General features: G+C 63.7%; 105 protein-coding genes and 2 tRNA genes (2 of these 107 only partly in view). 61 read left to right on the top strand and 46 right to left on the bottom strand.

Features of this window, described 5'->3' with window-relative positions; all coding sequences use genetic code 11:
* The 7 genes from clpX to ACS13N_RS16320 form a co-directional block, all read left to right on the top strand.
* A protein-coding gene (clpX, locus tag ACS13N_RS16350; protein ID WP_438932606.1) for an ATP-dependent Clp protease ATP-binding subunit ClpX crosses the window boundary here: on the top strand, positions 1-1,235 show its 3' portion. It extends 40 nt beyond the left edge of the window; only the last 1,235 of its 1,275 coding nucleotides appear in the window; its start codon lies beyond the left edge, outside the window; it ends in the stop codon at positions 1,233-1,235.
* Between the two features lie 169 nt (positions 1,236-1,404).
* Positions 1,405-3,825, top strand: coding sequence for an endopeptidase La (gene lon / locus ACS13N_RS16345; protein ID WP_438932605.1), 2,421 nt, complete (start codon positions 1,405-1,407; stop codon positions 3,823-3,825).
* Positions 3,826-3,994: 169 nt separating this feature from the next.
* Positions 3,995-4,267, top strand: coding sequence for an HU family DNA-binding protein (locus tag ACS13N_RS16340; RefSeq protein ID WP_021194571.1), 273 nt, complete (start codon positions 3,995-3,997; stop codon positions 4,265-4,267).
* Positions 4,268-4,344: 77 nt separating this feature from the next.
* A tRNA-Val gene (locus ACS13N_RS16335) sits at positions 4,345-4,420 on the top strand.
* Between the two features lie 37 nt (positions 4,421-4,457).
* A tRNA-Asp gene (locus ACS13N_RS16330) sits at positions 4,458-4,534 on the top strand.
* Between the two features lie 95 nt (positions 4,535-4,629).
* Positions 4,630-5,199, top strand: coding sequence for an NADPH-dependent FMN reductase (locus ACS13N_RS16325; protein ID WP_438932604.1), 570 nt, complete (start codon positions 4,630-4,632; stop codon positions 5,197-5,199).
* Between the two features lie 56 nt (positions 5,200-5,255).
* The gene (locus ACS13N_RS16320; RefSeq protein ID WP_438932603.1) at positions 5,256-7,202 is read left to right on the top strand and encodes a SurA N-terminal domain-containing protein; all 1,947 of its coding nucleotides are present in this window, start codon (positions 5,256-5,258) and stop codon (positions 7,200-7,202) included.
* Positions 7,203-7,271: 69 nt separating this feature from the next.
* Here the strand turns inward: ACS13N_RS16320 and lepB are convergent, their stop codons facing one another.
* Positions 7,272-7,964: a signal peptidase I gene (gene lepB / locus ACS13N_RS16315; RefSeq protein WP_438932602.1), complete on the bottom strand. Its 693-nt coding sequence runs from the start codon at positions 7,962-7,964 to the stop codon at positions 7,272-7,274.
* Between the two features lie 53 nt (positions 7,965-8,017).
* Positions 8,018-8,626, bottom strand: coding sequence for an arylesterase (locus ACS13N_RS16310; protein ID WP_438932872.1), 609 nt, complete (start codon positions 8,624-8,626; stop codon positions 8,018-8,020).
* Between the two features lie 73 nt (positions 8,627-8,699).
* Here ACS13N_RS16310 and ACS13N_RS16305 point away from each other — a divergent pair, with 73 nt between their 5' ends.
* Positions 8,700-9,410, top strand: coding sequence for an ABC transporter ATP-binding protein (locus tag ACS13N_RS16305; protein ID WP_438932601.1), 711 nt, complete (start codon positions 8,700-8,702; stop codon positions 9,408-9,410).
* A 4-nt stretch (positions 9,411-9,414) separates the two neighbouring features.
* Here ACS13N_RS16305 and pgi read toward each other — a convergent pair whose 3' ends face one another.
* Positions 9,415-11,034: a glucose-6-phosphate isomerase gene (pgi, locus tag ACS13N_RS16300; RefSeq protein ID WP_438932600.1), complete on the bottom strand. Its 1,620-nt coding sequence runs from the start codon at positions 11,032-11,034 to the stop codon at positions 9,415-9,417.
* 61 nt (positions 11,035-11,095) lie between these two features.
* Positions 11,096-12,700, bottom strand: coding sequence for an NAD(P)H-hydrate dehydratase (locus ACS13N_RS16295; protein WP_438932599.1), 1,605 nt, complete (start codon positions 12,698-12,700; stop codon positions 11,096-11,098).
* Positions 12,701-12,814: 114 nt separating this feature from the next.
* Between ACS13N_RS16295 and ACS13N_RS16290 the strand changes: the two genes are divergently transcribed.
* The 3 genes from ACS13N_RS16290 (at position 12,815) to ACS13N_RS16280 (ending at position 18,329) form a co-directional block, all read left to right on the top strand.
* The gene (locus tag ACS13N_RS16290) at positions 12,815-13,393 is read left to right on the top strand and encodes a winged helix DNA-binding protein (protein WP_438932598.1); all 579 of its coding nucleotides are present in this window, start codon (positions 12,815-12,817) and stop codon (positions 13,391-13,393) included.
* A gap of 148 nt (positions 13,394-13,541) precedes the next feature.
* Positions 13,542-17,630, top strand: coding sequence for a phosphoribosylformylglycinamidine synthase (gene purL, locus ACS13N_RS16285; protein ID WP_438932597.1), 4,089 nt, complete (start codon positions 13,542-13,544; stop codon positions 17,628-17,630).
* Positions 17,631-17,633: 3 nt separating this feature from the next.
* Entirely contained in the window at positions 17,634-18,329 is a 696-nt protein-coding gene (locus tag ACS13N_RS16280) for a Pr6Pr family membrane protein (protein WP_438932596.1), read from the top strand.
* A 226-nt stretch (positions 18,330-18,555) separates the two neighbouring features.
* Here ACS13N_RS16280 and ACS13N_RS16275 read toward each other — a convergent pair whose 3' ends face one another.
* Together ACS13N_RS16275 and ACS13N_RS16270 are read right to left on the bottom strand one after the other, a co-directional pair.
* A complete protein-coding gene (locus ACS13N_RS16275; protein ID WP_438932595.1) occupies positions 18,556-20,178 on the bottom strand; it encodes an NAD(P)/FAD-dependent oxidoreductase in 1,623 nt (540 codons plus the stop codon).
* 121 nt (positions 20,179-20,299) lie between these two features.
* Positions 20,300-21,226: a LysR family transcriptional regulator gene (locus tag ACS13N_RS16270; protein WP_438932594.1), complete on the bottom strand. Its 927-nt coding sequence runs from the start codon at positions 21,224-21,226 to the stop codon at positions 20,300-20,302.
* Positions 21,227-21,353: 127 nt separating this feature from the next.
* On the opposite strand from ACS13N_RS16270, the gene ACS13N_RS16265 reads away from it, so the two are divergent.
* A complete protein-coding gene (locus ACS13N_RS16265; protein WP_438932593.1) occupies positions 21,354-22,118 on the top strand; it encodes an SDR family NAD(P)-dependent oxidoreductase in 765 nt (254 codons plus the stop codon).
* A gap of 1,007 nt (positions 22,119-23,125) precedes the next feature.
* On the opposite strand, the gene ACS13N_RS16260 is transcribed toward ACS13N_RS16265, so the two are convergent.
* The 6 genes from ACS13N_RS16260 to ACS13N_RS16235 form a co-directional block, all read right to left on the bottom strand.
* Complete coding sequence (locus tag ACS13N_RS16260) at positions 23,126-23,962, bottom strand: ABC transporter permease (RefSeq protein ID WP_438932592.1); 837 nt, start codon at positions 23,960-23,962, stop codon at positions 23,126-23,128.
* Positions 23,963-23,977: 15 nt separating this feature from the next.
* Positions 23,978-25,246 carry an ABC transporter permease gene (locus ACS13N_RS16255; protein WP_438932591.1) on the bottom strand — a complete coding sequence of 423 codons (1,269 nt, stop codon included), beginning with the start codon at positions 25,244-25,246 and terminating at the stop codon, positions 23,978-23,980.
* A gap of 96 nt (positions 25,247-25,342) precedes the next feature.
* Positions 25,343-26,383, bottom strand: coding sequence for an ABC transporter substrate-binding protein (locus ACS13N_RS16250; protein WP_438932590.1), 1,041 nt, complete (start codon positions 26,381-26,383; stop codon positions 25,343-25,345).
* A 71-nt stretch (positions 26,384-26,454) separates the two neighbouring features.
* Positions 26,455-27,543, bottom strand: coding sequence for an ABC transporter ATP-binding protein (locus tag ACS13N_RS16245; RefSeq protein ID WP_438932589.1), 1,089 nt, complete (start codon positions 27,541-27,543; stop codon positions 26,455-26,457).
* 441 nt (positions 27,544-27,984) lie between these two features.
* Positions 27,985-29,412 (bottom strand): sensor histidine kinase N-terminal domain-containing protein, encoded by a 1,428-nt coding sequence (locus ACS13N_RS16240; RefSeq protein WP_438932588.1) that lies wholly within the window; start codon positions 29,410-29,412, stop codon positions 27,985-27,987.
* A complete protein-coding gene (locus tag ACS13N_RS16235; RefSeq protein WP_438932587.1) occupies positions 29,409-30,101 on the bottom strand; it encodes a response regulator in 693 nt (230 codons plus the stop codon). Before ACS13N_RS16235 ends, ACS13N_RS16240 begins: the two co-directional genes overlap by 4 nt.
* A gap of 208 nt (positions 30,102-30,309) precedes the next feature.
* Between ACS13N_RS16235 and ACS13N_RS16230 the strand changes: the two genes are divergently transcribed.
* Positions 30,310-31,377, top strand: a complete 1,068-nt coding sequence (locus tag ACS13N_RS16230) for a porin (RefSeq protein ID WP_438932586.1) — start codon at positions 30,310-30,312, stop codon at positions 31,375-31,377.
* Positions 31,378-31,477: 100 nt separating this feature from the next.
* On the opposite strand, the gene ACS13N_RS16225 is transcribed toward ACS13N_RS16230, so the two are convergent.
* The 9 genes from ACS13N_RS16225 to ACS13N_RS16185 all read right to left on the bottom strand — a co-directional run bounded on the left by ACS13N_RS16225 (position 31,478) and on the right by ACS13N_RS16185 (position 39,684).
* Positions 31,478-32,593, bottom strand: a complete 1,116-nt coding sequence (locus tag ACS13N_RS16225) for a molecular chaperone DnaJ (RefSeq protein WP_438932585.1) — start codon at positions 32,591-32,593, stop codon at positions 31,478-31,480.
* A 61-nt stretch (positions 32,594-32,654) separates the two neighbouring features.
* Entirely contained in the window at positions 32,655-33,449 is a 795-nt protein-coding gene (locus ACS13N_RS16220) for an ABC transporter ATP-binding protein (protein WP_064803186.1), read from the bottom strand.
* A gap of 1 nt (position 33,450) precedes the next feature.
* Positions 33,451-34,359 (bottom strand): ABC transporter permease, encoded by a 909-nt coding sequence (locus tag ACS13N_RS16215; protein WP_438932584.1) that lies wholly within the window; start codon positions 34,357-34,359, stop codon positions 33,451-33,453.
* 185 nt (positions 34,360-34,544) lie between these two features.
* The gene (locus ACS13N_RS16210) at positions 34,545-35,525 is read right to left on the bottom strand and encodes an ABC transporter substrate-binding protein (protein WP_438932583.1); all 981 of its coding nucleotides are present in this window, start codon (positions 35,523-35,525) and stop codon (positions 34,545-34,547) included.
* A 307-nt stretch (positions 35,526-35,832) separates the two neighbouring features.
* Positions 35,833-36,630 carry a peptidylprolyl isomerase gene (locus tag ACS13N_RS16205; RefSeq protein WP_438932582.1) on the bottom strand — a complete coding sequence of 266 codons (798 nt, stop codon included), beginning with the start codon at positions 36,628-36,630 and terminating at the stop codon, positions 35,833-35,835.
* A gap of 42 nt (positions 36,631-36,672) precedes the next feature.
* Complete coding sequence (locus tag ACS13N_RS16200) at positions 36,673-36,957, bottom strand: BolA family protein (protein ID WP_438932581.1); 285 nt, start codon at positions 36,955-36,957, stop codon at positions 36,673-36,675.
* The gene (locus tag ACS13N_RS16195; protein ID WP_438932580.1) at positions 36,957-37,541 is read right to left on the bottom strand and encodes a septation protein A; all 585 of its coding nucleotides are present in this window, start codon (positions 37,539-37,541) and stop codon (positions 36,957-36,959) included. The genes ACS13N_RS16200 and ACS13N_RS16195 overlap by 1 nt, the downstream gene beginning before the upstream one ends.
* 33 nt (positions 37,542-37,574) lie before the next feature.
* Positions 37,575-37,961 carry a peptide-methionine (R)-S-oxide reductase MsrB gene (gene msrB / locus ACS13N_RS16190; RefSeq protein WP_021194541.1) on the bottom strand — a complete coding sequence of 129 codons (387 nt, stop codon included), beginning with the start codon at positions 37,959-37,961 and terminating at the stop codon, positions 37,575-37,577.
* A gap of 139 nt (positions 37,962-38,100) precedes the next feature.
* Entirely contained in the window at positions 38,101-39,684 is a 1,584-nt protein-coding gene (locus ACS13N_RS16185) for a protein adenylyltransferase SelO (protein WP_438932579.1), read from the bottom strand.
* On the opposite strand from ACS13N_RS16185, the gene ACS13N_RS16180 reads away from it, so the two are divergent.
* The 8 genes from ACS13N_RS16180 to ACS13N_RS16145 all read left to right on the top strand — a co-directional run bounded on the left by ACS13N_RS16180 (position 39,683) and on the right by ACS13N_RS16145 (position 48,503).
* The gene (locus ACS13N_RS16180) at positions 39,683-39,955 is read left to right on the top strand and encodes a hypothetical protein (protein WP_438932578.1); all 273 of its coding nucleotides are present in this window, start codon (positions 39,683-39,685) and stop codon (positions 39,953-39,955) included. The two genes, ACS13N_RS16185 and ACS13N_RS16180, sit on opposite strands and share 2 nt — an antisense overlap.
* A gap of 61 nt (positions 39,956-40,016) precedes the next feature.
* Positions 40,017-41,645, top strand: a complete 1,629-nt coding sequence (locus tag ACS13N_RS16175; protein WP_438932577.1) for a 3-(methylthio)propionyl-CoA ligase — start codon at positions 40,017-40,019, stop codon at positions 41,643-41,645.
* A gap of 229 nt (positions 41,646-41,874) precedes the next feature.
* Entirely contained in the window at positions 41,875-43,131 is a 1,257-nt protein-coding gene (locus tag ACS13N_RS16170) for a branched-chain amino acid ABC transporter substrate-binding protein (RefSeq protein ID WP_048932434.1), read from the top strand.
* Between the two features lie 125 nt (positions 43,132-43,256).
* Positions 43,257-44,204 (top strand): branched-chain amino acid ABC transporter permease, encoded by a 948-nt coding sequence (locus ACS13N_RS16165; protein WP_438932576.1) that lies wholly within the window; start codon positions 43,257-43,259, stop codon positions 44,202-44,204.
* Positions 44,205-45,539: a branched-chain amino acid ABC transporter permease gene (locus tag ACS13N_RS16160; protein ID WP_438932575.1), complete on the top strand. Its 1,335-nt coding sequence runs from the start codon at positions 44,205-44,207 to the stop codon at positions 45,537-45,539. It begins immediately after the preceding gene.
* A complete protein-coding gene (locus ACS13N_RS16155) occupies positions 45,536-46,312 on the top strand; it encodes an ABC transporter ATP-binding protein (RefSeq protein ID WP_438932574.1) in 777 nt (258 codons plus the stop codon). Before ACS13N_RS16160 ends, ACS13N_RS16155 begins: the two co-directional genes overlap by 4 nt.
* Complete coding sequence (locus ACS13N_RS16150; RefSeq protein WP_199031238.1) at positions 46,312-47,031, top strand: ABC transporter ATP-binding protein; 720 nt, start codon at positions 46,312-46,314, stop codon at positions 47,029-47,031. The genes ACS13N_RS16155 and ACS13N_RS16150 overlap by 1 nt, the downstream gene beginning before the upstream one ends.
* 140 nt (positions 47,032-47,171) lie before the next feature.
* A complete protein-coding gene (locus ACS13N_RS16145) occupies positions 47,172-48,503 on the top strand; it encodes an SGNH/GDSL hydrolase family protein (RefSeq protein WP_438932573.1) in 1,332 nt (443 codons plus the stop codon).
* A 46-nt stretch (positions 48,504-48,549) separates the two neighbouring features.
* On the opposite strand, the gene ACS13N_RS16140 is transcribed toward ACS13N_RS16145, so the two are convergent.
* Positions 48,550-50,082 (bottom strand): amino acid permease, encoded by a 1,533-nt coding sequence (locus ACS13N_RS16140; RefSeq protein ID WP_438932572.1) that lies wholly within the window; start codon positions 50,080-50,082, stop codon positions 48,550-48,552.
* Between the two features lie 88 nt (positions 50,083-50,170).
* Positions 50,171-51,709: an amino acid permease gene (locus ACS13N_RS16135; RefSeq protein ID WP_438932571.1), complete on the bottom strand. Its 1,539-nt coding sequence runs from the start codon at positions 51,707-51,709 to the stop codon at positions 50,171-50,173.
* Positions 51,710-52,079: 370 nt separating this feature from the next.
* On the opposite strand from ACS13N_RS16135, the gene ACS13N_RS16130 reads away from it, so the two are divergent.
* The 12 genes from ACS13N_RS16130 (at position 52,080) to ACS13N_RS16075 (ending at position 65,942) form a co-directional block, all read left to right on the top strand.
* Complete coding sequence (locus tag ACS13N_RS16130) at positions 52,080-54,161, top strand: 3-hydroxyacyl-CoA dehydrogenase NAD-binding domain-containing protein (protein WP_438932570.1); 2,082 nt, start codon at positions 52,080-52,082, stop codon at positions 54,159-54,161.
* A gap of 26 nt (positions 54,162-54,187) precedes the next feature.
* A complete protein-coding gene (gene pncA / locus ACS13N_RS16125; RefSeq protein ID WP_438932569.1) occupies positions 54,188-54,820 on the top strand; it encodes a bifunctional nicotinamidase/pyrazinamidase in 633 nt (210 codons plus the stop codon).
* Positions 54,821-54,879: 59 nt separating this feature from the next.
* Positions 54,880-56,058: an acetyl-CoA C-acyltransferase gene (locus ACS13N_RS16120; protein ID WP_438932568.1), complete on the top strand. Its 1,179-nt coding sequence runs from the start codon at positions 54,880-54,882 to the stop codon at positions 56,056-56,058.
* A gap of 322 nt (positions 56,059-56,380) precedes the next feature.
* The gene (locus ACS13N_RS16115) at positions 56,381-58,249 is read left to right on the top strand and encodes an acyl-CoA dehydrogenase (protein ID WP_438932567.1); all 1,869 of its coding nucleotides are present in this window, start codon (positions 56,381-56,383) and stop codon (positions 58,247-58,249) included.
* A gap of 27 nt (positions 58,250-58,276) precedes the next feature.
* Positions 58,277-59,059 (top strand): SDR family oxidoreductase, encoded by a 783-nt coding sequence (locus ACS13N_RS16110; protein ID WP_438932566.1) that lies wholly within the window; start codon positions 58,277-58,279, stop codon positions 59,057-59,059.
* A 31-nt stretch (positions 59,060-59,090) separates the two neighbouring features.
* A complete protein-coding gene (locus ACS13N_RS16105) occupies positions 59,091-59,537 on the top strand; it encodes a PaaI family thioesterase (RefSeq protein ID WP_438932565.1) in 447 nt (148 codons plus the stop codon).
* Positions 59,538-59,636: 99 nt separating this feature from the next.
* Positions 59,637-61,049 (top strand): serine hydrolase domain-containing protein, encoded by a 1,413-nt coding sequence (locus tag ACS13N_RS16100; RefSeq protein WP_438932564.1) that lies wholly within the window; start codon positions 59,637-59,639, stop codon positions 61,047-61,049.
* Between the two features lie 27 nt (positions 61,050-61,076).
* Positions 61,077-62,087, top strand: coding sequence for an NADP-dependent oxidoreductase (locus ACS13N_RS16095; RefSeq protein ID WP_438932563.1), 1,011 nt, complete (start codon positions 61,077-61,079; stop codon positions 62,085-62,087).
* A 102-nt stretch (positions 62,088-62,189) separates the two neighbouring features.
* Complete coding sequence (locus ACS13N_RS16090; RefSeq protein WP_438932562.1) at positions 62,190-63,038, top strand: class II aldolase/adducin family protein; 849 nt, start codon at positions 62,190-62,192, stop codon at positions 63,036-63,038.
* 25 nt (positions 63,039-63,063) lie between these two features.
* On the top strand, positions 63,064-64,020 hold the full coding sequence (locus tag ACS13N_RS16085) for a glutathione S-transferase family protein (protein ID WP_438932561.1): 957 nt from the start codon (positions 63,064-63,066) through the stop codon (positions 64,018-64,020).
* Positions 64,021-64,085: 65 nt separating this feature from the next.
* Entirely contained in the window at positions 64,086-64,988 is a 903-nt protein-coding gene (locus tag ACS13N_RS16080; RefSeq protein ID WP_438932560.1) for an SDR family oxidoreductase, read from the top strand.
* Positions 64,989-65,015: 27 nt separating this feature from the next.
* Positions 65,016-65,942 (top strand): alpha/beta fold hydrolase, encoded by a 927-nt coding sequence (locus tag ACS13N_RS16075; protein WP_438932559.1) that lies wholly within the window; start codon positions 65,016-65,018, stop codon positions 65,940-65,942.
* Positions 65,943-65,951: 9 nt separating this feature from the next.
* Here the strand turns inward: ACS13N_RS16075 and ACS13N_RS16070 are convergent, their stop codons facing one another.
* Positions 65,952-67,100: an iron-containing alcohol dehydrogenase gene (locus ACS13N_RS16070; RefSeq protein ID WP_438932558.1), complete on the bottom strand. Its 1,149-nt coding sequence runs from the start codon at positions 67,098-67,100 to the stop codon at positions 65,952-65,954.
* 109 nt (positions 67,101-67,209) lie between these two features.
* Here ACS13N_RS16070 and ACS13N_RS16065 point away from each other — a divergent pair, with 109 nt between their 5' ends.
* Genes ACS13N_RS16065 through ACS13N_RS16055 form a run of 3 tightly spaced genes read left to right on the top strand, consistent with a single transcriptional unit; the run spans position 67,210 to position 69,099 of the window.
* Positions 67,210-68,184, top strand: coding sequence for an alpha/beta hydrolase (locus ACS13N_RS16065; protein ID WP_438932557.1), 975 nt, complete (start codon positions 67,210-67,212; stop codon positions 68,182-68,184).
* Positions 68,185-68,205: 21 nt separating this feature from the next.
* Positions 68,206-68,643 (top strand): acyl-CoA thioesterase, encoded by a 438-nt coding sequence (locus ACS13N_RS16060; protein ID WP_438932556.1) that lies wholly within the window; start codon positions 68,206-68,208, stop codon positions 68,641-68,643.
* 9 nt (positions 68,644-68,652) lie between these two features.
* Positions 68,653-69,099, top strand: a complete 447-nt coding sequence (locus tag ACS13N_RS16055) for a GNAT family N-acetyltransferase (RefSeq protein ID WP_438932555.1) — start codon at positions 68,653-68,655, stop codon at positions 69,097-69,099.
* An 8-nt stretch (positions 69,100-69,107) separates the two neighbouring features.
* Here the strand turns inward: ACS13N_RS16055 and ACS13N_RS16050 are convergent, their stop codons facing one another.
* Positions 69,108-70,013, bottom strand: coding sequence for a LysR family transcriptional regulator (locus ACS13N_RS16050; protein WP_438932554.1), 906 nt, complete (start codon positions 70,011-70,013; stop codon positions 69,108-69,110).
* A 113-nt stretch (positions 70,014-70,126) separates the two neighbouring features.
* Between ACS13N_RS16050 and ACS13N_RS16045 the strand changes: the two genes are divergently transcribed.
* Entirely contained in the window at positions 70,127-71,023 is an 897-nt protein-coding gene (locus tag ACS13N_RS16045) for a sterol desaturase family protein (RefSeq protein WP_438932553.1), read from the top strand.
* Between the two features lie 13 nt (positions 71,024-71,036).
* Here the strand turns inward: ACS13N_RS16045 and ACS13N_RS16040 are convergent, their stop codons facing one another.
* The 3 genes from ACS13N_RS16040 to ygfZ form a co-directional block, all read right to left on the bottom strand.
* Positions 71,037-71,852 (bottom strand): NRDE family protein, encoded by an 816-nt coding sequence (locus ACS13N_RS16040; RefSeq protein WP_438932552.1) that lies wholly within the window; start codon positions 71,850-71,852, stop codon positions 71,037-71,039.
* A gap of 118 nt (positions 71,853-71,970) precedes the next feature.
* Positions 71,971-72,261 (bottom strand): DUF4936 family protein, encoded by a 291-nt coding sequence (locus ACS13N_RS16035; RefSeq protein ID WP_438932551.1) that lies wholly within the window; start codon positions 72,259-72,261, stop codon positions 71,971-71,973.
* Between the two features lie 24 nt (positions 72,262-72,285).
* A complete protein-coding gene (ygfZ, locus tag ACS13N_RS16030) occupies positions 72,286-73,326 on the bottom strand; it encodes a CAF17-like 4Fe-4S cluster assembly/insertion protein YgfZ (protein WP_438932550.1) in 1,041 nt (346 codons plus the stop codon).
* Between the two features lie 133 nt (positions 73,327-73,459).
* On the opposite strand from ygfZ, the gene mltG reads away from it, so the two are divergent.
* From mltG to ACS13N_RS16000, 6 genes are all read left to right on the top strand, one after another.
* Positions 73,460-74,458, top strand: coding sequence for an endolytic transglycosylase MltG (mltG, locus tag ACS13N_RS16025; protein ID WP_438932549.1), 999 nt, complete (start codon positions 73,460-73,462; stop codon positions 74,456-74,458).
* The gene (gene tmk / locus ACS13N_RS16020) at positions 74,455-75,072 is read left to right on the top strand and encodes a dTMP kinase (protein ID WP_438932548.1); all 618 of its coding nucleotides are present in this window, start codon (positions 74,455-74,457) and stop codon (positions 75,070-75,072) included. Before mltG ends, tmk begins: the two co-directional genes overlap by 4 nt.
* Before the next feature lie 81 nt (positions 75,073-75,153).
* Positions 75,154-76,164, top strand: coding sequence for a DNA polymerase III subunit delta' (locus ACS13N_RS16015; protein ID WP_438932547.1), 1,011 nt, complete (start codon positions 75,154-75,156; stop codon positions 76,162-76,164).
* Between the two features lie 87 nt (positions 76,165-76,251).
* Complete coding sequence (locus ACS13N_RS16010; RefSeq protein WP_438932546.1) at positions 76,252-76,605, top strand: PilZ domain-containing protein; 354 nt, start codon at positions 76,252-76,254, stop codon at positions 76,603-76,605.
* Positions 76,606-76,658: 53 nt separating this feature from the next.
* The gene (locus ACS13N_RS16005; RefSeq protein WP_438932545.1) at positions 76,659-77,462 is read left to right on the top strand and encodes a TatD family hydrolase; all 804 of its coding nucleotides are present in this window, start codon (positions 76,659-76,661) and stop codon (positions 77,460-77,462) included.
* A complete protein-coding gene (locus ACS13N_RS16000; protein WP_438932544.1) occupies positions 77,446-78,294 on the top strand; it encodes an ankyrin repeat domain-containing protein in 849 nt (282 codons plus the stop codon). The genes ACS13N_RS16005 and ACS13N_RS16000 overlap by 17 nt, the downstream gene beginning before the upstream one ends.
* 34 nt (positions 78,295-78,328) lie before the next feature.
* Here ACS13N_RS16000 and egtB read toward each other — a convergent pair whose 3' ends face one another.
* Positions 78,329-79,636: an ergothioneine biosynthesis protein EgtB gene (gene egtB, locus ACS13N_RS15995; RefSeq protein ID WP_438932543.1), complete on the bottom strand. Its 1,308-nt coding sequence runs from the start codon at positions 79,634-79,636 to the stop codon at positions 78,329-78,331.
* Between the two features lie 271 nt (positions 79,637-79,907).
* Between egtB and ACS13N_RS15990 the strand changes: the two genes are divergently transcribed.
* The 6 genes from ACS13N_RS15990 to ACS13N_RS15965 are packed head-to-tail and all read left to right on the top strand — an operon-like array spanning position 79,908 to position 85,587.
* Positions 79,908-80,993 (top strand): LacI family DNA-binding transcriptional regulator, encoded by a 1,086-nt coding sequence (locus ACS13N_RS15990; protein ID WP_438932542.1) that lies wholly within the window; start codon positions 79,908-79,910, stop codon positions 80,991-80,993.
* On the top strand, positions 80,990-82,033 hold the full coding sequence (locus ACS13N_RS15985; RefSeq protein WP_438932541.1) for an ABC transporter substrate-binding protein: 1,044 nt from the start codon (positions 80,990-80,992) through the stop codon (positions 82,031-82,033). The genes ACS13N_RS15990 and ACS13N_RS15985 overlap by 4 nt, the downstream gene beginning before the upstream one ends.
* A gap of 2 nt (positions 82,034-82,035) precedes the next feature.
* A complete protein-coding gene (locus tag ACS13N_RS15980) occupies positions 82,036-82,887 on the top strand; it encodes an ABC transporter permease (protein WP_438932540.1) in 852 nt (283 codons plus the stop codon).
* A complete protein-coding gene (locus tag ACS13N_RS15975) occupies positions 82,884-83,681 on the top strand; it encodes an ABC transporter permease (RefSeq protein ID WP_438932539.1) in 798 nt (265 codons plus the stop codon). Before ACS13N_RS15980 ends, ACS13N_RS15975 begins: the two co-directional genes overlap by 4 nt.
* A complete protein-coding gene (locus ACS13N_RS15970) occupies positions 83,678-84,739 on the top strand; it encodes an ABC transporter ATP-binding protein (RefSeq protein WP_438932538.1) in 1,062 nt (353 codons plus the stop codon). Before ACS13N_RS15975 ends, ACS13N_RS15970 begins: the two co-directional genes overlap by 4 nt.
* Positions 84,739-85,587: a phosphodiesterase gene (locus ACS13N_RS15965; protein ID WP_438932537.1), complete on the top strand. Its 849-nt coding sequence runs from the start codon at positions 84,739-84,741 to the stop codon at positions 85,585-85,587. The genes ACS13N_RS15970 and ACS13N_RS15965 overlap by 1 nt, the downstream gene beginning before the upstream one ends.
* Here the strand turns inward: ACS13N_RS15965 and ACS13N_RS15960 are convergent.
* Positions 85,584-86,273: an FMN-dependent NADH-azoreductase gene (locus tag ACS13N_RS15960; RefSeq protein WP_438932536.1), complete on the bottom strand. Its 690-nt coding sequence runs from the start codon at positions 86,271-86,273 to the stop codon at positions 85,584-85,586. The two genes, ACS13N_RS15965 and ACS13N_RS15960, sit on opposite strands and share 4 nt — an antisense overlap.
* A gap of 141 nt (positions 86,274-86,414) precedes the next feature.
* Between ACS13N_RS15960 and ACS13N_RS15955 the strand changes: the two genes are divergently transcribed.
* Complete coding sequence (locus ACS13N_RS15955) at positions 86,415-87,323, top strand: LysR substrate-binding domain-containing protein (RefSeq protein WP_438932535.1); 909 nt, start codon at positions 86,415-86,417, stop codon at positions 87,321-87,323.
* Here ACS13N_RS15955 and ACS13N_RS15950 read toward each other — a convergent pair.
* On the bottom strand, positions 87,294-88,619 hold the full coding sequence (locus ACS13N_RS15950; protein WP_438932871.1) for a polyhydroxyalkanoate depolymerase: 1,326 nt from the start codon (positions 88,617-88,619) through the stop codon (positions 87,294-87,296). The genes ACS13N_RS15955 and ACS13N_RS15950 overlap by 30 nt on opposite strands.
* A gap of 268 nt (positions 88,620-88,887) precedes the next feature.
* Here ACS13N_RS15950 and ACS13N_RS15945 point away from each other — a divergent pair, with 268 nt between their 5' ends.
* The 4 genes from ACS13N_RS15945 (at position 88,888) to ACS13N_RS15930 (ending at position 92,869) form a co-directional block, all read left to right on the top strand.
* Complete coding sequence (locus ACS13N_RS15945) at positions 88,888-89,550, top strand: glutathione S-transferase family protein (protein WP_438932534.1); 663 nt, start codon at positions 88,888-88,890, stop codon at positions 89,548-89,550.
* Positions 89,551-89,685: 135 nt separating this feature from the next.
* Entirely contained in the window at positions 89,686-90,771 is a 1,086-nt protein-coding gene (pdhA, locus tag ACS13N_RS15940) for a pyruvate dehydrogenase (acetyl-transferring) E1 component subunit alpha (protein ID WP_438932533.1), read from the top strand.
* Complete coding sequence (locus ACS13N_RS15935; protein ID WP_438932532.1) at positions 90,764-91,744, top strand: alpha-ketoacid dehydrogenase subunit beta; 981 nt, start codon at positions 90,764-90,766, stop codon at positions 91,742-91,744. Before pdhA ends, ACS13N_RS15935 begins: the two co-directional genes overlap by 8 nt.
* Before the next feature lie 3 nt (positions 91,745-91,747).
* Positions 91,748-92,869, top strand: a complete 1,122-nt coding sequence (locus ACS13N_RS15930; protein ID WP_438932531.1) for a dihydrolipoamide acetyltransferase family protein — start codon at positions 91,748-91,750, stop codon at positions 92,867-92,869.
* Here the strand turns inward: ACS13N_RS15930 and ACS13N_RS15925 are convergent, their stop codons facing one another.
* From ACS13N_RS15925 to ACS13N_RS15915, 3 genes are read right to left on the bottom strand one after another with little or no spacing between them, the layout of a single operon-like run.
* Positions 92,870-94,348, bottom strand: a complete 1,479-nt coding sequence (locus ACS13N_RS15925; RefSeq protein ID WP_438932530.1) for an amidase — start codon at positions 94,346-94,348, stop codon at positions 92,870-92,872. It lies immediately after the preceding gene.
* A gap of 22 nt (positions 94,349-94,370) precedes the next feature.
* Positions 94,371-95,582: a M20 aminoacylase family protein gene (locus ACS13N_RS15920; RefSeq protein ID WP_438932529.1), complete on the bottom strand. Its 1,212-nt coding sequence runs from the start codon at positions 95,580-95,582 to the stop codon at positions 94,371-94,373.
* 35 nt (positions 95,583-95,617) lie between these two features.
* Positions 95,618-96,919 carry an MFS transporter gene (locus ACS13N_RS15915; RefSeq protein WP_438932528.1) on the bottom strand — a complete coding sequence of 434 codons (1,302 nt, stop codon included), beginning with the start codon at positions 96,917-96,919 and terminating at the stop codon, positions 95,618-95,620.
* Positions 96,920-97,148: 229 nt separating this feature from the next.
* Here ACS13N_RS15915 and ACS13N_RS15910 point away from each other — a divergent pair, with 229 nt between their 5' ends.
* The gene (locus ACS13N_RS15910) at positions 97,149-98,069 is read left to right on the top strand and encodes a LysR family transcriptional regulator (protein WP_438932527.1); all 921 of its coding nucleotides are present in this window, start codon (positions 97,149-97,151) and stop codon (positions 98,067-98,069) included.
* 15 nt (positions 98,070-98,084) lie between these two features.
* Here the strand turns inward: ACS13N_RS15910 and ACS13N_RS15905 are convergent, their stop codons facing one another.
* Complete coding sequence (locus ACS13N_RS15905) at positions 98,085-99,065, bottom strand: AraC family transcriptional regulator (protein ID WP_438932526.1); 981 nt, start codon at positions 99,063-99,065, stop codon at positions 98,085-98,087.
* 120 nt (positions 99,066-99,185) lie between these two features.
* Here ACS13N_RS15905 and ACS13N_RS15900 point away from each other — a divergent pair, with 120 nt between their 5' ends.
* On the top strand, positions 99,186-100,397 hold the full coding sequence (locus tag ACS13N_RS15900; protein WP_438932525.1) for an MFS transporter: 1,212 nt from the start codon (positions 99,186-99,188) through the stop codon (positions 100,395-100,397).
* 100 nt (positions 100,398-100,497) lie between these two features.
* On the opposite strand, the gene ACS13N_RS15895 is transcribed toward ACS13N_RS15900, so the two are convergent.
* Positions 100,498-100,836 (bottom strand): zinc ribbon domain-containing protein YjdM, encoded by a 339-nt coding sequence (locus tag ACS13N_RS15895; protein ID WP_438932524.1) that lies wholly within the window; start codon positions 100,834-100,836, stop codon positions 100,498-100,500.
* A gap of 139 nt (positions 100,837-100,975) precedes the next feature.
* Between ACS13N_RS15895 and ACS13N_RS15890 the strand changes: the two genes are divergently transcribed.
* Genes ACS13N_RS15890 through ACS13N_RS15880 form a run of 3 tightly spaced genes read left to right on the top strand, consistent with a single transcriptional unit; the run spans position 100,976 to position 102,420 of the window.
* Positions 100,976-101,323 carry a hypothetical protein gene (locus ACS13N_RS15890; protein WP_039595758.1) on the top strand — a complete coding sequence of 116 codons (348 nt, stop codon included), beginning with the start codon at positions 100,976-100,978 and terminating at the stop codon, positions 101,321-101,323.
* 14 nt (positions 101,324-101,337) lie between these two features.
* Positions 101,338-101,547, top strand: a complete 210-nt coding sequence (locus tag ACS13N_RS15885) for a DUF1653 domain-containing protein (RefSeq protein ID WP_021194478.1) — start codon at positions 101,338-101,340, stop codon at positions 101,545-101,547.
* Positions 101,548-102,420: a DUF817 domain-containing protein gene (locus tag ACS13N_RS15880; RefSeq protein WP_438932523.1), complete on the top strand. Its 873-nt coding sequence runs from the start codon at positions 101,548-101,550 to the stop codon at positions 102,418-102,420.
* Here the strand turns inward: ACS13N_RS15880 and ACS13N_RS15875 are convergent.
* Positions 102,389-102,913, bottom strand: coding sequence for a hypothetical protein (locus ACS13N_RS15875; protein WP_438932522.1), 525 nt, complete (start codon positions 102,911-102,913; stop codon positions 102,389-102,391). The two genes, ACS13N_RS15880 and ACS13N_RS15875, sit on opposite strands and share 32 nt — an antisense overlap.
* 346 nt (positions 102,914-103,259) lie before the next feature.
* On the opposite strand from ACS13N_RS15875, the gene ACS13N_RS15870 reads away from it, so the two are divergent.
* Positions 103,260-103,727, top strand: a complete 468-nt coding sequence (locus ACS13N_RS15870) for a DUF417 family protein (RefSeq protein ID WP_438932521.1) — start codon at positions 103,260-103,262, stop codon at positions 103,725-103,727.
* Here ACS13N_RS15870 and ACS13N_RS15865 read toward each other — a convergent pair.
* Genes ACS13N_RS15865 through bioA form a run of 4 tightly spaced genes read right to left on the bottom strand, consistent with a single transcriptional unit; the run spans position 103,717 to position 107,647 of the window.
* A complete protein-coding gene (locus ACS13N_RS15865; protein ID WP_438932520.1) occupies positions 103,717-104,235 on the bottom strand; it encodes a hypothetical protein in 519 nt (172 codons plus the stop codon). The two genes, ACS13N_RS15870 and ACS13N_RS15865, sit on opposite strands and share 11 nt — an antisense overlap.
* Positions 104,236-104,291: 56 nt before the next feature.
* Entirely contained in the window at positions 104,292-104,981 is a 690-nt protein-coding gene (gene bioD / locus ACS13N_RS15860) for a dethiobiotin synthase (RefSeq protein WP_438932519.1), read from the bottom strand.
* Position 104,982: 1 nt separating this feature from the next.
* Positions 104,983-106,233 (bottom strand): 8-amino-7-oxononanoate synthase, encoded by a 1,251-nt coding sequence (gene bioF / locus ACS13N_RS15855; RefSeq protein WP_438932518.1) that lies wholly within the window; start codon positions 106,231-106,233, stop codon positions 104,983-104,985.
* A complete protein-coding gene (gene bioA, locus ACS13N_RS15850; protein ID WP_438932517.1) occupies positions 106,220-107,647 on the bottom strand; it encodes an adenosylmethionine--8-amino-7-oxononanoate transaminase in 1,428 nt (475 codons plus the stop codon). The genes bioF and bioA overlap by 14 nt, the downstream gene beginning before the upstream one ends.
* 384 nt (positions 107,648-108,031) lie before the next feature.
* Between bioA and ACS13N_RS15845 the strand changes: the two genes are divergently transcribed.
* Entirely contained in the window at positions 108,032-108,199 is a 168-nt protein-coding gene (locus tag ACS13N_RS15845; protein ID WP_198139495.1) for a hypothetical protein, read from the top strand.
* 94 nt (positions 108,200-108,293) lie between these two features.
* Here the strand turns inward: ACS13N_RS15845 and ACS13N_RS15840 are convergent, their stop codons facing one another.
* The 5 genes in view from ACS13N_RS15840 to catA are tightly spaced (at most 37 nt apart) and all read right to left on the bottom strand, a layout consistent with a single transcriptional unit that may run on beyond the window.
* Positions 108,294-109,076, bottom strand: coding sequence for a 1,6-dihydroxycyclohexa-2,4-diene-1-carboxylate dehydrogenase (locus tag ACS13N_RS15840; RefSeq protein ID WP_438932516.1), 783 nt, complete (start codon positions 109,074-109,076; stop codon positions 108,294-108,296).
* Positions 109,073-110,101, bottom strand: a complete 1,029-nt coding sequence (gene benC / locus ACS13N_RS15835; protein WP_438932515.1) for a benzoate 1,2-dioxygenase electron transfer component BenC — start codon at positions 110,099-110,101, stop codon at positions 109,073-109,075. The genes ACS13N_RS15840 and benC overlap by 4 nt, the downstream gene beginning before the upstream one ends.
* 37 nt (positions 110,102-110,138) lie before the next feature.
* Positions 110,139-110,627, bottom strand: coding sequence for a benzoate 1,2-dioxygenase small subunit (gene benB, locus ACS13N_RS15830; RefSeq protein ID WP_438932514.1), 489 nt, complete (start codon positions 110,625-110,627; stop codon positions 110,139-110,141).
* A complete protein-coding gene (locus ACS13N_RS15825; protein WP_438932513.1) occupies positions 110,624-111,982 on the bottom strand; it encodes a Rieske 2Fe-2S domain-containing protein in 1,359 nt (452 codons plus the stop codon). Before ACS13N_RS15825 ends, benB begins: the two co-directional genes overlap by 4 nt.
* Positions 111,983-112,010: 28 nt before the next feature.
* On the bottom strand, positions 112,011-112,633 hold the 3' portion of the coding sequence (gene catA / locus ACS13N_RS15820) for a catechol 1,2-dioxygenase (RefSeq protein ID WP_438932512.1). The gene runs 313 nt beyond the window's last position; 623 of the gene's 936 nt are visible here — the last part of the coding sequence; the start codon falls outside the window, past its right edge; it ends in the stop codon at positions 112,011-112,013.

Raw genomic sequence — 112,633 nt, 5'->3', positions numbered from 1 at the left:
ACTGCTCGTTCTGCGGCAAGAGCCAGCATGAGGTCAAGAAACTGATTGCCGGCCCCTCGGTCTTCATCTGCGATGAATGTATCGACCTGTGCAACGAGATCATCAGGGACGAAGCTGCCATCTCCGAAAAGGAAGGTGGTCTGGCAGTCAAGTCCGATCTGCCCACGCCGCATGAGATTCGCCAAAGCCTCGACCAATATGTGATTGGTCAGGAGCAGGCCAAGAAGATCCTGGCGGTCGCGGTCTACAACCATTACAAGCGTTTGAAGCACCTCGGCAAGAAGGATGATGTCGAGCTGTCCAAGAGCAACATCCTGCTCATCGGGCCGACCGGCTCGGGCAAGACCTTGCTTGCTCAAACGCTCGCACGCCTGCTGAACGTGCCTTTTGTCATCGCTGACGCCACCACGCTGACCGAAGCCGGTTACGTGGGCGAGGATGTCGAAAACATCATTCAGAAGCTGCTGCAGAACTGCAATTACGAAGTGGACAAGGCCCAACGCGGCATCGTCTACATCGACGAAATCGACAAGATTTCGCGCAAGTCTGACAACCCTTCCATCACCCGGGACGTTTCTGGAGAAGGCGTGCAGCAAGCGCTGCTCAAGCTGGTCGAAGGAACGATGGCGTCTGTGCCACCGCAAGGTGGTCGCAAGCATCCGAACCAGGACTTCTTGCAGGTCGACACCACCAACATCCTGTTCATTTGTGGTGGCGCATTTGATGGTCTGGAAAAGATCATCATGCAGCGCTCCGACAAGACCGGGATTGGTTTCGGCGCAGAAGTGCAGAGCAAGGAAGAGCGCGACGTCAGCGAAGTGCTGCCGCAAGTGGAGCCGGAAGACCTCATCAAGTTTGGCCTGATTCCTGAGTTGATCGGTCGTCTGCCTGTGGTGGCGACGCTGGCCAAGCTCGACGAGGCCGCCTTGATGGAGATCCTGGTCGAGCCCAAGAATGCAATCGTCAAGCAGTACCAAAAGCTGCTGGCAATGGAAGGGGTGGAGCTGGAAATCCGTCCGAGCGCGCTAACGGCAATCGCCCGCAAGGCGATCAAGCGCAAGACGGGGGCGCGCGGTCTGCGTTCCATCGTCGAGCACGCGTTGATGGATGTGATGTATGACCTTCCCAACCACAAGGGTGTGCAAAAGGTGGTGATCGATGAAAGTACGATCTCCGGTGACGGCAAGCCCTTGCTGATGTACGAAGAGCAACCCAAGGTTGCAGGTTCCAACTGACGCGAATGCCCGGCCGGGATGCGCCGTATGTGTCCCATGCAGGAAGCCGTTCGCTCGCGAGCGGCTTTTTTGCTTCGGGAAACCGGGTCGGCATGCGACTTGCAGCGGCGGTCTTGTAAAACCGTCGTTGCGCCCAATTTAGCCCTTACATGACTTTCTGGGGAAAATAATGTCCGGAACCCAACTTTTACCCGCTGAGCAGATTCGCCTGCCGCTGTTGCCGTTGCGTGACGTGGTGGTGTTTCCGCACATGGTGATTCCGCTGTTCGTGGGTCGCCCCAAGTCCATCAAGGCGCTGGAAGCCGCGATGGAAGCGGGCAAGAGCATCATGCTGGTGGCGCAGAAAACTGCCGCCAAGGATGAGCCGACCGACAAGGACCTCTATGAGGTCGGTTGTATCGCCAACATCCTGCAGATGCTGAAGCTGCCGGACGGCACCGTGAAGGTGCTGGTCGAGGGCACGCAACGCGCCAATATCCTGACCGTGACCGACGATGAATCGCACTTCTTCTGCGAAGCGGTGCCCGTCGGCCCGGAACCGACTGAATCGGCTGAGACCGAGGCGCTGCGTCGCGCCATCGTGTCGCAGTTCGATCAGTACGTGAAGCTGAACAAGAAGATTCCGCCGGAGATCCTGACCTCGCTGTCGGGCATCGACGAGCCGGGTCGTCTGGCTGACACCATCGCCGCGCATCTGCCGATCAAGCTTGAGCAGAAGCAGAAGATTCTCGAGATGTTCAACGTGACCGAGCGTCTGGAGAGCCTGCTGTCGCAGCTCGAGGGTGAGATCGACATCCTCCAAGTGGAAAAGCGCATCCGCGGCCGCGTCAAGCGCCAGATGGAGAAGAGCCAACGCGAGTACTACCTGAACGAGCAGGTCAAGGCCATTCAGAAGGAACTGGGTGAAGGCGAAGAGGGTGCTGATCTCGAAGAGCTGGACAAGAAGATCAAAGCCGCTCGCATGCCCAAGGAAGCCAAGAAGAAGGCCGACTCGGAGTTCAAGAAGCTCAAGCTGATGTCGCCGATGTCGGCCGAGGCAACGGTCGTGCGCAACTACATCGACACGCTCGTGGGCCTGCCGTGGCGCAAGAAGAGCAAGGTCAACAACGATCTGTCCAATGCGGAACAGGTGCTGGACACTGACCACTATGGCCTGGAGAAGGTCAAGGAACGCATTCTTGAGTACCTCGCGGTGCAACAGCGCGTCGACAAGCTCAAGGCGCCGATCCTGTGCCTCGTGGGGCCGCCGGGCGTGGGCAAGACTTCGCTCGGGCAGTCGGTGGCGCGTGCGACGAACCGCAAGTTCGTGCGCATGGCGTTGGGTGGCGTGCGTGATGAGGCCGAGATTCGCGGTCACCGTCGTACCTACATCGGGTCCATGCCAGGCAAGATCCTGCAAAGCCTGACCAAGGTCGGCGTGCGTAACCCGCTGTTCCTGCTCGACGAGATCGACAAGATGGGCGCGGACTTCCGTGGCGACCCGTCGTCGGCGCTGCTCGAAGTGCTGGACCCGGAGCAGAACCACACGTTCCAGGACCACTACATCGAAGTGGACTTCGACTTGTCGGACGTGATGTTTGTGGCGACGTCGAACTCGCTGAACATCCCGGCGCCGTTGCTGGACCGGATGGAGGTGATCCGCCTATCGGGTTACACGGAAGACGAGAAGGTCAACATCGCCCGCCGTTACCTGTTGCCCAAGCAGATCAAGAACAATGGTCTGAAGGAAGGCGAGATTGAAGTGGCGGAAGGCGCGCTGCGCGACATCATCCGCTACTACACGCGGGAAGCTGGTGTGCGTTCGCTCGAACGCGAGGTCTCGAAGATCTGCCGCAAGGTCGTCAAACAATTGCTGCTGAAGAAGGAAGCCGGCACGTCCGTGAAGGTGGATTCGGACAACCTGGACAAATTCCTCGGCGTGCGTCGCTTCGACTTTGGTCTGGCCGGTAAGGAAGACCAAGTGGGCCAGGTGACCGGTCTGGCATGGACGGAAGTGGGCGGCGATCTGCTGACCATTGAAGCTGCGCTGATGCCGGGCAAGGGCAACATCACCCGCACCGGTTCCCTGGGCGATGTGATGAAGGAATCGGTCGAGGCGGCGCGTTCGGTGGTGCGTTCGCGTTCGGCTCGCCTGGGTATCAAGGATGAGATGTTTGAGAAGCGCGACATCCACATCCACGTGCCCGAAGGCGCGACGCCTAAGGACGGCCCGTCGGCAGGTATTGCGATGACGACGGCTCTGGTGTCGGTGCTGACCGGGATTCCGGTGCGTGCCGATGTGGCGATGACCGGTGAGATCACGTTGCGCGGCGAGGTGTTGCCGATCGGTGGTCTGAAGGAAAAGCTGCTGGCCGCACACCGTGGTGGTATCAAGCTGGTGCTGATTCCGGAAGAGAACGTCAAGGATCTGACGGACATTCCGGACAACGTGAAGAACAGCATCGAGATTCAGCCGGTGCGCTGGATCGACAAGGTGCTGGAACTCGCGCTGGTGCGCAAGCCCGAACCGCTGCCGGAAGAGGAAGCCAAGCCGGCACCTGAAGCCACCAAGACTGACGACGGCAAGGCGCAGGAGATGGTGCATCACTGATGCTACAGCCTGCTTGAGTTGAAGAGGGCCCGACATTGTTCGGGCCCTTTTTCTTTGGGTTGCGTGCGATGCAGTCGGCGTGTTTGGCGCTGGGCTCTTCGCCTTGACACGTCGATTGGCGGCCACTTTAATAAATCCACACTAAGCGGGTGTTCGGGGAGGTGGCACGATGAACAAGACAGATCTCATCGACCATGTGGCGGCGCAGACCGACATGTCAAAAGCCGCAGCCGGGCGCGCCATCGATGCGCTGATCGGCGGCATCAAGGATGCGTTATGCGACGGTGGGTCGGTCACGCTGGTCGGCTTTGGCACATTCCTGGTCGGCAAGCGATCTTCGCGCAACGGGCGCAATCCGCGCACCGGAGCCACCATCACAATCGAAGGTGGCAAAGTTGCGAAATTCAAACCTGGCAAAGCGCTGAAAGATGCGCTAAACTAGTCGGCTTTGGTGCTCACAGCTTCGAGTGACAACGAACGTGGGCGCCGGACAGTCCGGCTTGTGCCGGTATTGCGGACGGGTGCTTAGCTCAGTTGGTAGAGCAGCGCCCTTACAAGGCGCGGGTCGGGAGTTCGAGCCTCTCAGCACCCACCACGTTCGCAGTGCCGCGTCGTGCAGTCCGACCCAATCTGGAGCGGTAGTTCAGTCGGTTAGAATACCGGCCTGTCACGCCGGGGGTCGCGGGTTCGAGTCCCGTCCGCTCCGCCAGAACACAGCAAAGGCCCGACATTGTTCGGGCCTTTGCCTTTTCTGCCTCAGGATTGCGGCATGCTACATCCGGTAGCAACCCAAGGAGCAACGCGTTGCAAACCATCAGGGTACTGGCTGTTTCCGGCAGCCTGCGTGCCGCATCCATCAATACCTCGTTGCTGGCCGCTGCTACGGTCTTGGCGCCCGCCGGAATTGCCGTCGTGCCATTTGCGCGGCTGGGTGAGTTTCCGCTATTCAACCCCGATACCGAATACCCTCTCCCTGAACCCGTACGGGCATTTCGAGAGCAACTCAATGCGGCGCATGGCGTGCTGATTGCCAGCCCCGAGTACGCGCATGGCGTGACAGGGGTCATGAAGAATGCGCTGGATTGGGTGGTGGGGTGCGAAGCATTCGTCTACAAGCCGACAGCCGTGCTGAACGCGTCGCCGCGCGCCACGCATGCGGATGCAGCGCTCAAGGAAACACTTTCGGTCATGTCGGCCGACCTCGTTACAGACGCGTCTGTAACGCTGCCGGTGCTTGGTGCCAAGCGCGATGCAGAGGGCATCGCCGCAGACCCAGAGCTTGCCACTGCCGTGCGCGATGCGCTGACGGCGCTGCGGCGACACATCATCGACCGCTTGCCACGCGAGAATCCGTTGCTGGATTCAACGACCTGATCGTCGACCCTGATAGAATCGCCGGATTTCCCATCTTCTATTCACCTCGGTCCAGCATGCTTGAATTCGTACGTACGCATCGGCGCTTGATGTTTCTGGTGCTGCTGATTCTGGTGTTCCCATCGTTCGTGTTTTTTGGCGTGCAAAGTTATTCGAGCTTTATGGACAGCTCGCATGACGCCGCCAAGGTCGACGGCAAGGTCATCACCACTGCAGAGGTCGACAATCGCGTGCGCGAGCAGACCGAGCGCCTGCGCCAGATGCTGGGCGCGCAGTATGACCCGCGTCAGTTTGAAGGCCCGCAGATGCGCCGTGATGTGCTGGATGGCATCATTCAGCAACGCGTACTGTCCAATGAAGTCGCGCATGCCAACCTGAACGTCTCGAACGACAAGATTCGCGACACGATTCTGCAGATCCCGGCCGTGGGCGCGCTGCGCAAGCCGGATGGTTCGTTCGACGAGCAAGCCTACGTGCAACTGCTGGCAGCGCAGAACATGACGCCCGAACAGTTGGAAAGCAACCTGCGCTTTGAACTCGCGCAGCAGCAGATTCCGCAGTCGATCGTGTCGACAGCATTCGTGCCGAAGTCGCTGGTGGACCATCTGATCCAGGTGCGCGACCAGCAGCGCGAAGTGCAGGCCCTGGTGTTCAAGCCGACTGAGTACGCTGCCAAGGTCAACGTCGACGACAAAGCCATCCAGGCCTACTACGACGCACATCAGCAAGAATTTTCGGTGCCGGAGCAGGTCAAGGCCGAGTATGTCGTGTTCTCGGGAGAAGACATGATGAAGCAGATCCCGGTCTCGCCCGAGCAGATCAAGGAGTACTACGACCAGAACGCCGCGCGCTTCAAGACGCAAGAAGAACGCCGCGCTGCGCACATCCTGATCAAGCTGCCGGACAATGCCAAGGCTGCTGACAAGGACGCTGCCAAGAAGAAGGCCGAGGAAGTCCTGGCCGAAGTGCGCAAGAACCCCGCGAGCTTCGCTGAGCTGGCCAAGAAGTACTCGGGCGATCCGGGTTCGGCCGCGCAGGGCGGTGAGCTTGGTTTCCTGGGCAAGGGCGCGACCGTTCCGCCGTTCGAGAACGCACTGTTTGCACTCAAGCAGCCTGGCGACATCAGCGATGTGGTGCAGAGCGATTTCGGCTTCCACATCATCAAGCTTGAGGAAGTGAAGGGTGGCGGCGTGCAGCCGCTGGAAGCCGTCAAGCCGGAGCTGGAGCGCGAAGTGCGCACGCAGCTGGCCAACAAGAAGTACACCGAGTTGGCCGACGCGTTTTCCAATGCCGTCGAAGATCAGTCCGACAGCCTGAAGCCGGTGGCCGACAAGCTCAAGCTGCAGGTGCAGACTGCCGACAACGTGACGCGTATGCCGACCCCGGCGCTGGCGAGCAGCCCGATCGGCAACGAGAAGGTGCTCAAGGCGCTGTTTGCCGACGACGTCATCAAGAACCATCGCAACACGGCAGCTATCCAGGTTGGCCCGACCACGCTGGTGGCAGCACGTGCGGCGGAGTATCGCCCGGCGACAGTCAAGAAGCTGGCCGATGTGCGTGAGCAGGTCAAGGCCAAGGTCATTGCTGAACAAGCGGCTGCGCTGGCCAAGAAGGCCGGTGAAGAGAAGTTGGCGGCCATCAAGCAGAGCAACAGCGCCGACGGTTTCAGTACAGCACAGACGGTGTCGCGTCAGCAGGCGCAGGGCACGCCGCCGACAGCGCTCACGGCTATCCTGCGTGCTGAAGCTACCAAACTGCCGACTACCATCGGTGTCGATCTGGGTGCCCAGGGCTACGCGCTGTACCGCATCAACAAGGTGCTGCCGCCGGCCAATGTGGATGACGCTCGCCGCGCCGCCGATGCGCAGCAACTGTCGCAAGCTGCTGGCCAGGCCGACTTCAACGCCTTCTACGAAGCGCTGAAGGCCCGCTCGAAGGTGAAGATCAACAGCAATGTGGTCGACGCTGCCAAGCCGGCCAACTCTGCGGACGATGCGTCCTGACGCATCGTTGCGAGCCTGATGAAAAAGCCCCTCGTTGAGGGGCTTTTTCTTTGTTCTTTTGCTGACAGCTCAGTCGAGCGGCTTGCCGATGCGCGCCAGGCGCGGCATGTACCAGAGATCAGGGTCGAATGACAGCGCGACATGTGAGGCGCGGGCGATCAAGTTCTTGCGCGGGACCAAGCCAAAGTAACGCGAGTCATGGCTGTTGTCGCGATTGTCGCCAAGCATCAGGTAGTGATCCGGCGGCACTGTGATGGGGCCGAAGCTGCGCAGCGCCGCCACATCGGGCAGAACCATCACGGCGTGCTCGCGCCCGGGCAGCGTCTCGGACCAGAGCTCATGCGGCAGGGCTGCGGTGGCTTGCGGCAAAGCGCCGGGTGCAATGTCCGGCAGCGGCGTATAGGCGATGCGCTGGTGGTTGATGAACAGCGCTTCGCCTCGCATCTCGATGACATCGCCAGGCAGGCCGATCAGGCGCTTGACCAGTTTTGTGCCGTCCTCCGGCGAGGAGAACACGACGACATCGCCGCGCCGGGGTTCGTCGCCGCGTTTGAGCCAGAGGGTGGTGGCCGGTACGCGCACACCATAGGCCAGCCGATTCATGAGGATGTAGTCGCCTTCGATGAGCGTCGGGTTCATCGAGCCGCTGGGCACGATGGCCCAGTCGGCAATGCAGGCGCGGAATGCGAACAGCAACGACATGCCAACCAGGAACCGCTTGTTGTCGCGTGCTGCACGCAACGTGCTTGTCAGAAGCTTCATGATGTTTCCCCCGTACAAGATGTGGCCCGGTGCGCTTGGCTTTGTTCGGGCCGTTACCCTCCGACCCGCGCTTTCAGCAGCGGTTCCAGCTTGGGCCAGACGTTGTCGAGCATTGTCGGTTGGGCTGCTGCAATCGGGTGGATGCGATCTTCCTGGAACCAGTCAGGGCGCTGCGCTACGCCTTCAAGCAGGAAGGGGACGAGCGGCAGCTTGTATTGTTGTGCCAGCTTGCCGTACATGGCGAAAAACCGGTCGCTGTAGTCGGGCCCATAGTTGGGCGGGATGCGCATGCCGACCAGCAACACCTTTGCACCGGAAGCTTGCGAAGCATCGATTATCGCCTTCAGATTGGCCTCGCTGGATGCAAGCGACAGGCCGCGCAGGGCATCGTTGCCACCAAGCTCAACGATCACGACAGAAGGCTTTTCACGTGCCAGCACAGCGGGCAGGCGCGAACGGCCGCCGGCCGTGGTGTCGCCGCTGATGCTTGCGTTGGCGACGCTATAATCGGGCTTCCGCTCTTTGAGGCGCTTGTCGAGCAGCGCAACCCAGCCGGTGCCTTGCGCCAGGCCGTATCCCGCCGACAGGCTGTCGCCCAGCACGACCACGCGATGCGCTGCAGACGCGCCTTGCGCCGCTGCCATCTGTGAGAGCGGCAGCATGCCGAACACTGCGCAGCCGAGTGCGGCTACAAGTGCCTTCGCACTGCGCCTTCTACTACCTACTTGTCCAATCATGTCGTCTTCCGCTACCTGGGTGATTGAAGTCGATTCGCTGCACAAGACCGTGCGCGATGCCACCGGTGAGTTGCCTATTCTGAGCGATGTTAGCTTCCGTGTGGAAACGGGGGAGACACTGGCTATCGTCGGCGCATCCGGCTCGGGCAAGTCAACGCTGCTTGGGTTGCTGGCGGGCTTGGATCTGCCGAGCGCCGGCAAGGTCAAGTTGCTGGGTCACGATCTGTTCGGGCTGGATGAGGACGGTCGAGCCGCGGTTCGCGGCAGCCATGTGGGCTTCGTGTTCCAGTCGTTCCAATTGTTGCCACACCTGACGGCGCTGGAGAACGTAATGCTCCCGCTCGAACTGCAGGGCGACGTAAACGCCGTGGAGATGCGCCGCCGTGCCACAACGTTGCTGGAGCGTGTCGGTCTGGGGGCACGTCTGTCGCACTATCCGAAGACCTTGTCGGGTGGCGAGCAGCAGCGTGTAGCGCTGGCCCGTGCGTTCGTCACCGAGCCGGACATCCTCTTTGCAGACGAGCCGACCGGCAGTTTGGATACCGCCACAGGCGAGGCTGTCATTGCACTGATGTTCGAGCTGAACCAGAGCGCTGGTTCCACGCTGGTACTGGTCACCCACGACCGCTCGGTGGCCGCGCGCTGCAATCGCATTCTCACGATCGAGGCCGGCCATCTGGTCGGCGACGAAACCGTCACCGAACTCTGATCGGTTAGAGCGCTGTCTTGGCGCGGCGGATCAGCGCTGCCGTGGATGCATCATGCGCCACCGAGGCCGGTGCGCCTTCCAGTTCCGCTTGGATGGGCTTGGCGAGCTTTTTGCCTAGCTCCACGCCCCACTGATCGAACGAGTTGATGTTCCACACCGCGCCCTGCACGAAGGTGCGGTGCTCGGCGCAGGCGATCAGCGCGCCGAATGATGCCGCATCGAGCCGCTCCATCAGGATGGTCGTGCTCGGGCGGTTACCCTCAAACACCATGTGCGGCACCAGCGCTTCGTCAGTCACACCACCCGCGCGTACCTCGTCTGCGGTGCGGCCGCGCAATAGCGCTTCACTCTGAGCAAAGCAATTGGCGAGCAGCTTGGCATGGTGGCCGGGCAGATTGCGCACCGGCTCCAGCGTGGTGATGAAATCCACCGGCACGATCTGCGAGCCCTGGTGGATCAGCTGGAAATACGCATGCTGGCCGTTCGTGCCCGCCGTGCCCCACACGATGGGGCCGGTGTCAGTGTCGATGGCGGCGCCGGTGCGCTGCACCGACTTGCCGTTGCTCTCCATCTCCAGTTGCTGCATGAAATCGGTCAGCAGCTCCAGCGGCGCACAGTAGGGCACCGTGCAGGCGCTTGCTGCGTTGAAGAAGCCGCGATGCCACACCGATAGCATCCCGAGGATGAGGGGTAGGTTCTCTCGCGGCGCGGCCGTGGCGAAGTGCTGGTCCATCGCGCGCGCGCCATCGAGCATGGCCTCAAACTGCTGCGGCCCGATTGCCAGCACGATCGACAACCCAACCGCCGACCACAGCGAGAAGCGCCCACCCACCCAATCCCAGAACGTGAACATGTTGTCCGGGTCGATGCCGAACTGGACGACAGCCTCACGGTTGGTGGAGACGGCGACGAAGTGGTGTTTGAGCTGGTCTTCCGCCACGCCATGCTCGACAAACCAGCGGCGCATGCTGTGCGCGTTGGCCATCGTTTCCAGCGTAGTGAACGTCTTGGAACAGACGATGGCAAGCGTGGTGTCGGGGTTCAGGTGGTCGAGCGTCTCGGCCAGATCAGTGCCGTCGACGTTGGAGACGAAATGCACGCGCACCTGTGGCACTGCCAGATGGTCGAGCGCGCGGCACACCATGCGGGGGCCGAGGTCCGAGCCGCCAATGCCAATGTTGACGATATCCGTGATGCGCTGGCCTGAATGACCCGTCCAGGCACCGCTGTGCACGCGGTTGGCAAAGTCGCGCATCTGGGCGCGCACGCGCAGCACCTCAGGCATGACGGGTTCGCCGTCGGCACGGTAATCGTCTTCTGCGCGGCCGCGTAGCGCGACATGCAGGACGGAGCGGTGCTCGGTGTTGTTGATGCGGTCACCGCGCAGCATGCCGTCGCGCAGTGCGAGCACACCAGCTTCATCGGCCAGTTGCAGCAGCAGTGCGAGCGTGTCGGAGGTAATGCGGTTTTTTGAGTAGTCGACCGTCAGGCCCGCGGCGTCCAGTGTGAAGGCGCGTACCCGCTCCTCGGCGTCCGGCGCGGCAAACCAGTCACGCATATGGGCGCTGCGGATGGTTTGGGCATGTTGCGTCAGGGATTGCCAGGCAGGAAGGGCTGTGGGCATGCGGTATGACATTGAGTAGCAAAAACCAATGCGCAGTATAACGGCGCAACATGACGTCTTTCTATCCGCGTGTGTCTGACGCCAGCAGTGCGTTGAGTGCGCGCCGCGCCGGGGCGCACAGTTCACTCGCATGCAGGCCGATCGGGCCCTCGCCCGAGGCGACTAGATCGTCCGCTGCACGGCCGTGCAGCCAGACGGCGGATAGCGCCGCCTCGCGAGCCGGCACACCTTGCGCAAGCAGCGCTCCTACCATGCCGGTCAGCACGTCGCCCGTGCCGCCGGAGGCCAGGCCGCCATTGCCCGTCGGGTTGACGGCGGGCGTCATGCCTGGCGCAGCAATCACAGTGCCCGAGCCCTTGAGCACGACGACAGCGCCTGTCCGGTTGACGAGCGCCTTGGCAGCGGCCAGACGGTCACGTTGAACGGTTTGCGCATCAATCTGCAGCAGGCGCGCTGCTTCAAGCGGATGCGGCGTCAGCACCACGGGCACGCCGCTTTGCGCCAGTTGCGTCAGATGGGCGAGCAGCGCGGGCACCCTGGCAAACAGGTTCAGTGCATCGGCATCGAACACGGCGGGGATGCGCGACGACAGCATCCGGTCCAGCAGGTGGTCGAGCGCCGCTTCGGCATCCTTGGACGCACTCATGCCCGGGCCCACGGCCAGCGCTTGCATGCCACCCAGGTCGAGGGTGCCCCACGTATGCAGCATGAGTTCGGGTTGGGCTGGATCCACACGCGGCGCATCAGCCGCCAGCGAGACCGCATGCACCTTGCCTGCGCCCAGGTAAAGCGCGCCGCGCGCGGCCAGCAGCGGCGCCCCCACCATTCCGTGCGCACCACCGACGATCGCGACGCTGCCGTACGACCCCTTGTGTCCATCGTGCTTGCGCCGTGGCAGATGGGCAAGCCAGCGCGCCGGCGTGTTGATGAGCGCTTCGGCTTCGATCACACCGTCGTACGCCGGCTGTGCGGCCTGCAGATCGGCCAGTGCGATATCGCCGGCGGCATCGCGGCCACCGCCGGTCAGCAAGCCCGGTTTGACGGCGAGGAATGTGAGCGTGGCACGTGCCCGCACCACGGGCGATCCTGGTACTGGCGGCTGGCCCGTATCGCCGTTCAGCCCGGAGGGCATGTCGAGCGCATAGACCGGCAGGCTGCTGGCATTGAGCGTGTCAACCAGCGCCACGTGCAGCCCGGTCAACGGCCGCGTCAGCCCGATCCCGAACAGCCCATCGACGATGGCTGTGGTCGTGGCCGGGACGGAGGCGGGGGTATGCAGCATTTCGATCGGTACGTTGGCTGCGCGCGCCTCGGTCCAGGCGCGGCGGGCATCGTCGGGCAACTTGGCCGGGTCGGCGGCCAGCCACACGGTGACGGCGCGCCCGGCCAGGTGCAGCACCGTCGCCGCGACAAGCGCGTCGCCGCCGTTGTTGCCGGGGCCGGCCAGCAGCAGCAGGGGCCCGTGCGGCGCGCGGGTCTGGAGCCAGTCGGCGGCGGCCTCGCCGGCGCGGGCCATCAGGGTGAATGGTTCGAGGGAGCCGAGCGGACGGTGTGCAGCGGCTTCCAGCGCGCGGATGCCCGCTGTGCCGAAAAGCAGGTCGGCGCCATGGTGTGCTGCCAGGGCACCGTTGATGAGGATTTCACGCCAGGTGGGATGTGCGGACATGATGACTGCGTGACTGTGGGCACGCCGGAGCAGACATGACGATCTATTCTCTTACAATAGCCCGCGTTTCCGACCGTTTCTGACCTTTCCGCGCCCGCGTTGCGCATGTTCCGCATGTCTAAATCGCCGACCACTCCGAAAGCCGATCTGCCGCAAGCTGCTGCCAATCAAGCTGCGAGAGGGGAAAGTGCTGGCGGACCGATCGTGTCTTCATCGCATCTGGTGTCGGCGCGCAGCCCCGAGTTGTCGGAGTTCGAATTTGCGCTCAACACGGCCTACAACGCCTACAACCGCTGGTGCGTGCGCTGCATGGCCGCCGCTGGCGTGCGCGATCTGACCTTCCTCGATGTGCTGGTGGTGCACCACGTCAACCACCGTGGCCGCGCCAAGCGGCTGGCCGACATCTGCTTCGTGCTGAACGTGGAAGACACCCATCTCGTCACGTATTCCCTAAAGAAGCTGCAGGGGATGGAGCTGGTAGAGGGCACGCGCAGCGGCAAGGAAGTCACTTACACCACCACTCCGGCCGGCGAGCGCGCCTGTGCCCGCTACCGCGAGATTCGCGAGCAGTGCCTGACGAGCAATATCTCGCCCGGCGGCGAGGAAAATGCCGAAATTGGCGAGCTGGCGCGTCTGCTGCGTGTGCTGACGGGCCTGTATGAGCAGGCAGCCCGCTCGGCAACCTCGCTCTAAAACGCTTGTTTCAGCCTCGGCAAGGGCCTTGGCCGACGATTTCCGGCCGATTTGACCGTCGGTAACAGGGGCAGGGCAAGGTACAATAGCGGTTTTCCCGCGCACGCCGGGAATACTCCTCTTCCAGCTACTGCCTGCCTTGCCCACCATGGCGCATTTCTCGTGCTTTCCCGGCGCTCTCGCGCTGTCCGCCTTCCGCCAGCAACGCCTGCTTTCCACCCTCAAGCGCATCGATCCGGATATCGAAGCCGTCAGCGCGCAATACCTGCACTTTGTTGCAGCCGACACGCCCCTGTCGGCCGATGAGTCTTCCCGTGTGCAGGCGCTGCTGACCTACGGCTCGCCCGCACCGACTGAGGTCGAGGGCGATCGCTTTGTGGTCATCCCGCGCTTTGGCACGATCTCGCCGTGGGCCAGCAAGGCGACGGAAATCGCCCGCCACTGCGCGCTGCCACAAATCCACCGCATCGAGCGCGGTGTGGAATTCACCGTCACCCGCAAGAAGGGCCTCCTGGGGGCGCTCACCGGCAGCCGCAAGCACCTGGACGACGCCACCCGCGCCGCTGTGGCCGAACACCTGCACGACCGCATGACCGAAGTGGTGATCGACTCGCGCGAAGCCGGCTATGGCCTTTTCGACGTGCTGCCCGCCAAGGCATTGCGCTTTGTCGATATCGCCGGTGGCCGTCAGGCCCTGGAAGCCGCCAACGTCGAAATGGGCCTGGCCCTGTCTGATGACGAGATCGACTACCTGGTCGACGCTTACCGCAAGCTCGAACGCAACCCGACCGACGTCGAACTGATGATGTTCGCGCAGGCCAACAGCGAGCACTGCCGCCACAAGATTTTCAACGCCGACTGGACCATCGACGGCGAGACGCAGGACAAGTCGCTCTTCGCGATGATCCGCAACACGCACCAGCTCGCGCCGCAGGGCACGATCGTGGCGTATTCGGATAACGCCGCAGTGATGGAAGGCGGCATGGCCGAGCGCTGGTTCGCGCATGCAGGTACCGAGGCCGCGACGGGCGTGCCGCAATACGGCCGCCGCGAAGCCCTCACGCACACGCTGATGAAGGTGGAGACGCACAACCACCCGACCGCCATCTCGCCGTTCCCGGGCGCATCGACCGGCGCGGGCGGTGAAATCCGCGACGAAGGCGCCACCGGCCGTGGCGCCAAGCCCAAGGCGGGCCTGACCGGCTTCACCGTGTCGAACCTGCTGCTGCCGGAAGCTGTGCAATCGTGGGAAAACGCCCGCGATACGGCCCAGCCCGTGGCGCACCGCAACCCGGACGAAGCCGCTGCCGGCCCGATCGGCAAGCCGGAGCGCATCGCCTCGCCGCTGCAGATCATGATCGAAGGCCCGATCGGCGGCGCCGCGTTCAACAACGAATTCGGCCGGCCCAACCTGGGCGGCTATTTCCGCGTCTACGAGCAGAACGTGGGCGGCACCGTGCGCGGCTATCACAAGCCGATCATGATTGCCGGCGGCATCGGCAACATCGACGCCGGCCACACGCACAAGCACGGCCTGCCTGCCGGCACGCTGCTGATTCAACTCGGCGGCCCCGGCATGCGCATCGGCATGGGCGGCGGCGCCGCCAGCTCGATGGCCACCGGCACCAACACCGCTGATCTGGACTTCGACTCCGTCCAGCGCGGCAACCCCGAAATGCAGCGCCGCGCGCAGGAAGTCATCAACGCGTGTTGGGCGCTGGGTGAAGACAACCCGATCCTGTCGATCCACGACGTGGGCGCGGGCGGCATCTCCAACGCCTTCCCGGAAATCGTGGACGGCGCGGAGAAGGGCGCACGCTTCGACCTGCGCCAGGTGCATCTGGAAGAGTCGGGCCTGAGCCCCGCAGAAATCTGGTGCAACGAATCGCAAGAGCGCTACACGCTGGCCATCGCCCCGGGCGATTTCCCGCGCTTCCAGGCCATGTGCGAGCGCGAGCGCGCGCCGTTCTCGGTAGTCGGTTTCGCCACGGATGAGCAGCAACTGCAAGTGGTCGACAGCGACGCTGCAGCGGACGCCCCCGACCACTTCCCGGTCAACATGCCGATGGACGTGCTGCTCGGCAAGCCGCCGCGCATGCATCGTGACGTGCGCCGCGTGGCGCAAGAGCTGCCGGAAGTGGACGTGACCGGACTGGACCTGGAAGTCGTCGCACGCGATGTGCTGCGCCATCCGACCGTCGCCAGCAAGTCGTTCCTCATCACCATTGGCGACCGCACCGTCGGCGGCCTGAACACGCGCGACCAGATGGTCGGCCCGTGGCAAGTGCCGGTGGCCGACGTGGCTGTCACCACGCTCGACTACAAGGGCTACACTGGTGAAGCGATGACGATGGGCGAGCGCACGCCGCTGGCCGTCATCAACGCACCGGCATCGGGCCGCATGGCCATCGGTGAGTCCATCACCAACATCGCCGCCGCACCGATCGACTCGCTCACGCAACTCAAGCTGTCGGCCAACTGGATGGCCGCCTGCGGCGTGAACGGCGAAGACGCCCGCCTGTACGACACGGTCAAGGCTGTCGGCATGGATCTGTGCCCGGCACTGGGCATCAGCATTCCGGTGGGCAAGGATTCGTTGTCGATGCGCACCAAGTGGGAAGACGACGGCAAGGCCAAGGAAGTGGTCGCGCCGGTGTCGCTCATCGTCTCGGCCTTCGCGCCGGTGACGGACGTGCGCAAGACGCTCACGCCGCAGTTGAAGCAAGTCGAATCGACGAGCGCGCCGGCTGACACCACGCTGATCCTGATCGACCTAGGCCGCGGTAAGAACCGCATGGGCGGCAGCATCCTGGCGCAGGTCACGCAGCAGATCGGCAACAGCGTGCCGGACGTGGACGACGCGGAAGACCTCAAGCGCTTCTTCGCCGCCATCCAACAGCTGAACGCTAGCGGTGCGCTGCTTGCTTACCACGACCGCTCCGACGGCGGCTTGTGGGCGACCGTCTGCGAGATGGCGTTTGCTGGCCACTGCGGCGTGTCGATCAACGTCGACATGCTCACGCTCGACGACGCAGCCGACCATGGCGACGCCAAGAACTGGGCGCAGCAAGTCTCCGGCCGCCGTGCCGATCTGACCCTGCGTGCGCTGTTCTCCGAAGAACTCGGTGCTGTCATTCAAGTGCCGCTGGCTCAGCGCGACGCCGTCTTCGCGGTGCTGCGTGAGCACGGCCTATCCGGTTGCAGCCACGTGATCGGCGCGCCGAATGCCAACGGCCACATCGAAATCTGGCGCGACGCCAAGAAGGTCTTCAGCGCCTCGCGCATCGAACTGCAACGCACCTGGACGGACGTCTCCTGGCGCATCGCCAGCCTGCGCGACAACCCCGAGTGCACGCAGAGCGAATACGACATCCTGCTGGATGCCGAAGACCCGGGCATCTCGCCCAAGCTCACGTTTGACATTGCGGAAGACGTGGCCGCACCTTTCATCGCCACGGGCGCGCGCCCGCGCATGGCGATCCTGCGTGAGCAGGGCGTGAACTCGCAGATCGAAATGGCCTACGCAATGGACAAGGCCGGCTTCGACACCTACGACGTCCACATGAGCGACCTGCTGGCCGGCCGCACGAACCTCGCCGGGTTCAAGGGCTTCGTCGCCTGCGGCGGTTTCAGCTACGGCGACGTGCTCGGCGCGGGCGAAGGCTGGGCGAAGACGATCCTCTTCAACAGCATGCTGGCCGAGCAGTTCGCGGCCTTCTTTAACCGCACCGACTCGATCGCACTGGGCGTGTGCAACGGCTGCCAGATGATGGCGAACCTTGCCCCGATCATCCCGGGCGCCGGCGCATGGCCGAAATTCACGCGCAACCAGTCGGAGCAATACGAAGGCCGCCTGGTGACCGTGCAGGTGGAAGCGTCCCCGTCGATCTTCTACGCGGGCATGGAAGGCAGCCGCATCCCCATCGTCGTCGCGCACGGCGAGGGCTATGCCGACTTCTCGCAGCAAGGCGACATCGACAAGGTGGCCGTCGGTCTGCGCTACGTCGACAACCGCGGCGAAGTCACGCAGACGTACCCGCTGAACCCGAACGGCTCGCCGCAAGGCATTGCCTCGGTGACGACGCACGACGGTCGATTCACTGCGCTGATGCCGCACCCGGAACGCGTGTTCCGCGCGGTGCAGATGAGCTGGCATCCGAAGGAATGGGAAGCCGCCGGCGACGGCAGCAGCCCGTGGATGCGCATGTTCCGCAACGCACGCAAGTGGATGGCTTGATGCATGGCTGAGCCGATCAATGCATCACCGATGCGGCTGGCACGGGCATGGCATGCCGTGTTGGCCGCCGTCATCGTCGTTGCACTGATCGTGCAGGTCACCTTGACCGCCAGCGGCGTGGGTAGCCAGGTTTCGCTTGTCACGCGGCTTGTCCGGCTGTTCAGCTACTTCACCATCCAAAGCAACATCCTGGTTGCGGCGATTGCCATCACCCTAGCGATTGATCCGGCGCGAGACGGCAAATGGTGGCGCGTAATCAGGCTCGATGCTCTGCTCGGCATCGCGACGACGGGGCTGGTGTTTCACATCGTGCTCGCGCCGCTCTCGAAGGCAACGGGGTTGGCACGCTTGGCGTCAGACGGCTTTCACTACGTCTCGCCATGGATGGCGCTTGTCGGCTGGCTGCTGTTCGGCCCCCGGCCACGCATCGGGTGGCCGACCGTGGCGCTGTCGCTGATCTGGCCGGCGGTGTGGCTGGCGTACACCTTCGTGCACGGCGCGTTGAGCGGGTGGTATCCCTATCCGTTCTTGAATGTGGCGAAGATCGGGTATCCGGCCGCGTTGGCGAATACGGTGGCGGTGTTGGGTGGGGCGGGTGTCCTGGTCTTGCTGTTCAAGGGGCTGGACCGTTGGGTGCCTGCGCCGTTGGTGTCGCTACGTCGTTGGCGCGAGGTCGGTGAGGGCAACGCCAGCGCGTGAGCCGCAGGCATCACGATGCAGACTGGCCCAGCACTCGCGGGCAGCATGGCAAACGGCGCCGGGGTTACCTCGGCGCCGTTTTCATTTGCGGGCGCATTGCTGCACGCACACCGTCGTCGACTCGGGCTGCGGCGCGGGGCATTGGCTTATCCGTAATACACCTTGGTGGGGTAGCGGTAGTATTCGTGTCGTGCGGCGGCTTACCAGCCGCCCACACTCCCACACATCAGGACGCGTGCGTCGATGTCAGATTGAGTGCCACCGCTTGCGCCACTTCGATGCCGTCGATGGCCGCCGAATAGATCCCACCGGCATACCCGGCACCTTCGCCAGCCGGATATAGACCTTCGACGTTCATGCTTTGGTAATCGTCCTTGCGTCGAATCCGCAGCGGTGACGAAGTGCGCGTCTCCACGCCGGTGAGCACGGCGTCGTGCAGCGCGAAGCCTGCGATCTTCTTATCGAGCTGGGGGAGTGCTTCACGGATGGCTTCGATCACGTAGTCCGGGAGCGCCGTGCTGAGATCGGTTGGGTGCACGCCCGGCTTGTACGACGGGATGACGGAGCCAAGCGACGTCGACGGCCGGCCGGCGATGAAATCCCCGACCAGTTGACCGGGCGCCTGGTAGTTGCCGCCGCCGAGCTCGAATGCCCGCTCTTCCCATTTGCGCTGGAACGCGATGCCCGCCAGCGGCCCGCCAGGATAGTCTTCCGGCGTGATGCCGACGACGATGCCCGCATTCGCATTGCGCTCGGCGCGGGAATACTGGCTCATGCCATTGGTGACCACGCGGCCCGGCTCGGAGGTCGCCGCCACCACCGTGCCGCCAGGGCACATGCAAAAGCTGTAAACCGCCCGGCCATTGCTGCAGTGGTGGACCACCTTGTAGTCGGCCGCGCCGAGTTGCTTGTGGCCCGCAAACTTGCCGAAGCGGGCACGATCGATCAGCCCCTGCGGATGTTCGATGCGAAAGCCCAGCGAAAACGGCTTGGCTTCCATATACACACCGCGATCGTGCAGCATCTGGAACGTGTCGCGGGCGCTGTGGCCAACGGCCAGCACGACGTGGTCGCACCGCAGCGTTTCACCATTCGAGAGCTTGAGCGAGCGCACCTTGCCCTGATCGATTTCGATATCGTCCACCCGGGTTTCGAAGCGCACTTCGCCGCCCAGCTCGTGGATGGTGGCGCGCATTTTTTCCACCATGCTGACGAGGCGGAACGTGCCGATGTGCGGCCGGCTCAGATACAGGATGTCTTCCGGCGCGCCCGCCTTGACGAACTCTTCGAGCACCTTGCGGCCGTAGTGGTGCGGATCCTTGATCTGGCTGTACAGCTTGCCGTCGGAAAACGTCCCGGCGCCGCCTTCACCAAACTGCACGTTGGATTCCGGGTTGAGTACGCTCTTGCGCCACAGGCCAAAGGTGTCCTTGGTGCGTTCGCGCACGGCCTTGCCACGTTCGAGGATGATGGGACGGAACCCCATCTGCGCGAGGATCAGACCCGCGAACAGGCCGCACGGCCCCATGCCGATCACCACCGGACGCGGGCGCGTTGTGTGCTCGGGTGCCTGCGCAACAAAGCGGTAGGTCATGTCCGGTGTGACCCCGCAATGCGGCGCGCCGGCGATCCGCTTGAGCACGGCTGCCTCGTTCCTGACTTCGACGTCGACGATATAGGTCAGCTTGATATCCGAGCGCTTGCGTGCATCGTGGGCACGGCGGAATACGGTGTAACGGACGAGCCCGTCTGCCGCTACGCCGAGATCCTTGAGGCGCGCGCGAACTGCGGCTTCAAGATCGTCTTCGGCATGGTCCAGAGGGAGTTTGACTTCGCTTAAACGTAACATGGGTGCTGAGTGCGGTTGCCACGGGAATCGCGGCGAAGCCGTATTTTATAGGTTCAGCGGCTTCTCAAATGGAAAGGAACTGACCTGTTCGAGACAAACAGATCAATTACCGGGCGACTCCCTACGAACCCGAAGGCCGCGCCTCCAGATACGGACCCAACAACCCCTCCATCCAATGCATGAACACCTGTACCCGCACGGGCAGATTCCGCCGGTTCGGATACACCAGCGACACCGGCATCGGCGGCGGGCGCAGGTCGGGCATCACCTCCATCAGCGTGCCATCTGCAATGGCCGATGACAGCCCCGCATACACCGGCGCCTGAATCATCCCCAGCCCTGCACGGCATGCAGCGTCATAGCTCTCTGCTGAACTGACCGTCACCGCCCCCTGCATCGGCCGGAACGCGGACCGGCCATCCACCGTGTACTCCCATCCTGGCGATTTGGTGCCCAGCGTCTGCACGTAATGGACGATGCGATGGTGGTCGAGGTCTTCCAGCGTTGTTGGCATGCCGTAGCGCGCGATATAGCCGGGGCTGGCGCAGTTGATCTGATGCAACTGGCCGAGCGGTCGGGCGATGAGGCTACTGTCGGTGAGGGCGCCGATACGCAGCACGCAGTCGAACCCTTCGCGCACGAGGTCGACACGGCGGTCGGTGCTGGAGAGTTCGATCTCCAGATCGGGATGTGCCTCCAGAAAGCCGGGCAGGGCGGGGATGACGATGCGGCGTGCGACGCCCACCGGCATATCCACGCGCAGCCGGCCGCGCAGCGCCTGCGGGCTCTGGCGGAACATGGTCTGCAGTTCATCCATGTCGGCCAGCAGATCCTGGCAGCGCTCGTAGAAGGTCTGACCGTCTTGCGTGAGCTGCACCTTGCGCGTGGTCCGGTGCAGCAGGCGCGTGCCGAGCATTGTTTCCAGTTGCTGCACCGCCACCGAGGCGGCGGGCTTGGGGATGCTCAGAGCCTCTGCGGCGCGCGTGAAGCTGGCGAGTTCCGCCACGCGCACAAAGATCTGCATGGCTTCGAGTCGGTTGGTGGACATGGCGTGGGTGGGGCGATTGTTATCTGTGGGCAAACACAGCAATAGAATAAGCGAGATTTATTCCTGGTTTATCGCCCAATACCATGCTCTCACGGTGCTCGACACCCTTAACCCAACGGAGAGCAAGATGACCCAGACCCACACCCCCATCGCCATCGTGACCGGCGGCAGCCGAGGCCTCGGCAAGAACATGGTGCAGAAGCTGGCCCAGCGCGGCACTGACGTGATCTTCACGTACCGCAGCAACCGCGCAGACGCCGATGCGCTGGTGGCCGAGCTGACCGCTCAGGGCCGCCGCGCCGCCGCGCTGCAACTCGATACCGGCAAGATCGCCACCTTCCCGGCCTTTGCGGATGCCGTGCGCGGTGTGCTGGCGCAATGGAAGGCCGAGCGCTTCGACTATCTCGTCAACAACGCTGGCGTTGGCACGCATGCCACCGTGGCCGAGACCACCGAAGCCCAGTTCGACGAGCTGATGAACGTGCACTTCAAGGGCGTGTTCTTCCTCACGCAGATCCTGCTGCCGCTGATGGCCGACGGCGGGCGCATCGTGAATATCTCGTCGGGGCTGGCGCGCTTTGCGTTGCCGGGCTACGGCGCGTATGCGGCGATGAAGGGCGCGATCGAGGTGCTGACCAAGTATCTGGCGAAGGAGCTTGGGCCCCGTGGCATTGCCGTGAACGTGGTCGCGCCGGGCGCCATCGAGACGGATTTTGGTGGCGGTGCCGTGCGTGACAACGCCAATCTGAATGCGATGGTGGCCTCCAACACCGCGCTGGGCCGCGTGGGTCTGCCGGATGACATTGGTGGCGTGGTGGCGTCGCTGCTGTCGCCGGACAACCGGTGGATCAACGCGCAGCGTATCGAGGCTTCGGGTGGAATGTTCCTCTGAGCCGCTCGAAGTGCCATGCACGGAGGTCCGAGGTCCAACGCTGGATCTCTGTGCTCCGGCGTTGGAGGTCTGACGGTCCGTTGATGGAGCGAAAAGGTCCGCGCGCCGAGATCGCAGGCCCGAGGTCGGGACTCTGAGACCCGAAGCTGGACCTCAAAGGTTCGACGCTGGAGTTCTCAACTCCAATGTTGGAGCTGCGGAGGTCCGGTGGTGCACCTAAAAGGTGCGCTTTTGGAGCTCTGAGGTCCAACGTCGGAGCTCAGAGCCTCGGCCGCCGAGCTAAAAGCTCCGATGCCATGGCGTTCAGCGCTCGGCACGCGGGGCTTTGGGGGCGACAGTTGGTGCTTCCGAGCCCGTGATTCGGTAAAAGCGCTGCAAGCGTCGGGCTTTGGGATTGGGTGGTGAGGTTCTGTTGGGGGTGGGGCGGGATGTCTTTCTGTTGGTGGTCCATCCCCGGTATCGTCCCCTGCCGGGGCCGACTCACTTTTCTTTGTCTTGCCAAGCAAAAGAAAGGCGCGCCCGAGATGGCGACCCCCTCCTTGAATTTTCGTAACCGGGCGGAGACGGGGAAAACTCGCTGCGCTCAGACAGTTCCCCGTCTTTTTTTCCGCCCGCTTACGAAAATTCAAGGCGCCATCAAGGGCAGGAACGTCAAAGGCCAAACCAACGCGGTGCGGAGGCGAGCGCCAATGCGGTCGAGTCAGGCACGCTGAGGGGATGACAAGACGAAGTCGTGCGCGGGCAAAAGATGGTTTGCTTTTCCTTGCCCTATGCGGCGCCTTGAATTTCTGTGGGCGTGCGGAAAAAGGAAGGAGCCTTGTCTGAGCGAAGCGAGTTTGGCTCCTTCCCCGCACGGTCACATAAATTCAAGGGGAAGTCGCCGCATCGGGCGCGCCTTTCTTTGCTTACTTTCTTTGGCAAGACAAAGAAAGTGAGTCAGCCCCGGCAGGGGATGAAACAAGGGATGGACCAGCAAGGCCAACACACAGCAAAGCAAAAACACGCAATCAAGCCACCGCCTTGGCCGCAGCTCGCCCCCGCAACCACTCAAACGTCAGCAGCAGACAAGTCGAGAACACAATCAAAATCGTCGCCAGCGCAGCAATCGTCGGCGAGATGTTCTCGCGAATCCCGGTGAACATCTGGCGCGGCAGCGTCACCTGATCGGCGCCCGCCAGGAACAGCGTCACCACCACCTCATCAAACGACGTCGCAAAGGCAAACAACGCCCCTGAGATGACGCCCGGCGCAATCACCGGCAGCGTGATCCGGAAGAACGTCATCACAGGATTCGCTCCCAGCGACAGGCTCGCTCGCACCAGGTTGTGATTGAAGCCCTGCAGCGTCGCCAACACCGTCGTCACCACAAACGGCACCCCCAGCGCCGCATGCGCGAGGATCAGCCCGATATACGTATTGGCGAGCCCCAGCGGTGCGAAGAACAGATACATGCCGACACCGACGACGACCACCGGCACGATCATCGGCGACACCAGCACCGCCATCAGCAGCCCCTTGCCGCGGAAGTCCGCCTTGTTCAGGCCGATGGCGGCCAGCGTGCCGAGCACCGTGGCCACAATCGTGGCAGCCGGCGCGACGATGAAGCTGTTCTTGGCCGCCATGCGCCATTCATCCGACGTGACAAGGTTCTGATACCAGCGCAGCGAATAGCTCGGAATCGGGTACGAGAGGAACGTGCTCGACGAGAACGACAACGGCACGATCACCAGCACCGGCAGCACGAGGTAGAGCAGTGTCAGCACGGCCAGGCCGCGCAGCGTGAAGTACCAGATGCGCTCGACGAGCGAGGTGTGCGGGGCGAACATCGGTTTGGCGAGTTTCATGATCGATGTTCTCCGTTAGCCGACACGAACCTTGGGCCGCGTGAAGCGCCCATACACCGCATACAGAACCAGCGTGGCGAGCAACAGCAGGGCGCCCAGCGCGCAGGCCATGCCCCAGTTGATGGTGACGTTGGTGAAGTAGGCCACGTAGTAGCTGACCATCTGGTCGTTCGGGCCGCCGAGCAGTGCGGGGGTGATGTAGTAGCCCAGCGCGAGGATGAACACCAGCAGTGCGCCGGCACCGATGCCGGGGTAGGTCTGCGGCACATACACGCGCCAGAACGCAGCAAACGGATGGCTGCCCAGCGACACCGCCGCGCGTTGGTACGTGGGAGGAATCGACTTCATCACGCTGTACAGCGGCAGGATCATGAACGGCAGCAGGATGTGCGTCATCGAGATATAGACGCCCACGCGGTTGAACAGCAGCGCCAGCGGCTCCTTGATGATGCCGAGGTCCATCAGGCCATGGTTGATCAGGCCTTCGGTCTGCAGCAGCACGATCCACGCGGCCACGCGCACGAGGATGGAGGTCCAGAACGGAATCAGCACCAGCACCATGACGAGGTTCGCACGGCGCTCCGGCAGCGAGGCGATCCAGTACGACAGCGGATAGCCCAGCAGCAGCGCGAACAGCGTCACCATCGCGCTGATGACGAAGGTGCGGATGAATACCGTCACGTAGATCTGCTCGTCGGGGTCGGTCGCTTCGATATGGCCGAAGGCATCTTGCCGATGGTCCAGCGCGGCCAGCAGGTAGAACGGCGACGTGCGGCTGCCGTTCTTGGCGATGGCCTGCCAGTAGGTGGCATCGCCCCAGCGCTCGTCGAGTTCGAGGAGTTTGGCGCGGGTCTGGTCGGGCGTGAGTGTGAGTGCCTTGCCTTGGTCATCGACCAGCGGCATGGCGCGCGCGGTCTTGGCGACCAGCGAGCGGAAACCGGGGATTTCGGTATTCAGGCGGCGGGCCAGGGCGCCCATCGCTTCGCCTTCGCTGACGGTGGTGAGGTCGGCGGCTAATGCAACGTAGGCGGCATCGGCAGGTGGTGATTTGCGGTCCCAGTTCTTGAGCGCGGCGACTGTCTTGGGCAGCGCGTCGGCCACCTCGGGGTTCTGCACGGCGCGCGTGAGCAGGGCGCCGATCGGCACGACGAAGATCAGCAGCAGGAAGATGGCGAGCGGCGCCACCAGCGCCAGCGCCATGGCACGCCTGCGCGCCTCAGCGCTCTTCAGTTCGCGTTTGAGTTTGGCCGTCGATTCCGGAACCGATTCAGCCGCGATGGTCATGGTGTTCAATGCTGCCTCGCCAAGTGCTGCGGAGATTCATCCGGCGGATGCCATGTCGACTCGACACAGCATCCGCGCGGTCACTGCACTACATCGTTACTTCGACGCCCACGAGGCGAAGCGCTGTTCCAGCTCGTCGCCGTGGTCCGTCCAGAACTGGAGGTTCTGCAGCACGGCGTTCTTGGCGTTCTCGGGCGAGTTAGGCATGTTGGCCTGCGTCTTGGCATCGAGCGCCTTGATGGCTGCCACGTTGGCCGGGCCGTAGGCGATGTGCTTGGCGTATTCCTGCTGCGGCTTCTGCGACAGCGTGTAGGCGATGTACTGCTCAGACAGCGCCTTGTTCGGTGCGCCCTTGGGGATGGCCCAGTAGTCCAGATCGTAGATGCTGCCGTTCCAGACCACCTTCAGGTTCTTGCCTTCGCGCTGCGCGGCATCGATGCGGCCGTTGAACGCGGTGGACATCACCACATCGCCCGCCACCAGGAACTGCGGCGGCTGTGCACCGGCTTCCCACCACTGGATGTTGGCCTTCAGTTGATCGAGCTTCTTGAACGCGCGGTTCTGGCCGTCCTTGGTGGCCAGCACCTTGTAGACCTCCTTGGGCGGCACGCCGTCGGCCATCAGCGCGAATTCCAGGTTGCCGCGCGCGCCCTTGCGCATGCCGCGCTTGCCCGGGAATTTCTTCACGTCCCAGAAATCGGCCCAGCCGGTGGGGGCGGTCTTGAGCTTGTCGGCGTTGTAGGCCATGGCGGTGGACCACACGAAGAAGCCCACGCCACAGGTGCTCGGCGACTCGGGGATCAGGTCGCTCTTCTTGGCGATCTTGCTCCAGTCGAGCTTCTCGAAGAGGCCCTCATCGCAACCCCGGCCGATGTCGCCGGATTCGACTTCCACCACGTCCCAGTTGACGTGCTTGGCTTCCACCATGGCCTTGATCTTGGCTTGCTCGCCGTTGTACTCGACCACGGTGACCTTGTTGCTGGTCTGTGCTTCGAACGGCTTGTTGAACGCGGCCTTCTGTGCATCGCCGTTGGCACCGCCGAAGTTGACGACGGTGATTTCCGCAGCATGGGTGCCGAATGCAATGGCGAATGCGCCGGCAAGTACGCTCAACCGCGTCTTCGTGATGTGTTTCATTCCTGGCTCCTCTTTTTGGCGTGTGGGTACAACGTGTGGTCGTGGCATGCGGGCAGGGTTGCCCGCGTGCGTCATGCAAAAACGCGCAGGTGTTCGGGTGCGAACTCAAGCTGGATCGGCGCGCCCGGCGCAAAGCCTTCGAGCGCGCGCGTGCCCAGCGGCACCTTGACGAAACATTCGGGTTGGTCGGGCAGGGCGCAGCGCATGCGCACGTGGTCGCCAAAGTAGACGAGGCCGCGTGTCTGGCCGGTGAGTGCGTTGGCGTTGGCCGGTGCGCCATCCATCAGGCGCATGCGTTCTGGGCGGATGCAGCCGGTGGCCGTGGCGCCCACGCTGGCGCCGGCGATGTTGCGGCCCAGGATGCGGGCGCCGTCATTGAGCTGCAGTTCGCAGTAATCCCCCTCGATGCGGGTGACGGTGCCGCGCAGCGTGTTGCTATCGCCGATGAAGTTGGCGACGAACTCGTTGCACGGGCGCTCATACAGGCTGTCCACCGTGTCGAGCTGCTGCACGATGCCCTTGTCGAACACGGCCACGCGGTCGGACATGGTGAGTGCCTCGCCCTGGTCGTGCGTGACGTAGACGAAGGTCACGCCGAGCTTTTCATGCAGCGACTTCAGCTCGTACTGCATGTGTTCGCGCAGTTGCTTGTCGAGCGCGCCCAGCGGTTCATCCATCAGCACCAGCTTGGGCTCGAACACCAGCGCGCGGGCCAGGGCAATGCGTTGCTGTTGACCGCCCGAAAGCTGCGCGGGGTAGCGCTTGGCAAAGCCTTCCATGCGCACCATCTGCAGGGCCTTGTGCACGCGGTCTGCGCGCTCGCTGGCGGGGATCTTGCGCACGGTCAGCGGGTATTCCACGTTCTGCGCCACCGTCAGGTGCGGGAACAGCGCGTAGTTCTGGAACACCATGCCGATGTTGCGCTTGTGCGGCGGCACGTTGTTGAGCAGCGCGCCTTCCAGGCGGATCTCGCCGCCGGTCGGGAATTCAAACCCGGCCAGCATCATCAGGCACGTGGTCTTGCCCGAGCCGGAGGGGCCGAGCAGGGTGAGGAACTCGCCCTGGTAGATGTCCAAGTCGAGATGCTTGACCACGAGGGTTTCGCCGTCATACGTCTTGCGTACACCGCGAAAGCTGACGATCACGTCGTCGGTCTTCATTGCTGCCTCCTGCCGTTTCCCGTCGTGTTGTGACGATTTGTGGATGGACTATAGCGGCTGATTGTTTTGCAAAGTGGACCCAATTCTGGTTATTTGATAGAGCCAATTCAGGCAGCCGAACTTGCACCGCTAGCGGGCTGCGGGCCCTCCAGCACCACAATAGGGAAAAGCCCCAAGGCCTTGCTCCGGCAAGCATGACGGGGATTTTTTGCGGGTGACGCCGTTGCAGAAGTGTAGGTCGCTGCCGGAGCAGGTGCGGCGAGGCGCGCAGCGGATTGGATGGAACCAATTTGAGCAGCAGAGGCAGGTGGCTCGCCTGCCTGAAAATGGTGCGGCGCGTCGTCACGAAAGCGGTGCACTGTCGCTGGCGCATCGCGCCATTGCATGCAAACGGATGTTGTCCTGCAGCAACCACGGCAAGCAGATGCGCGTGATGGGTGGTCAGGCGATCGGCTCGTCCGCTGGGGCCAGCGCCAGGCACACGCTGACAGTCAGCCCGCCGCCGGGCGTTTCGGATAGCGCCACGGTGCCGCCATGCACGCGGGCGATTTCCCGCACGATGGCCAGGCCCAGGCCGCTGCCGTCCTGGTCTTGCGCGGCCGCCGCAGCCGCGCCGCGATAGAAGCGGCTGAACACGGCATCGCGCTCGGGCACGGCAATGCCGGGGCCGTCGTCTTCCACCTGCAACACAGCTTGGTCGCCCAGCATGGCCATCGTCTGGCGTTTGACGCGCAAGGTCACACGGGCGCCGTGGCCTGCGTAGCGGATGGCGTTGTCTAGCAGGTTGCCGATCAGCTCCTGCAGCCATTGGGGCTCACCGGCCACCATGATGGGCTCGCCTTCAAAGCCGAGGTCGATGCCGGCCTTGCGGGCCACGGGCGCAAGCTCAAGCGCCACGTCGCCAGCCAACGTGTCCAGCCGCAGCGGTTGCAAATGCGGGGCATAGCCACTGTCGGGTTCCAGCCGCGAGAGCGACAGCAACTGCTGCACGCCCTTGGCCGCCTGGCGCACGGTGCCGTGCAGCGGTTCAAGGTGGCGGCGGATGCGCTCGCCGTCGGGCTCGCGCAGGGCGAGTTCTGACTGCGCCTGGATGACGGCGAGTGGCGTCTTCAATTGATGGGCCGCATCGGCAAAGAAGCGCTTGCGGGCCTGCACCATGCGCAGCAGGCGCGCCACGTACTGGTTGATGGCCTCGACCAGCGGTGCGACTTCCGCAGGCAAGCCGTGCTGGGGCAGGGGCGCCAGTTCATCGGTGCCGCGGCTGGCCATGCTCTCGCTCAACTGCCGCAGCGGCCGCAGCCCGCGCCGCACGCCCAACCAGACAATGCCGACGGCCAGCACCACCAGCAGCACCTCCTGCTGCAGCGAGCCCGCCAGGATCTCGTGGGCCAGTGCCTCACGCGGTTCCAGCGTTTCGCCCACCAGCAGCCACACCAACTGGATCTGCGAGGACTGCGCATCACGCACGGGTACCGCCTGGGCCGCTACGCGCACCTGCATATTGCGGAACGTGGTGTCGTAGAAGACGGTGCGATATGGCGTGGGTTGCCGCCCACCGGGCAGAGGGAGTTCGTTGTAGCCGGTGAGCGTGCTGCCAGCGGTATCGGCAATCCGATAGAAAATGCTGCTGCCGGTTTCCGACTCCAGAATCTCCAGCGCCAGGTAGGGCAGGTCGATGGCGAAGCGTCCTTCGCGCAGGCGCACGCCTTCGTGCATGGCCTTGAGGGATGCACCCAGCGTGCGGTCAAACGCGGCGTGCGCGGCGTTCATGGCGCGCGTGTAGGTCAGCCAGGCATCCAGTGCGAGCAGCCCCAACAGCGGCAGCAGCAGCCAGAGCGAGAGCTGCCGGCGCAGGCTCGGCGGGCTCATGGGGCAGCGTCTGCTGGTGCGCCCGGTGTGGCTTCCAGCAGATAGCCGAGTCCGCGCAGCATGACGATGGCCACGCCGCTGCCGTCGAGCTTCTTGCGCAGGCGGTGCACGTAGATCTCGATGGCATCGGCGTTGACGGATTCGTTGATGCTGAAGATCTTTTCCGAGATGGCCGCCTTGTTGACCGCGCGGCCGTCGCGCAGCATCAGCACCTCCAGCACGGCGCGCTCGCGGCCGGTGAGGGCGAGCAGTTCGCCATGGAGCGTGAAGGCCCCGCTGATGCCGTCGTAGTGCAGCGGGCCGCATTGCAGCTGCGTGCTCTCGTGGCCATGGCTGCGGCGGATCAAGGCGCGGGCACGTGCTTCGACTTCGGTCAGGTCGAACGGCTTTGCAAGGTAATCGTCAGCCCCGAGGTTCAGGCCGCGCACGCGTTCTTCCACGGCGCCGTGGGCGGTCAGGATCATCACGGGCAGCGGGTTCTTGCGGGCGCGCAGGCGGCGCAGCACTTCTAGGCCATCCAGGCGCGGCAGGCCGATGTCGAGAATGGCCAGGGCGTAGTCCTGCGTGGTGAGCAGCAGATCGGCCGCGTGGCCGTCGTGCACGCAGTCAACCGTAAAGCCGGCCTGGCTCAGGGCTTCTTCCAGCGTGCTGGCCAGCTTCAGGTTGTCTTCCACCAACAGAATGCGCATATCGGATTTTTCTCAACAAGCCGCAGAGAAATACAGACATCCCCCGGCGTTTTGAAGCTAGGGGAAACCCCTGATGCCCTCTGAGCACACCCTCCCAATTTCCCGGCAATCGAAAGTGAACTGAAAGTGCGTCCCTCATACGATCCGTGCCGCCCCAAGACCCCGTCACAGCGGCGCTTGCGGCAGGACAACGAATAAGGGAGACCTGATGAAAATGACTTCGATGGCGCTGGCGGCAGTTGCGTTCGCCACCGCCGGCTCTGCAGCCGCACAATCGTCCAACGTGACCCTGTACGGGATCGTCGACTCGGGCATCGAGTATGTGAACCACGCCGGCCCGAACGGCGGCGGCGTCACCCGACTGGTGTCGGGCGGCAAGAACACCTCGCGCTGGGGCATGCGCGGCACGGAAGACCTGGGCGGCGGCCTGAAGGCGGTCTTCAACCTGGAAAGCGGCATCGCCATCGACACCGGCAAGCTGGACACCGACAACACGCTGTTCGACCGCCGCGCCGTGGTGGGGCTGGCAGGCGGCTTCGGCCAGGTGGTGGCCGGTCGTACCTTCACGACCACGTACGACTTCATGCTGCCGTACGACCCGATGGGCTACGCGCCGAACTACTCGTGGGCCACGTCGTCCACCGCCACGGGCGACCGCAAGGACGGCCTGTTCTCGCGCTCGTCCAACGCCGTGCGCTATGACGGCACCTTCGGTGGCCTGAAGCTGGGCGCCACCGTCGGCTTTGGCGAGGCTGCAGGCAACTTCAAGAGCTCGTCGAAGTACGACCTGGGTATCGGCTACAGCGTGGGCGGCTTCTCGGCTGCAGCCACGTGGGACCGCCAGAATGGCGCAGGCACGAGCGTGACGCCGGCTGACACGACGGACTATATCCAAGGCATCCACGCGGGTGCCAGCTACGACTTCGGCGCACTGAAGCTGTTCGCGGGCTACCGCAACTACAAGCGCGCGTTCACCACGACCGCCGCCACCCAGCGCAGCGACATGTACTGGGCAGGTGCCAGCTACGACTTCACGCCGGCCTTCACGCTGTACGGCGCGGTGTACAAGCAGAACATCAAGGGCGTGAACAACTCGGCGGATCCGATCATGTTCTCGCTGCGCGGCCAGTACGCGCTGTCCAAGCGCACCACGGCGTATCTGTCGGCGGCGTACGCCAAGGCCCAGAACGGCCAGAACGTGAGCCTGTCGCGTGACGTGGTGGGCTACGGCAACAGCCAGATCGGTGTGACGGCGGGTCTGCAGCACCGCTTCTAACTGGCGTACACGGCTTTGCAGGCCGTTGTACGGCCACTTAGCTACCCAACAAAACGGGCACCTTCGGGTGCCCGTTTTGTTGGGTTGAACCGATTCCCTTTCAAAAGGGCATCGAATCGCTGGTTGATTGCGCGCGCTTCAGCATGCGCCGCAGATCCTTGATGTCGCCGAACGCAGCAAGGTCTTGCTCAAGATTGCGAATCGTGTGGTGCAGGGCACCGATGTTGGTGGCGAGATTCTGCAGTGGCGCATCCGGAGACAGCGCCCCGGCCCGCTGGTACCCGTAGGTATACCGAAACGTCATCTCGACACGGTGGATCTGCCGGTCAAGCTCACGTACCTGGTCTTTCAGAATCTCGTTGTAGTGCGTCAGCCGCGCTTCGCTGAGGTGGTTGATCGAGCGCTGGTCGATGTGGTCAAGCTCAAGCTGCAACTCCAGCAGGTGCAATAGGTTGCCCTTGTCATAGGCCTCGTTGACGCGCTGCATGAGCCGGGTCTTCCGATCGCGTTCCTGCGGATCGGTTTCTCGGTCAGGGTGCAGGGCGCTGGCGAGCTTGCGATAGACCTCGCGGATGGACAGGCTGATCTGCGCTTGCTCCTCCTGCTCGCGTGCTTCGGCTGCAAGCTGCTTGGGCGATTTCTGTCGGGCAGCCCGGCGTGCTTCGCGCTTGCTTGCGAGGGCTGCCTTTTTCGCCGCCTGCTGCTCGATGTGCGCCCGGGCGCGTTTCAGCACGGCGTCCTGCAAATGCGCATCCGCGTCATCCCCCAGATCAACACCAAGCATCGCCTCCAGCCGCGATTTCATTTCCGCGGCTTGTGCTGCGGCTTCACGGTCGAAGTCCGTTCCGCTGTACCTGTTGTAGATGGCCTTGAGGCTGGCGTCTTCATCGATCAGATTGCCGGCCAGATCGACGATGAGGGCGGATATCTTGCGGCGTTCTGGCTTGGTGAGCCCATCGTGCTCGTAAGCCTGGTCCAGGGAGTGCACCATGCGGATCTTCAAGCCAGTGCAGGTCCGCTGCAGCGGCAGGAACTCGCTGGCATAGCGGGCCTGGAACTGCGTCGTGGTGGTTTCCCAGTCAGTCAGCCGCTTGCGCCGATTCTCGATCTGCTTGATGAGGGCGTTGAATGATCGCTGTCCTTTCGACAGCGTGGGCGCGTCTTGCTCATGTGGAGCGGGCGCGATGCTGATGGCCGGACGGTGTGCCTTGCTCATGGGCTGGAAATGTCGCGGGCTCCACTGAGGGAGCCCGCCGAGGTGATGTTGATGCGATGGATCAGCCCAGCAGCAGCGCGTCGTCGTCCACCTTGGCGCCGCGTGTTTCCTCGAACTTCTGCAGCAGATGCGGCACGTCCAGGCCTTTGCGCTCCTCGCCTTGCACGTCGAGGATCACGTTGCCCTGGTGCAGCATCACCGTGCGGTCACCGTAGTCGAGCGCCTGGCGCATCGAGTGCGTGACCATCATCGTCGTCAGCTTGGACTCCGAGACGATCTTGGCGGTCAGCTCCAGCACGAAGGCAGCCGTTTTCGGGTCCAGCGCGGCGGTGTGCTCATCCAGCAGCAGAATGCGCGACGGTTGCAGCGAGGCCATCAGCAGGCTGACTGCTTGACGCTGGCCACCCGACAACAGACCAATGCGATCCGTCAGACGGTTCTCCAGGCCCAGGTCCAATCGACGCAGTTGCTCGCGGAAGATCTCGCGCCACTTGCGATTGGTCGCGAACTTGAAACCACGACGCTGGCCGCGGCACATGGCCAGCGACATGTTCTCTTCGATGGTCAGGTTCTCGCAGGTGCCGGCCATCGGGTCCTGGAACACGCGGGCGACCTTGTCGGCGCGTTGCCATGCGGTCTTGCGGGTGACATCTTCACCGTTGATGGTGATGCTGCCCGAATCGACCAGCTGGTCGCCGCTGATGGAGTTCAGGAACGTCGATTTGCCGGCGCCGTTCGAGCCGATCACGGCCACGAACTGGCCCGTGGGGATCTCCAGCGACAGGCCGCGCAGTGCGCGGGTTTCGATGGGCGTGCCCGGGTTGAAGGTGAGGGTGAGTCCTTGTGCGCTCAGCATGTCAGTTCCCCTTGGAGCCGTTCTTGGCCAGCTTGCCGAACACCTTGCGGCGCACACCGGGAAGCACGAGAGCGATCACCACCAGCGCGGCGGTCACCATGTTCAGATCCTGCGCTTGCAGGCCGATGAAGTCGCTGTTGAGCGCCAGGGCGATGAAGAAACGATATAGGATCGCACCCACCACCACGGCCAGCGTGGTCAGCACCAGGCGGCGTGCGGGCAGCACCGTCTCGCCGATGATGACGGCAGCCAGGCCGATCACGATGGTGCCGATACCCATCGACACGTCGGCGCCGCCTTGCGTTTGCGCATACAGCGCGCCGGCAAGGGCGACCAGTGCGTTGGACAGCGCCATGCCGGCCAGCGTGGCGCGGCCGGTGGCCACGCCCTGGGCGCGTGCCATGCGCGGGTTGGCGCCGGTAGCGCGCAGCGATAGGCCGACTTGCGTCGAGAAGAACCAGTCCACCAGCAGCTTGACGATCACGACCACCACACCCAGCAACACGGGGCGGAAGACGTAGTCGGGCATCCATTCCGGCTGCAGCAGCGAGAACACGGTCGGCTCGGAAATGAGCGGCACGTTCGGTTTACCCATGATGCGCAGGTTGACCGAGTACAGCGCGATCATCATCAGGATACTGGCGAGCAGATCCATGATTTTCAGGCGCACGTTGAGCCAGCCCGTGACGAAGCCTGCGAAGGCGCCGGCCAGCGTGCCGCACAGGGTCGACACGAACGGATCGTGGCCGCCCGCGATGAGCGTGGCCGCCACAGCTCCACCCATGGGGAAGCTGCCGTCGACAGTGAGGTCAGGGAAGTTGAGGATGCGGAAGGAGATCAGCACCCCGAGCGCCACGAGACTGAAGATCAGGCCGATCTCCAGGGCGCCGAGTAACGAAAAAAGTGACATGACGGAGGTGGGCGAGGTGGTTGGGCACCGCGCCTTAAGGCAAAGAAGGCGATGAACGGGGACGCTTGAGGGTAGAGCGCGAGCGCCCGGCCATTATGCGGCGGATAGCCGCGTCTGGGCCCAGGCTGCTATGACCCGCGCCGGGCGGCTTCCGTTGGGTGGAAGCCGGTCCGGCGCCTTGCGACTTACTTGATGACTTCCTTGGCGTCCTTCAGCAGGTCTGCCGACAGGGTCACGCCTTGCTGCTTGGCGGCCTTCTCGTTCACGAACAGTTCCAGGTTGGTGCTGCCGGCCGAGGCGATTGCACCCGGCTTTTCACCCTTCAGGATGCGGGCGACGACGGCGCCGGTCTGCTTGCCCAGGTCGTAGTAGTTGATACCCAGTGCGGCGATGGCGCCACGCTTCACGCTGTCCGTGTCCCCTGCCACCAGCGGGATCTTCGCTTCGTTGGCCACCTTCACCAGCGATTCATACGCCGACACCACGTTGTTGTCGGTGTTCGTGTAGATCACATCGACCTTGCCGATCAGGTTCTTGGCCGACGGAGCGATGTCCACGGTGCGCGGTGCCGCCGATTCCACCAGCGTCATGCCTTGCGCCGACAGCAGCTTCTTCAGTTCGTTGACGACCACCACCGAGTTGGCTTCACCCGGGTTGTAGACCATGCCCACGCGCTTGGCATTCGGCACCACGCGCTTGATCAGGGCGATCTGCTTGTCCAGCGGCAGCTTGTCCGACACGCCGGTCACGTTGGTGCCGGTCGGCTCCCAGCTCTTGACCAGTTGCGCGGCGACCGGGTCGGTCACGCCGGAATACACCACCGGGATGGTCTTCGTGGCAGCCACGACAGCCTGCGCCGACGGCGTGGCGATGGCGACGATGGCGTCCGGCTTGTCACCGATGAACTTGCGGGCGATCTGCGCGGCGGTGGCGGTGCTGCCTTGCGCGCTCTGGTATTCCCACTTCAGGTTCTTGCCGGCGTCGAAGCCTTCGGCCTTCAGCTGTTCCTTGGCGCCATCGCGGATGGCGTCGAGTGCCGGGTGCTCAACGATCGCCAGCACTTCGACCGATTTGGTGGCCTGGGCCAGTGCCGGCGTGGCTTGCAGAAGCGCCATCGGAATGGCGGCAAGCGCTGCGAGGCGGAAGGCGTGTTTGAAGCTGGACATACGGATCTCCTGTTTCCCTTTTGGGTGGTTTCGCTCTGACAACGGGCGGGGTGAGCCCCGAAGCCTGGACAGGCGTGGTTGGTTTTCAGACGTTCTTGAGCGCACCGAAGCAGTGCAAAGCCGGCGCACGTGGGCGCACATTATGAGACAAATCTCACTGCTTTTCAGCAAACACTTCAGAAGCGTTTTGGGGCATACCTGATTGACGGGGCAGGGGTTTCGGGTTGTGCGCAATCTATCTGCAGCCCAAAAATCAAAAAGGGGCACGTAGCCCCTTTTTTTGACGGCCCCGTGTGCGGGGCGCTTGTTACTGGATCTTCGCCTTCTCGCGCAGATCCTTCAGCATTGCCTGGAACTTGCTGCGTTGCCAGTTCTGGTCGCCCATCATCATTTCGAGCAACTGCGGCTTGACCTCTTCGTACGACGGGATCTTCGCATCGCGCGTGTCGTCCAGGCGGATCACGTGCCAGCCGAATTGCGACTTGACTGGCGTCTGGGTGATCTCACCCTTCTTCAGGCCCGTAAGGGCTGCCGAGAACTCCGGCACGTAGGTGCCCGGGTTGGCCCAGTCCAGATCGCCGCCGTTGGCGCCCGATCCCTTGTCCTTCGATTGGGCCTTGGCGATGGCCTCAAAATTGCCGCCGGCCTTCAGCTTGGCGATGATCGCCTTCGCGTCGGCTTCCTTGTCCACCAGGATGTGGTGAGCGTGGTATTCCTTGCCGTTACCGAACTGCGCCTTGATCTTGTCGTACTGCTTCTGCAGTTCTTCTTCAGTGGCGGGGCTGTTCTTGACGTAGTCTTCGAACTCGGCGGCCACCAGCACGTTCAGGCGGGATGCGGCCAGCTGTTCTTGCACGTCATCGCGCTCCAGCAGACCACGCTTAGCGGCGTCCTGCTCGATCAGTTCGCGGTCGATCAGCATGTCGCGGGCTTTGCTGCGCAACTCCGGCGATTCGGGCTGGCCCGACTTCTTGATCAGCGCGTCCACCTTGGCGCTCGGGATGGCTTTGCCGTTGACCACGGCGGCGTTCTGCGCCATGGCGGGTGCAACGGTCGCAGCAAGGGCAACAGCCAGCAGGCTGGCGGTAAGGCTGGAAATCTTCATGGGATTGCGTTCGAGGGAAGGACGAGTGAGCGTGGAATGCGCTTACGTGTTTTCTTCGGGAGTGACCGCGCGGATCGCCAGGGCATGGATCGCCGCCGGCCACAGCGTGTGCAGCGCATCATACACCATGCGATGACGCGCAACGCGGCTCTTGCCGGCAAAGGCTGAGCTGATGATTTCGACGTTGTAATGCCCACCGCCGGAGGCAGCGCCGGCATGGCCGGCGTGCTTGGCGCTGTCGTCTTCAACGACGAGGTGCGTGGGCTGGAAGGCTTCGCGCAACAGGCGCTCGATCTCGCGCGCGATGTTGCCAAATTCGGCGGCCATCAGATCTGTTCCTTCGAGTTGTCCTTGGTGCTGGGGTCATTGGCGGCATCGGCGGGGCGCTCCTGCATATGGCGCGCCAGCCAGACGCTCTGCACCAGGATGAACACCACCATCAGGCCCATCGAGCCGAACAGTTTGAAGTTGACCCAGACATCGGTGTCGTAGTGGTAGGCCACGTACAGGTTCAGGCCGCCCATGGCCAGGAAAAAGATCGCCCAGACTGCATTCAGGCGGCCCCACATCGACTCGGGCAGCGACACCTGCTGCTCCATCATGGCGCGAATCAGGTTCTTGCGAACGAACACCACGCTGCCCAGCAGCACGACGCCAAACAGCCAGTACAGCACCGTCGGCTTCCACTTGATGAAGGTGTCGTTGTGGAAGATGAGCGTCGCGCCGCCAAACACGCCGATGATGAGCAGCGACAGCCACTGCATGGCGTCCACCTTGCGGTGCTTGAACCACACCCAGGCGATCTGCAGCACGGTGGCGACCATTGCGACGGTGGTCGCCACATAAATACCGGCCACCTTGAAGGCAGCAAAGAACAGGATGACCGGGAACAGATCGAACAGGAATTTCATGCGAAGCGCGCTTGTGCGGACGTGTGCGGAAGATTAATCGCCGAATTTTAGCGCAGCCGAGTTGATGCAATACCGCAGGCCGGTCGGGGCAGGGCCATCTTCGAACACGTGGCCCAGATGTGCGCCGCAGTTCTTGCATTGCACCTCGATGCGCAGCATGCCATGCGAGCGGTCGGTTTTCTCTGCGATCACTTCGCCGTTGATGGGCTGGAAGTAGCTGGGCCAGCCGCAACCCGCATCGAACTTGGTCGACGATTCAAAGAGCGGGGTGCCGCAGCACACACAGTTGTAGACGCCGCGCTCCCAGTGGTCCCAATACTCGCCGGTGAAGGGGCGTTCGGTGGCGGCTTCGCGGGTGACGCGGTATTCGATGTCGGAGAGCTGGTCACGCCATTCGGCGTTGGTTTTCTGGACGGTCATGTGATGAGACTCCTTGTGGGTATCGAGAGCTGCTTCGTGGGCGGCTGACGTTGTTTTGTCGTGTTGCGGCGGCGATCCTGACAGGCGCGGATTAGAGCACGGCGTCAGTTCCAGCGCATCACGCTTGCCGCATGTCGGATCACGACGAGCAGCTCACTTCCAGCGATGACGCCCAATCCGGTGCCGGCTGCGCGTAGTGCTCGAAGCCTGGGTGATCGTCAAACGGGCGGGCCAGCACGGCACGCAGGTTTTCGACCTCGGAGAAGTCCTTCTCCTTGGCGCGGCGGATGGCGATTTCGGCCAGGTGGTTGCGCAACACGTACTTCGGGTTGACGCGGTGCATGACGGTTGCGCGCTCATCGTCGGATTGCGGCTCGGCCTGCAGACGCTGGCGATAGGCGGCCAGCCATACGTCAGCGGCGGCGCGGTCGAGGAAGAAGTCGCGCACCGTGCGCGCTTCTGCCGCGGCGGGGGTGTCGTCACGACGCACGTCGGCGAGGTGGCGGAAGAAGAGCGTGTAGTCCGTACGCTGGGTATGCAGCAGCTTGAACAGGTCGCCGAAGAGCGTTTCATCGGCATCCTGCGCGGTCGACAGGCCGAGCTTGGCGCGGTAGCGGGCGTGGAAGGCTGCGCCGTAGACGTCACGGTAGGTGAGCAGCGTGTCTTGCGCGGCGTCGATGGCGGGCTGGGCCTGCGCTTCGTCGCTTATGTCGACGAAAGCGTCGGGATCTTCGCCAAACAGCGGAAGCAGCGCCTGCGCCAGGCAGAACAGGTTCCAGTAGCCGATCTGCGGTTGCTGGGCGTAGGCGTAGCGGCCGCCGGTGTCGGAGTGGTTGCAGATGTGGTTGGCGTTGAAGCCATCCAGGAAGCCGAACGGGCCGTAGTCGAGCGTGAGGCCGAGGATCGACATGTTGTCGGTGTTCATGACGCCGTGGCAGAAGCCGACGGCCTGCCATTGCGCCATCAACTCGGCGGTGCGGCGGGCGACTTCACGCAGCATCGCCAGATAGGGCTGTGGTGCGGTGCGGCAGTCCGGGTAGAAGCGGTCGATGATGTAGTCGGCCAGCGCGCGCAGTTCGGGCAGCTTCTCGTTGGCGGCGAAGTGCTCGAAGTGACCGAAGCGCACAAACGACGGCGCCAGGCGCGTGACGACGGCGGCGGTTTCGATCTCTTCGCGGCGTACTGGGGCATCGGAGCCGGTCACGCACAGTGCGCGCGTGGTGGGAATGCCGAGGCCCGCCATCGCCTCTGAGCACAGGAATTCGCGAATGGATGAGCGCAGCACGGCACGTCCGTCGCCCATGCGCGAATACGGCGTGCGGCCCGCGCCCTTGAGCTGGATTTCGCAGGGGCCATCGGCGGTTTGCAGTTCCGTCAGCAGCAACGCGCGGCCGTCGCCTAGCTGACCGGCCCACACGCCGAATTGGTGACCAGAGTAGACCGTGGCGAGCGGGGCGCTCCAGGCGGCAATTGTGTTGCCCGTGAACACATCCAGGCCAGCAGGTGTATCGAGTGCCGCGCGCGCAATGCCCAGCGGGGCAGCCGCATCGGGTGAGAAGCCCACGAGATACGGCGCGCCCGCCGAGGACATCGGCATGGGGCGCAGACGCGTCAGAAAACGCTCACCCAGTGCAGAGAATCCGGGGGCAGTGGCAGGGCGGCCGGCCCAGTCGAAGGTGCTGATAAGGGAATCGTCAGGCAGGACGGCAGGGGAAGTCGGCATGGATCAGGGCGCTCGATTAGCACGGGAAATGGCGCAAAAACAGTGCCGAATCGTCGAAAGTTGTAAATTCCGCAGTGCGGAAAAATGCGCTCTGCGTAGGGGAAAACGCCATGTTGAGACGCAGCAACGCTATCGCGTATTGTACTTGGCAGTAAAAAAAGCTGCAGCCTGCGAACCCTTGCACCACAACGGTTCGCAGGGTTTTTCAGATGGCCGGGTAAACATGGGGGCCGATGTGGCAGCGCACAACAACAACCCGTTGACGCGCTAGACGATCACGGGAACAATCGGCCAAAAAATAGAACGGTTGTTCAGTTTTTCTAGGAGACACCATGGCCCTGATGGGACAAATGATGAGCAACCCTTTGCTCATCTCGACCATCATCGAACATGCAGCGCGCAATTCCGGTTCGACTGAAGTCGTGTCGCGCCGTGTCGAGGGCGATATCCATCGCACCACGTACCGGCAAGTGCGAGATCGTTCCAAGCAACTGGCAAATGCGCTGGCAGCACTCGGTGTGCAGCCCGGCGAGCGCGTCGGTACGCTGGCCTGGAATGGCTATCGCCATCTTGAAATCTACTACGGCGTGTCTGGCTCGGGTTCGGTGTGCCACACCATCAACCCGCGGCTGTTTCCAGACCAGATCGCCTACATCGTCAATCACGCTGACGATCAGTACGTCTTCTTCGACCTGACCTTTGTGCCACTCATTGAGGGCATTGCGGCGCATTGCCCGAACGTGAAGGGCTGGGTGGCGATGACGGATCGCGCACACATGCCCACCTCCAGCGTGCCGATGCTCTGCTATGAAGAGTTGCTGGACGCGCAGAGTGCCGAATACACCTGGCCGCAGTTCGACGAGAACACCGCTTCCAGCCTCTGCTACACGTCGGGCACGACGGGCAATCCGAAGGGCGCGCTGTATTCGCATCGCTCCACCGTGTTGCACTCGTACGCGTCGGCATTGCCGGATGCGCTGGGGTGCTCGGCGCAGGACGTGATCCTGCCGGTGGTGCCGATGTTCCACGTCAATGCGTGGGGGCTGCCGTATTCGGTGCCGCTGGTGGGAGCCAAGCTGGTCTTCCCGGGGCCGAAGCTGGACGGCGCTTCCATCTATGAGCTGTTCGAGCAGGAGAAGGTGACCTTCTCCGCAGGCGTGCCGACGGTGTGGCTGGGCTTGCTGCAGCACGTGCAGTCCAACAACCTCAAGTTCTCGACGTTCCGCCGTACCGTGATTGGTGGATCGGCCGCGCCGCCAGCCATGATCCGCACGCTGAAATCGCTCGACGTGGAAGTTATCCACGCCTGGGGCATGACGGAGATGTCGCCGCTGGGCACGACCTGCAAGCTGATGGGCAAACACGCCGATCTGCCTGAAGAAGCCAAGCAGCACGTACTCGAGCGCCAGGGCCGCGCCATCTACGGCGTCGACATGAAGATCGTCGACGCGGAAGGCCACGAGTTGCCGTGGGATGGCAAGGCCTTTGGCGACCTCTACGTGCGTGGGCCGTGGATCATCGACAGCTATTTCCGCGGCGACCATTCACCACTGGTGGATGGCTGGTTCCCCACGGGGGACGTCGCCAATATTGACGCCGATGGCTACATGCAGATCACCGATCGCAGCAAGGACGTGATCAAGTCCGGCGGTGAGTGGATTTCGTCCATCGATGTGGAGAACGTGGCCGCCGCGCACCCCGCCGTGCACATGGCAGCTTGCATTGCCTGCTACCACCCGAAGTGGGACGAGCGCCCGCTGCTGGTGGTAATGAAGAAGCCGGGCGCCGAACTCACGCGTGAGGAGATGCTCAAGTTCTTCGAAGGCAAGGTTGCCAAGTGGTGGATTCCGGATGACGTGGTGTTCGTCACCGAGATTCCGCTCACGGCTACCGGCAAGATGCAGAAGCTCAAGCTGCGCGAGCAGTTCAAGGACTATCAGTTCCCGGCCGCACAGGCCTAGCAGTCAGAACAGAAACCGCCGCCCGCGCACCGGCAATAGGCCGGGCGTGAGGACGGCGGACGTAAGACAACCGGATCAGGGCCGGCCGCCGCGCATCCACCAGCAATGGGGATGCGGCGGAATGAAGCCCGGGCGCGTTGCAACCTGGAGACGCAAGCAGCCGACGTGCCCACCAGTGGCACGCGGGAGAGTGACTCGCCGGCGACTCCACCACCTGAAGGAGACACGCATGACGAAGTTCCGTCCGTTGATTGTGGCTGTGGCAAGTGTGGTGGCAATCGGTGGGGCGCTGGGGAGTGCTGCTGCGTCCGCCGCTGAAACCGTCAAGATCGCCTGGATTGACCCGCTGTCTGGCCTGATGGGCGCGCTGGGGCAGAACCAGTTGCGCAGCTGGCAGTACATCGCCGACATGGCCACGCAGAAGAACTGGGCTGGCGATGGCACCAAGTTCGAGGTGGTGGGGTTCGACAACAAGCTATCGCCGCAGGAAAGCTTGACTGTGCTCAAGCAGGTGGCTGACCAGGGCATCCACTACATCGTGCAGGGCAATGGATCGAGCGTCGGCATGGCGCTGGAAGATGCGGTTGCCAAGTACAACGAGCGCAATCCGGGCAAGGAAATCGTCTACCTGAACTACGCGGCGGTGGACCCGGACATGACCAACAGCAAGTGCAACTACTGGCACTTCCGTCTGGACGCCAACTCCGACATGAAGATGGAAGCCTTGACCAGCTACCTGGCCAAGGATCCGAAGGTCAAGAAGGTCTACCTGATCAACCAGAACTATTCGTTCGGCCATCAGGTGGCGCGTGCAGCCAAGGAATACCTGAAGCGCAAGCGCCCGGACATCGAGATCGTGGGTGAGGATCTGCACCCGCTGGCACAGGTGAAGGACTTCTCGCCGTACGTTTCGAAAATCAAATCGTCCGGCGCGGATACCGTCATCACCGGCAACTGGGGTAGCGACCTGGCGCTGCTCATCAAGGCCGGTAAGGACGCGGGCCTGAACGCCAACTTCTACACGTACTACGGTGCCACCACAGGCGTGCCGACAGCAATGGGCGCGGCCGGTGCCGACCACGTGAAGTTTGTCGGCTATTGGAACGTCAACAACGACGGCTACAAGGGCGCCGACATCGTCGACGGCTTCAAGAAGAAGTACAACGACGACTTCTACCTGATGGCCTCGTACACCGGCGTTGCCATGCTGGCCAAGGCCATCAAGCAGACCAAGTCGGCCGAGCCTGCCAAGGTTGCCAAGGCCTTCGAAGGCATGAAGGTCGACAGCCTGAACGGTACCTTCGAGATGCGCGCCTCGGACCACCAGGGCCAGCAGCCGCTCTACATCGCCACCTGGGAAAAGACCAACGGCAAGAACGTCAAATACGACCAGGAAAACACCGGTTACGGCTGGAAGACCGACGCCGTACTGGATCAGTACGTCGCGTCGCAGCCAACCTCCTGCCAGATGAAACGTCCGCAGTAAAACGGTAGGTGGTGTGCCGAAGGGCCGCCCGATGCTATCGTGCGGCGATGTTTTAAACGGGGAAAGGCGTGGACCGACACCGCATTTTCGCGGGACGGTCCATGCCTTGCCGAGAGGGCTGTAGCGTGGAATTCCTAGTCATCAATCTCTTGAACGGCATCAGCTACGGGCTGCTGCTGTTCATGCTGTCTTCGGGCCTGACGCTGATCTTCAGCATGATGGGCGTTCTCAACTTTGCGCATGCCAGCTTCTACATGCTGGGCGCGTATTTCGCCTACGTCGTCAGCGGGTATCTGGGCTTCTGGACTGCGCTGATCGTGGCGCCGCTGCTGGTGGGCGCGCTGGGCGCGGTGGTCGAGCGCTTTGGTTTGCGTACCGTGCACCGCTACGGGCATGTCGCTGAGCTGTTGTTCACCTTCGGCCTGGCGTATCTCATTGAAGAAGGCGTGAAGCTGGTGTGGGGCCTGCCGGCCGTGCCGTACCGCGTGCCAGAGGTGCTGGACGGTCCGCTGTTCACGCTGTTCACATCGTCGTTCCCCAAGTACCGGGCCTTCATGATGTTGGTGTCGCTGCTGATGCTGGTGGGCATCTTCCTGCTGCTCACGCGCACGCGCATCGGCCTCGTCATTCAGGCGGCACTCACGCACCCGGACATGGTGGAAGCGCTTGGCCACAACGTGCCGCGTGTGTTCATGTTGGTGTTTGGCGGCGGTTGTGCGTTGGCTGGGCTGGCCGGCGTGATCGGTGGCAATGCCTTCGTGACCGAACCGTCGATGGCGGCGGCAGTCGGCTCCATCGTCTTCGTGGTGGCGGTGGTGGGCGGCATGGGGTCGCTGGTGGGCGCGTTCATCGCATCGCTGCTGATCGGCTGCATCCAGACGTTTGCCGTCACGCTGGATATCTCGGTGACGAGCGTGCTGCAGACGATCGGTGTCACGCTCAATCCGGACGTGCCGCTCATCTCGGTCTGGAACCTGACGATTGCGCAAGTCGCACCGGTGCTGCCGTATCTGCTGCTGGTGCTGATGCTGATCTTCCGCCCGCGTGGGCTGATGGGTACGCGGGAGAGCTAAATGGAACGCACTATGCACCAACAAGCGCAACAACACGGGGCATTGCCGGCCAATGATCGCGCACGAACGATGAAGTTCAGGCCGGTCAACCTCGCCCGCTGGCTGATCTGGAGCATCACGGCGCTGGTGATGATCGTCCTGCCGCTGATCTGGCCGCAGGGTTTTGCCATCACGCTGCTCTCGCAGATGGGCATCATGATCATCTTCGCGCTGTCGTACAACATGCTGCTGGGGCAGTCGGGCATGCTGTCGTTCGGGCACGCGGTGTACGCCGGCCTGGGGGCCTTCATGGCGGTGCACCTGCTCAACAAGATCGGTGGCATGCAGTCGTTGGGCATCGCCGGGCCGCTGGCCGTGGCGCTGCTGCCCATCGTGGGTGGCCTGGGCGGCGCGCTGTTCGGCGTGATCTTCGGCTACGTCACCACCAAGAAAGCGGGTACGACGTTCGCGATGATCACAATGGGCATTGGCGAGATGGTCTTCGCCAGCGCGCTCATGTTCCCGGATTTCTTCGGCGGGGAAGGCGGGGTGTCGACCAACCGCAGCATCGGTGATGCGCTTGCGGGCGTCTCCTTCGGGCCTGCGCGCCAGGTCTACTACCTGATCGCTGCGTGGTGCCTGATCTCGATGGCGCTGATGTACGCGTGGACGCAGACGCCGCTGGGCCGTATCGCCAACGCCGTGCGCGACAACCCTGAGCGAGTGGAATTCATCGGTTACAACACGCAGCGCGTGCGCTTTCTGGTGGTGATTCTGTCGGCGTTCTTCGCAGGCATTGCGGGGGCGCTGTCGTGCATCAACTTCGAGATCGTGACGGCGGAGAACGTCTCGGCCGTGCGCTCGGGCGCGGTGCTGCTGGCAGCGTTCATCGGTGGCATGGGCAGCTTCTTCGGCCCGATCATCGGCGCGGTGCTCACGGTGTTCTTTACTGTGGCGCTGTCGGGGATCACCAAGGCGTGGCTGCTGTATCTGGGCTTGTTCTTCGTGCTGATGGTCATGTATGCGCCGGGCGGCATCGCCAGCCTGCTGGTGATGCATCTGCCGATCGCGCGGCGCGGCAAGCTGAAGACGCTGCTGCCGGCCTACGGCGTGGCATTCGTGCCGGCGGTCATTCTGCTGGTGGCGCTGATTTCCACCGTGGAGATGATCTACGCCGTGCAGGACGAGGGTTCGGGCGGCGTGGCAACGCTGTTCGGCATGTCCGTCGCACCGACCACCTGGATGCCGTGGGCCGTGACTGCCGTGCTGTGGCTGGTGGGCGCCTTCGGCCTGCGTGCCGCAGCGAGCAAGCTGCGCACCGCCTGGGACAACGCCTTGCAGGAGCCGCAACCATGAGCCAACCAATTCCAGCCCTCGAACTGCGTGACGTCCGTAAGCGTTTCGGCCAAACCGAGATCATTCGAGGTGTGAACCTCACCGTCGGCAAGGGCGAGCGCCACGCGCTCATTGGCCCGAATGGTGCCGGCAAGTCGACCACGTTCAACCTGATCTCGGGCCGCTTCCCGGCTAGCTCGGGCAGCGTGCGTCTGAACGGGGAGGAGATCAGCGGCTTGGCGCCGTTCGAGATCAACCGCAAGGGTCTGTCGCGCAGCTTCCAGATCACCAACATCTTTCATCGGCTGACGGTGTTCGAGAACCTGCGTTGCGCGGTGCTCTGGTCGCTGGGCTACAAGTATTCGTTCTGGCACAAGCTGGCCGAATTGCGCGATGCACGTGAACGTGCCGAGGAAGTGCTGGAGCAGATCGGCATGACGCACCGACGCGACGCCGCCGCAGGCATGCTGACGTATGCCGAGCAGCGTGCACTGGAGATCGGCATCACCATCGCCGGCGGTGCCGACGTGATCCTGCTCGACGAGCCGACTGCCGGCATGAGCCGCTCCGAATCCGACCACGCGGTCGACTTGATCCGCAAGGTGACGGTTGGCAAGACGCTGGTGATGGTCGAGCACGACATGAGCGTGGTGTTTGGCCTGGCCGATCGCATCTCGGTGCTGGTCTACGGCGAGGTGATTGCCACCGACACGCCCGAAGCCATTCGCAACAACCGCCGCGTGAAGGAGGCCTATCTCGGCACCACGCTGGACGAACCTGCAGGAGCGCATTGATGGCAACGAATACTCCAATGCTGGAGGTGCGCGACCTGCACGCGTACTACGGCAAGAGCCACATCCTGCACGGCGTCGACATGCACGTGGGCGAGGGCGAGATCGTCGCCCTGCTGGGGCGCAATGGTGTGGGGCGCTCGACCCTGGCCAAATCCATCATGGGGATGGTCAAGCACGAAGGCGAGATCCTGCTGCGCGGCAAGAACGTGAGCGGCCTGCGCACCTTCGAGGTGGCACATCAAGGCATCGGCTATGTGCCGGAGAACCGCGACATCTTCCCGACGCTGACGGTACGGCAGAACCTGTTGCTGGGCGAGAAGCGCAACCCGAGCCAGCCGAAGCCGCGTTGGCAGCTGGAAGACATGTACCGCATGTTCCCCCGGCTGCAGGAGCGGGAGAACACGCCGGCAGGGGTGCTGTCCGGAGGCGAACAGCAAATGCTGACGCTGTGCCGCACGCTGATGGGCGACCCGGATTTCATCATCATCGATGAGCCGACTGAAGGGCTCGCACCGCTGATCGTGACGCTGGTGGGCGAGTATCTGAAGACGCTCAAGGAGCGGGGGATTTCGGTACTGCTGGTGGAGCAGAAGCTGGCCATTGCCCTGGACATCTCACAGCGCGTATATGTGATGGGGCATGGGCAGATCGTGTTTGAGGGAACGCCCCAGCAGTTGAAGGCGGATGCGAAGGTCCGGCAGGAGTGGCTGGAGGTTTAAGCGCCGCTCTCCGCGTCACGTTCGACAGATGGCCCGCATGGATGACCGTGCGGGCCTTTTCTTTTGTCGAGAGCCGCTGCCTCAGTTGACAAATTTCTCCTTGAAGTCAGTGAGATCGGTCGCTACGAATCGAATGGGCCATGCATTCGACCTGGTCCAACTCATGCGATAACACTCAATGGAGACACCACATGCGCAGAAGCTTTTTTCCGCAGCGTCTTGGCCGTGCAATAGCGGCGATCACCTTTATCTCCTTGGCCTCTCCGGCGCTGCATGCCGACGAGGACAACCGGGCCAACGGATTCAATGACCGTTGGGTAGCAACCTGGACGGCCAGCGCGGATCGCAATATCTATCCGACTGCCCCTAAGAGTTTTCCCGCAGCAACGACCATTCGCCAGATCGTCCATACCAGCGTGGGTGGCGGCCAACTGCGCCTGCGGTTGAGCAATGAATTTGGGACGGCGCCCGTAATCGTCGGCCCGGTGCATGTCGCGCTGTCTGCCGGGGGCTCGAGAATCCTCCCGAACTCCGATCGCACCGTCACGTTTGGCGGAAAGGCCACCACCACGCTCCACGCTGGCGCGCCGTTGATCAGTGACCCGATCGACCTTCCCGTTGCACCGCTGTCGGATGTTGCCATCTCGCTGTTCCTGCCCAATGCGACGACACTGGGGACGATCCACAACTACGCGGCGCAAACCGCCTATGTATCGAGCAGCGACAACACGGCCGCGCCAGATCAGCCATCGCCAACGCAATACACGAGCCGGTTCTATGTGTCTGGCCTGCTGGTCAAGGCGCAGAACCAGCCGCGCACCGTCGTTGCGTTTGGGGACTCGATTACGGATGGTCAGAATTCCACGACCGACGCCAACAAGCGCTGGCCGGATGTGCTGTCACGGCGTTTGAACAGCAATGGCCCATGGGGCGCGTTCGCCGTGCTCAACCAGGGTATTGCCGGCAACCGCGTCCTCGCAGACCTGGCCGGTGTGAGCGCCCTGGCGCGCTTTGACCGGGATGTCCTGAGCCTGCCGGGCGTTCAGTGGGTCGTTTTGCTGGAGGGGATCAACGACATTGGCTTTCCTGGGACATCCCTTGCCCCCACCAGCCCGCCCGTGACAGCTGAAGAGATCATTAACGGATACAAGCAGATCATCGTGCGTAGCCGCCAGCACGGTATCAAGATCATGGGCGGCACGCTGACGCCGTTCAAGGGTTCAGAGGAGCCGTACCCGAACTACTGGTCGCCGCAGAAAGAGGCGACCCGCCAGGCGGTGAACAACTGGATCCGAACCAGTGGCGCGTTCGACGCGGTGGTCGATTTCGACGCGGTGCTACGTGATCCGGCAAGCCCGCAGAACCTGCGACCGGCATTCGACAGTGGGGATCACCTCCACCCCAACGACGCGGGTTACGCGGCGATGGCCAATGCGGTCAATCTCTCGACGCTTCGGTCGGTGGGTCCCTAAATCTGGTGGTCTCGTTTGAGGCACCACAAGGCAGCGGGCGCGTCCCTCAGCGTGCGACGACGCCTGCTGTGGTCAAGGCGGCTTCCGAGGCTGCTTTGGCCTGCTTGAGATGCGCTTCACTGAACTGCATCTCCGCATACTTCACAAACCGCGTCTTGAACTTCCAACGATACCCCAACCAGATCGCCACAAACAAGAACACCCCGCAGTAGGTCGCAACGAAGGGGCCGAAGTTATCGATCGGTGCGAACAACGCCTTGGTGTTCTGCCCAAGAATAATCACCACGCACAGGATCGCCACCATGATCGGCCCGAACGGGAAGAACGGCGAGCGGTAAGCCAGTTGGTCCACCGAATGCCCCTGGCTCACGAACCCCTTGCGGAACCGGTAGTGCGCCACGGCGATGCCGAACCAGGCAATGAAGCACGTCACGGCCGATGTGTTCAGCAACCACAGATACACCACCTGATCGCCAAAGAGCGAGCTGAAGAAGCACAGCGCGCCCACCGCCGAAGTGGCGAGCAGCGCGCGATGCGGCACGCCATTGCCCGACACCTTGGCAAACCAGCGCGGTGCCTGGCCTTCGAGCGACAGGTCGTACAGGATCCGCGTCGACACATACAGGCTCGATGTGCCCGACGACAGTAGCGCCGTCAGCACCACGGCATTCATCATGCCAGCGGCAAACGCCAGGCCCGCATGCTGGAACACCAACGCAAACGGGCTCACGCCAACATCTGTCGCTTCATTGCGCAGGAGGTTCGGATCGGTATACGGCAGCAGCACACCGATGATCAGGATCGCCAGCACATAGAACAGCAGAATGCGCCAGAACGTTTGGCGAATGGCGCGGGGGATCGTGCGGGCCGGGTTTTCTGCCTCGCCGGCAGCCACGCCGATCGTCTCGACGCCCTGGAACGAGAATCCGGCAATCATCGCCACGCCCACCATGGCCGGCAGCCCGCCCACGAACGGCGCGTCACCCACGGTGAAGTTCTGCCAGCCCGAGTGCGGCCCACCCTTCATGATGCCGAAGATCATTGCCAAGCCGATCCCCAGGAACACCACGATGGTCACCACCTTGATCATCGAGAACCAGTATTCCGCCTCACCAAAGCCGCGTACGGAGAAGGCGTTCAGGCCCCACATCAGCAGCAGGAACGCGGCACTCCACACCATGCCCGATACCCCTGGGAACCAATATTTCATCACCAGTTGAGCAGCCGCCAGCTCCACCGCCACGGATACGGCCAACGCAAACCAGTAGTTCCAGCCAAGCGCAAAACCAAAGCCTTCCTCGACGTACAACCGGCTGTAGGTCACGAACGAACCCGACACCGGCAGGTACACCGCCAGTTCGCCCAGGCTCGTCATCAGGCAATAAACCATCACGCCGATCAGCGTGTAGGTGAGCAGGGCGCCACCGGGGCCGGCCTGTGCAATCGAAGCGCCAGACGCGACAAACAGGCCAGTGCCGATGGCGCCGCCCAGGGCGATCATCATCAGGTGGCGCGAGCGCAGACGTCGGCGCAGTTCGGATTGGGCTTCGAGGCCGGTGGGGGTGATTGGAGTGTGCATAGCAGGTGACACCGGAAATGGGGCGCCAGCATCGAGGCAAAGCGAAAAACGCCCGCCGAATGCAAGGCAAACGGCAGGCGAGGCAGTGTTATTGCTGTGTAGGGATCGCGACGGTTGGTAGTTCCGGGCCTGGGTCCTGGCCAGCCAGCGGGTCGCGCGTGACGGGCGGGCGGGGGAAGTGCATGTCCTGGTAGCGGACGATGCCGCCACCACGCACGAGCCGGTAGCCGATCCAGATCAGGAAGAAGACTGGGATGCCGATGTACGTGGCAATGACCGCGGGCCAGTCGATCGTGCCACTGGTGAACGCCTGATAGTTCTGGCCAAGCGTGATGATCAGGCACAGCCCGAACGCGAACAGCGGACCATACGGAAAGAACTTCGAGCGATACGGCAACTGCGCCGGATCATGCCCTTGCGCCACCAGCCCCTTGCGGAAGCGATAGTGGCTGATGGCAATGCCCAGCCACGCCACGAAGCCGGTCATGCCCGAGGTATTCAGCAGCCACAGGTAGACCGTCTTGTCGCCATACAGCGAGCTAAGGAAGCACAGCGCGCCCACGGCTGTCGTCGCCAGCAACGCATTGCGCGGCACACCGTTCCTCGTGAGTTGCGCAAAGACGCGAGGTGCGCGGCCTTCGGTGGCCAGGTTGTATAGCATGCGTGTAGATGCATACATGCCCGAATTGCCCGCCGACAGCACGGCGGTCAGGATCACAGCGTTCATCAGCCCGGCCGCAAACGCCAGGCCAGCATGCTTGAACACCAGCGTGAACGGGCTTACGCCAATGTTGGTGACTTCCGTCGAGAGCAGATTCGGATCGGTGTACGGCACCAGCACGCCAATGATGAAGATGGCCAGCACATAAAACAGCAGGATGCGCCAGAACACCTGCTTCACCGCCCGCGGAATCGTGCGCGCCGGGTCAGCCGATTCGCCTGCCGCCACACCAATCAGCTCCGTCCCCTGGAACGAGAACCCGGCAATCATCGCCACGCCGATCATCGCCGGCAGCCCGCCCACGAACGGCGCATCGCCCATCGTCAGATTCTGCAGGCCGGATTGCGGACCGCCTTTCATGATCCCGAAGATCATCGCCAGGCCAATGCCGATAAAGAAGATGACGGTGACGACCTTGATGAGCGCGAACCAGTATTCCGCCTCGCCAAAGCCCCGCACCGAGATGGCGTTGAGCAGAAACATGATGAGGAGAAACACCGCACTCCACAGCACGCCCGGTACATCGGGAAACCAGTAGTGCATGACGAGCTGCGCGGCGGCCAGCTCCACCGCAATCGTCACCGCCCAGTTGTACCAATAGTTCCAACCGAGCGCGAAGCCGAAGCCCTCGTCCACGTACAGCGCGCCATAGGTGGCGAACGAGCCGGAAACGGGCATGTAGGCGGCAAGTTCGCCCAGGCTGGTCATCAGGAAGTAGACCATCACCCCGATCAGGATGTAGGCGGCGAGCGCGCCACCTGGGCCCGCTTGTGAGACGGTCGCGCCTGAGGCGACAAAGAGCCCGGTGCCGATCGATCCGCCAATGGCGATCATGGTGAGGTGGCGCGCGCGCAAAGTGCGGCGCAAGCCCGGCGTCTCGGAAGACGGGGTAGCGTGTTCTGACATGGATACAGAGTGGACGATTCCGCTCGGATCGCGAGTGGAATCGACGAAATGTGACGAGACGTCCCCGCGCCTGATGGGCGTCCGGCGAACGAAATGCGCGACTCTATCAAAACCGTCATGTGCCGGGCAAAAAATCGATGCTGCAGCACAGGCGTTTGAGCCTTGCGCAGCCTGCTGCATGGCCCGCCGGATGGCGCCGTGCAGCGCAAAAATAAAAATTGAACGACCGTGCTATTTTGTGTATTCTTTGTCGAGTCGCGGACTTACCGCGCGTTAAAAAAACGATAGTTAAGAGACAGTTCAACCGCGAGGCACGGTGTGCTGCTTTGGCGTCATTGGAGCCGGCCCTCGCACCACCAAAGGAACCAGCATGACAGCGGAGTACAAGGTCCAGGACGGCGTTGCCGTCATTACGCTCAGCAACCCGCCGGTCAACGGCCTTGGCCACTCCACGCGCCTGGGTATCGTTGAGGGCATGGTCAAGGCTGGCGACGACGCCAGCGTCAAGGCCATCGTGATCACCGGCGCAGGCAAAGCCTTCTCGGGCGGCGCCGATATCCGCGAATTCAACACCCCCAAGGCAACGCAAGAGCCGACGCTGCACGCTGTCATCAAGGCGGTTGAGTCGAGCAGCAAGCCGGTCGTGGCCGCCATCCACTCGGTGGCGATGGGCGGCGGTCTGGAACTGGCGATGGGCTGCCACTACCGCGTGGCGGCACCGGGCGCACAGATTGCATTGCCCGAGGTCAAGCTGGGCATCCTGCCGGGTGCCGGCGGCACGCAGCGCCTGCCGCGCGCGATCGGCCTCGAGCCTGCTCTGAACATGATCGTTTCGGGCACGCCCATCCTGTCGGAAAAGCTGGCCAAGAGCGGGCTGTTCGATCAGATGGTTGAAGGCGACCTGATGGCCGGCGCCATCGACTTCGCGCTCAAGGCCGCCGCCGAAGGCAAGCTGCCCAAGCTGCGCGATCGCAAGGTCCAGCACGACAACGCGCAAGGGTTCCTGCAATTCGCACGCAACACCGTGGCGGCTGTTGCCAAGAATTTCCCGGCGCCGGGCAAGTGCGTCGACGCCGTACAGGCTGCGGTGGAAAAGCGCTTTGACGACGGCATCAAGTTCGAGCGCGACCTGTTCATCGAACTGGTGAACACCAGCGAATCGCGCGCGCTGCGTCACGCCTTCTTCGGCGAGCGCGCTGCCAGCAAGATCCCCGATGTGCCGGAAGACACCCCGGTGCGCAAGGTGGAAAAGGTTGCCGTGATCGGTGCCGGCACCATGGGCGGCGGCATCTCCATGAACTTCCTGAACGCGGGTATTCCGGTCACGATGCTGGAAACCAAGCAGGAAGCGCTGGACCGCGGTGTCGCCACCATCCGCAAGAACTACGAGAACAGCGCCAAGAAGGGCAAGCTCACGCAAGAGAAGGTCGAGCAGCGCATGGCCCTGCTGACCCCGACGCTCTCGTACGACGACATCAAGGACGCTGACCTCGTCATCGAGGCCGTGTTCGAAGAAATGGGCGTCAAGGAGGTCGTGTTCAAGAAGCTGGACGAAGTCGTCAAGCAGGGCGCGATCCTGGCGTCGAACACCTCCACGCTGGACGTGGACAAGATCGCCAGCTTCACCAAGCGCCCGCAAGACGTGGTTGGCATGCACTTCTTCAGCCCGGCCAACGTGATGAAGCTGCTGGAAGTCGTGCGCGGCAAGGAGACCGCCAAGGACGTGCTGGCCACCGTCATGAAGCTGGCCAAGGCCATCAAGAAGACGGCAGTGGTCTCGGGCGTGTGCGATGGCTTTATTGGCAACCGCATGATCGAGCAGTACAGCCGCCAGGCCGGCTACCTGCTGGACGAAGGCGCACTGCCGGAGCAAGTCGACAAGGCCATCGAGAAGTTCGGCTTTGCGATGGGCCCGTTCCGCATGGGCGACCTGGCAGGCAACGACATCGGCTGGGCCATTCGCAAGCGCCGCGCCGTGGACAAGCCAGACATCGTCTACTCCAAGACGGCCGACCTGTTGTGCGAAATGGGCCGCTTCGGCCAGAAGACCGGCGGCGGCTGGTACGACTACAAGGCGGGTGACCGCAAGCCGTACCCGAACCAGCAGGTCAACGACATGATCGTCCAGCATTCCAAGGATCTGGGCATCACGCGCCGCAAGATCTCGGATGAAGAGATCGTCGAGCGCCTGGTGTTCGCGCTGGTCAACGAAGGCGCGAAGATCCTGGAAGAGGGCATCGCCTCCAAGGCGTCGGACATCGACATGGTCTACCTGACCGGCTACGGCTTCCCGCTGTTCCGCGGTGGCCCGATGCTCTACGCAGACACCGTCGGCCTGTACAACGTCGCACAAGCCATGCACCGCTACAGCAAGGGCTACCACGGTGAAGCGTGGAAGGTTGCCCCGCTGCTGCAGAAGCTGGCCGATGAAGGCAAGGGCTTCAACGGTTGACCATCAACGCAAGCGACTGAACCGCCATGCAACTCACGCCCACCGATTGCCTGCTGATCATCGACGTGCAGAACGACTTTCTGCCCGGCGGTGCGCTGGCGGTGCCGGACGGCGACCAGGTCATCCCGGTCGTCAACCGGCTCGCCCAGGCATTCGGGCGCGTTGTGCTGACGCAGGACTGGCACCCGAGCGAACACGTGTCGTTCGCGGCCAACCACGCTGGCACGCAGCCGTTCGGCACGATCGAACTGCCGTACGGCCAGCAGGTGCTGTGGCCAGTGCATTGCGTACAGCACAGCACCGGCGCCGCGCTGGCCGATGGGCTGAACGTGCCGCATACGCAGTTGATCGTCCGCAAGGGCTACCACCCGCACATCGACAGCTACTCCGCCTTCTTTGAGGCGGACCGCAAGACGCCGACCGGCCTGCTGGGCTACCTGCGCGAGTTGGGTATCCAGCGCGTGTTCTGCGTCGGGCTGGCCACGGACTTTTGCGTGGCGTGGTCGGCGCTGGATGCACGTGCTGCGGGGCTGGAAGTCGCCGTCATCGAGGATGCCTGCCGCGCCATTGACCTGAACGGGTCGCTTGCGCAGGCGTGGCAGCACATGACGGATGCGGGCATCGCGCGGTTGCAGTCGCACGCAGTCTTGAACGGATAACAGAGATACCGGGCGCCTGCCGATGCAGCGCGCCTCCACCAGATACGAGGAGCAACACCATGACCGAAGCAGTCATCGTTTCCACCGCACGTACCGGCCTGGCCAAGAGCTGGAAGGGCGCCTTCAACATGACGCACGGCGCCACGCTGGGCGGCCATGCTGTGGAACACGCCATTGCGCGCGCCAAGATCGAGCCGGGCGAAGTCGAAGACATCCTGATGGGCTGCGCGAACCCGGAAGGCGCGACCGGCGCCAACATCGCTCGCCAGATCGCCCTGCGTGCGGGCTGCCCCGTGACCGTGCCGGGTGCCACTGTTAACCGTTTCTGCTCGTCGGGCCTGCAGACCATCGCCATGGCCGCGCAGCGCGTGATTGCCGATGAAGGCGACATCTTCGTGGCCGGCGGCGTGGAGTCCATCTCGTGCGTGCAGCAAGAGATGAACCGCCACATGGTCGCCGAAGGCTGGCTGAGCAAGCACAAGCCTGAGATCTACTGGAGCATGCTGCAGACGGCTGAAATGGTCGCCAAGCGATACAGCATCGCCAAGGAGCGCATGGACGAATACGGCGTGCAGAGCCAGCAGCGCGCCGCCGCCGCGGCCGCTGCCGGTAAGTTCAACGACGAAATCGTCCCGATGACGACGGTGATGGGCGTGGCCGATGCCAAGACCGGCCAGCTCATGACGCGCGAAGTCACGATCTCCGCTGACGAAGGTATCCGTGCGGATACGACGCTCGAAGGCGTGTCGAAGATCCGCACCGCCATGCCGGGTGGCGTGATCACGGCCGGCAACGCCAGCCAGTTCTCCGACGGCGCATCCGCTGCTGTTGTGATGAACGGCAAGGTCGCTGCCGCCAAGGGCCTGCAGCCGCTGGGCGTGTTCCGCGGCTTTGCCGTGGCCGGTTGCGAGCCGGACGAAATGGGTATTGGCCCGGTGTTTGCCGTGCCCAAGCTGCTCAAGAAGGCCGGCCTGAAGGTCGAAGACATTGGCCTGTGGGAGCTGAACGAGGCCTTTGCCGTGCAGGTGCTGTATTGCGCTGACAAGCTGGGCATCCCGATGGACCGCCTGAACGTCAACGGCGGCGCCATCGCTGTGGGTCACCCGTACGGCGTGTCGGGCGCGCGTCTGGTCGGCCACGCGCTGATTGAAGGCAAGCGCCGCGGCGTCAAGTACGTGGTCGTGACCATGTGCATCGGCGGCGGCCAAGGCGCAGCCGGTCTGTTCGAGGTGCTCTAAAGAGACACAGGCTCCCACCAAAAACGGGAGCCTGTTTTCTTTGGACGGGAACGTCTTCCTAAGTGCCAACCCACGCATTCCGTTGGTGTGGCCGTTGACGTTCCTGCCCTAGATGGCGCCTTGAATTTCCGTAAGCGGGCGGAAAAAAGAAGGACCGCTGTTTTAGCGTAGCGAGTTTCGGTCCTTCTCCGCCCGGTTACGGAAATTCAAGGAATCTTCCGCCATCTCGGGCGCGCCTTTCTTTGCTGACTTTCTTTGGCAAGACAAAGAAAGTGAGTCAGCCCCGGCAGGGGATGAAACAAGGGATGGACCACAAAACATCATGTCTTCTCTGCTGCTGTCGCGCCGCGACCTGAGCTTTTTGCTCTATGAATGGCTCGACGTGGAATCGCTCACCCGCATTCCGCGTTTTGCCGACCACTCCCGCGAAACATTCGACGCTGCGCTCGATACCTGCGAGCGCATCGCCACGGATCTTTTCGCCCCGCACAATAAGAAGAACGACCAGCAGGAACCGCATTTCGACGGCACCTCGGTCCACATCATTCCCGAAGTGAAGGTGGCGCTGGATGCCTTCAACAAGGCGGGGCTGATGGCCGCTGGACAAGATTTCGAGCGCGGCGGCATGCAACTGCCGACCGTGGTCGAGAAGGCCGGCTTCGGCTTCTTCAAGGCCGCCAACGTCGGCACCAGCTCGTATCCGTTCCTCACCATCGGCAACGCGAATCTGCTGCTCGCACATGGCACGCCCGCGCAGATCGAAACGTTCGTGCAGCCCGAAATGGAAGGCCGCTTCTACGGCACGATGTGCCTGTCGGAGCCGCAGGCCGGGTCGTCGCTGTCAGATGTCGTCACGCGTGCGGAGTACGAAGGCGAATCGTCGCTGGGCGCGCAATACCGCCTGACCGGCAACAAGATGTGGATCTCCGCCGGCGAGCACGAACTGTCGGACAACATCGTCCACCTCGTGCTGGCGAAGATCCCCGGCCCCGACGGCAAGCTGATCCCGGGCGTGAAGGGCATCTCGCTCTTCATCGTGCCCAAGTTCCTCGTTAATGCAGATGGCTCGCTGGGCGAGCGCAATGACGTGGTGCTGGCCGGCCTGAACCACAAGATGGGCTATCGCGGCACGACCAACTGTCTGCTCAACTTTGGTGAAGGCACGCAATTCCGCCCGAAGGGCGCAGACGGCCAGCCGCGCGCCGGTGCCATCGGCTACCTCGTCGGCGAGCCACACAAGGGCCTCGCATGCATGTTCCACATGATGAACGAGGCACGCATCGGCGTCGGCATGGGCGCGACGATGCTCGGCTACACCGGCTACTTACACGCGGTGGACTACGCGCGCAATCGTCCGCAGGGTCGCCCGGTTGGTCCGTCGGGCAAGGATGCGGCGTCCCCACAAATCCGTATCGTCGACCACGCTGACGTGCGCCGCATGCTGCTGGCACAGAAGGCCTACGTGGAAGGCGCGCTCGGCCTGAACCTGTATTGCGCCAAGCTCGTCGACGAAGAGCGCGGTGAAACGGATGCCGCGAAACGCGCCAAGCTTGGCCTGCTGCTCGACATCCTGACGCCGATCGCCAAGAGCTGGCCGTCGCAGTGGTGCCTGGAGGCCAACAGCCTGGCAATCCAGGTGCACGGCGGCTATGGCTACACGCGCGAGTACAACGTCGAACAGTTCTACCGCGACAACCGACTCAACCCGATCCACGAAGGTACGCACGGCATCCAGGGTCTGGACCTGCTCGGTCGCAAGGTCGTGATGCAGGACGGCGCCGCCTTTGCCGCACTTGGCGAGCGCGTGCAGGCAACCGTCGGCCGCGCGCTGGAGAGCGGTGATGACACGCTGATCAGCTACGGCCGTGCACTCGGCATGGCAACGCAAAAGCTCGCCAAGGTCACGCAGACGCTGTGGGCAGCAGGCGACCCGCGTGTCACGCTGGCCAACGCATCGGTGTACCTGGAAGCCTTCGGCCACGTCGTTATTGCGTGGATCTGGCTGGAGCAGGCCCTGTCCGCTGCGAAGGCCTTGCCCAACGCACAGGGCGAGGATGCCGATTTCTATCGCGGCAAGCTGCAGGCCGCACGCTACTTCTTCCAGTGGGAACTGCCGAAGATCGACCCGCAGATCGTACTGCTGGGCTCGCTCGACACGACCACGCTGGATATGCAGGACGCTTGGTTCTAACTAAGACAACGATAGACAGGAGACACCATGGGTACGCTGAAATCGCTGTTCAATCTCTCTGGCAAGACAGCACTGATCACTGGCGGCTCGCGCGGGCTCGGCCTGCAGATTGCTGAAGCACTGGGCGAGCAGGGCGCACGCATCGTGCTGTCGGCGCGCAAGGCCGACGAGCTGAAGGAAGCGCAGGCGCATCTGAAGTCGCTCGGTATCGAGGCCGACTGGATTGCCGCTGATGGCGCTGTCGAAGCCGACATCCAGCGCTTGGCCGACGAGGCGCTCGCCAAGCTGGGCCACATCGACATCCTCGTGAACAACGCCGGTGCCACGTGGGGTGCCCCGGCCGAAGACCATCCGGTTGAGGCGTGGGACAAGGTGATGAACCTGAACATCCGCGGCCTGTTCCTGCTCACGCAGCAGATTGGCAAGCGTTCGATGATCCCGCGTAAGTACGGGAAGATCGTCAACGTGGCGTCGATTGCCGGCCTGAAAGGCAACCCGCCGGGCTCGCTCGATACGATCGCCTACAACACCAGCAAGGGTGCCGTGGTCAACTTCACGCGCGCCCTGGCAGGCGAGTGGGGCGAGCACGGCATCACCGTCAACGCCATCGCCCCTGGCTTCTTCCCGTCGAAGATGACGCGCGGCTCGCTGGAAAAGCTGGGCGTCGACAAGCTGACCGAGAAGTCGCCCCTGCATCGCATTGGCGACGACGAAGACCTCAAGGGTGTGGCCGCGCTGTTCGCGTCGGATGCCTCCAAGCACATCACCGGGCAGATTCTGGCCGTCGACGGTGGCGTGAGCGTGGTCTAATTTCGGCTGCTCCCACTCTTTTGAACGCAGCATGAGCGCAGACAACAACGGTTTTCCGATCGAGATCCCTTTCCTGAAGCTCCTAGACATGCGCTGCCTGAAGGCGGCGGACGGCGAGGGCATCGTCGAACTGGCGCTGGAAGACCGCCACATGAACAGCTGGGAAATGGCCCACGGCGGCGTGACCATGACGATGCTCGACGTGGCCATGGCCATGGCTGGCCGCTCGGCCGACGTGCATGGCCGCGGCGTGGTGACGATCGAGATGAAGACGGCGTTCATGCAGCCCGGGCGCGGCAAGCTCAAGGCCAGCGCGCGCTGCGTGCACCAGTCCACCACCATGGCCTTCTGTGAGGGCGAGGTGAGGGACGACGACGGCAAGCTCGTTGCACGTGGCTCGGGCACGTTCAAATTCGTCAAACGTATGCCGCCGCCGCGCACGCCCGAATTGGACACATCAGCAGGCGCGGACGGCTGATCCAGGCATACCGCAGTTGCAGTACGGCATACCCAGTTGCACGCCGGCCGGGCAGGCAGTAAGGCCCGGCCCATAAGAAAAGCAATCACGGAGACAACCATGCAACAACCCGCACGGCGGAGGGCGTCTGCCCTTGCCATCACTCTGCTTTGCTGCACCGGACTGACCATGACCCTGGAAGGATGCGCCTCCAACTCCACGCCGGTTGATGCGCCTGCCGCAGGTGCACCGACCACCGTGCAGGCCCCGCCGGCACCCGCAGTACCAAGCGCGCCCGCGCAGAAGCCGCTCACCGCAGACGAATCCGACCCGAACAAGATGGGTTGGATGCAGGGTTTCCCGCCGCCGCCCGATCGCATCATTCGCTTTGACCTGGCGGGCAACATGTTCCCGCGTACGCGCTATGGCTTCAGCCATGTGCGTGAGTTCGTGCCGACACGTGCGGTCTGGCACGGCGATGGCCCGGTCAGCAAACTGCCGCGCGCCGAACGCGATATCAGCGGTGTGCTGTTCACCGATCCCGAGGGCGTGCGCCGCACTTTTGCCGAGGCACTGAAGCTGACGTACACCGACGGCATTCTCGTCATGCACAAGGGCAAGGTGGTGTATGAACGCTACTTTGGCGCGCTCAATGCACATACCCAGCACATAGCCATGTCGGTCACGAAATCGTTTGTGGGCACGCTGGCCGCCATGCTGGTGGCCGACGGCAAGCTCGATCCGGCCGCGCCCGTCACGCAATACGTGCCGGAACTCAAAGGCAGTGCCTACAGCGACGCCACCGTACGCCAGGTCATGGACATGACCATCGGCGTGCACTATTCCGAAAACTACGCAGACCCGAACGCCGATGTCTGGGCCTACGCCCGTGCCGGCGGCATGCTGCCGCGCCCAGCGGGCTACAAAGGGCCGGACAACTTCTACGATTACCTCGTCACGCTTAAGAAGGAAGGCGAGCATGACGCGGCGTTTTCGTACAAGACCGTCAACGCAGAAATCCTGGCCTGGATCGTCCGTCGCGCATCCAACAAATCATTGGCTGCGCTGCTGTCCGAGCGCATCTGGCAACCGATTGGGGCAGAGAACGATGCGTACTTCGGGGTGGACAGTATCGGCACCGAATCCGGTGGCGGTGGTCTGAACACCACGCTGCGTGATCTGGCCCGCTTTGGCGAGATGATCCGCAACGACGGCCGCTTCAACGGCCGCCAGATTCTGCCCAAGAGTGTGATCGACGACATCCGCCGCGGTGGTGACCCTGCCAAGTTTGCCAAGGCCGGCTACGCCACACTGCCGGGCTGGTCGTACCGCAATATGTGGTGGGTCTCGAACAATGCCCACCACGCCATTGAGGCGCGCGGCATCCATGGTCAGGCCATCTATATTGATCCGGTAGCCCAGATGACCATCGTGCGTTACGCCTCGCACCCGATTGCGGCCAATGGCGCCAATGACCCGATCACACTGCCAGCGTTTGGTGCGCTGGCGGAATTCTTCATGCACCAGAAGTGACCTACTCGAATATCTAGGAGCGCATTCATGTCGAAGACGTATCAACGCATCGTTCTGGCGTCCCGCCCGCAGGGTGCCGTGACGCCGGACAACTTCCGTCTGGAGACGGCTGACATCCCCGAGCTGCAGGACGGCCAGGTGCTGGTGCGCAACCATTTCCTGTCGCTCGATCCGTACATGCGTGGCCGTATGAACGACAGCAAGTCGTATGCGCAGCCGCAGCCGTTGGACGAAGTCATGATCGGCGGCACCGTGGGCGTGGTGGAAGCCTCGAAGAACCCGTCGTTTGCCGTGGGCGACAACGTGGTCGGCATGTTCGGCTGGCAGGAAGTGGGCGTGTCCGACGGCCGTGGCATCCAGAAGGTGGATACGCGCCACATTCCGCTATCGGCGTATCTGGGCTCGGTCGGCATGCCCGGCGTGACGGCGTGGTACGGCCTGAACAAGATCATGCTGCCGAAGCCCGGCCAGACCGTGGCGGTGAGCGCTGCTTCGGGCGCCGTGGGCAGCGTGGTTGGTCAGCTCGCCAAGCTCAAGGGCTGCCGTGCCGTGGGCTTTGCCGGCGGCAAGGACAAGTGCGATTACGTGGTCAACGAGCTCGGCTTTGACGCCTGCATCGACTACAAGGCCGCCAAGGACCCGAAGGAGCTGTACCAGATGCTGAAGGCCGCGACGCCCGATGGCATCGACTCGTACTTCGAGAACGTCGGCGGTTCGATCCTGGATGCTGTGCTGTCGCGCATGAACGCGTTCGGCCGCATCGCCATGTGCGGCATGATCGCAGGCTACGATGGCCAGCCGCTGCCGCTGCAGAACCCGCAACTGATCCTGGTATCGCGCCTGACCATCGAAGGCTTCATCGTCTCCGAACATATGGACGTGTGGCCGGAAGCACTGCGCGAACTGGGTGGCTTCGTGGCGCAGGGCAAACTGAAGTTCCGCGAGAGCGTGTCGGATGGCCTGGCGAGTGCGCCGGAAGCCTTCATGGGCCTGCTCAAGGGCAAGAACTTCGGCAAGCAACTTGTGAAGCTGGTCTGACGTTTTAACGTCGATGTGCGGACTGTCAATCGCTTGACAGTCCGCCGGGCGAGGGCCGCCACAGAATGGCTCCACCCACAACGACTGCGTGAAGGAGACACCATGAACGCACCTGAAATCGCCCAAGCCAAGCGGCCCGAAGACATGGCCAGCAACCTCAGCCCCGAGGCTGCTGCCCGCTATCGCAACCTGCCGCGTCCACCGCAATTTGCCACCGTGGCCGAAGAGCGCCTGCATCGTAAGCAACGCCTGGCAGCAGCGTTTCGCCTGTTCTCCAAATTTGGCTTCGACGAAGGCGTAGCCGGGCACATCACCGCACGCGACCCGGAGCATCAGGACAGCTTCTGGGTCAACCCGTTCGGTGTGCATTTCAGCCAGGTGACGGTGTCGAACCTGATCCGCTGCGATCACCACGGCAACGTGGTCGAGGGCGACTACCCGGTCAACGCAGCGGCTTTCGCGATTCACTCGCGCGTGCATGGGGCACGGCCGGATGCCGTAGCCGCAGCGCACTCGCACAGCACGTATGGGCGCGCATGGTCGACGCTCGGCCGCAAGCTCGATCCGCTCACACAGGACGTGTGCGCCTTCTATGGCGACCACGCGGTGTATGACGATTTCGGCGGTGTGGTGGTCGAGCTGGATGAAGGTCAGCGCATTGCCGAGGCGCTCGGCGACAACAAGGCCGCCATCCTGCAAAACCACGGCCTGCTGACCGTCGGCAAGACGGTGGACGAAGCAGCGTGGTGGTTCATCACCATGGAGCGCTCCTGCCAAGTGCAGTTGTTGGCCGAAGCCGCAGCCGCACGCACCGGCGATGCGCCGCGCACGATTTCCGATGCCGCCGCGCGACAGGCGTATTCCATCGTCGGCTCGGCGCAGGCAGGGTGGTTCCAGTTTCAGCCGCTGTACGCCCGCATTGTCAAAGAACAACCCGATCTGCTCGACTGATCGGTTCTCAACACCTGGAGCATCCATGACGGACTTGATCCTGCATCATTACGCCACCTCGCCGTTTTCAGAGAAGGTGCGTTTGATCCTCGGCTACAAAGACCAGCCGTGGAAGTCCGTCACGGTGCCCGTCATCCTGCCCAAGCCGGATGTGATGCCGCTCACCGGCGGCTACCGGCGCACGCCGTTTCTGCAGATCGGCGCAGACATCTACTGCGACACCGCGTTGATTGCGCAGGTGCTCGAATCGATTCATCCGCTACCAAAGCTGGTGCCGTCCGAGCAGGCGGCGGCGGTATTTGCCATGGCGCAATGGGCGGATACGACGCTGTTCTGGGCGTCGGCGACCTTTGTCATGCAGCCTGCCGGTTTTCAGAGTCTGTTTGGCAGCATGCCCGAGGAGTTCGTCAAAGCCTTCGTGGAAGACCGCAAGGCCATGCGCGCAGGCGGTACCGGTTTGCGTACACCACCGCAGGAAGCCACATCCACGCTGCATGTCTTCCTCGCGCAACTGGAGCGGCAACTTGCCACCGGTGAGCACATCTTCCTGTTCGGTGAGCAGCCGAGCGTGGCTGATTTCTCCGTCTACCACTGCCTGTGGTTCATCCGCCGTGCGACGGGCGTGGCGGGCATTCTGGACGCGCATCCGGAGGTGGTGGCGTGGATGCATCGCGTTGCCGCGCTCGGCCATTCGCAGGCCCAGCCGATGACGCCTGCCGAAGCGCTGGACGTCGCCAAGGCCGCCACACCGCGTGCGCTGACTGAACCGAATGCCGCTTTCGACGATCGCTATGGCCTGCCCAAGGGCACACGCGTGACGGTGGCCGCAGTCGACTACGGCGTCGACCCGATCGAAGGCGAGTTGATCGTCTCCACCCGCGACACGGTGGGCGTGCTGCGCGAAGACCCGCGCGTCGGTCAGGTGGTGGTGCATTTCCCGCGCGTGGGTTACGCCGTGCGCAAGGTTGAGGTAGCAGGCTAGGCGTTGGACACGCGAGCTTTGCCGCTTTGATCGCCTTTCATGACAACAACACGAGAGAGACACGTATGAAGCAATTCGCAGGCGGCGTGGCCGTCATCACGGGCGGTGCGTCGGGTTTCGGCAAGGAGTTCGCCAAGAACGCGGCCGGGTTGGGCATGAAGCTGGTGCTGGCCGATATCCAGCAGGACGCGCTGGATGCCGCGGTGGCTGAGTTTGCAGCGCAGGGCGTGGAAGTCATCGGCCTGCGCGTTGACGTGTCGAAGGTGGAAGACGTCCAGGCGCTGGCTGATGCCGCCATCAAGACGTTCGGTAAGGTCAACCTGCTGTTCAACAACGCAGGTGTGGGCGCTGGTGGCCTGATCTGGGAGAACACCGAGCGCGATTGGGATTGGGTGCTGGGCGTGAACCTGCATGGCGTGATCCACGGCGTGCGCATCTTCACACCGCTGATGCTGGAGGCCGCAAAGAAGGACCCGTCATACGAGGGCCATATCGTCAACACGGCATCGATGGCGGGGCTGCTGAATGCGCCTGCCATGGGCATCTACAACGTGTCCAAGCACGCGGTGGTGGCGTTGTCCGAATCGCTGTATCAGGATTTGAGCCTGGTGACGGAACAGATTCATTGCTCGGTGCTGTGCCCGTACTTTGTGCCGACGGGCATTACGAAGTCACACCGCAATCGCCCGCAGGACCTCGCCAATACGGCGCCACCCACGAAATCGCAGCTTGTGTCGCAAGCCATGTCGGACAAGGCGGTCAGCTCCGGTAAGGTGACAGCGGAGCAGGTCGGCCAGATGACATTTGATGCGATTCGCGATGCGAGCTTCTACATCTATTCGCATCCGCATGCGCTGGCGCCGGTGCAGCATCGTTTTGAAGACATCATCTCGCAGCGTAATCCGTCAGACCCGTTCGAGGGCAAACCGGACGTGCGTGCGCGTCTGGTGGATGCACTGCGCGACTAACGCTCATCCCAAGACTCCGGAGCCGCCATGACCGCCACCACTGCAGCCGCCATCACTGAATCGCAGTTCGCCGATCTGCCCAACGGCACGCGGTTGCATTACGCCAGCGCCGGCAAGCGCGGTGCGCCGCTGATGCTGTTCGTGCATGGCTTTCCGGAGTTCTGGTACGAGTGGGAAGCACAGCTCGCGGCCTTTGGCGATACGCACTTTGCCGTGGCACCCGACATGCGCGGCTACAACCTGTCGAGCAAGCCGGCGGCAGTGGATGCGTATCGCCCGAAGTTGCTGGTGCAGGATCTGACGCAGTTCATCACCACGCTGGGCTACGAGCGTGCCATCGTGGTCGCGCATGACTGGGGCGGGGCGATCTGCTGGAACCTCGCTATCCAGCATCCGGAGCTGGTCGAACGGCTGGTGATCATCAATTCGCCGCATCCGTGGGTGTTTGCGAATGCGTTGCTGAGCGATCCGGCTCAGCAGGCCTCGTCGGCCTACATGAACTGGCTGCGCAAGCCCGGTTCGGAAGAGGCGCTGGCCGCCAACGAGTTCGAGAAGCTGGAAGGCTTCTTCCACGGCATGGGACAGCCGGTGGCCGAGTGGTTTACGCCGGAGGTACGGGCACGCTACCACGCTGCATGGAGCCAACCGGGCGAGGGCGGCTCGCACGGCCTGACGGGCGGCGTGAACTACTATCGCGCCTCGCCATTGCACCCACCGACCGAAGGCACTGCACCGCTGCGCATCGACCAGATGCCGCCTGAAGCATTCGTTGTGAAGGTGCCCACGCTGGTGATCTGGGGCGAGATGGACATGGCGCTGCCAAAGGGCCTGCTCAACGGGCTGGAGCGCTTTATTCCCGATATGCGCCTGGAGCGCATTCCCAATGGCACGCACTGGGTGGTGCACGAACAGCCGGAGCGCATCACTGCGCTGATCCGGCCGTTTGTTGCGTAACGCTCTGGCTTACATCGACTCCGCCAGCATGCGGCGGTAATCATCCGCTGTGGCGATGCGCGGGTTGGTCTTGTGGCAGTGGTCGAGCAAGGCACCGTCGACCACGTGCTCCAGGGCATCCTCCGGCACGCCCATCTGATGTAACCCGGTCGGCAGCCCCAGGCGTGCCGTCAGGTCGTGCACAGCCTGCGCGAGGTCCGCACCGGCCGGCAGGTTCATCACACGGCGCATGCGCGCATAGCGGTTGTCTCGCACCACCGTTTCCGCCGTTTCGTTAAAGCGCAGCACCGCCGGCAGCACGACCGCGTTGAGCGTGCCGTGGTGCAGCCCTGTCTTGCCGTTCACCTTCACACCGCCCAGCGGGTGCGACAGCGAATGCACGCACCCCAGCCCCTTCTGGAACGCCATCGCGCCTTGCATCGAGGCGCTCATCATGTTCAGCCGCGCATCGCGGTCGGCACCATCACGCGTGGCGCGCTCGATGTTGGCCCAGGCGCGCTCCAGGCCGTCTAGCGCGATGCCGTCGGCGGGCGGGTTGAAGGCGGGGGCGAGGAACGTTTCGATGCAATGCGCGATCGCATCCATTCCGGTAGCGGCTGTCAACGCGGGCGGCAGGCCGAGCGTCAACTCCGCATCGCAGATCGCCGATTTGGGCAGCAGGTGCCATGAGTGGAAGCCGAGCTTGCGGCCATCCTCTAGGATGATGATGGCGCCGCGTGCCACTTCGCTGCCGGTGCCGGCGGTGGTGGGAATGGCGATCAACGGTGCGGCGGCTTCCGTGATCTTCGCGCTGCCGCCCTCAATGGTCGCGTAGGTGGTGAGCGGCTCCGGGTGCGTTGCCGCAATGGCGATGCCCTTGGCCAGGTCGATCGATGAGCCGCCACCAATAGCAATGAGACCATCGCAGCCGGCATCCTGGTATTGCGCGCTGGCCTTCAACACCATCGCCTCAGTCGGGTTGGAAGGCGTTTCGTCGAACACGGTGACGGGCAAGCCGCCCGTGGCATCGATGGCCCGCTGCGCCAGCCCGGCGGCGGCCACGCCCTTGTCAGTCACGATCATCGGCCGGCGGATGCCGACGCGCGCGCATTCGCTCTTCAGCTCATTGACCGTGCCAAAACCAAGGTGAACGTGGGTGAGATAAAAGATGAGGGCCATGCGTTGTCTCCGGATGGTTTGTTTGCGTCGCCCGTCTTGTTCTGCGGGCGTGGTTCAATGGATACTTCGATAATAGCCAAATTAGAACGATCGTTCAGTTAACACCCCCATGCAGTCCCCGTCTCTCGATCCGCACGTTGCCCAGTTGCTCGACCTGGTGGCGCGTGCCAAGCGTCCGCCGCTGAACGCGCTCGACCCCGCCGACGCCAAGATCGCCTACGAAAAGAGCAGCCCCATCGTCGACATCCCGACCATTCCGCTCGAAGCCGTACATGATCTGACGGTCACGGCGCGCGATGGCTATGTCATTCCGATTCGCACGTACGCTGCGCGCGAGGCGAGCTGGGCCGATCCGCTGCCGTTGCTGGTGTACTTCCATGGTGGTGGTTTTACGGTGGGTAGTATCAAGACGCACGATCAGTTGTGCCGGTCGCTTGCCGCCAAATCCGGCGCGATGGTGTTGTCGGTCGATTACCGGCTCGGGCCAGATTGGAAATTCCCGACCGCCGCCAACGATGCCTTCGATGTGCTGCAGTGGGTGTTCGATGAAGCCGCCATCATCGGCGCCGACCCTGCGCGCATTGCGTTCGGTGGCGACAGCGCGGGCGGTACGCTGGCGGCTGTCACGGCCATCGAAGCGCGCAATCGCGGCTTTGAGCCCGTGCTGCAGTTGCTGGTCTACCCCGGCACCACTGCATACGAGAACACACCGTCGCACCGTGAATTCGCCGAGGGCTACCTGCTCACGCAGGAGATGATCCACTGGTTCTTCTCGCAATACCTGCGCACCGACGCCGATCGCGACGACTGGCGTTTCGCCCCGCTGGACGCAGGCGGGAAGGGTGCAGACGTGCAGGGTGTCTGCCCTGCGTGGGTTGCCGTGGCCGGTTTCGACCCCATCCGCGATGCGGGCATCGGCTACGCACACAAGCTGCGCGATGCCGGCGTGCCGGTCGAGCTGAAGCTGTACGAAGGCATGATCCACGACTTCTTCAAGATCGGCCGCTTCGTGCCGGCCGTCGAAGACGCGCACCGTGACGCCGCCAACGCGCTGCGCCGCGCCTTCGGCACCGAGACGGAATAAGCCACAACGAGAGGAGATCGCATGGCGATCGAGGATTTCCGCCACAGCACGCCGCTGCGCGTGCGCTGGGCCGAAGTCGATGCACAGAGCATCGTCTTCAACGGCCACTACCTGCTGTATGCCGACGTGTGCATCACCGAGTACTGGCGCAGCATCGGCGTGCGGTATCCGGTGGACGTGGTTGATACGTTTGGTGTCGATTTCTACGTGGTCAAATCCGCGCTCGAATACCACGCGTCCGCGCGTTTTGACGACGAGCTGGACCTGCGTTGTCGCGTGGCGCGCCTGGGCCGCTCCAGCATGCGTTTTATCATCGAGATGTATCGCGCAGACGAGCACCTCGTCACCGGTGAAGTCATCTACGTGTGCGCTGATCCGGCCACGCAGACCTCGGCACCGATTCCTGACACGCTGCGCGATCGCATCCACAATTTTGAAGTACTGAAGCCTGAAGTGTGAGAACTGAGCATGACTGCCCCTGAATCTGTCCGCCCGCTTGCCGGTGTTGAAGTCGACCGCTGGGACGCCGTGCGCGAAGAAGCGCGCGCCATCCGCTACGACGTGTTTGTCATCGAGCAGGGCGTTCCTGTCGAACTCGAATGGGACGAGTGGGACGACCAGTGCTGGCACGCTCTGGCGCGCGACACCGCGGGCCGTTCGGTTGCCACCGGCCGCCTGCTACCCGATGGCCATATCGGCCGCATGGCGGTACGCAAGGAAGCGCGCGGCACAGGCGTTGGAGCACGCGTGCTGGACGCGTTGATCGACAAGGCCCGATCGCTCGGTTACCCGGAATTGATCCTGAATGCGCAAACCCACGCCATGCCGTTCTATACCCGCGCCGGCTTCACGGCCGAGGGCGCGGAGTTTGAAGAAGCCGGCATTCCGCACCGGACCATGCGCCGCGTACTGTAGCAGCTCGGCTATACGTTGATCGCCTGGGCGGCCCGCACAATTGCTGCGATGGCCGCCTGCGCTGCCGGCGATGCGGTTCTGCCGTGCAGCCGCACGATCCCCGTGATGGAGGGCGGCGACAGCCAGCCTTTCACCGCCAGCCGGACCAGCGCGCCGGATTCCAGTTCTTCTCGTACGGCAGCATCCGTTGCGCCCAGCACGGTGTCGGTGGTGAGCGCCACCGTTTTGAGCACACCGTAGTTGTCGCATTCGAGCGCGATGCCGGCTTCCTGGCCTGCGGGCAGGCCCAGGAGGTTGGCCAATTCCACCTTTGACGGGCTCAGCAGTTTTGGCACGGCAATGCCGTACTCCCAGACTTCGCGAAGCGTGTGTTCGCCCTCGGCCAGCGGATGGCCGGCCCGCACGTAGAGGTGAGGCGGCTGACCACCGATCGGCTGGATGTCGAGCGCGGCATCTTTTGGCATGTCGCGCACGTCGGCGGCGAAGAATTCGATGCTCTCCATGCGCAGGCTTTCCAGCAGTTGTACCCAGTTGCCGACTTCCATGCGCATCGCTACCTGCGGATGCTGCTGCCGTAATGCGCGCAGCGCTTGCGGCATAAGCGTGGCGGTCAGCAGTGGGCCCACACCGAAGGCGGTATCGCCTAATTGGCTGTCGCGGTACAGATCCACGTCACGCTGCAGGCAACGCGCCTCGAACAGCAGCTTGCGCCCGCGCGCGATCACGAATTCACCGGCGGCGGTGGGGCGCACGCCGCCCACATCCCGGTCGAACAGGCGGATGCCCAGGTCGTCTTCAATAGCCTGGATGCTGCGACTGAAGGCGGGTTGGCTCAGGTGTGCCAGCTCGGCGGCGCGAGCGAAGTGCAGGGTGTCAGCCAGGGCAACGACGTGACTCAGGCGGCGCAAGTCCATGGTGTTGCGTCTATTGCATTGAATGGATGTTCATTATGCATTGGACGCATTGAATTGCCACTCCTAGCCTTGTCTCCACAAGAGTTCGCAGCAAAAGCGAGGAGACACCCCCAATGAGTTCGCAACTCCAATTGCTCCTGATCAGCGCCTGCATCCTGGGTTTTGGCGCCATGGAGTTCGTCACCCGGCGCTACCAGGCGAGCGTCAGCGGCAAGGCCACCGCCAACGACACATGGCTGGAAGTGCTGATGTTCGTCAGCCTGGTCGCCATCACCCAGCCGATCGCGCTGCTCGGCAGCAACGCGCTGTGCAACTGGCTCATGCCCGCGCAGCACAACGCCTGGGCCAATCTGCCGTGGTGGGCCATGGCCGGCCTGCTGCTGATCGGCGATGACCTCACGCAATATCTGTGGCACCGCGCATCACATACGCCGTTGCTGTGGCCGCTGCACCGTGCGCACCACAGCTCGTCGTACATGAGCGTGCGCATCACGTACCGCAACAACTTCTTCTATTACTTGATGATGCCGGGCCTGTGGATCGGTGGCGTGGCGGTCTACTTGGGGTTCGGCAGCGTCTATGGGGTGTATCTGGTGGTGAAAATCGCCGTCATTCTGGGCGCGCATTGCGCCTGGCCGTGGGATGCGCCGCTGTACCGCATTCGTGCGTTGCGCCCGCTGATGTGGGTAATCGAGCGCACCATCTCCACGCCCGCTACGCACTGGGCGCACCACGCGCTCACCAATGCCGACGGCATCGGCCACTACAAGGGCAATTTCGGTAACTTGCTGTTCTTCTGGGATGTACTGTTCGGCACGGCCCACATCACACGCAAGTACCCCGCGCAGATCGGCCTGCAGGATGACGTGCTGTTTGGGGAGGAGCGCTGGACCGCGCAGATGTTCTATCCCCTGGTGCAGTCCAAGCGCGAGCATTCAGCGCTGCGCCCGGGCGGGGCGGCTATCACCGAAATTGACCAGCTTGCTGCCGCCAACCAAGAGGCGGCATGAATCGGCTTGGCGCTTACGTATCGGCGTGCGTGACGGTATCGAGCGCGCCGAGGTAGCGCGTCTCACCAATCTGGCCTTGCGCGTCGAAGCGGCGCTCGGTCACGTCGAAGCAGCCGTCGTGACGGATGCGCAGCACGGTGGTGGCACGTGTGCCGTAACGCGGCGAGCGGATGAACGCGGCAGAGAGCAGTTTTTCCCACTCAGGTGCCACGCCGGTGGCAGGCAGGGCGCCGGTGGGCGCTTCCCGCGTTTCGGCCATCAGGTTGATGTAGCGCGACACGTCCAGGGCGTTGCCGTGCCGGCCGGTATCGGCGGCCAGGGCCTCGGCAAATGCGGCCATGCGGTGGCGCACCTTGAACCACGGCGTGTCGAGCAATGCATTCGATAGCCCATACACGCCGGGCGCCAGCTTGCGCGGGGCATCTGCGCGGTTGCTGGTCCACCAGAGTTCGTCACGCGTGGCGGTCAGCAGGTTGTAGCCGTTGTAGGCACGATCGCGGGTGGTCAGGCTGTCGAGATACGTCGGGATCGATGCCTCTTCTGCCGTCAGGAAATTGGAGACCAATTCACCCCGCGAACGCGCATCCGGGCGGCGCTCGGAGGGCGCGCGGTAGTTGGTGAGCGCGGCAAAACGGCCGTCGCGTGTCATCCCCATCCAGGTGCCTGCGTGCCCGACCACCTGAGCCAGATCCCGTCCGGCGAGCACGTTGGGCGCATCGCTCCACCACGCCAGCGGCGCGGCAGGGCGGTCATAAAATTCGTCCCGGTTGGCGGCCACCACCAGCGCGTAGGCGGGGTGGGCGTGCCAGGCCGTGAGAACCAAACACATGAGCACTTCCTTTGAACATGCCGCGCGCGTGGTCAATGTGACGACCTGTGTCGCGAGGGCTTCGGCCAAGCATAGCAGCCAGCCGAACTTTTGCGATGACGATTACGTGGGTGCGTGGCTAGCCGTTTTCCAGATCGACGAAAAGCTCTGCATGGCGCTCGCTCGCGACAAATTCGCGCGGGCCGCCGGTCTCCCACAGGCCGGCCAGCGTGGCGGCAAAGGCGGGCGGGATATCGTGATAGCACTCCATCCACGTGGCCTGCCCGTCGCGTAGTTCGGGGCGACGCATCACCGTGCCGGCCACGCCGGTTGCTTCTTCCACCGTGTCGAGCCAGCGCTGCCAGCGCGGCAGGGCAGCGGCAGTGTCACGCTCGGCAATGCGGAAGTAGACGAACAGGTGGTCGGCCATGGTCGGTGTCCGGTGTTGGGCGCGTCAGGCGTCTTGCGCCACGGGAATCGTGTACGGCAGGCTCTGCAGCGTCAGCACAGGGCCATCAAACGTGGCGAGGTGGATGACGGTGTCGAGCGCGTCCAGCTTCAGCTCGACCAGCAGGTCGGTGCCGCCATCTGGCGCCATGGCCGCGTTGACGACCATGCCGCACGGCTGATTCGGATCGGCCGCGCTATACACCTCGGCGCCGGCGGAAGTGGGCGCTTGTACGTGCGCGCGCTGCATGCGCCGCTTGAGTGTGCCGCGATACTGGCTGCGTGCGACGATTTCCTGGCCGGGGTAGCAGCCCTTCTTGAAATCGACACCGCCCAGCAGTTCCAGGTTCACCATCTGCGGCACGAACTGCTCTTGCGTGGGCAGGGTGATCTGCGGCACACCTGCTTGCAGGCTTAGCCAGTCCCACACTTCGGTGCCGATCAGCGACAGGCGCGACGACAGTGTCTTCCAAGCATGCTGGAAATGCTCGGCATGGACCATCCACTGGTAGCGCGGGCGGCCGTTTGCGTCCGGCAGGCGGATGACGGCGCCAACTTGCTGGCCTACCGTGGCCGGCTGCTGTGCAACGGCGTAGATGGCGTCCGACTCCGGCAACACGGCGCCGGCCTCGCGCAGGGCATCGGCTGCATCCGGCCCGGCGATGCCGATGGCGATGAACTCGTCCATCGGGCGCAGCTTGGCCTTGGCGCGCAGCACGAACATCGACAGCCTTTTGGTGAGTGCCGGGGCGACCAGCTTGTCAGCCTGCAGTACGATCGTATCGGCTTGGCGCCACATCAACAGCGTGGCCAGCAGGCGACCCTTGGGCGAGCAATAGCCAGCCAGGCGCGCTTGGCTGGGCCCCAGGCCCGTGACGGCGTTGGTCAACTGGTTATGGAGAAACTCGGCCGCATCGGCGCCTTCAACGGCAATGCGCGCAAGATTGGTCGGCGGGCACAGAACGTTGCCGCGTGCTGCGGCGTCAAACTGTACGTCGAGCGGCTGAAAGCTGAGCGTATCGACGAAATCCTGAAAAACGTCATTCATGGTGTGCAGGCTGCCAGAGGTTGACCCGGTATTATATGAGGCTGTCTGACGGGCAGTTTGTGCCCTCTCAACCCATTTCAAGAGTGCGGACAAGGCCATGGTCGGGCGGTTCCGCGCATAGATTCACAACGCAATGTTCTCTTTTCTCAAACGCCTGGTTGTTCTGGCAATCCTGATCGCGCTTGCTGCGGCAGGCGGCGTGGTGTGGTGGGCCCAGCAGCCGGTGAACCTTCCGGCCCCGTCGCTGGAAGTCGTGATCAAGCCGAACTCGAGCGCAATCTCGGTCGGCAAGCAGCTCGCCGGTGCGGGCGTGGGTGTGCAACCGCAATTGTTCTCGCTGGTGGCGCGCGCCACCGGCAACGCCAAGAGCCTGAAGGCTGGTGGCTATGAACTGGAAGCGGGCGCCACGCCCATGTCCATCCTCGACAAGATGGCGCGTGGCGAGGTCACGCACTACGTCGTCACCGTCATTGAGGGCTGGTCGATGCGGCAGATGCGGACGGTGGTCGACGCGGAGCCGGCGCTCAAGCACGACACGGTGGGCCTGTCCGACGCAGATCTGATGCGCAAGATCGGTGCGCCCGAGGCCAATCCTGAGGGCCTGTTCTTCCCCGACACCTATCTCTTTGCGCGCGGCAGTAGCGACGTGGAGCTCTATCGCCACGCCTACCAGGCCATGCAGAAGCGCTTGGCAGACGCCTGGGCCAAGCGGCCGCTCGACCTGCCTTACAAGACGCCGTACGAAGCCCTGACCATGGCCTCCATCATCGAAAAGGAGACCGGCCAGAAGATCGACCGGCCGATGATTGCGGCGGTGTTCGTCAACCGTCTGCGCAAGAACATGCTGCTGCAGACGGACCCGACTGTCATCTACGGCATTGGCGCCGGATTCGACGGCAACTTGCGCAAGCGTGACCTGCAGGCCGACACGCCGTACAACACCTACACGCGCGCTGGTCTGCCGCCTACGCCGATTTCGCTGCCGGGCATGGCCTCGCTGCAGGCGGCGCTGAACCCGGCGATATCCGATGCGCTGTACTTTGTGGCGCGCGGCGACGGCAGCAGCCAGTTTTCGACCAACCTGACGGACCACAACCGGGCCGTCAATAAATACGTGCGCGGCCAACCATGACTGGCAAGTTCATCACATTCGAAGGCATCGACGGTGCGGGCAAAAGCACGCACCTGGCGTGGTTCGCCCAGCAATTGCAGGCCAAGCTCGCACCGCAGGGCAAAAAGGTGGTCGTCACCCGTGAGCCGGGTGGCACCCCGCTGGGCGAGCGCCTGCGTGAGGTGCTGCTGCACGAGCGCATGCACCTGGAAACCGAAGCGCTGCTGATGTTCGCCAGCCGCCGCGAGCACATCGCCGAGGTGATTCAGCCCGCGCTCGACGCTGGCGACTGGGTCATCTCCGACCGCTTCACCGACGCCACCTTCGCCTACCAGGGCGGGGGCAGAGGGCTGGCCATCGATCGGCTCGAAGCGCTGGAGCAGTGGGTGCAGCAGGGCCTGCAGCCAACCAAGACCATCCTCTTTGACCTCGCCCCCGAAATTGCCGCCGCGCGCCTGGCCGACGCCCGCACGCCCGACAAGTTCGAAGCGGAGTCGGCTCAGTTCTTCCTGCGCACGCGTGCCGAGTACCTGCGCCGGGCCGCTGCCGAGCCGCAGCGTTTCGTCGTCCTGAATGCCAACCGCGAGCGTACCGAACTCCAGAAAGACTTAGAGATGTTGCTTGCAACGCTTTGATTTTGCGTGCAATTTCTAATACCGAAATAATGGTTTCACGGCGAGTTTTCGCATCTACAATCTAGCGTAACCCATTGATTTATGATGCTTTATCCTTGGCAATCCGCTGACTGGGCACGCCTGCAGGCGATGCGAGCCAAACTGCCGCACGCCATCCTGCTGAACGGGCAGGCCGGCACTGGCAAGCGCGATTTCGCCATGCACTTTGCGCAGGGCCTGCTGTGCGACACGCCCGCCACCGACGGTCAACCGTGCGGTACGTGCGCCGCGTGCAACTGGTTCGCGCAGGGCAACCATCCGGATTTCCACCTCGTGCGGCCCGAGGCCATGGAAGAGGCGCCGGAGACCGAGAAGGACGCCGAAGGCAAGAAGAAGGCGCCCAGCAAGATCATCCGTATGGAGCAGGTGCGCAACCTGATCGATGGCATTGGTATGGGTACGCACCGGGCTGGGCTGCGCGTGGTGGTGCTGTATCCGCTGGATGCGCTGCAGACCGAAGGCGCCAACGCGTTGCTCAAGACGCTGGAAGAGCCGCCGCAGGACACCGTCTTCTTGCTGGTGACGGACCGCATCGACCGCATCCTGCCGACCATCCTGTCGCGCTGCCGGCAGTTTCCGCTGCAGCCGCCGCAGCCTGAGGCTGCACGCCAGTGGCTGGAGCGGCAGGGGGTGCCGCACGCACAGAACCTGCTGGCCGAGTACGGCAACGCACCGCTGGCCGCGCTGGCGGCCGCTGAGTCCGAAGATCGGCCGCTGTTGCAGTTTCTGCTCGAGCAGCTCGGCCAGGGCGCGAAGCTGGACGCACTGGCCACCGCCGATCATTTACAGAAATTGTCGGTTCCAGCCGTTCTCAGTACCATGCACCGATGGGTCTTTGATCTGATGGCGGCGCGGCTGGCGGGGCGTCCGCGGTATTTCCCGGGGCAACGCGACGCATTGCAGCGCTGCGCCAGCACCATTCCGCTGGACCGCCTGGAACGTTTCGCGCGTGCCTTGCCCGAGCGGCGTCGCACCGAGCAGCACCCACTGGCTGCGCGCCTTGTCATCGAAAGCCTTTTGCTGGATTACCGGCAGCTCTTTCCGGCTGCCTGACACTGAACTCCTGGAACCTCTGTGAGCACTGCACCTCTTCGCACGCCTGGTACACCGGTTACCCCTGGCGCTCCTGCCGCTCCCGGCATGGCCGCCGGCGCCCCGACGCGCCCGGGCATCGTCTCCCTGGCCATCAAGGATGAGGCCGGCCTGCATGCCGCCTATATGCCGTTCCTTAAGAATGGCGGCATCTTCGTGCCGACCCAGCGCCCGTACCGTATCGGGGAAGACGTCTTCCTCGTGCTGTCACTGCTGGACCGTCCGCAAAAATACCAGGTGGCCGGCAAGGTGGCCTGGATCACGCCGGTCGGCACGCCCAACAAGACGCCGGGGATCGGCGTGCACCTGGGTGAAGACGAGCCGTGCCGCGTGCTGCGTCGCGTGGTTGAGGAGCTGCTGGGCAAGCAGATCAACTCGCAGCGGCCCACGCAAACGCTCTGATGTTTTTCCTGATGCGACGCATGAAATTTGTGCCGTAACCTTCTGATTATTCGATGTTTGTCGATTCCCACTGCCATATCAACTTCCCGGATCTCCGGGCGCGCCTGCCGGAGTTGTTGACCCGCATGCGTGAGAACCGCGTCACGCATGCGCTGTGCATCTCCGTCACGCTGGAAGACTTCCCGAGCGTGCTGGAGATCGCCGAGCAGGAGCCGAACGTGTACGCCACCGTGGGCGTGCACCCGGATGCCGAAGCGGACATCGAAGAAGGCACGCGCATTGAAGAGCCGACGCTGGAGCGCCTGCTGGCGCTGGCCGATCACCCGCGTGTGGTCGGCATCGGCGAGACCGGGCTCGATTACTACCGCCTGGGTGACCGCACCGTGGCCGACATGGAATGGCAGCGTGAGCGTTTTCGCACCCATATCCGCGCCTCCAAGCAGACCGGCAAGCCGCTGGTGATCCACACACGCTCATCGGCGGATGACACGCTGGCGATCATGCGTGAAGAAGACGCCCAGACCGCGCGCGGTGTCATGCATTGCTTTACCGAAAGCTGGGATGTGGCCAAGGCCGCGCTGGACCTGGGCTTTTACATCTCGTTCTCGGGCATCGTCACGTTCAAGAATGCGGTAGATCTGCAGGAAACCGCCAAGAAGGTGCCGCTGGACCGCATGCTGATCGAGACCGATTCGCCTTACCTGGCGCCGGTACCGTTTCGCGGCAAGACCAACGAGCCGGCCTATGTGCGGCACGTAGGCGAATTCATCGCGACGCTGCGCGGGGAGCCGCTGGACCGTATCGCCGGCGTAACGACTGAGAATTTCTTCAATCTATTCAATGCAATACCGCGATAACTTGACGCACGGCATGAAGAAAATCGTATTGGCCGCTGGGCTGACCGTGGCGCTGTCGGGCGCCGCATTCGCCACGCCGCAGGATGACCTGCGTGCTGCCGTCGAATACAACCGGCCGGTGCTGGTGCAAAAATATGTCGCGCAGGGCGTCGACCCGAACCTGAACACGCGCGAAGGCACACCGCTGCTGGTGGATGCGCTCAAGGACAAGAATCTCGAAGTGGCCGCGGCGCTGATCCGCGCCAAGAACATCGATTTCGAGCGCACCAACGCCGCCGGCGAAAACGCCCTGATGATGGCCGCCTACCAGGGCCTGCTGCCCATGGTGAAGCTGATGGTGGAAACGTACGACGTGGAGGTCAACAAGACCGGCTGGACCGCGCTGCACTACGCCGCCACCAATGGGTATGACGACGTCGTCAAATATCTGCTCGACCACGCCGCCTACATCGACGCGGAAAGCCCCAACGCCACGACGCCGCTGATGATGGCGGCCATGAACGGCCACATCACCACGGTCAAGCTGCTGCTGGACGAGGGCGCGGACATGAACCTGCGCAACCAGCAGAAGATGGACGTGATCGACTTTGCCAAGCGGTATCACCAGGACGAGATCGCGACGGGGCTGGAGTCACGCCGGCGCAAGCTGGCGGAGCAGGCGGGCAAGCCGGCTGCAGTACAGGCGCCGGCGACGGCAACCGCTCAGCCTGCCAAGCCCCAGGTGCCCGATGCGCCAACGCCGATGCCGGCCGCCAAACCGGCTGAAGCGGCACCGCGTAGCCAGGATGCGATCGGCACCCCAACCAACATGCTGTTCGACAGCAACCGCTAGGTACCGGCCGCATTGCGGCCGGGCGCGATGCGCATCACGCCCGTCGCGCCAGCCGCACCCCGGTGAACTGCCACCGCTGGTGCGGATAGAAGAAATTGCGGTATGTCGCCCGCAGATGCCCCTCGGGTGACACGCACGACCCGCCGCGCAGCACCATCTGGCTGCACATGAACTTGCCGTTGTACTCACCCACGGCGCCCTCGGCCGGCTGAAAGCCCGGGTAGGGGCCATAGGGGCTGGCAGTCCATTCCCACACATCCCCGAACAGTTGACGTAAGCCACCCGCCTGGGTGATGCCGTGGTCGGGCAGGGGCCTGAGCGCACCGCGATCGACGAAGTTGCCTTGCACCGGCATGCCCTCGGCGGCGTGTTCCCATTCGGCCTCGCTGGGCAGGCGGGCGCCAGCCCAGCGGGCGTAGGCGTCAGCCTCGTAAAAGCTGACGTGCGTGACGGGCGCATCCAGATCCACCGGCTGCAGGCCGTGCAGCGACATCTGCTGCCAACGCGCTCCCTCGTCTGCTCCGGCGCGCCAGTGGAGCGGGGCATCGATGCCTTCGCGCTGCACCCAGGCCCAGCCATCGGACAGCCACAGCGTAGGCTGACGATAGCCGCCGTCCTCCATGAATGCGATCCACTCACGGTTGGTGACGGGGTGTGTTGCCAGTGCATAGGGCTCCAGCCAGACGGTGTGCCGCGGGCCTTCGCAATCGAACATGAAATCGGCGCCGGAGTCGGTTTTGCCGATCTGCACAGCGCCGCCTTGAAATTCAACCCAGCCCGGTTGCTTGCCGGCAGCCCGCACGGGCGCGGGCTGCGTCTGCGCGTAAGCCGGACACAGCGGGTTCTGCGCAAACAGGTGCAGTAGATCGGTCAAGAGCAGTTCCTGGTGCTGCTGTTCGTGGTGCAGCCCAAGCTTGATCAACCTGGCGAGTTCTGTCGATACGCCGTCAGCCAGTAACCGTTGCATGGCCGTATCCACATGCGCGCGATAGGTGCGCACCTCGTCGAGCGTCGGGCGCGTAAGCATGCCCCGGCGCGGACGTGGGTGTCGTGCACCGACGGTCTCGTAGTACGAGTTGAACAGATAGCGGTAGCACGCATCCGGTGAGCGGTAGCCGGGCAGGTTGGGGCCGAGGATGAATTCCTCGAAGAACCACGTGGTGTGGGCCAGGTGCCATTTGGCGGGGCTGGCATCGTCCATGGATTGGACGGTGGCATCGGCATCCGACAGCGGCGCAGCCAGCGCCAGGGACTGTGCCCGTACGGCGTCGTAGTGCAGCAGGAGATCGGGCAGGGCTGACAGGGTATTGGCGGGCACATCGAAGGCGGGCGATACACGCATGACGTCTTCAGTCTCCAGGCTGGCGGCAAGAACTGGCGGTCAGAACGACAGAGCAGCAAGCGGGCCATGCTGTGAAGCGCACGCTGGTGCACTGCGTTTGCCTGCGCATGTTCCGGTTTCGTAAGAAGCATATGCGAGCTTTGTAACTTTGCTATGCGCAACAGCCGCCATGCTGCGTTGCAATGGTAGCGGCGGTGCAGCATCGCTTGTCACGAAACAGTCACTCCGGTTGCCTAGGATGTAAACGTTTACAAATTCAAGCGAGGGCGCCGTGGCAAGCAGCATCAAGGACGTGGCAACGCGGGCGGGCATCTCCATCGCCACGGTGTCGCGTGCGGTCAATACGCCCGAGCGCGTGAGCGCCGAGACGCTCGCCCGCGTGCAGGCCGCAATGGATGCGCTGCAGTACCGCCCCAACGCGCTGGGCCGCCAACTGCGGGCGACCCGCACGGGGCTGCTGGGCGTGGTGCTGCCGTCGCTGGCCAACCCGGTGTTTGCCGAGTGCATGCAGGGCATTGAAGACGCGGCCTCCGTCACGGGCCAGCGCGTCATGCTCATGACCACCGCCTACGACCGCGAGCGCGAAGCCCGCGCCATCGAGACCATGCTCGAGCAGCGCGTCGACGGCCTGATCCTGACGGTGGCCGATGCCGCCGCCAACCCACACCTCGATCGACTGGACGCCGAGCACGTGCCGTACGTGCTGGTCTACAACGACACCGTCGAGCAGCCGCGCATTCCTGCACGCTGCTGCGTCACGGTCGACAACCGGGCCGCTGCGCGCGACGCCATCCGCGCGTTGCTGGCGCAAGGGCATCGGCAGATCCGCATGCTGACCGGCACGCTGTCGGCGTCTGACCGCGCCGCGCTGCGCCACGAGGGCTACCGCGAAGCGCTGGAGGCCGCCGGCATTGCCCCGCAGCCGCCCGTGGAAATCGACTTCAACGCCGATGCCATGCTGCCCACCGAGCTGGCCCGCCTGCTGGCGCCACCGCGCCCGACCGCCATCTTCTGCAGCAACGACCGCCTGGCGCTGCTCACGATCCGCTCGCTGCGCGAGATGGGGCTGCGTGTGCCGGAAGACGTGAGCGTGATCGGCTTTGACGGCCTGGCGATGGGGCAGTGGCTGATGCCCACGCTCGCCACGGTGGCGCAACCGCATCGCCAGATTGGCGCGGACGCTGCCCAGGCGCTGGCCCGCCGCATCGCAGGCGAGGTCGTCCCATCGATCACGCTGCCGCATCGCCTGCTGCATGGCGGCACGCTGGCCAGGGCGCCCGCATCCTCTGCATCGCCCGCATCGCTTTCCGTTGTGCCTTCTTCCCTCACGTCTGATACGCAAGGAGCGTCTCGATGAAACGTCTCGTTCAATGGCTGCGCGCGTGCGGCCTTGCTGGTGCCACTATCGCGGCTGGCGCATTTGCGCTGGCGGCGCCGGTGCAAGCCCAGCCTGCCGGCCAGCAGGTCGCCATCTGTTACAACTGCCCGCCGGAATGGGCTGACTGGGCCAGCCAGATCAAGGCCATCAAGGACAAGACCGGCATCACCGTGCCGTTCGACAACAAGAACTCCGGCCAGGCCATCGCGCAGATGCTGGCCGAGAAGTCGCATCCGGTGGCGGACGTGGCCTATCTGGGTATCACGTCCGCGTATCAGGCCAAGGAGAAGGGTCTGGTCGCCAACTACAAGCCCAAGCACTGGGAAGACATTCCTGCGGGCATGAAGGACCCGGACGGCGCGTTCTTCTCGATCCACTCCGGCACGCTGGGCTTCTTCGTCAACAAAGACGCGCTGGAAGGCAAGCCCGTGCCGCACTCGTGGAAAGACCTGCTCAAGCCCGAATACAAAGGCATGGTCGGCTACCTGGACCCGAGCAGCGCCTTTGTCGGCTACGTGGGCGCCGTGGCGGTCAACCAGGCGCTGGGCGGCACGCTGGACAACTTCACCCCCGGCATCGAGTGGTTCAAGCAACTGAAGAAGAACGCGCCGATCGTGCCGAAGCAGACGGCCTACGCCCGCGTTGTGGCCGGTGAAATCCCGATCCTGCTCGACTACGACTTCAACGCCTACCGCGCCAAGTACAAGGACCACGCCAATGTGGAGTTCGTGATTCCGCAGGAAGGCTCGATTGCCGTGCCGTACGTGATGAGCCTGACCGCCAACGCACCGCATGCCGACAACGCCAAGAAGGTGCTGGACTTCGTGCTATCGGATGAAGGCCAGGCGCTGTGGGCCAACGCCTACCTGCGCCCGGTGCGCGCCAATGCCATGAGCAAGGAAGCCGCATCGCGCTTCCTGCCGGCCAGCGAATATGCCCGCGTGAAGACGGTCGACTTCAACAAGATGGCTGCCGGCCAGCAAGCCTTCGGCACGCGCTATCTGGACGAGGTTCGCTGAGCATGAGCACCGTCACCCGAACCACCTTGCCAGACGATGCGGTACTGCCCGCACGGTGGCGGGTGGCGTTGCTGGCACCGGCTGTCGCGCTGTTCTGCGCGTTCTGGTTGCTGCCGATGGCTGCGCTGCTGCGCGTGAGCGGCAGCGAAGGGCTGATCGCCACCTACACGGCAGCGCTGACCACGTCGCGCTATCTGAGCAGCCTGGTGTCGACCGTGGTGTTGTCGGCGGCAGTGACGCTGGCAACGCTTGTGCTCTCGACCGTCGCAGGGCTGTTCCTGGTGCGCCACAACGTACCGGGCAAGCGGCTGATTACCGCCATGCTGACGTTTCCGCTGGCGTTTCCGGGCGTAGTGGTCGGCTTCATGGTGATCCTGCTGGCCGGGCGCCAGGGCCTGCTGGGCGACCTGACACGCCAGTTGACCGGCGAGAAATGGGTCTTCGCCTATTCCATCGGCGGACTGTTTCTCGGCTACCTGTATTTTTCGATCCCGCGCGTGGTACTGACGGTGATGGCAGCGGCGGAAAAGCTGGATCGCTCGTTGGAAGAAGCAGCGCGCTCGCTGGGTGCATCGTCGTGGCAGGTGACGCGCGATGTGCTGGTGCCGGGGCTGGCGCCCGCGCTCATCGCCTCCGGGGCGATCTGCTTTGCCACGTCGATGGGCGCGTTTGGCACCGCCTTCACGCTTGCCACCGAGATCGACGTGCTGCCGATGACGATTTATACCGAGTTCACGCTCAACGCGGGCATTGCGATGGCGGCGGCGCTGTCGGTGGTGCTGGGCGTGGTCACCTGGCTGGTGCTGGCAATTGCGCGCACGGCCAGCGGCGGGCAAACGGGGGCGGCAGCATGAAGCGCCTGCTTTCTCTCTCCCAGTGGTTCATCACGCTGCTGCTTTGCCTGTTCCTGATCGTGCCGGTTGTGCTGTCGATGGCCGTGGGCCTCACACGCAACTACATCCGCGGCTTCAAGAGCGGTTGGACCTTGGACTGGGTTGCCCAAGTGTGGGACATGTACCAAGCGTCGATCTGGATGTCGCTGCTGGTGGCGCTGTGCACACTGGTGATCGTGCTGGCCGCAGGCGTGCCCGCCGGCTATGTGCTGGCGCGCCGACAAAGCCGTACAAGCCGCCTGATCGAAGAATTCCTGACACTGCCCGTGGCGCTGCCGGGGCTGGCCACGGCGCTGGGGCTGATCGTCGCGTATGGCGGATTCGGCAGTTTTCGCGAGAGTCTGTGGTTCATCGTGGTCGGGCACGTGGTGTTCACGCTGCCGTTCATGGTGCGCTCGGTGGCGGCCGTGGCTGCGGGCCAGAACCTGAAGACGTTGGAAGAGGGCGCGGCCAGCCTGGGTGCAACGTTTGCTCAGCGCTTTCGCACCATCGTGCTGCCCAACGTACAGCCCGGCATCCTGGCTGGTGCGCTGACGGTGGTGACGCTGTCGGTGGGCGAATTCAACCTGACCTGGATGCTGCACACGCCGCAAACCAAGACCCTGCCAGTTGGCCTGGCCGACACCTATGCGTCGATGCGCCTGGAGATTGCCAGCGCGTACACGCTGATCTTCTTCGTCATGATCGTGCCGCTGCTGGTGCTGATGCAGCGCTTTGGCGGGCTGCGTGTGAACAACGGAAAGACTTCCCGATGAGCAACGATTCTCTCAATCTCGCGCCCGTGCCAATCCAGTTGCGCGGTTGCGGCAAACATTTCGGCGGCCAGCGCGTGCTGGATCCGCTGGATCTCGATATCGGCGCCGGTGAAACCGTCGTGCTCCTCGGCCCCTCGGGCTGCGGCAAGACCACCACACTGCGCATCGTCGCCGGGCTGGAAGCGCCGGATGCGGGCGGCACCGTGTGCTTTGGCGACGAGGATGTCACCGCGCGCCCCATCGAGCGGCGCCGCGTCGGCATGGTGTTTCAGAACTACGCGCTGTTTCCCAACCTGAGCGTGCGCGGCAATGTGGAGTACGGCCTGCGCATCCAGCGTCGCCAGAATGGCCTGTCCGACGCACAGATCAGCGCCCGTGCGGACACGCTGCTGGAGATGATGCATCTCACGCCGTATGCCGATCGCGCTGTCGATCAGCTCTCCGGCGGCCAGCGCCAGCGTGTGGCCTTGGCTCGCGCCCTGGCGCCCGAACCGCGCGTGCTGCTGCTCGACGAGCCCCTCACGGCGTTGGACGCCAAGCTGCGCGAATCCGTGCGCGCCGAAATGGACCGTCTGCTGCGCAGCCTCGGCATCACCACCATCTACGTCACGCACGACCAGGAAGAGGCGATGGCCCTGGCTGATCGCATCGTCGTGATGGAAGCCGGGCGTATCGCGCAGATCGGCACGCCGCGCGAGATCTACTTCCAGCCCGCCAACCGGCATGTGGCGGATTTCATCGGCATCATGAACCGGCTCGATGGCCTGCGGCGCGATGGTGCGTTTGTCTGCGCGGGCGGTCGTGTGTCCGTGCTGGCAGGCGAGGGCGATACGGTGTTCTTCCGTCCGGAAGACGCCATGCTGGCCGATCCGGCACATGCCGCGCTCAAGGGCACGGTGGAATCGGCGGTGTTTCTCGGGTTCCGCACCCGTGTGCGCGTGGCGGGGGTATCGGCCACACCGTTGTTCATCGACGTGCCCGGCCGCCAGCACTTTGCGCCGGGCCATGCCGTCGGCTTCGATGTTCCCGCAGACCGACTTCTGACCTTGCAAGCCTGATGCATTTCCTGCAACTGACCGATCTTCATATCAAGCGCCCGGGGCGACTGGCTTACCGGCGCGTGGATTCCGCTGCCTATCTGGCACGTACCGTGGAGCACGTTCTTGCGCAGCCTGAGCGGCCCGAGGCCATTGTGCTGACCGGCGATCTGGTGGATGCCGGCTCCCCCGCGGAATACGCGCATCTGCGCGCCGTGCTGGCGCCGCTGGATGCAGCAGGCATTCGGATGCTGCCCGTACTGGGCAACCATGACGCCCGAGACGCCGCGCGCGACGCCTTCGCTGGCTGGCTCGCGCCCATTCCGGCTGCTGCACAAGACCCGCATGCCTTTCAGTACTGGACCGATATTGGCGACGTGCGCCTGATCGTGCTCGACACGCTGGACACCGGCCATCCGGGCGGCCGCCTGGGCGTTCGGCGCCTGGACTGGTTGGCCGAAGCGCTGGCGCAGGAAACGCAGCGCCCGACGGTCATCGCCATGCACCATCCGCCATTTGCCACGGGCATCCATCACATGGATGTGCAGTCGCTGGCCGAAGACGACATCCCGCCGTTCGCGCAGATCGTGCGCGCCGCCGGCAACGTTGAGCGGATCATCTGCGGCCATCTGCATCGCTCCATCGACGTGCGCTTTGCGGGCACGGTGGCATCGACTTGCCCGTCGCCCGCGCATCAGGTGGCGTTGGATCTGAACCCGGCAGGCAAGCCCGGCTTTGTGATGGAGCCGCCTGCCTACAAGGTGCATGCGTGGGTGCCGGGCCAGGGGCTGGTGAGCCATCTCGCCTATGTGGGCGAGTTCGATGGCCCGCACCCGTTCTTCGAGCCGGATGGTCGGTTGATCGACTAGACTGCTTCAACGACCGCGCTGGTTGCCATGCGTGCCGCCAGCGCGTCGACATCGGCCTCGGCAGACGCAATCGACGCACGCAGCCGATCATCCGCAAACTCGTCGTACTCAATGGCAACCGACGTCACATCAGTGATGCCGATATAGCCGAAGGCCGTGGCAACGCCGCCTTCCACGTGATTCATGTGGGCGATGCGCTGGCCAGGACCGTAGCCGAAATCACCGCGTGAACTGAGGATGACGAGGCGCTTGTTCATGCCGGCGAGCAGCGGCCAGTAGGGCTCACCAGCGCGGCTGCGGTCGAAGCCGAAGGTGCGGCCCACGCGCACGATGTTGTCGATGTAGGCCTTGAACTGCGCGGGCATGCCGAAGTTGTACATCGGTACGCCGGCCACGATCACATCCGCAGCGAGCAACTCGTCGATCAGTGCATCGCTTTGCGCAAGCCGGTCGTGCATCCACGGTTCGCGTTGTGCGGTTGGCGTGAATGCGGCGTGCACCCAGTGGCCATCCACGGGCGACGGCGGTTGGGTACCGACGTCTCGGTAGACGATTTGCGCATCGGGCTCGTGTTCGCGCCAGCGCGCCACGAAACGTGCCGAGAGCCGGCGGGTGTGCGAACCGTGGCGCGCTGTGTCGGAACTGCCCGACCGGGCGCTGGAATCGAGGTGCAGAAGACGGGTCATGTCGAATCCGTTGTGAGTGGAGGTGTGCCCACTCTATGAACCGCGCTGCACTGCGACAAACGACATGTTTTGCGCGCGATGGATGACATGGATTCATCCATGCCGACGATGCGGGTAACGTGCCCGTGACACAATCCGCGCATGCGAAAACTCCCACCCCTGAGCGCGCTGCGGGCCTTTGAGGCCACCGCGCGCCATCTCAGCATGAAGCGCGCTGCCGACGAGCTGTCGGTCACGCCCACGGCCATCAGCCACCAGATCCGCCGGCTGGAAGAGACGCTGGGTGTGACGCTGTTCGAGCGGCAGGTGCGGGCGCTGCGGTTGTCGGAGGCCGGCGAGCGGCTGTATCCGGTGCTCAACACGGGCTTTGATGCGTTTGCGCAGGTCATCGACGCCATCCGGGCGCCGGAGGCTCAGCCGGCACGCCAGCGCGTCACGCTCACCGCGCCAATGGGGCTGGCCGCACGCTGGCTGGTGCCCAAGCTTGGGGAGTTCGCCACGCAGCATCCGGAGGTGGATCTGCGCATCCATGCGTCCGATACGGTGGTCGATCTGCATGGCGGCAGTGCGGATCTGGCCGTGCGCTATGGCGAGTCGCCCGCCGCCAGCGCTGGCCTCGTCGCCGAACACCTCTTTGACGACGCCTACGCACCGGTCTGCCACCCGGGGCTGAATATCCGTTCGCACGCCGATCTGGCGCGTGTGCCGCTCATCCACTCGGAGTGGCAGCGCACGTTGCCGCAACCCATTGGCTGGCCTCTGTGGGCCCGTGCGGCTGGCATCGAACACGTGCTCAAGATCGAGTCGGGCATCGTGCTGTCCGACGACGGACACGCCATGTCTGCGGCCATGGCGGGGCAGGGCGTGATCCTGGCGAACCTGCCGTTGGTGCGCGACGCGCTGGAGGCGGGCGCGCTCGTGCAGCCGTTTGACGGGCCGGTCATCCGCCGCTATGCGTTTTGGACCGTGATGCCAGCAACACGCCTGGAGGAGGGCGCCGTGCGGGCGGTGTGGGATTGGCTACGTCTGGCCCGGCGCCGCGGCCTTTGAGGATTCGATCCAGTTGCGCAGGCTGACGACCTGGCCACCGGCCTGCGACGCCGTGGCTGCGCTGCGCTCACGCGGTTCATGGTCATGGATGGTGGCGCGCACCATCGGGTAGATCTGCGTTTCCCACTTACGGCCGTTGAATACACCGTAGTGCCCCACGCCGGTCTGCACGTGGTGCCGCTTCATGTACGGGCGAAGACTGCTGCACAAGTCCTGCGCGGCCACCGTCTGGCCGACCGCGCAGATGTCGTCCTTCTCGCCCTCGATGGTCAGCAAGGCGGTGTGGCGGATGGCACGCGGCTCGACCCGTCGGCCACCTACGCGCAACTGCCCGAGCGGCAGCGCGTACTGCTGAAACACCGTGCTCACGGTTTCCAGGTAGAACTCGGCCGTCAGGTCAGTGGTGGCGAAGTACTCCTCGTAGAACGTGCGGATCGCTTCGGCCTTGGTCGGGTCGCCCTTCGCGCGCTCGTGGTGCAGGTCAGAGAACGATGCTGCGTGCCGATCCAGGTTCATCGACATGAACGCGCACAACTGCACGAAGCCTGGATACACGCGCCGCTGTGCACCCACAAAGCCTGCCGGCACCACGCTGATCAGGTTGCGCTCGAACCACTCGATCGGCCGGCTGTTGGCCAGTGCGTTGACCTTGGTCGGATTGACGCGGCAGTCGATCGGCCCAGCCATCAGCGTCATGCTGGCGGGCTGGGCGGGGTCGCCGTCTTCAGCCATGAGCGCCACGGCAGCCAGCGCGGCCACGGTGGGTTGGCAGATGGCTACGAGGTGAGCATCGGGCCCAAGTTGTTGCAGGAACCCGATAACGTGGCCAACGTAGTCGCCAAAACCAAAACTGCCAGCGGACAGTGGAATGTCGCGCGGGTTGTGCCAATCGGTGATGTACACGTCGTGGTCGGCCAGCATGGTCCGCACGGTACCGCGCAGCAGCGTGGCGAAGTGTCCGGACATCGGCGCGACGATCAGCACCCGTGGCTGTTGCGGACCGCTGGCCTTGCGGAAATGCAGCAACGCTCCAAAGGGGGTATTGCAGACGATCTCTTCCGTCACGGCGACAGGCTCACCGCCCGAGCGCACGGTGTCGATGCCAAAGGGCGGCCTGTGGTGCGATAGGCCGGCCATCTGTACGAGCTCACAACAGGCATCGATGTAGCGGCCGTATGGGCTCTCGGCCAATGCGGGGGTCGCCGCAATCGTTGCCCGTGCAATGGCTGCAGCATCCCGCCACGGCCGCATCAGCTCCGTGATCGCCTGGTAGGCGGGATAAGCAAGGATGTTCATGGCGTCGTTGGCGCAAGCCTGCAGCGTGGGCGTACCGGTCAGACATGGGGCAAGGCAAGTCATATGCCAGACCGGTTTGCACTGGCATGGTGTTTGCAAATCGCCAGGCACGGCGCGCCATCCAGGGCGACATAGCGCGCGCCAGGCGACGACAGCCTGCTTTGCGCGGGCTGCGCGCCACGTCACGCAATGGTGCGCATGCGGCGTTTCGGTGCAGAACGTCCAGATTTGGTGAAGCGCGCCCAGGCAGGCACCCACGGAGACCGCCATGAGCCGGACGACCACTACGCTGACCATCAGCAGCCGCAACTATTCGTCGTGGTCGTTCCGTGGCTGGCTGCTCGCCCGGCTGGCGGGCATCGAGTTCGAAACGGTGGTGGTGCCGGTCGACGATGCCGCCGCGCGTGCGGAGTTGCTGCTGCTCTCGCCGTCCATTCTCGTGCCGTGTCTCCACCACGAGGGCATCAAGGTGTGGGACACCCTTGCCATTGCCGAATACCTCAACGAGATCCGTCCGCAAGCGCATCTGCTGCCGGCAGACCGCGCGGCGCGCGCGCATTGCCGGGCCGTCTGCGGCGAGATGCATTCCGGCTTCAGCGCACTGCGCTCTGCGCTGCCGATGAACCTGCGCGCGCAGTTTCCAAATTTCCGAGTCTGGTCGCGCGCGCAGGACGATATCGAACGCATCGTCGCCATCTGGCGCGAATGCCTGCAGCGCTATGGTGGCCCGTGGCTGTTCGGCAAGGCGCCCGGCATGGCCGATGCGATGTACGCTCCCGTCGTAACGCGCTTTCTCACCTACGACGTCAAGCTCGACCCGGACATCGCCGGGTACTGCGCGACCGTGCTCAAACATCCGTTCGTGTGCGAGTGGATGGAAGCTGCCCAGCTTGAGACCGAGGACATCGACGAGCTGGACGTGGAGTTCTGAACGCGGCACGCTGCACCGCAAAAACGGAAGCCCCCGTCTACACCCCAACGCGCCTCAGCCAAACGGCTGGGCTTGTTTTCGGTCGCCCAACGTCTAGTGTGGGAAGGAGACCAAAAGAACAAAGGGGCTGCAGTCATGACCACCGTCGGCAGCTTTCAGATCGACTATCTGCAGGTCCTGGACCGCGAGGGCAAGCCGGTCCAGCCACTCCCGGCGTTTGCGCAGGATATGCAAACGCTCCTCGCGCTGTATCGCGCGATGGTGCTCACCCGTGCATTCGACACCAAGGCGGTTGCGCTGCAGCGCACCGGCAAGCTCGGCACGTTTGCGTCTTCTGTGGGTCAGGAAGCGATTGGCGTAGGCGTCGCCAGCGTCATGCACCCCGACGACGTGCTGTTCCCGTCCTATCGAGACCACAGTGCACAATTGCTGCGCGGCGTCACGATGGCCGAGAGCCTGCTGTACTGGGGTGGGGATGAGCGCGGCAGCGCGTTCAGCAAGGTACCCAATGATTTTCCGAACTGCGTGCCGATCGGCACTCAGGTCTGCCATGCGGCGGGCGCGGCCTATGCGTTCCAGTTGCGCGGCGAGCCCCGCGTGGCCGTCACCATCCTCGGCGATGGCGGTACCTCCAAGGGCGATTTTTACGAGGGCATGAACTTCGCGGGCGTGTGGAACGCGCCGCTGGTGATCATCATCAACAACAACCAGTGGGCGATCTCGGTGCCGCGCAGTCGCCAGACCATTGCGCAGACGCTGGCGCAAAAAGCCATCGCCGCCGGGATTGCCGGCCTGCAGGTCGACGGCAACGATGTGATCGCGGTACGGCAAGCCGCGCAGGAAGCGTTGGACCGCGCCAGGGCAGGGGGCGGCCCCACCCTCGTTGAAGCTGTCACCTACCGCCTGGGCGACCACACCACCGCTGATGACGCCACACGCTACCGCGACTCCGACATCGTTAAGCAAGCCTGGGAAGCCGAGCCTATCCTGCGATTGCGCAAGTACCTGATCAGCGTGAATGCGTGGGACAAGGCGCAGGAAGAACAACTCGGCCGCGCCTGCTATGCGCAGGTGGAAGAGGCGGTTGCCGAATACATGGCTGTCGAACATCCGGGGCCGGATGCGATGTTCGACCACCTGTACGCGACCTTGCCCAGCGCGCTTGCGTGGCAGCGTGCCATGGCGCTGGCATTCGCCTCCAACGGAGGCGCACATGGCTGACGTCAACCTTGTCGAGGCGGTCAATCTGGCACTGGCGCATGCGCTGGAGCACGACCCGTCCGTTGTGCTGCTGGGCGAAGACATTGGCGTCAATGGCGGTGTGTTCCGTGCCACGGTGGGCTTGCAGGCACGCTTCGGGCCGCGGCGTGTGCTCGACAGCCCGCTGGCGGAAACCGCGCTGGCCGGCACGGCTATCGGCATGGCGGCGGTTGGTCTCAAACCGGTGGTGGAGATCCAGTTCAGCGGTTTCATCTATCCGGCCATCGACAACGTGCTCAACCATGCCGCGCGGCTGCGCAACCGCACACGCGGGCGGCTGTCGTGCCCGATGGTGATTCGCGCGCCCAGCGGAGGCGGCATCCACGCGCCCGAGCACCACTCGGAAAGCCCGGAGGCGCTGTTCACGCATATGCCAGGGTTGCGCGTGGTGGTGCCGTCGTCTCCGGCGCGGGCGTATGGGCTGTTGCTGGCGGCCATTCGTGATCCGGACCCGGTGATCTTCTTCGAGCCGACGCGGCTGTATCGCGTGTTCAAGCAAGCGGTGGAAGACGACGGCCAAGCCCTGCCGCTGGACACCTGTTTCGTGCTGCGCGACGGCAGCGACGTCACGCTAGTGAGCTGGGGTGGTGCGCTGCAGGAAACACAGGCCGCCGCCGACGCGCTTGCCGAAGAGGGCATCGCCGCCGAGGTGATCGACGTGGCCACGCTTAAGCCGTTGGATATGGATTCGATCCTGGCATCGGTGGCCAAGACTGGCCGCTGCGTGATCGTGCACGAGGCCGCGCGCACGTCGGGCGTGGGCGCCGAGATTGCCGCCAACATTGCCGAACACGGCTTGTATTCGCTGCTGGCGCCTGTGCAGCGTGTGACGGGCTACGACGTGGTCATGCCGCTGCCCCGGCTCGAACACCATTACCTGCCGAGCGTGGAACGCATTCTCGCGGCAGTCAGAAAAACGATGGAGGGTGCCTGAACGATGATCGTCTTCAAACTGCCGGACCTCGGCGAAGGGCTGCAGGAGGCGGAGATCGTGGAGTGGCACGTCAAGGTGGGCGATGCCATCCAGGTCGATCAGCCGCTGGTATCGGTGGAGACCGCCAAGGCGATCGTGGAGATTCCGTCGCCGCAATCGGGACGCATTGCCAAGCTGTTCGGCCAGCCTGGCGACATCGTGCACCTTGGCGCGGCGCTGGTCGCCTTTGAAGGCGCGGGTGGAGAGGACGCTGATGCGGGCACGGTGGTTGGCCAGATGCCGGCAGGGCAGCACGTGGTGCACGAGGCGCCCGCTGTGGTGGGTCGAGCCGCAGCAGGCGCCGGTGTGGGCGGTATCAAGGCGATGCCTGCTGTCCGGGCACTGGCGCGCAAGCTGGATGTGGACCTGTCGATGGTCACGCCATCAGGGCCAGACGGCGTGATCACCGCCGCCGATGTCGAACGCGCCGCCAAGACCTTCGCCGACCTCGGCCCACCCGAAATCCTACGCGGCGTGCGGCGTGCGATGGCCCAGAACATGGCCCGCGCACAGAACGAGGTGGCCGCCGCCACCGTCATCGACGACGCCGACATTCATGCCTGGGCCGCGGGCACTGACGTGACGATCCGCCTGATCCGCGCACTGGTGGCAGGCTGCCGCGCGGTGCCCGGCTTGAACGCCTGGTTTGACGGCAACGCCGGGCGACGCCACGTACTGGAAAAGATCGACGTGGGCATCGCTGTGGATCTGCCAGACGGGTTGTTTGTACCCGTACTGCGCAACGTCGCGCATCGGGATGCTGCCGACCTGCGTGCCGGGCTGGATCGCATGCGTGCCGACATCAAGGCGCGCAAGATTCCACCGGAAGAGTTGCGTGGCAACACGATCACGCTGTCGAACTTCGGCATGATTGCCGGCAAGTACGCCGCACCGATCGTCGTGCCGCCCACGGTGGCGATTCTGGGCGCAGGGCGCATCCACGAACAGGTGGTTGCGGCTGGTGGCGCGCCTGCCGTCCATCGTGTCTTGCCGCTAAGCCTGACCTTCGACCACCGTGTCGTGACCGGTGGTGAAGCGGCAAGATTCTTGGCGGCAGTGATTGCCGACCTGCAAGCGGCCGCGTAGTCAGCTCAGCAATGGCGATGTGCTGTGCGCGGGTGCAAACGCTTCGTGCCAAGCGGCGGCAAGCTGCAGCAGGGCAAAGTCAGCGCGCGGTGGCGCAATCACCTGCAAGCCCAGAGGGAGGCCGTCGGCTGTGAAGCCCGACGGCAAGCTTGCCGCAGGAACACCGGCAAGCGTCGGGCCGATGACCACTTCCATCCAGCGGTGATACGTATCCATCGCGCGGCCGGCAACCGTCTTGGGCCAATGTTCCTCTGCCGCGAACGGCGCGATCTGGCTGCTTGGCAGGACCAGGAAGTCGTACTCGGCAAACTGTGCCAGCAACGCCTGATACCAGTTCGCGCGGGTGGTGGTGGCGCGGTTGATGTCAACCACCCCCCGGCGATGGCCTTGTTCCACTTCCCAGATGGCTTCGGGCTTGAGCAACTCCCGCGTGGTTGCGTTGGCGTACAACTGGCCCAGGTTGCCGGTCACGATCATGGAGCGCAGCGTGCACCAGCATTCCCACAGCGCATCCATCGGGAAGAACGGCTGCACCGCCTCAACGTGGCAGCCCAGGTTGTGGAAGGTGCTCAGCGCGCGCTCATTGACGGTCATCACCTCCGGCTCAACCGCAAGGTAGCCGCCAAAGTCGCCAAGCCAACCAATGCGCGCCTGCCGAAAATCGCGGTGCAGCGGGTGCGTGAACCCAGCGGGATCGTCTTGCAATGCGAGCGGCGTACGCGGGTCGTAGCCGGCCTGCGTGGCGAGCAGCCAGGCAAGGTCCTGCGGATTGCGCGCCATCGGGCCTTCGGTGCCCAACTGCTGAAAGAACACGTCGCCGGTGGGGCCGTAAGGCACGCGGCCAAGGCTAGGGCGCAAGCCGTAGATGTTGTTCCACGCGGCGGGATTGCGCAGCGAGCCCATCATGTCGCTGCCGTCTGCCACCGGCAGCATCTGCAGCGCGACCGCGACGGCCGTACCGCCGCTGCTGCCACCGGCCGAGTGCACAGGGTTCCACGCGTTGCGCGTGATGCCGTAGACCTGGTTGTAGGTATGCGAGCCCAGGCCGAACTCGGGCGTATTGGTCTTGCCGATAAACACCGTGCCCTGCCGGCGCAGGCGCTCCGCCATGATGCTGTCGTGCGCCGGCACGTTGCGCGCCAGCGCGCGGCTGCCCATGGTCGTCACCATACCGGCGACGGCCGTCAGATCCTTGGGTGCCTGCGGAAAGCCATGCATCCAGCCACCCGACAGGCCTTGCGAGAGCAGCACATCGCGCTCGCGCGCCTGATCGATCGCCCATGCCGCATCCACACGCGCCACGACGGCGTTGACCTTCGGGTTGAGCAGATCAATCTGCGCCAGGAAGGCTTCCATGACCTCTACGCAGGAAACGTCCCGCGCGTGGATGCGCTTGGACAGTTCAATCGCACTCCATTGCACGATCTCGCGGTTGGTCGTCGGGTGCGTTGCTGTGGGGCTAAGGGCGGCGTTCTGCATGGCTCTCATCTGCGATTGGCGTTCAGGCGGTCAGGTAAGTCTGCGCCAGTCGCACCCAGCACGCTGCGCCCAGCGGCAGCACCTGATCGTTGAAGTCGTAACCGGGGTTGTGGACCATGCAGCCGCCGAATTCGCCCTCGCCGTTGCCCAGGATCAGGTAGCAGCCGGGCACCTCATTGAGCATCCAGGCGAAGTCTTCGCTGCCGTTGAGTCCTTTGGGTGCCTGCGTGACGACGTTGTCTGCGCCGACCAGTTCCGTGCAGACCTGTTGCGCGAGCTGGGTCTCGGCCAGGGTGTTGACCATGGGTGGGGTCAACTGGCGATAGTCGATCAGTGCTTCCACGCCATGCGCCTGCGCGGTCAGGCTGACGATCTCGCGAATGCGCGCCTCCACCATGGCGCGTGTTTCCGGCCGCGCCGCGCGCACATTGATGCCGAGGGTCACCGACTCGGGAATCACGTTGTGTGTCATGCCGCCACGAATAAAGCCGACCGACACCACAGCGGTGTCATCTGGCGCCACATTGCGCGCCACCACGGTCTGCAGCGCAGTCACGATAGCCGCGGACGCCACGATCGGATCGCTCGCACGATGCGGCATCGCACCGTGGCCGCCCACGCCCTTGATGGTCACATCTGCCACGTCAGAAGACAGGCTGACCGGCCCCGGCAATACACGGAAGCTGCCCGCCGCCACGCCCGGCATGTTGTGCAGCGCAAACACTGCATCGCACGGAAAGCGCTCGAACAACCCGTCTTCGATCATCGCGCGCGCGCCGCACAGGTTCTCTTCGTCGGGCTGGAAGATCAGGTTGAGTGTGCCGTCAAAGTTGCGGCTATCGGCCAGCGCCTTGGCGGCTGCCAGCAGGATGGCGGTATGTCCGTCGTGGCCGCATGCGTGCATCTTGCCGTGATTGCGGCTGGCGTACGGCAGGCCGGTCGATTCGATGATGGGCAGCGCATCCATGTCCGCGCGAATGCCCAGCCGGCGCGTGCCGTTGCCGAGCCTCAACTGGCCCACCACGCCGCTCTTGCCAATGCCGGTGTGTACCTCGTAGCCCCAGCTTTTCAGCAGATCGGCCACCAGCTTGCTCGTGGCGCCCACCTCGAAACCAAGCTCGGGTTGGGCGTGAATCTGGCGACGGATGTTGACGAAGGTTTCCGCGTCGATGTGGACGGGGGGCAGCAGATGCGGCAACAACTGGAAGGGCGTAAGCGTGGGCGCTTTGGTCATGTCTGGGCTCCTGGCTGGAATACGGAATAGGGGGGTTAGCGGGGCTCACGTACTTCGCGCAGGCTCAGCACGGTCAGCAGCGTGATGGCGCTGCACGCCATCATGTAAAAGGCAGGGGAGAGCGGATTGCCGGTGCGGGCCAGCAGCCACGTCACGACAAACTGGCACGAGCCGCCAAACACCGTGACGCCAATCGCGTAGATCACCGACAGGCCGCTGGCTCGCACTTTGGTGGGCAACAGCTCCATCATCATGAGCAGCATCGGCGTGGTGCCGAGGTACAGGGTGCCGGTCAGCAGCGCGGACAACGCCAACACCAGCGGCACGCTCGGGTAGTGCGTCATCAGCCAGAAGGCCGGATACAACAGCACCACAGTGATGAGCGTCGCGCCCACCACCAGCGGCTTGCGGCGCGGCAGGCGATCGGCCAGCCAGCCGGAAAGCAGCGAGGCACCAAAGCTCGTCAGCCCCGTCACACAGCCCGCCAGCAGCGACAGCGACGCCGGCAGATGCAGCTCGCGGATCATGTAGGTCGGCATGAAATAGATCACCAGATACGTGCCCACCGTGCCGCCGATGATGGTGAGAACGCCCTTGACCACCAGCCCCCCGTGCTCGCGGAACAGCATGCCGAGCGGGCTGGGCGCGTGCGTTTCGGCCGTATGGGTTTCGTCCAGGTGCGATCGGATATAGAGACCGACGGGCGCAATCAGCAGGCCCAGGAAAAACGGCACGCGCCAGCCCCAGCTCTGCAGCGCTTCCGGCGACAGGCTGCCGTACAGAATGGCGGCAGTGAGCGCGCCGCACAAAGCGGCAATGCCCTGGCTACCCAACTGCCAGCTCACGCGAAAACCACGTCCCTTGATGCCGCCGGACTCCATCAGCATGGCGGTCGATGCACCAATCTCACCGCCCAGCGAAAAGCCTTGCAGCAGACGCCCCGCCAGAATCACCAGCGGGCCAAACAGGCCTGCGGTGGCGTATGTCGGCGCAACGGCCAGGCAGAGTGTGCCGATCACCATCAGGCCGATGGTCAGCGTCATGGCGGCCTTGCGGCCATGACGGTCGGCATAGTTGCCGATCACGAAGCCGCCCAGCGGCCGCATCACAAAGCCGATACCGAACGTTGCCACCGCCAGCAGCAGCGAGCCATAGGCGCTATCCGACGGGAAAAACAGCTTGCCGATCATCAACGCAAAGAAGCTGTAGACGGTGAAGTCATACATCTCCAGCGCATTGCCGATCGAACACGCGGCAATCAAGCGCGCCTGGCCGGCTGGTTTGCGTGCAGCGATGGCCGAGGCGGGCAGGGCCGGCTGCAGGGTGGCGTCGTTCATGGGGGTCTCCATCCACGATGTTGGGGAAGGGCTTCTGCGAGTCCTTGGCAACGAAGTATTCCGGGAACGCGCACGCGGAAAAAATCGCAAATATTCATCCCGATAACCAAATAGAATCACCGTCATAACCGACAGTCATCCGCTATCAGGGAAAGCCCGTGAAAGCGCGATGGCGCGGTATGACGCGAAATGCACGCAGCGCCGTGTGCAACAAGGAAGGAGAAGCAAGGTGAAGCTGCACCAGTTGCGCATCCTGCTGGCGGTGGCACAGCACGGCAGCATTCACGAGGCGTCGCGCGGGCTGCATATCTCGCAGCCCGCGTTGTCCAAGGCGATTGCCGAACTGGAGAGGGAGCTTGGCGTCACGTTGCTGTCGCGCTCGGTGCGCGGCGTGAGCCTGACGGCGTATGGAGTGGCGTTGGTCAAGCGCGCCAGCGTGGTCGAACAGGAACTGCGTCACGCGCTGGAAGACATTGAATCCATCCGTGGCCATGCAGAGGCCGAACTCAACATCGGCTTTACCGCCGTGGCTTCCAGTGGGCCGCTGCCGGACGCCATGGCAGCATTCCGTACGCGCTTTCCCAATGTCGCCTTGCGCGGTTTCGAGCAGCGCTCGCAACAGATTCTGGAGGGGCTGCGCGAGGGCCGGCTCGATCTGGGGTTGATCTCCACCAACAGCGGGCCCGGCACGGGCAGCTTCCAGTGGGAGCCGTTGTTTTCGGTGTCGATGCGCCTCGCTGTGCGGCCCGGTCATCCACTGCGACGCACGCGCAAGCTGCGGTCGCTATTGGATGCCGACTGGCTGGTGCTGGACCCGCTGGACGATCCCGGTAGCCCCATGGCGAGCCTGATGCGGTTGCACCGGCTGGAGATGCCGCGCCGTATCGTGCAAAGCGGGTCCAACCTGCTCGGGCTGCAGTTGGCCACCAAGACGGACCTGGTCAGCATGTGGTCGGATTTCGTCTTCGCCAACAGTCTGGGGCCGCTGCGCACGATCCCGGGTGCGCTGGAAGTGCTGCCAATGGAAGACGAGCTACCGGATTTCACCGTCTACATGGTCTATCGGTCGGCAGACCTGATGACGCACGCCTGCACGGAATTCAGCAAGGAGATTCAGCACTTTGCACAGAGTTACCGCCGTCGCCGCTGACCGCTGCCCCGCATCTCACGCCTCAACTTCCGCACGCACGGCTCCCGGCGGTCGCCCGACCACCCGCTTGAACGCGCGACTGAAGGCCGCGAGCGAGCCGTAGCCGAGCCGATACGCGACGGTTTCGATCGCCTCGCGGTCACGCGTGATCCATTGCGCGGCGAGTCGCATTCGCAACTCGGTCAGGTAGCGCACCGGCGTCATGCCGGTTGCCGCGAGAAAGCGCTCGGCAAACACGGAACGCGACACGCCCGCTTCTGCAGCCAGCTCCGCAACGCTCCAGTTGCGGCCCGGATCACGATGCAGCGCGACGATTGCGCGGCCGAGCTTCGGCTCGCGCAGTGCCTGCACCCAGCCTGTGGCGTCACCGCAGCCGCATTCAACCCAGCCGCGCACGATGAACGCGGCCACCACGTCTGCAAGGCGCGCGAGGATGCCCGCGAAACCCGCGCGCTCGGAGCAGGATTCGCGCTCCATCGCGTCGAGCATCGGGCGGATTTCGGGGTAGCGCGCGAGCAGGGTGCCGACGTGCATGAACGCCGGCATCGTGCCGACGAGCGGCTGCATGCCGCCCAGATCCAGCTCCATGCATGCGCTGAAGATGAGCGCGTCGCCGGCGCTCTGTTCTGTCCCGGAACACGGCTGCGGTGCGCCAACCGACGCGACGGTGTCGCAGATCTTGGCAGCCTCGAAGCCGCCGATTTCCCGGCACGGCACATCCAGGTCGGACATCAACGCGTGCGTACTGCCATGCGGCAGCAGGACCGCATCACCCGCCTCAAGCCGCATCGTGGCACCGCTTGCGTCACGCAGCAGCACCGGCCCGCGCCCGACGAAATGGAACTGCGCGCGCCCCGGTGCCTGACCAAAGCTCAGCCCGAACGGCCGTGCGACCTGGATGCGACGGTACTGGACGCCGCTCAGGCGCATTCCAAGCAGCAGCTCGCTGACGAGGTCGTGCACGTCGGGCAGGGCAGAACGCTGGGAGGAGGGCATCTCGAATCCGGACGATGGATCAACAAGACCGGATTGTATGCCATAGACCGTCCGGTCATCGGCCTCTACTATGTGCCCTTATTGGTACTTTCCCTGATTTCTCCTGAGACGGAACGACGCATGAATCCCGGAATTTCAACTGCCGCCCCAATCGCGGCACCTCGTGAGCCCGCCTGGGGCGCGGTCTTTGCGATGGCGCTAGGCGTGTTCGGGCTTGTCACGGCCGAATTCCTGCCCGCGAGCCTGCTCACGCCGATGGCGGAAAGCCTCGGCGTGACCGAAGGCGTGGCCGGGCAGGCCGTGACGGCCACCGCAACGGTCGCGCTCGTCACCAGCCTGTTGACCGCTGCTGCCACGCGCAAGATTGATCGTCGGCGCGTGCTGCTTGCGTTTTCGGTGCTGCTCGTCGCATCGAATCTTGCAGTGGCGTTTGCGACCAACCTGACGACGATCTTGATTGGCCGCGTGGTACTCGGCATCGCGCTCGGCGGGTTCTGGACGATGGCGACTGCCACCGCCATGCGGCTCGTACCGGCCGCGATGGTGCCGCGCGCGCTGTCGATCATCTTCAGCGGAGTGGCCGTCGCAACGATCGCCGCCGCGCCGTTGGGCAGCTACTTTGGTCACCTGATCGGCTGGCGTAACGTGTTCCTGGCCGCAGCGGCACTCGGCGTGGTCGCTTTCGTATCGCAGGTCGCAACGTTGCCGTCGATGGCGCCGAGCGGCACCACGCGGCTGCGCACACTGATCGACGTGCTGCGCCGGCCAACCGTTGGCCTTGGGATGTTCGCCACGATCCTCGTGTTCACAGGGCATTTCGCGTTCTTCACGTATCTGCGGCCGTTCCTTGAGCAGGTCGCGGGCGTTGGCGTGAACGGGCTGTCGGCAATTTTGCTCGGCTACGGTGTCGCCAACTTCGTTGGTACGTCGCTCGCCGGCCGCGTGCTCGAGCACCGGCTGCGGCCCATGCTGATCGGCATGCCCGCGCTGATGGTCGTGCTCGGCATCGCGCTCGTCGCGCTGGGTCGCGCCCCGGTGATCGACGCCGTGCTCATCGCGCTGTGGGGCATGGCGTTTGGCGGCGTGCCGGTGGCGTGGTCAACGTGGGTCACGCGTACGGTGCCCGACGAAGCCGAGAGCGCGGGTGGCCTGATCGTCGCGGCTGTGCAGCTTGCGATTGCGACTGGCGCAGCCGCAGGCGGCATCGTGTTCGACGCCAACGGCGCAGCGGGCGTGTTCGTTGGGGCTGCCGTCGTGTTGGCGGTCGCGGTGGCGACGATTGTGACGGGCGTGCCGAAGCGTGTGGAGACGGTGGCCGCGCTGGTTGAGTGATGTTGTGTGTGCGGTCTTGATGGCCGCACATCCATATTGCCCATAATGTATATTATGTTAAATATAAGAGGCGCCAAGCAAACCGCCTTGGCATACACCCTTACGCTTTCTTTAGAAACTCCGGCTTGAGCAGATAGCTCACGCCATCGATCTTGCAATCAATCGGATGGTCGCCCGAGACGAAGCGGATGTTCTTGATCTTGGTGCCGGCCTTGAGCGTGCCCGACCCGCCCTTGAGCTTCAGATCCTTGACCAGCGTCGCCGAATCGCCGGCGTTCAGCACGTTGCCGTTGGCGTCCTTGATCACTGCTTCGGATTCCACGTCGTCCTCCTGTGCCGCCGGGTTCCACTCGTGCGCACAATCCGGGCAGATGAAGAGCTCGCCGTCTTGGTAGGTGTTTTCAGAAGCGCACTGCGGGCAGGCTGGAATCGTGGACATATCGAATTGCGTAGAAATCGTTAAATGGTCGCGCACTATATCAGGCGCGGCATCACTGATTGGTTGACAACCGTCACGCTGACATCGCCCTTCGGTATCATCCCATCTTCAACGTTTTCACACGATCTGGGAGGTCATCATGGGCGAAGCCAAACGACGCGGCACGCAAGCCGAACGCGTTACCCAAGCGAAATCCCGGCTGGACGCGCTGCGTCCTGAAAAGCTGGTCTGCGGCGCCTGCCAGACTGCCTTTACCGAATTCGAAGGGATGGAGCCGCGCGACATGCCCGGCATCCACGCCATCTTCGGCGGTGAATGCCCGAACTGCGGCGAGAGCGTGATCTCGTTCAACGGCGAGCCCGAAGCCGTGGCCGCCGCCATGCTGGCCTATCAGGACGCCATGGAAAACGCCAAGCTCGGCGCGCAGACGCAGGAAGGCAAGCACGTGCCGTACGTGGACGAAGAAGACAAGCCCACGCAACATTGAGTAGCGAGCCCGCCATGCAAGACACCCCGGTGCACCGCTATCGCCACTACAAGGGCGGCGAATACGAATGGCTGTGCGAGGCCACGTACGAGCCGGATCCTTCCATCAAGATGACGGTCTATCGCGCCGCCAACGGCACGATCTGGACACGCCCGTCGACGATGTTCCACGAGATGGTGGAAGTCGACGGCCGTCAGGTGCCGCGATTCGCGCGCATTGACTGAATGCCAATCGAAATTGTTTCAGCACGAGCGGGCCTGCGGGCCCGCTTTACGTATTGGCGCGACTTGAGCGGCGCCTGGGCCGCGCGCCATGGCCGGCTGGCGGCAGGGCTGCACGAGTTTGTCGTCTTCGGCATCAAGCAGGCGTGGGCCTGTCTGTTTGGCGGGTTGATGGTTGCCCTGCTGATCGGTACACACCTCTGGTATCCGGCCAATGCGCCGATTGCCCGGTACGACGCGCTAACGATTGCCGCGGTCATCATTCAGATCGCCCTGCTTTGGCTGAAGCTGGAAACGTGGGATGAAGCCAAGGTGATTTTGATGTTCCACGTGGCCGGCACGGGCATGGAGATGTTCAAGACAGCCGTCGGCTCGTGGATCTACCCAGAGGCATCGGTGTTGCGCCTTGGCGGTGTGCCGCTGTTTACCGGCTTCATGTATGCCTCGGTGGGCAGCTATATCGCGCGGGCGTGGCGCGAATTCGATCTGCGGTTCTCGCACCATCCGCCGCTGGTGGTCACTGCCCTGCTCTCGCTGGGCATCTACGCCAACTTTTTCCTGCACCACTACTGGTGGGATTTTCGCTACGTGCTGATGGTGCTGATTGCCGTGGCGTTCCGCCGCTGCTGGATTCATTTCCGCATTGATCGCGTGCATCGGCGCATGCCGTTCCTGCTCGGCTTTACGCTGGTCGCACTGTTCATCTGGCTGGCAGAGAACATCGGCACATTCACACGCACCTGGCTCTATCCGAACCAGCTGCAGGGCTGGGAAATAGTGTCAATCGCCAAGCTTGGCGCGTGGTTCCTGCTGACCATCATGAGCTATGTGATGGTGACGCTGGTCAACCCGCCGCGGCCCGTTGAGGGGGCTTGAGATCAGCCTGCTCAGTGGGTGCCCGATCGCGCAGTTCGAAAGTCACGCGCACGCGGCGTGAGAGTTGCAGGTAGACACCACAGGTCAGCAGCATGGCCACGGCCACAAGCACGCCGTCAATTACGGTTGCACTCGCACCGGCAACGCCGCCTGCCATCAACATCAGCCCGATCAGCGGGGGCAGCAGCGCCATGTGCACGATCATGGCCGGACGAAATGCGCTGTCGTGCGTGGTGGCCAGCACGAGTACCGTGACGCAAGAGATCAAGTAAAGCAGCGTCGTCAGGTTGACGGCCCCACTGCCCGGCGTGTTCGCGTCGAAAAGATCCGAACCAGCCAACTGCAGCGCATCAATAGACAAGCCCTGCCAGAACACCCAGGTCGGCCCCGCAATGGCAACGGCCAGCACCCACGGCAACCAGCCAGCAATGCCATACAGCGGATGGTGTTCTGCTTCGATCGGGTCAATAGCGACCCAGCGATGCGTCAGCATGATGCACCCCCAACGATGTGCGCCCGTTCTGATGCCGGGTTGCTCCGGCAGGTACCTAGCGATACCCGCCTCTCCTAGCTCTTAGCTTAGGTCGCAGCGCACAGCGCGCAATGCCGGAGGAACCCTGAGCGCACAAACAGGTTGTGCCAGATCAACGTACGGCTTATCGGCGGAAAAGGTGCGGTCGAAAGTGTGGAAATTGCTACCGACGTGTCAGGGTTCGCATGCCTGGGCGACCAAGCTCCATAGCGCGCATCTGAGCGGCGGCCAGGCAGGTTCTGCCCAGCGCTCTCGGATGCTTCCGTGAACGCCGTTCATCAGACGGAAATCCACCAGGAGGTGTTGCATGCAACGAGAACTGTTCTCCCCAACGGCCCTGCAGAAAACCGGGCAAGCCATCGTCTTCTACACGGTTGTGCTGATCTTTCTGGGGTACGGCGCATACAAGTTCACCGCGGCTGAGGCAGAGGCCATCTATCCGCTCACGAGTAACAGCCCGCTGTTTTCGTGGCTCTATACCGTGCTCAGCAAGCAAGGTGTGTCCAACCTGATCGGCGTGGCTGAAATCGTGCTGGCGCTGGCCATGCTCTGGCGCGGCCACTGGCGTGTGCGCTTGATCGGTGCACTGGGGATTGCGGGCGCCTTGCTGAGCACGCTCTCGTTTCTCATCACTACACCGGGCATTGGCCTTGACGGATTCATCATCAAGGACGCGGTTCTGCTGGGCGGTGCGCTCTGGGCAGCCGGTGTTGCATGGCAATCCGGCTTGGCACCTCAGCATCAATCCGGTGCGTTGTCTCGGTCTACCGCCTGAAGAGGCGCGGGCGATCCGGGTCGTACAGCGGGTCTGGCGTGATCTGCGTGAGCTGCAGTACGCCGGCCGGGTCAAAGTAGAAATGCATCAGCGACGGCCAGACGTCGTCCGACTTGAAGCGGTATGACCAGACCAGCCGGTCCATGCGGGAGAAATATGCCGTTTCGACCGGCTTGCCGAAATGCCGCAGCACGTCGTCCTTGGTCCAGACGCCGATCTTGGCTTGGGCAAATTCAAGGCTGCGCAGCACCTGCTTGAAGTCGATGAGTTTGCCGCTGGCATCAAAATCCGCTGCGTAGGTGAATTGGCCATAAGGCTGCGTGGGATACAGCCAGCGCGTGCCGCCATCCAGCGGGTAGGATTCGCGCGGCGGGCCAAACTGCGCCTGCACCGCAGATTGGTCACTGCCGACCAGTCGCTGCCCCTTCGTCACTGGAGATTCCAACGCGGCACACCCTGCCAGCGTGGTCACCATCATGATCGCTGCCAGCCAACGCATTGCGCGCATGACAACCGTCTCCATCTGATATTTCGAGGGTGGACAGTGTAGCGCCGGCCAGTGCATCAGCGCGCGAGCAGCGGTGCAATGTCGAGGTATGTGGCGGCGAGGCGCGCGTCCGCCTGCGGCAGGCGCGGAATGGTGCCCAGATGCGGTGCCCCGATCCAGCGGCGCAGGGTGGAAACGTTGTCGTCCAGCCCGGCCATGGCCGGGTCCACCACATTGCCGATCCAGCCGGCCAGATGCAGCCCGCGGGCGGCGATCGCCTCGACAGTGAGTGCGGCATGGTTCAGGCAGCCCAGACGCAGTCCGACCACCAGCACCACCGGCAGGCCAAGCGCCACGGCCATCTCTGCCGTATCGAAGCTGTCTGACAGCGGCACACGAAAGCCGCCCACGCCCTCCACCACCACGGCATCGGCCAGCGACTTGGTCTGCACCAGCGCGTCGAGGATGGGGGGCAGCGTGATCGTCACGCCCTCGCGCGCGGCTGCCAGGTGCGGAGACATCGGCGCATCCAGCAACCACGGGCAGATCGTTGCGAGCGGCAAGTCGACCGACGCGGCAGCGCGCAGTTGCTCGATGTCTTCATTGGTCCGCTCGGGCGCGCCTGGTACGGTGCCGGCGGCAATCGGCTTGAGGCCAGCGGTGCGGTAGCCAGCATCCGCCAGCTTGGTCAGCAACGCGGCGCTGACCAGCGTCTTGCCGATCTCGGTATCGGTGCCCGTAACGAAGCAATCGAAGTGCGGTGGCATATCAGGCAGCCTTGGCAGGCGAATGCAGCGATTGGCCCGCCGCTTCCAGCGCCTGCGCCAACCGTTCGATGTCTTCTTCAGTATGCGCCGCAGACAGCGTGATGCGCAGTCGGGCCGTCCCCGCCGGCACCGTCGGCGGACGAATGGCGGCGATGCGGATGCCTTCGCGTTCCAGCGCGGCAGCCAGTGCCAATGCGGGCGCGTTCTCGCCGATCACGATCGGCTGAATGGCCGTGGGCGAAGGCATCCACTGCCAACCGAAGCGGGCCGCCAGGCGTTGCGCGTGCGCGCTCCATACGGCGATATGGCGGTTGAGGCGTGCACGGCGTTCGGCGCCCTCCTCGCTTGCTATCACGTCCAGTGCAGCTTCCACTGCGCAGGCAATCGCCGGTGGCGTGGCCGTGGTGAAGATATACGTGCGTGCGCGCTGGACCAGCCAGTCAATCACCATGCGGTGCGCCACGATGGCCGCGCCTGACCCGCCGGCCGCTTTGCCAAACGTGCCAACGTAGATGAGGCGTTCCGAGCGCAGGCCGAAGTGCGACAGCACGCCCGCGCCATCGGCGCCGAGCACACCCAGCCCATGGGCGTCGTCCACGATCAGCCAAGCATCAAAGCGCTCGGCCAGCGCCAACAGCTTGGGCAGCGGTGCGATGTCGCCGTCCATGCTGAACACGCCGTCGGTGACGATCAGCTTGTTACGACTGGTGCTGGCAGCGAGTTGGGCTTCCAACGCGGCCAAGTCGACGTGCGGATAGACCTTGATCGGTGCCCGCGACAAACGCGCGCCATCAATGAGCGAGGCGTGGTTCAGTGCATCGGAGAAGATCGCACATTCCTCCGTCGGACGAATGCCGCCGGCCTGCGCCATGGCACTCACCACGGCCAGGTTGGCCATGTAGCCGGTGCAGAAGAACAGTGCGTCAGCCTCAGGAATGTGCGGGGCCTGCAATGCTGCCAGGCGCGCTTCCAGCCGGGCGTGCGTGATGGAATGCCCGCTGACCAGGTGCGATGCCCCGCTGCCGAAACCGTATTGGCGAGCGCCCTCCGCCATGGCATCAACCAAGGCAGGATGCGCCGCGAGGCCCAGGTAATCATTGCCGCAGAAACCAAGAATGTCGCGCGGCTCACCGCCGGGCACGCTGATGCGTTGGCTGCGGTCGGTCGGGCTATACGCGGTGCGGCGTACGCGGCGCAGGTGCGCGGCGTCGATGGCGTCCAGGCCCGCCTGCAGGTCGTCAAGCAATCGCATAGGTGTCTCCTTCTTGCCCATCGGGTGAATGGGTGGCTTGGGCGAGCGTGTCTTCAAGCGTCTGTAGCGTGCGCTCGACCAGGGTGTCGGTTTCTTCGTCGGTCAGCACATACGGCGGCAGCAGATAGACGGTGTTGCCGATGGGACGCAGCAGCAGTCCATGCGTGCGCGCGGTCAGTGCAAAGCGTTCAGCAAAGCGTGCGCCGGCCACTTCGGGGTGCACGTCGAATGCCGTGATCATCCCGGTCTGCCGCAGATGCGCAAACCGCGCGTCGTGCGACAGCGGCGCCAGCCCCTGTGCAATGCGTGCAGCGGTCACGCGGTTGCGAGCGAAAACATCCTCCTCGGCAAACAGATCCAACGTCGCGAGTGCCGCACGGCACGCCAGCGGATTGCCCGTGTACGAGTGCGAATGCAGGAAGCTGCGCACCGGCGCGTCGTCGTTGAAAGCGTTATAGATCGCATCACGCGAGAGCACGATCGACAGCGGCAGATAACCCCCGCTGATGCCCTTGGACAGGCACAGCAGATCCGGCCACACACCCGCCTGCTCGCATGCGAAGAAGGTGCCCGTGCGGCCGCAACCCACCGCAATCTCATCGGCAATCCAATGCACGCCGAACTCGTCGCACAGGGCACGCACGCCACGCAGGTAGCTCACGTCGTGCATCGCCATGCCGGCGGCGCATTGCACCAGCGGCTCGATGATGACGGCGGCGATGGTGCCGGCATGGGTGCTCAGGCAATCGCGCAAGGCGGCCAGCGCGCGGTCGGCCACGTCGGCGGCGGTTTCGCCCGGGCCGGCCAGGCGGGCATCGGGTGACGGCACGCGATGCGATTGCAGGATCAGCGGGTCGTATGCATCGCGGAAGATCGCCACATCGGTCACGCCCAGCGCGCCGAGCGTTTCGCCGTGGTAGCCGTGTTCCAGGCAAATGAAGCGGCAGGGTGTGTCCCGTCCTGCGCCCTGCCCTGCGTTGCGATGGGCGTGAAAGCTCATCTTGAGCGCGATTTCCACGGCGGAGGCGCCATCCGAGCCGAAGAAGCTGTGGCCCAGCACGCCGCCGGTCAAGTCGATCAGGCGCTCGGCCAACTCCACCGCCGGGCGATGCGTGGCACCAGCCAGCATGACGTGCTCCAGCGAATCGAGCTGCGTCTTGAGCGCGGCATTGATGTGCGGATTGGCGTGGCCGAACAGGTTCACCCACCACGAGCTGGTGCCATCCAGATAGCGCTTGCCGTCAAAGTCGATCAGCCACGGCCCTTGGCCGCGTGCAATTGGCAGCGGCGGCATGGCATCGAGGCGCGCATTCTGCGTGCACGGGTGCCAGACGGCCGCACGGCTGCGCGCCTGCCACGCCGTGTTGGCGCTGGGCGTGCCTTCGGCGGGCACTGGGATGGGGGGATACGCCATACGAACCTCCAGGTAGCGACGCCGGCCTCGAGATGCTGCACAACGGAACCGGCACATGGCGGCGTATGGTAGGTGGCCTGTCGATCAAACGACAAGCGAACAGATCAGTGCTTTTTGGAGGCGATTTGATTGCCAAAGCACGATGAAGCGATCTTTTTTGACGGAACATCGGCCGTCTTGCGGCCATCTTTGCGCAAAAAATATTTGCAATATCGCAATTTTAGTGTCTCGAGGAGCACTTTTTCGGAGCATTCGAGCGCCAGCGCGATATCAACTTCTGGTGATATTCAGAATGAACTTAAAGTCAGCGCTCGGTCATTGCCTCGTCCTAGGGATAACCCTATACTCGGGAAAACCCTAGATAACGCAACGAGAGAAAACATCGTGATCCAGCAAGCCTATTACACCCCGAAGTTCGCCGGTGAAGCCCAAGTTCAAGCAGCTCGCCGCCCGTCGCTGCTGCGCGCTGTCATCAACTACTTCCGCAAGGGTTGGGATGACAACCTGGCGTACGCTGAAGTGGTTGGCAAGTCGGGCTCGTACCTCGGCTAAGCCCCGCGGCTGAATCTTCAGCCAAGCCGTAAAGGCACACAGCGAAAAAACGGCGCATTGGCGCCGTTTTTGTTTTGGGCGCTTGATAAAGCACCTAGCCCAAGTCCCCACCGCCAACCGGCAGCACCGTCCCGGTGATGTACGAGGCCTCGTTCGAAGCCAGAAAGAGGATGGCCCGCACCTGCTCATTGATCGTGCCGTAGCGGTGCATCAGGCTGCTGGCAAGGGTCTGGTTGACGATGCCCTGGTACCAGACGGTTTCCTGCTCCGACATGGGCGCCGCGTTGCGCGGAATCTTGCGCGGCGGCGCCTCCGTGCCACCCGTGGCGACGGCGTTGACGCGGATGTTGTCGTCCGCATGCTCCAACGCCAGGCTGGCCGTGAGCGCATTCACGCCGCCCTTGGCCGCCGAATACGGAATGCGGTAAATACCGCGCGTGGCAATCGATGAGACATTCACGATCACGCCCTGCTGGCGCTCCACCATGTGCGGCAACACCGCGCGGCAGCACCACAGCGTCGGGAACAGCGAGCGGCGGATCTCCGCCTCGATCTGTGCCTCTTCATAGTGCTGATACGGCTTGGCCCAGATCGTGCCGCCAACGTTGTTGATGAGCACGTCGATGCGGCCGAAGGTGTCGAGTGCGGTCTGCACGGCATGCTGGGCGCCTGCGTAGGTTTCCAAATCCGCGGTGGTGGCATGGGCTTGCCCGCCGGCTGCGACGATTTCGCCCTGGACCTCGTAGACGAGCTCCGCGCGGTCCACGAGCAGCACCTTGGCGCCCTCTTCTGCGGCAGCCAGTGCCACACCGCGCCCGATGCCCTGCGCCGCGCCGGTCACGACGACGGCCTTGCCTGAGAATCGTTGCATGCTCATGCCGCCTTTGCGTTCGGTGTTGCGTTGGGCGTGAACTTCTCGTAGTGGAAACTGTTCGGCTTCACGCCTTCATCGTCGAAGTACTTGCGCACGGCGTCGACCATCGGTGGCGGCCCGCACAAGTAGACGTCCACGTCGCCATCGTTCAGGGCATTGGCCGGGATGTGCTGCGTCACCCAACCTTTGCGCGGGTGGGTCGAAGCGGCGTCGGCGACGACGGTGGCGTAGCTGAAATTCGGCAGCCGCGCCACATACGCCTCGATCGCTTCGACCTGCACGAGATCGAGGTCACGGGTCACGCCGTAGATCAGATGCACCTGCTGCTGCGAATTGCTGCGCGCCAGCACCTCCAGCATCGACAGGAACGGCGCAAGGCCCGTGCCGCCGGCGAGGAGCAACAGCGGCCGCCGCACGTCGCGCAGGTAGAAGCTGCCCAGCGGGCCTTGCAGATCGAGCTTGTCGCCCGGCTGCGCGGCTTCGAGCCAGGTGCTCATCACGCCGCCGGGAATCTTCTTGATCAGGAAGCTGACCTTCGCTTCGCCGGGCGCCGATGAGAACGAATACGAGCGATGCTGGCCGCTCCCGGGCACGCCGATGTTGACGTACTGGCCAGGCAGGAACACCGGTGCCGTGGCATCCACGTCCAGTTCGAGCACGACGGCGGCATCGTTGTGCAGCTCGACTTTGGACAGCGTCGCGCCGAAGCTGCTCTGCCCGGTCTTGCACGTGGTCGACGTGGTCGGTACCGCGATCACGCAATCGCTTTGCGGCACCATCTGGCACGTCAGGACAAGGCCAGTGTTCTTCTCGTCTTCAGTCAGGGCGTCTTCGATGTAATCGTCACCGAGGTCGTAGCTGCCGCTCTCGGCGCGGCATTTGCAGGTGCCGCACACGCCGTCGGAGCAATCCATCGGCAGGTTGATCTTGGCGCGGAAAGCGGCGTCGAGCACCTTCTCTCCCGCTTTGCAGTCGATGAAACGGGTGACACCGTCCTCGAAATTCAGTGCAACTGTGAAACTGGACATGGGATACCTCCACTGCCTTTGATAGGTGCGTGCGACATCAAACGTGATAGACGTCGAGCACCTGCCGGATGTAGTCGTTCTTCAGGACGATCTTCTTGGATGCGATCAGGAAGCCATCACCGGTGCGGCGCAGGGTGACGAACATCGTGCCGAAGAAATGGTCGGTGGCCTTGTACCGGTGGCTGAGCGTGTGGAAGTTGTAGCGCACGTCGACTGCACCATCGCGCTCGGCCATGACTTCCACGTTGGTGATGCTGTGGCTGGTTCTTGGCTCTGGCGTTGATGCACCGCTGCGCTCGGTCTTGATGCGGAAGACGCGGTCTTCCAGCCCGCAGCGATTGGCGTAGTACATCAACGAGATCTGGCTCTGCGGGTCCTCGGTGAGCTGGTCGTCGTCATCCCATGCGGGCATCCAATACGTGACGTCTTCCGCGTAGCACTCCAGCCAGGCGTCCCACTGGCGGTCGTCGAGGAATCGCGCCTCGCGATACAGGGCCGCGCAAATGTTCTGGTAGTCGGCGCTCATGCTGGCACCCCTTCGCGTTCCGTCTGCAGCGCGTCGCGCATGACTTGCACCCAGTATTCGTGCTGGCAGACGAACAAGCCTTCGTCTTCGCTGCGCTCGCCCGAGATGAGCGGCTTCAAGCCCATCTTCGTGGCGTTCTCATCCGGGCCGTGCACCCACAGCGGTGCGCCGCGCGACAGGTCGTTCCACAGTGCAGTGGTGCCGGCATAGCCGTTCTGGCAGGCGCGGAATTCCTCCAGGTCGTCCGCCGTTCCCATGCCGGTGACGTTGAAGAAGTCCTCGTACTGGCGGATGCGCGTCGCACGATCCGTTGCGCTCTCGCCCTTCGGCGCGAAGCAGAAGATCGAGACTTCGGTTTTGTCGACGCTGATCGGCCGCACCACGCGAATCTGCGTGCTGAACTGATCCATCAGGAACACGTTCGGATACACACACAGGTTGCGGGTCTGGTTGACGATGAAGTCCGTCTGGGTTTCGCCCACGCGCGCCTTGATTTCGTCACGGTGTGCGTAGACCGGACGCACTTCCGGGTTCATCGTCTGGGTCCACAGCAGGATGTGGCCGTGCTCGAAACCGTAGACGCCCGCCACCGATTTGCTCCAGCTGTTCGCATCCACCGCCTGCGTGCCGCCTTCCTTGCGCCGCCCCATCGTCGCGGCGTAGTTCCAGTGCACGGTGCTGACGTGGTAGCCGTCGCAGCCGTTCTCCATCTGCATCTTCCAGTTGCCCTCGTAGATGTAGGAAGAGTTGCCGCGCAGCACTTCCAGGCCGTCCGGTGCCTGATCGACGATCTGGTCGATGATCACGCGGGCTTCGCCAAGGTAGGTTTCGAGCGGCTGCACATCGGCGTTGAGGCTGCCGAACAGGAAGCCGCGATAGTTCTCGAATCGCGCGACCTTGCGCAGATCATGCGAGCCATGCGTGTTGAACTGCACCGGGTACTCGGTGGTCTTTTCGTCCTTCACCTTGAGCAGCTTGCCGGTGTTGGAGAACGTCCAGCCGTGGAACGGGCAGGTGAAGCTGCCCTTGTTGCCGTGCTTGCGGCGGCACAGCATGGCGCCCTTGTGCGCGCAGGCGTTGATGACCGCGTTCAGCTCCCCGGTCTTGTCGCGGGTGATGACGATCGGCTGGCGGCCGATCCACGTGGTGTAGTAGTCGTTGTTGTTCGGAATCTGGCTTTCGTGTGCCAGATACACCCAGTTGTTCTCGAAGATGTGCTTCATCTCCAGCTCGAACAGATCCGGGTGGGTGAAGATGTCTCGGCGGCAGCGGAAAATGCCCGCCTCTTCGTCATCCACCACCGCGGTTGACAGCAGGTGATCCAGTTCGTTGGCTTTATCAAGCAAGGCGGACATGGTCGTCTCCACTTAGCGTTCTAAGGTCTCAGACCTCGGCCGAAGCGCGCAGGCGGTTCACGCGCTGGTTGTCCTTGCCCTGCACCAGCGGCGTCAGGACGACGTTGAATTCGATGTCCTTGTACGCATCCGTCTTCAGGTCGAGCGCGGCACCGCCGGTTTTCTCGACCACGTGCGGGATCAGTTCTTCGCGGGTGGCATAGGCGAAGTCGTCCCAGATCAGCGGATCGCCTTCGATATTGAATTGCGTGGTCAGCTTGCGGTGTCCGTCGCTGGAGACGAAGAAGTGCACGTGCGCCGGGCGATTGCCGTGGCGGGCCAGCCCGTTCAGCAGTTGCTGGGTCGCACCCTGCGGCGGGCAGCCATAGCCCACGGGCATGAGCGTGCGGAACTCATATTTGCCGTCGGCACCGGTGCGGACTGCGCCGCGCAAGTTGAACGCGCTCTGCTCACCGGTCGGATCGAAGTGCGAATAGAAGCCGTTCGAGTTCGCGTGCCAGCACTCGACCAGGGCGCCGGCCAGGGGCTTGCCGTCCTGGTCAGTCACCACGCCGTGAATGATCAGCGGGCCGGCAGCGGGGTCCGGATCAAGGTCGATCCTGGACACGCCATCGCGCACCGTTGCGCCCGCAACGTACAGCGGGCCTTCGA

The organism is Ralstonia sp. 24A2, assembly GCF_051783885.1.
Classification (GTDB): Bacteria; Pseudomonadota; Gammaproteobacteria; order Burkholderiales; family Burkholderiaceae; genus Ralstonia.
Note: the sequence above shows the minus strand (reverse complement) of the source record. Positions and strands in the feature narration are given on the sequence as shown.

Excerpts from the sequence above, each read along its gene's own strand:
- ACS13N_RS16000 (WP_438932544.1), top strand. The coding sequence starts at position 77,446 with ATGCAATACCGCGATAACTTGACGCACGGCATGAAGAAAATCGTATTG.
- ACS13N_RS16140 (WP_438932572.1), bottom strand. The coding sequence starts at position 50,082 with ATGCACACTCCAATCACCCCCACCGGCCTCGAAGCCCAATCCGAACTG.
- ACS13N_RS16090 (WP_438932562.1), top strand. The coding sequence starts at position 62,190 with ATGAACGCACCTGAAATCGCCCAAGCCAAGCGGCCCGAAGACATGGCC.
- ACS13N_RS15930 (WP_438932531.1), top strand. The coding sequence starts at position 91,748 with ATGATCGTCTTCAAACTGCCGGACCTCGGCGAAGGGCTGCAGGAGGCG.
- ACS13N_RS16250 (WP_438932590.1), bottom strand. The coding sequence starts at position 26,383 with ATGAAACACATCACGAAGACGCGGTTGAGCGTACTTGCCGGCGCATTC.
- ACS13N_RS16155 (WP_438932574.1), top strand. The coding sequence starts at position 45,536 with ATGAGCCAACCAATTCCAGCCCTCGAACTGCGTGACGTCCGTAAGCGT.
- ACS13N_RS16115 (WP_438932567.1), top strand. The coding sequence starts at position 56,381 with ATGTCTTCTCTGCTGCTGTCGCGCCGCGACCTGAGCTTTTTGCTCTAT.
- ACS13N_RS16150 (WP_199031238.1), top strand. The coding sequence starts at position 46,312 with ATGGCAACGAATACTCCAATGCTGGAGGTGCGCGACCTGCACGCGTAC.
- benC (WP_438932515.1), bottom strand. The coding sequence starts at position 110,101 with ATGTCCAGTTTCACAGTTGCACTGAATTTCGAGGACGGTGTCACCCGT.
- ACS13N_RS15980 (WP_438932540.1), top strand. The coding sequence starts at position 82,036 with ATGAGCACCGTCACCCGAACCACCTTGCCAGACGATGCGGTACTGCCC.
- ACS13N_RS16195 (WP_438932580.1), bottom strand. The coding sequence starts at position 37,541 with ATGAAATTCCTGTTCGATCTGTTCCCGGTCATCCTGTTCTTTGCTGCC.
- ACS13N_RS16075 (WP_438932559.1), top strand. The coding sequence starts at position 65,016 with ATGACCGCCACCACTGCAGCCGCCATCACTGAATCGCAGTTCGCCGAT.
- ACS13N_RS16050 (WP_438932554.1), bottom strand. The coding sequence starts at position 70,013 with ATGGACTTGCGCCGCCTGAGTCACGTCGTTGCCCTGGCTGACACCCTG.
- ACS13N_RS16205 (WP_438932582.1), bottom strand. The coding sequence starts at position 36,630 with ATGAAGATTTCCAGCCTTACCGCCAGCCTGCTGGCTGTTGCCCTTGCT.
- ACS13N_RS16085 (WP_438932561.1), top strand. The coding sequence starts at position 63,064 with ATGACGGACTTGATCCTGCATCATTACGCCACCTCGCCGTTTTCAGAG.
- ACS13N_RS16100 (WP_438932564.1), top strand. The coding sequence starts at position 59,637 with ATGCAACAACCCGCACGGCGGAGGGCGTCTGCCCTTGCCATCACTCTG.
- ACS13N_RS15920 (WP_438932529.1), bottom strand. The coding sequence starts at position 95,582 with ATGACCAAAGCGCCCACGCTTACGCCCTTCCAGTTGTTGCCGCATCTG.
- ACS13N_RS16110 (WP_438932566.1), top strand. The coding sequence starts at position 58,277 with ATGGGTACGCTGAAATCGCTGTTCAATCTCTCTGGCAAGACAGCACTG.
- pncA (WP_438932569.1), top strand. The coding sequence starts at position 54,188 with ATGCAACTCACGCCCACCGATTGCCTGCTGATCATCGACGTGCAGAAC.
- ACS13N_RS16175 (WP_438932577.1), top strand. The coding sequence starts at position 40,017 with ATGGCCCTGATGGGACAAATGATGAGCAACCCTTTGCTCATCTCGACC.
- ACS13N_RS16060 (WP_438932556.1), top strand. The coding sequence starts at position 68,206 with ATGGCGATCGAGGATTTCCGCCACAGCACGCCGCTGCGCGTGCGCTGG.
- ACS13N_RS15965 (WP_438932537.1), top strand. The coding sequence starts at position 84,739 with ATGCATTTCCTGCAACTGACCGATCTTCATATCAAGCGCCCGGGGCGA.
- pgi (WP_438932600.1), bottom strand. The coding sequence starts at position 11,034 with ATGCCCACAGCCCTTCCTGCCTGGCAATCCCTGACGCAACATGCCCAA.
- ACS13N_RS16200 (WP_438932581.1), bottom strand. The coding sequence starts at position 36,957 with ATGGCCGCCGAATTTGGCAACATCGCGCGCGAGATCGAGCGCCTGTTG.
- benB (WP_438932514.1), bottom strand. The coding sequence starts at position 110,627 with ATGAGCGCCGACTACCAGAACATTTGCGCGGCCCTGTATCGCGAGGCG.
- egtB (WP_438932543.1), bottom strand. The coding sequence starts at position 79,636 with ATGCGTGTATCGCCCGCCTTCGATGTGCCCGCCAATACCCTGTCAGCC.
- tmk (WP_438932548.1), top strand. The coding sequence starts at position 74,455 with ATGACTGGCAAGTTCATCACATTCGAAGGCATCGACGGTGCGGGCAAA.
- ACS13N_RS16055 (WP_438932555.1), top strand. The coding sequence starts at position 68,653 with ATGACTGCCCCTGAATCTGTCCGCCCGCTTGCCGGTGTTGAAGTCGAC.
- ACS13N_RS15915 (WP_438932528.1), bottom strand. The coding sequence starts at position 96,919 with ATGAACGACGCCACCCTGCAGCCGGCCCTGCCCGCCTCGGCCATCGCT.
- ACS13N_RS16230 (WP_438932586.1), top strand. The coding sequence starts at position 30,310 with ATGAAAATGACTTCGATGGCGCTGGCGGCAGTTGCGTTCGCCACCGCC.
- ACS13N_RS16145 (WP_438932573.1), top strand. The coding sequence starts at position 47,172 with ATGCATTCGACCTGGTCCAACTCATGCGATAACACTCAATGGAGACAC.
- ACS13N_RS16235 (WP_438932587.1), bottom strand. The coding sequence starts at position 30,101 with ATGCGCATTCTGTTGGTGGAAGACAACCTGAAGCTGGCCAGCACGCTG.
- ACS13N_RS15945 (WP_438932534.1), top strand. The coding sequence starts at position 88,888 with ATGAGCCGGACGACCACTACGCTGACCATCAGCAGCCGCAACTATTCG.
- ACS13N_RS16275 (WP_438932595.1), bottom strand. The coding sequence starts at position 20,178 with ATGTTACGTTTAAGCGAAGTCAAACTCCCTCTGGACCATGCCGAAGAC.
- ACS13N_RS16070 (WP_438932558.1), bottom strand. The coding sequence starts at position 67,100 with ATGGCCCTCATCTTTTATCTCACCCACGTTCACCTTGGTTTTGGCACG.
- ACS13N_RS15975 (WP_438932539.1), top strand. The coding sequence starts at position 82,884 with ATGAAGCGCCTGCTTTCTCTCTCCCAGTGGTTCATCACGCTGCTGCTT.
- bioF (WP_438932518.1), bottom strand. The coding sequence starts at position 106,233 with ATGCGATTGCTTGACGACCTGCAGGCGGGCCTGGACGCCATCGACGCC.
- ACS13N_RS15870 (WP_438932521.1), top strand. The coding sequence starts at position 103,260 with ATGCAACGAGAACTGTTCTCCCCAACGGCCCTGCAGAAAACCGGGCAA.
- ACS13N_RS16185 (WP_438932579.1), bottom strand. The coding sequence starts at position 39,684 with ATGCCGACTTCCCCTGCCGTCCTGCCTGACGATTCCCTTATCAGCACC.
- ACS13N_RS15895 (WP_438932524.1), bottom strand. The coding sequence starts at position 100,836 with ATGTCCACGATTCCAGCCTGCCCGCAGTGCGCTTCTGAAAACACCTAC.
- ACS13N_RS16295 (WP_438932599.1), bottom strand. The coding sequence starts at position 12,700 with ATGTCCGCACATCCCACCTGGCGTGAAATCCTCATCAACGGTGCCCTG.
- ACS13N_RS16290 (WP_438932598.1), top strand. The coding sequence starts at position 12,815 with ATGTCTAAATCGCCGACCACTCCGAAAGCCGATCTGCCGCAAGCTGCT.
- ACS13N_RS16120 (WP_438932568.1), top strand. The coding sequence starts at position 54,880 with ATGACCGAAGCAGTCATCGTTTCCACCGCACGTACCGGCCTGGCCAAG.
- ACS13N_RS15970 (WP_438932538.1), top strand. The coding sequence starts at position 83,678 with ATGAGCAACGATTCTCTCAATCTCGCGCCCGTGCCAATCCAGTTGCGC.
- pdhA (WP_438932533.1), top strand. The coding sequence starts at position 89,686 with ATGACCACCGTCGGCAGCTTTCAGATCGACTATCTGCAGGTCCTGGAC.
- ACS13N_RS16080 (WP_438932560.1), top strand. The coding sequence starts at position 64,086 with ATGAAGCAATTCGCAGGCGGCGTGGCCGTCATCACGGGCGGTGCGTCG.
- ACS13N_RS16160 (WP_438932575.1), top strand. The coding sequence starts at position 44,205 with ATGGAACGCACTATGCACCAACAAGCGCAACAACACGGGGCATTGCCG.
- ACS13N_RS15875 (WP_438932522.1), bottom strand. The coding sequence starts at position 102,913 with ATGCTGACGCATCGCTGGGTCGCTATTGACCCGATCGAAGCAGAACAC.
- msrB (WP_021194541.1), bottom strand. The coding sequence starts at position 37,961 with ATGACCGTCCAGAAAACCAACGCCGAATGGCGTGACCAGCTCTCCGAC.
- mltG (WP_438932549.1), top strand. The coding sequence starts at position 73,460 with ATGTTCTCTTTTCTCAAACGCCTGGTTGTTCTGGCAATCCTGATCGCG.
- ACS13N_RS15825 (WP_438932513.1), bottom strand. The coding sequence starts at position 111,982 with ATGTCCGCCTTGCTTGATAAAGCCAACGAACTGGATCACCTGCTGTCA.
- ACS13N_RS16340 (WP_021194571.1), top strand. The coding sequence starts at position 3,995 with ATGAACAAGACAGATCTCATCGACCATGTGGCGGCGCAGACCGACATG.
- ACS13N_RS16225 (WP_438932585.1), bottom strand. The coding sequence starts at position 32,593 with ATGAGCAAGGCACACCGTCCGGCCATCAGCATCGCGCCCGCTCCACAT.
- ygfZ (WP_438932550.1), bottom strand. The coding sequence starts at position 73,326 with ATGAATGACGTTTTTCAGGATTTCGTCGATACGCTCAGCTTTCAGCCG.
- ACS13N_RS16210 (WP_438932583.1), bottom strand. The coding sequence starts at position 35,525 with ATGTCCAGCTTCAAACACGCCTTCCGCCTCGCAGCGCTTGCCGCCATT.
- ACS13N_RS16045 (WP_438932553.1), top strand. The coding sequence starts at position 70,127 with ATGAGTTCGCAACTCCAATTGCTCCTGATCAGCGCCTGCATCCTGGGT.
- ACS13N_RS15890 (WP_039595758.1), top strand. The coding sequence starts at position 100,976 with ATGGGCGAAGCCAAACGACGCGGCACGCAAGCCGAACGCGTTACCCAA.
- ACS13N_RS16065 (WP_438932557.1), top strand. The coding sequence starts at position 67,210 with ATGCAGTCCCCGTCTCTCGATCCGCACGTTGCCCAGTTGCTCGACCTG.
- ACS13N_RS15905 (WP_438932526.1), bottom strand. The coding sequence starts at position 99,065 with ATGCCCTCCTCCCAGCGTTCTGCCCTGCCCGACGTGCACGACCTCGTC.
- ACS13N_RS16015 (WP_438932547.1), top strand. The coding sequence starts at position 75,154 with ATGATGCTTTATCCTTGGCAATCCGCTGACTGGGCACGCCTGCAGGCG.
- ACS13N_RS16255 (WP_438932591.1), bottom strand. The coding sequence starts at position 25,246 with ATGACCATCGCGGCTGAATCGGTTCCGGAATCGACGGCCAAACTCAAA.
- purL (WP_438932597.1), top strand. The coding sequence starts at position 13,542 with ATGGCGCATTTCTCGTGCTTTCCCGGCGCTCTCGCGCTGTCCGCCTTC.
- ACS13N_RS16180 (WP_438932578.1), top strand. The coding sequence starts at position 39,683 with ATGGATCAGGGCGCTCGATTAGCACGGGAAATGGCGCAAAAACAGTGC.
- ACS13N_RS16220 (WP_064803186.1), bottom strand. The coding sequence starts at position 33,449 with ATGCTGAGCGCACAAGGACTCACCCTCACCTTCAACCCGGGCACGCCC.
- ACS13N_RS16105 (WP_438932565.1), top strand. The coding sequence starts at position 59,091 with ATGAGCGCAGACAACAACGGTTTTCCGATCGAGATCCCTTTCCTGAAG.
- bioA (WP_438932517.1), bottom strand. The coding sequence starts at position 107,647 with ATGGCGTATCCCCCCATCCCAGTGCCCGCCGAAGGCACGCCCAGCGCC.
- ACS13N_RS16320 (WP_438932603.1), top strand. The coding sequence starts at position 5,256 with ATGCTTGAATTCGTACGTACGCATCGGCGCTTGATGTTTCTGGTGCTG.
- ACS13N_RS16270 (WP_438932594.1), bottom strand. The coding sequence starts at position 21,226 with ATGTCCACCAACCGACTCGAAGCCATGCAGATCTTTGTGCGCGTGGCG.
- ACS13N_RS16245 (WP_438932589.1), bottom strand. The coding sequence starts at position 27,543 with ATGAAGACCGACGACGTGATCGTCAGCTTTCGCGGTGTACGCAAGACG.
- ACS13N_RS16040 (WP_438932552.1), bottom strand. The coding sequence starts at position 71,852 with ATGTGTTTGGTTCTCACGGCCTGGCACGCCCACCCCGCCTACGCGCTG.
- bioD (WP_438932519.1), bottom strand. The coding sequence starts at position 104,981 with ATGCCACCGCACTTCGATTGCTTCGTTACGGGCACCGATACCGAGATC.
- ACS13N_RS16005 (WP_438932545.1), top strand. The coding sequence starts at position 76,659 with ATGTTTGTCGATTCCCACTGCCATATCAACTTCCCGGATCTCCGGGCG.
- ACS13N_RS16265 (WP_438932593.1), top strand. The coding sequence starts at position 21,354 with ATGACCCAGACCCACACCCCCATCGCCATCGTGACCGGCGGCAGCCGA.
- ACS13N_RS15865 (WP_438932520.1), bottom strand. The coding sequence starts at position 104,235 with ATGCGCGCAATGCGTTGGCTGGCAGCGATCATGATGGTGACCACGCTG.
- lon (WP_438932605.1), top strand. The coding sequence starts at position 1,405 with ATGTCCGGAACCCAACTTTTACCCGCTGAGCAGATTCGCCTGCCGCTG.
- ACS13N_RS15935 (WP_438932532.1), top strand. The coding sequence starts at position 90,764 with ATGGCTGACGTCAACCTTGTCGAGGCGGTCAATCTGGCACTGGCGCAT.
- ACS13N_RS16135 (WP_438932571.1), bottom strand. The coding sequence starts at position 51,709 with ATGTCAGAACACGCTACCCCGTCTTCCGAGACGCCGGGCTTGCGCCGC.
- ACS13N_RS16215 (WP_438932584.1), bottom strand. The coding sequence starts at position 34,359 with ATGTCACTTTTTTCGTTACTCGGCGCCCTGGAGATCGGCCTGATCTTC.
- ACS13N_RS15925 (WP_438932530.1), bottom strand. The coding sequence starts at position 94,348 with ATGCAGAACGCCGCCCTTAGCCCCACAGCAACGCACCCGACGACCAAC.
- ACS13N_RS15955 (WP_438932535.1), top strand. The coding sequence starts at position 86,415 with ATGCGAAAACTCCCACCCCTGAGCGCGCTGCGGGCCTTTGAGGCCACC.
- ACS13N_RS16010 (WP_438932546.1), top strand. The coding sequence starts at position 76,252 with ATGGCCGCCGGCGCCCCGACGCGCCCGGGCATCGTCTCCCTGGCCATC.
- ACS13N_RS15950 (WP_438932871.1), bottom strand. The coding sequence starts at position 88,619 with ATGAACATCCTTGCTTATCCCGCCTACCAGGCGATCACGGAGCTGATG.
- ACS13N_RS16305 (WP_438932601.1), top strand. The coding sequence starts at position 8,700 with ATGTCGTCTTCCGCTACCTGGGTGATTGAAGTCGATTCGCTGCACAAG.
- ACS13N_RS16310 (WP_438932872.1), bottom strand. The coding sequence starts at position 8,626 with ATGCTGCCGCTCTCACAGATGGCAGCGGCGCAAGGCGCGTCTGCAGCG.
- ACS13N_RS15985 (WP_438932541.1), top strand. The coding sequence starts at position 80,990 with ATGAAACGTCTCGTTCAATGGCTGCGCGCGTGCGGCCTTGCTGGTGCC.
- ACS13N_RS16260 (WP_438932592.1), bottom strand. The coding sequence starts at position 23,962 with ATGAAACTCGCCAAACCGATGTTCGCCCCGCACACCTCGCTCGTCGAG.
- ACS13N_RS15840 (WP_438932516.1), bottom strand. The coding sequence starts at position 109,076 with ATGAGCATGCAACGATTCTCAGGCAAGGCCGTCGTCGTGACCGGCGCG.
- ACS13N_RS15960 (WP_438932536.1), bottom strand. The coding sequence starts at position 86,273 with ATGACCCGTCTTCTGCACCTCGATTCCAGCGCCCGGTCGGGCAGTTCC.
- ACS13N_RS16170 (WP_048932434.1), top strand. The coding sequence starts at position 41,875 with ATGACGAAGTTCCGTCCGTTGATTGTGGCTGTGGCAAGTGTGGTGGCA.
- ACS13N_RS16130 (WP_438932570.1), top strand. The coding sequence starts at position 52,080 with ATGACAGCGGAGTACAAGGTCCAGGACGGCGTTGCCGTCATTACGCTC.
- ACS13N_RS16280 (WP_438932596.1), top strand. The coding sequence starts at position 17,634 with ATGGCTGAGCCGATCAATGCATCACCGATGCGGCTGGCACGGGCATGG.
- ACS13N_RS16095 (WP_438932563.1), top strand. The coding sequence starts at position 61,077 with ATGTCGAAGACGTATCAACGCATCGTTCTGGCGTCCCGCCCGCAGGGT.
- ACS13N_RS15885 (WP_021194478.1), top strand. The coding sequence starts at position 101,338 with ATGCAAGACACCCCGGTGCACCGCTATCGCCACTACAAGGGCGGCGAA.
- ACS13N_RS16035 (WP_438932551.1), bottom strand. The coding sequence starts at position 72,261 with ATGGCCGACCACCTGTTCGTCTACTTCCGCATTGCCGAGCGTGACACT.
- ACS13N_RS16240 (WP_438932588.1), bottom strand. The coding sequence starts at position 29,412 with ATGAGCCCGCCGAGCCTGCGCCGGCAGCTCTCGCTCTGGCTGCTGCTG.
- ACS13N_RS15900 (WP_438932525.1), top strand. The coding sequence starts at position 99,186 with ATGAATCCCGGAATTTCAACTGCCGCCCCAATCGCGGCACCTCGTGAG.
- lepB (WP_438932602.1), bottom strand. The coding sequence starts at position 7,964 with ATGAAGCTTCTGACAAGCACGTTGCGTGCAGCACGCGACAACAAGCGG.
- ACS13N_RS15880 (WP_438932523.1), top strand. The coding sequence starts at position 101,548 with ATGCCAATCGAAATTGTTTCAGCACGAGCGGGCCTGCGGGCCCGCTTT.